Consider the following 115343-nt stretch of genomic DNA (forward strand, 5'->3'; position numbering starts at 1 on the left):
GTCTTGGCCTCCTCGAACGGCATGATCTGGACCTTGAGGGTCCAACTCGGATACTGACCGCCCTCGATCGCCTCGTAGAGGTCGCGGGTGTGGTAGTCGGCGTCCTCGCCGGCCAGCCGGTCGGCTTCCTCCTGGGTGAGGAATTCGATCCCCTGGTCGGTCTTGAAGTGGTACTTCACCCAGAAGATCTCCCCGTCGGCGTTGATCCAGCTGTAGGTGTGGCTGCCGTAGCCGTTCATGTGCCGCCAGGTCTTCGGGATGCCGCGGTCACCCATCAGCCAGGTCACCTGATGCGCCGACTCCGGCGACAGCGTCCAGAAGTCCCACTGCATGTTGTGGTCACGCAGATTGTTGCGGGCCAAGCGCTTCTGCGAACGGATGAAGTGCTGGAACTTCATCGGGTCGCGCATGAAGAAGATCGGGGTGTTGTTGCCGACCAGGTCGAAGTTGCCCTCGCTGGTGTAGAACTTCAGCGCGAAGCCGCGCGGGTCCCGCCAGGTGTCGGGGCTGCCGCGCTCCCCGGCGACGGTGGAGAACCGGGCCAGCATGTCGGTCTTGACGCCCGGCTGGAACACCGCCGCCCGGGTGTAGCGGCTGACGTCGTTGGTCACCTCGAAGATGCCGAACGCCCCGGCGCCCTTGGCGTGCGGCTGCCGTTCCGGGATGCGTTCCCGGTTGAAGTTGGCCATCTGCTCGATCAGGTAGTGGTCCTGCAGCAGGATCGGGCCGTCCGGGCCGACGGTGAGCGACCGTTCGTCGCTGGGGGCCGGTGCACCGCCGTCTGTCGTGGTGAAGGGTCGAGTGGTCATCGTCATCTCCTCGGTAACCGGCGGCAGGGCTGACCGCCTAGGGACACCCGTAAATCTGGATGTGAATCCAATAGAACTGGGCGGCAACACTTTTCCCGCCCGGTATGAACTGCTCAGCGGCGCGTGACCAAGCCGCCCGGGAAGGGGCCTTGGGGACGGGGACGTGTCGCGCCGCGGCCACACGCCCAGTATGCGCCGCTTTCTGGATCAATTGAGGAAAATGAACTAATCGTTACCGACGGTGGCATCGTCACCGACCGGGGCGGCGGTGCTGCAGTCCGGGCAGATGCCCCAGAACACCACTTCGGCCTCGTCGATCTGATACCCCATCACATCGGCGGGCTCCAGGCAGGGCGCGGCTCCCACCACGCAGTCCACGTCGGAGACCCGTGAACAGACCCGGCACACCAGGTGGTGGTGGTTGTCACCGGCGCGGGTCTCGTACCGGGCCGAGGAGCCCGCGGGCTCGATGCGGCGCACCAGCCCGGCGCTGACACAGGCCCGCAGCACGTCGTACACCGCCTGGGTCGACACCGAGCCGAGAGCCTCGCGCACCCGCTGGGCGACCTCGTCGGCGGTCGAGTGCGGATGGTCGATCAGCGCATTGAGCACGGCGACCCGCGGCGCGGTCACGCGCAGACCCGCCGCGCGCAGGCGGGCGGGTGGATCGAAATCGGTCGCCGGATTCATCCTTCCAGTATGACCGTTCTCTGGAATGAGTCAAGAAAAGGCCGCGTGGCGCGGGTCACGGTCGCGGCGTCGCGGTGGGGCTTGGGGCCGCCGGTTCGGTCGGCGGCGCCGGCCGGGTCCCGGGGGCGGACGGGCTGAACCGCGGTCCCGGGCCGGGATGGTCGAAATAGCGCGACGGCATCCGGTCGTGCCAGTGCATGCGGTGGTGATGGCCGCCGAAACCGTCGGACACCCGGCCCAGGAAGAACCCGGCGAAGAAGATCACCGCCATGATCACGAGCACCCCCGCGACGATCGCGATCCATGCCGCCACCTGGGGTAATCGGCTCGACCTGGGAGCGTTCGACACAGCCGGCGGCGCGGCGGCCGGCTGTGCCGGTGGTGCCTGCGGTTCGGTCGGACGCGGTTCGGGTGCGTCGGTCATGGAGAGATCATGCCTGCGGCGGGCGCCATCCGGCAAAGGGCGATTCCCATGATGTGTGCCCCGGTTCGTCCCAGGGCTTGTAGGGGTTGACCGCGAATTGGATGACCCGGTACGGTGACCCGCCCCGCGGGCCGGTGTTCCACTGGCTGATGAACACCCGGACCTCGTCCAGGGTGGACCCCGGCGAGATGTAACCGCCGTAGGGCTGGGCCAGCCGGTTGTCGTCCGGCGGCGGCAGATGTTCGGCGGGGTCGGGCCACTCGCTGGCCACCACCACGGTGGTCACCGGGGCGGTGCCCAGCGCGGTCGGCTCGGCCGCGACACGGATCTCCATGTTGCCGGTGGTGGCGTTGAAGTAGCTCAGTACCGTCTTGCCGTCGATCTGGCGCACGCTCATCTCCCCGACCCGGTCCGGCCACAGCGGGGTCGGGGGTTTGCCCCAGCCGCCGTCGGGCCCGGGCAGCCCGGACCAGCCCTGCCAACTGGACCGGTCGGTGAAGTTCTCCGGCGCCACCCGGAACAGCAGCACCGGCGAGCTGCGGTCGAAGTTGTTGGTGACGATGTACACCCACCCGGTCTCGGACTCGGCGGTGGGGATCGGATCGTAGTACCCGCTGAGCTGTGACTGCCGGCCGTCCAGATGGTCGAAATCCCGCTGCGACCCGGGCACCGTCTGCCAGCCCCCGCGCCCGGCCTCGGCCTTCACCAACCGGGAATGCTGCGGGACCAGGTCGCGCACGGTGGTGACCAGCAGATAGTTCTCCCGGTTGATCTGCACCACCCCGGCGGGCAGCTGGGAACCGCCGGGCGGGGTCGGGTCCGCCAGCAGCGGGGTGTGCACCCCGGTGACCCCGTCGTAGCGCACCCCGGCGGGGTCGCCGATCGACTCGGGGTCGACGTGCAGGGCGATCGGCGAGTACCAGCCGCCGTATCCGACGCCCTCGCCGGCGAAGCTGTCTCCGCACACCTGCAGGATCCCGCTGGGGAACTCCATGAAGTCGCACAGGTCGGTGGCGCCGATCCCGTAATCCCGGGTTCCGGTGCCGGTCCCGGCCACCGGGCCCAGCCGCACCACCTGCCCCGGGGCCAGCGGCGGCAGCACCGGAGCGGGCCGCGGGGCCGGGGCCGGCGGGTCGGCACGCGCCACCGGAGCGGCGGCCGCCGCCACCGTGCACACCATGGTGACCACCACCGCGACCGACGCCGGAATCGACTTCAGGGCATGCGCGGTCCGCGCGTCGGTGATTCGGCGCAGCCGCAGCACCGGGCCGGGTCAGAGGTCGGCGGCCAGCATCTCGGCGATCTGAATCGTGTTCAGCGCCGCGCCTTTCCGCAGATTGTCACCGGAGACGAACAACGCCAGCCCGCGCCCGTCCGGCACACCGGGATCCTGCCGGATCCGGCCGACCAGGGATTCATCGACACCGGCCGCGGCGAGCGGGGTCGGCACGTCGACGAGCTTGACACCCGGCGCGTCGGCCAGCAGTTCGGTCGCCCGGGCCACCGACAGCGGCCGGGCGAACTCGGCGTTCACCGACAGCGAGTGCCCGGTGTACACCGGCACCCGCACACAGGTGCCGCTGACCGCCAGCTCCGGGATGTCGAGGATCTTGCGGCTCTCGTGGCGCAGCTTCTGATCCTCGTCGGTCTCGCCGGACCCGTCGTCGACCATCGAGCCGGCCAACGGCACCACGTTGAACGCGATCGGCGCGACATAGGTGCTCGGCTCGGGGAACGACACCGCCGAGCCGTCGTGCACCAGCGCCCGGCTGTCGTCGGCGACCGCGCGAACCTGGCCGTAGAGTTCCTCGACCCCGGCCAGACCGCTGCCGCTGACCGCCTGATAGCTCGACACGATCAGCCGGACCAGGCCGGCCTCGTCGTGCAGCGGTTTGAGCACCGGCATCGCGGCCATCGTGGTGCAGTTCGGGTTGGCGATGATGTTCTTGGCGAGCTTGCGGCCGCGCACATCGCGGTCGAAGTTCACCTCGCTCACCACCAACGGCACCTCGGGGTCCTTGCGCCAGGCCGACGAGTTGTCGATCACCACCGCCCCGGCCGCGGCGAACCGCGGGGCCTGCTCCCGCGACATCGCCCCGCCGGCCGAGAACAACGCGATGTCCAGCCCGGACGGGTCGGCCGTCGCGGCGTCCTCGACCTCGATCTCCTGCCCGCGGAAGGTCAGCTTCTTGCCCTGGGAGCGGGCCGAGGCGAAGAACCGCACCGACTTGACCGGGAAGTCACGCTGTTCCAGCAGGGCCCGCATGACCTGACCGACCTGGCCGGTCGCACCGACCACACCGAGATTGACGGCCCCCATGTCAGCGCCCCGTTCCGGCGTAGACGGTGGCGGTCTCCTCGCCACCGAGCTCGAACGCCTCGTGCAGGGCCGCGACCGCGGTGTCCACGTCGGTGTCCTTGATCAGCACCGAGATGCGGATCTCCGAGGTGGAGATCAGATCGATGTTGACCCCGACGGCGGCCAGCGTCTCGCAGAACTTGGCGGTCACCCCCGGATGGCTGCGCATCCCCGCACCGACCAGCGACACCTTGCCGATGTGGTCGTCGTAGAGGACCTTGGTGAAGCCGATCTCGTCCTGCACCGAGGACAGCTTCTCCACCGCGGCCGGTCCGGCGTCGCGCGGACAGGTGAAGGTGATGTCGGTCTTGCCGTCCTCGACCTTGGAGGCGTTCTGCAACACCATGTCGATGTTGATGTCGGCGTCGGCGACCGCCCGGAACACCTTGGCGGCGAAGCCGGGGGTGTCGGGGATACCGACGACGGTCACCCGCGCCTCGCTGCGGTCGTGGGCGACTCCGGTCAGGATGGCGTCTTCCATGGGAATGTCCTCTATCGAGCCGGTCACCAGCGTGCCGGGCTTGTCCGAATACGACGAGCGGACGTGGATGGGAACGTTGTAGCGGCGGGCGTACTCCACGCAGCGCAGCATCAGCACCTTGGCGCCGGCCGCGGCCATCTCGAGCATCTCCTCGAAGGTGACGTTGTCGAGGTGGCGGGCGTTGGGCACGATCCGCGGATCGGCGGTGAAGATGCCGTCGACGTCGGTGTAGATCTCGCAGACGTCGGCCTTCAGCGCGGCGGCCAGCGCCACCGCGGTGGTGTCCGAACCGCCGCGGCCCAGCGTGGTGACGTCCTTGCTGTCCTGGCTGACCCCCTGGAAGCCGGCGACCAGCACGATCTGTCCCTCGTCCAGCGCCGAGCGCACCCGGCCGGGAGTGACGTCGATGATCTTGGCGTTGCCGTGGCTTCCGGTGGTGATCACCCCGGCCTGCGAACCGGTGAACGACCTGGCCTGCGCGCCCAACGAGTCGATCGCCATGGCGACCAGGGCGTTGGAGATCCGCTCACCGGCGGTGAGCAGCATGTCCATCTCCCGGGCCGGCGGCGCTGGGGCCACCTGCTTGGCCAGGTCGAGCAGTTCGTCGGTGGTGTCGCCCATCGCGGAGACCACCACGACCACGTCATTGCCGGCCTTCTTGGTCTCCACGATCCGCTCGGCGACCCGGCGGATCCGTTCGGCGTCGGACACCGACGATCCGCCGTACTTCTGTACGACGAGCGCCACAATTACCTTTCAGCGGTACGGATATTGAGTCTCACCAAGGATAGAGGCTCGCACGCCCCGGGCCCTCTTCCGGTGTCGCGGCCGCAGCACGTCGACCTTGCGGTGAGGGCGCGATCACGCGAGAAATCGAGCCCTGGGTGCAAAGTCGACGGAGAAAACTATGCGGGCACCGAAAGGAACGTGAACGGATCGGCCGGCTCGAACCGGGCACTGGCATCTCCGGCGTAGATCGTCTTCTCGCCCTCGCCCAGACTCAACCGTCGCACCGGTGCGTCCTCGCTGAAATCGAGGTTCTGCAGTTCGACCCAGAACGTGTTCGGCGACAACGCGGACTCGAAGAAGTACCGCTGGGCCTTGTGGTCGACCACGGTGCGCCACCGAGTGGAGGAGATGTTGGGCTCGTCGGACGTCGCGATGCCGTACGGGGTGGAGACGTTGCGCATCACGCTCATCACTGCCGCAACAGAAAGCTGCGGGTCGTCGGACTTGGGCACCGCGTTGATGTAGAACGACGCCCGCACGAACCGGTCCGCCGCCCGGTTGGTGCCGGGCAGCATCACCGTCCCGCCGATCTGCTCCCAGTACTCGGTGATGGCCAGTTGTTTGTCGAAGGTCGGCGAGTTGGTCATCACCTGGTACTGCCGGCCGTGATGTACGGTCTGGCGGCCGTCGATGTATTCGACCACGGCGCTGTCTCCGGTGGCATCCGACATGGCCAGGTGCAGGGTGGCCATCCGCTGCTCACCGGGCACTTCGGCGGTGGCGACGCGCAACGGGGTGGCCGCGAGTGCGGTGACCGCCTCGGCCACGGTGGCGAAGTTGTCCAGCACGTACTGTCCCCACAGCGCCAACGAGATGGCCGGACCGCCTGCCCCGTCGGCGGGGTACTGCGATTCGGCCAGCCACAGCAGGTTGACGGCCAGACCGGCCTCGTTGACACCGTCGGTGGTGCAGATGTCATAGCCGGTGGCGACCACGCTGCCGTACTTGGCGGTCCATTCCACCGAGTCGGGACCGGCCTGCCCGGTTCGGTTGATTCCGCGGGGCAGCGCCCACAGATTGGTCGCGATCTCGAACTTCCAGTCCATCGACCGTCCGGTGATGACGCGATCACTGGTTCCGAGATAGACCACCCGTGTGCACATGATGCGGCACTGTAGCGCAGATCACCTGTCCGGCGACTACGGGCACATCGGATGCCTTGGTAAAGTGGGCACCACTGTGTTCTCAGTGCGCCGCGTGCTCCTCCTCGGACGCCGCGACGGGATCTGACCAGACCGGCTCCCCGTCGCGGGTTTTCGCGATGCGCCGGTCGCCCGTCCATTTCCCCGGAGCGCGGAGCAATCGATCGTGACCAATCCCATTCCCAGCCCTGACGCGTACAGCTCGGTACGTGCCATCACCACCCCGTCCGGCGGCCGCCGCGAGGGTCAGCCGCCCTGGAATCCCCAGCAGAACAGCTCGATGCCGGTGAGCCGGTACCGCAGCTTCGCCGACGAGGTCGAGCACATCACGCTGCCGGACCGCACCTGGCCGGACAAGGTCATCGACCGCGCCCCGCTGTGGTGTGCGGTGGACCTGCGCGACGGCAACCAGGCGCTGATCGACCCGATGAGCCCGGCCCGCAAGCGCCGCATGTTCGACCTGCTGGTGCGGATGGGCTACAAGGAGATCGAGGTCGGTTTCCCGTCCGCGTCGCAGACCGACTACGACTTCGTCCGCGAGATCATCACCGACAACGCGATCCCCGACGACGTCACCATCCAGGTGCTGACCCAGTGCCGCCCGGAGCTGATCGAGAAGACGTTCGAGGCGTGCCAGGGCGCGCCGCGGGTGATCGTGCACTTCTACAACTCGACGTCGATCCTGCAGCGGCGGGTGGTGTTCCGCGCCGACCGCGAGGAGGTCAAGCAGATCGCCGTCGAGGGCGCCCGGATGTGCCTGGCCGAGGCCGAGAAATACCCGGGCACGCTGTGGCGCTACGAGTACTCGCCAGAGTCCTACACCGGCACCGAGCTGCAGTACGCCGCCGAGGTGTGCAATGCGGTCGCCGAGGTCATCGAGCCCACCCCCGAGTGGCCGCTGATCGTCAACCTGCCCGCCACCGTGGAGATGGCCACACCGAACGTCTACGCCGACTCCATCGAGTGGATGAGCCGGCGGCTGACGCCGCGGGATTCGATCATCCTGAGCCTGCATCCGCACAACGACCGCGGAACCGCCGTCGCCGCAGCGGAATTGGGCTACCAGGCCGGCGCGGACCGGATCGAGGGCTGCCTGTTCGGCAACGGTGAGCGCACCGGCAACGTCTGCCTGGTCACGCTGGGGCTGAACCTGTTCTCCCGCGGCGTCGATCCGCAGATCGACTTCTCCAACATCGACGAGATCCGCCGCACGGTGGAGTACTGCAATCAGCTGCCGGTGCACGAACGGCACCCCTACGGCGGCGACCTGGTCTACACCGCGTTCTCCGGAAGCCATCAGGACGCCATCAACAAGGGCTTCGACCAGATGAAGATCGACGCCGACACCGCCGGCGTCGACGTCGACGATCTGCTGTGGCAGGTGCCGTATCTGCCGATCGACCCCAAGGACGTCGGCCGCACCTATGAGGCCGTCATCCGGGTGAACTCGCAGTCCGGCAAGGGCGGTGTGGCCTACATCATGAAAACCGATCACGGGCTGGTGCTGCCGCGCCGGCTGCAGATCGAGTTCTCCCAGGTGGTGCAGGCGATCACCGACGGCGAGGGCGGCGAGGTGTCGGCCAAGGAGATGTGGGACGTCTTCGCCGAGGAGTACCTGAACCCGATCCGCCCGCTGGAACGGATCCGGCAGAAGGTGATCGCCTCGGAGGTCGACGACGGCGTGGACCGGATCGAGGCCGTCGTGAAGGTCGACGGGGTCGAGAAGGAGATCGCCGGTAAGGGCAACGGGCCGCTCGCCGCGTTCGTCGACGCCCTGGGCACCGTCGGCTTCGACGTCAGCGTGCTGGACTACTCCGAACACGCCATGTCCGCCGGTGAGGAAGCGCAGGCCGCCGCGTACGTGGAGGCCGCCGTCAACGGGACGACGGTGTGGGGTGTCGGCATCGCCACCTCGATCACGACCGCGTCGCTGCGGGCGGTGGTGTCCGCGGTGAACCGGGCCGCCGCACGTAGCTAGTCCGGGCAGGACCAGCCGGTCCGGGCTAGAACAGCGCGTACTGTTCGCCGGCCTTGGTGGTGTCGACGAACTCGTCGATCTCCACCCCACCGACGACGCGGTCCAGCGCGGCCATGAACTCGGTGTCGGACATCAACGGCACCCCGAGGTCGGCGGCGTGAAATCCCTTCCCGTGCTCCGGATTCGGTTCGTTGCAGACCACCAGTGAGGTCTGCCCGGTGATGTCGTCGGTGTAGGCCAGGCCGGCGTGCAGGATGCGTTCGATGAGCTCCTCGTGGGTGTGGGTCACCTCCGCGGACAACGCCACCTGCATGCCCTGCACCAGCGGCCGGCCGGCGATGTAGCGCCCCGGATTGGTGTACCGGCACGGGATGCGGGAGGCCAGCGCCTTCAACGGCCGCAGCTGCTCATGGGTGGTGCGGCCGTTGGGCCAGTGCCGCCGGGTGACCGGCCGCAGCGGCAGCCAGGTCCGGCGTTCCCGCGCCAGCGCCAGCGTCGGTTTGAGGATCTGGGTGAGCACCAGCGCGTCGTCGAGCGCGTCGTGGGCGCGCAACTGGGTGACCCCCCAGTGCGCGGCCAGCGTCTCCAACCGCAGATTCTCGGTGCCCAGCTGCATCCGGCGGGCCAGTTCGATGGTGCACATCACCGAGTCGATCGGCAGTTCGGCGTCGATCAGCTCGGCCTCGGCCACCAGGAACGCGTAGTCGAACGCGACGTTGTGCGCCACCAGGGTGCGCCCGCGCAGGATGTCGATCAAGTCGTCGACGATGTCGGCGAACTGCGGCTGACCGGCCAGCATGTCGGCGGTGAGGCCGTGGATGTGGGTGGGGCCCGGGTCGACACCGGGGTTCAGCAGGGTGGCGACACTGCGTTCGACGTTGCCGTCGTCGCCGACCGCGAGCGCGGCGATGCTGACGATCCGGGCCTGCCCGGGCCGGAACCCCGTCGTCTCCACGTCGACGACGGCCCATCCGGCGCCCGCCTCCGAAGCCGGGCGGCCCCAACCCTGTGGAGCCCAACCCTGTGGAGTCCAGCCCTCTGGAGCCCAGCCCTGCCTCACACCTCGAGGATGACACGGGGTACCGACAATCCTCGGATCGCCGCCGCGCGTGTCGGCTTCTAGACTGCCGGGAATGGTCACCCTGCGTGGACGGCTCGCGCTGGCCGCCGGCACCGCCGCCCGTTGGGCGTCGCGGGCGACCGGCCGCGGTGAGGGCGCGATGATCGGCGGTCTGATCGCCATGACGCTCGATCGGTCGATCCTGCGTCAGCTCGGGCAGGGCCGCCGCACCGCGCTCGTCACCGGCACCAACGGAAAATCCACCACCACCCGCATGCTCGCCGCCGCCCTGGGCACGGTCGGCGGGGTCGCCACCAACGCCGAGGGCGCCAACATGGACGCCGGGCTGGTGTCCGCGCTGGCGGTCAACCGGGATGCCGGGCTGGCCGCCCTCGAGGTGGACGAGATGCACACCCCGCAGGTGGCGGACGCCCTGCGGCCCGCGGTGGTGGTGCTGTTGAACCTGTCCCGGGATCAGCTGGACCGGGTCGGTGAGATCAACCACATCGAACGCACGCTGCGCGCCGGGCTGGCCCGGCACCCCGATGCGGTGGTCGTCGCCAACTGTGACGACGTGCTGATGACCTCGGCGGCCTACGACAGCCCGAACGTGGTGTGGGTGGCCGCGGGCGCCGGCTGGGCCAACGATTCGGTGAGCTGCCCACGCTCGGGTGAGGTGATCGTGCGCGACGGCGCGCACTGGTACTCGACCGGCACCGACTTCAAGCGGCCCACCCCGCAGTGGTGGTTCGACGACACCTCGATCCACGGGCCCGACGGGCTGTGCCTGCCGATGCGGCTGGCGCTGCCGGGCGTGGTGAACCGCGGTAACGCCACCCAGGCGGTGGCCGCGGCGGTGGCCATGGGCGCCGATCCGGGCGCCGCGGTGTCGGCGGTCTCCGGTGTGGACGAGGTGGCCGGCCGGTACCGCACCGTGTCGCTCGGCGACCACACCGTGCGGGTGTTGCTGGCCAAGAATCCGGCGGGCTGGCAGGAATCGCTGTCGATGGTGGACAAGACGGCCGCCGGGGTGGTGATCGCGGTGAACGGGCAGGTCCCCGACGGTGAGGACCTGTCGTGGCTGTGGGATGTGCGGTTCGAGCATTTCGAACGGACGTCGGTGGTGGCCGCCGGGGAACGCGGCACCGATCTGGCCGTGCGGCTGACCTACGCGGATGTGGCGCACACCCTGGTGCACGACACCGTCGCGGCGATCAAATCCTGCCCGCCCGGCCACGTCGAGGTGATCGCGAACTACACGGCGTTCCTGCACCTGAATCGGCGGCTGTCATGAGTGACTCGGTTGTTCGGATCGGGCTGGTGCTGCCCGACGTGATGGGCACCTACGGCGACGGCGGTAACGCGCTGGTGCTGCGGCAACGGCTGCGCTGGCGCGGCATCGCCGCCGAGATCGTGGAGATCTCACTTGACGATCCGGTGCCGGCCACGCTCGACCTCTACACGCTCGGCGGGGCCGAGGACTACGCGCAACGGCTGGCCACCCGCCATCTGCGGCGCCATCCCGGCCTGCAGCAGGCCGCCGAACGCGGCGCCCCGGTGCTGGCGATCTGCGCGGCCATCCAGGTGTTGGGCCACTGGTATGAGACCTCCGCCGGGGAGCGGGTGGACGGGATCGGCCTGCTCGACGTGACGACGGCCCCCCAGGAGCGCCGCACCATCGGCGAGGTGGTGTCCCAGCCGCTGGTGGAGGGGTTGTCCCAACGGCTGACCGGGTTCGAGAACCACCGCGGCGGCACCGTGCTGGGGCCGGCGGCGGCGCCGTTGGCGCGGGTGATCACCGGTGCCGGCAACCGGGCCGGCGACGGTTACGACGGGGTGGTGCAGGGCAGTGTGATCGCCACCTATCTGCACGGCCCCTGTCTGGCCCGCAACCCGGAGTTGGCCGACCTGCTGCTGTCGCGGGTGGTGGGCCCGCTGGCTCCGCTGGACCTGCCCGAGGTCGAGCAGCTGCGCCGGGAGCGGCTGGCCGCCGCCCGCCGCTAGCTGTCCCCCCGCACGCATGTTCTGCGGGAAACCGCAGGATCAGGTCATGGCGCGACGGCCGACCAGCGCCCGCCCCAGGGTCAGCTCGTCGGCGAACTCCAGGTCGCCGCCCATCGGCAGCCCGGACGCGATGCGGGTGACGGTGAGCCCCGGGATGTCCCGCAGAATCCGCACCAGGTACGTCGCGGTGGCCTCCCCCTCGGTGTTCGGGTCGGTGGCGATGATGACCTCGGTGATGTCCACCCCGTCGACCCGTTCCCCGATCCGGTTCAACAACTCCCGGATCCGCAGCTGCTCGGGGCCGATCCCGGACAGCGGGTCCAACGCCCCGCCCAGGACGTGGTAGCGGCCGCGGAATTCGCGGGTGCGTTCGACGGCCTGCACATCCTTGGGTTCCTCCACCACACACACCAGCGACGCGTCGCGGCGGCTGTCGCTGCAGATGCGGCAGCGCTGCGCGTCGGAGACGTTGCCGCACACCTCGCAGAACGTCACCCCGTCGCGCACCCGGTTCAGCGCGGCGGTGAGCCGGTCGATCTCCGGCGGTTCGACGCTGAGCAGGTGGAATGCGATCCGTTGCGCGCTCTTGGGCCCGATACCGGGCAGCTTGCCCAGTTCGTCGATCAGATCCTGGACAGGTCCCTCGAACACCTAGAGTCCACTCACATCCCCGGCAGCCCGAAGCCGCTCATCCCGCCGGCCAGCGGACCCAGCCGGTCCTGGGCCAGGATCGTCACCTGCTTCGACGCGTCCGCGATGGCGCCGACGATCAGATCCTGCAGGGTCTCGACGTCGTCGGGGTCGACGACCTTCGGGTCGATCGTCACCGCGACCACCTCGCCGCTGCCCTTCATGGTGACCTGGACCAGACCGCCCCCGGCCTGTCCGTGCACCTCGCTGTTGGCCAGGGCCTCCTGCGCCTCCATCAGCTGCTGCTGGACCTGCTGTGCCTGTGCCAGCAGCGCTGACATGTCGGGCTGACCTCCGGGCTGCATGACTAGTCCCCTCGCGTCGTGATCAAGAACGGGTCTCGACTTGGTTTCACCCGCAGATATCGGGCGCTTAGGCCTTTCAGCGTAATCGTCGTGCGGGCTACGGTGACGGCCGTGCCTGCCTGCCTGCGTGTCGGAGCCGCGTTCACGATGCGCGGCGTAGCCGTTGCCGTCGCCACCGTGTTGATCGCCGCCTCGGTGCCGGCGTCCCCCGCCGCCGCGGCGCCGTCGGCTCTGGCCGGGCGCATCGTCTTCCTCGACCCGGGCCACAACGGCGCCAACGACGCCTCGATCAACCGCCAGGTGCCCACCGGCCGCGGCGGCACCAAGGAGTGCCAGACCTCCGGCAGCAGCACCGACGACGGCTATCCCGAGCACACCTTCAACTGGGACACCACGCTGCGGATCCGGGCCGCGCTGCATCAGCTGGGTGTGCGCACCGCGATGTCGCGCGGCAACGACAACGCGCTCGGGCCGTGTGTCGACGAACGCGCCGCGATGGCCAACAGCCTCAAGCCGGACGCGATCGTGTCGATCCACGCCGACGGCGGCCCGCCCACCGGCCGCGGGTTCCACGTGCTGTACTCGTCGCCACCGCTCAACGCGGTGCAGGCCGGCCCGTCGGTGCAGTTTGCCAAGATCATGCGCGATCAGCTCGCCGCGTCCGGCATCCCGCCGTCGACCTACATCGGTTCGAACGGGCTGAACCCGCGTGCCGACATCGCCGGGCTCAACCATGCGCAGTATCCGGCGATCCTGGTGGAGCTGGGCAACATGAAGAACCCGGTCGACTCGGCGTTGATGAAAGCCCCGGAGGGCCGGCAGAAGTACGCCGACGCCGTGGTCCGGGGGATCGCGGCGTTCCTGTCCGCCCAGGCGCGGGTCCGCTGAGCCGCGCGTCAGGTTCCCTTCTGCTCGATCTCCCTCTTGAGGTTCTCCAGCACCTCGGCCTGGATCTTGCGCAACCCCAGCGGGGCGAAGATCTTCTCGAAGATGCCCTTGACGCCGCCCGCGCCGGTCCAGCTGGTCTTGACGGTCACCGTCGAACCGGCCGGTCCCGCGGGTGCGACGGTCCAGTTGGTCACCATCGAGGAGTTGGCGTCCTTCTCGATGACGGTGCGGCCGGCCACGTCGACGGTGGCTCTGACGTCCCGCACCCGCGACTCGGTGGCCTGCAGTTTCCAGGTGACCACGGTGCCGGCGCCCTGACCGCCCTCGAGCACCTGATACCCGCTGTAGTGCGAGGTGAGGATCTTCGGCCGCACCGTTTCGTAGTCACTGATCGCCGTGAGCACCGCCTGCGGTTCGGCATCGATCAACACCGTGTTCGACGCGCTGACCTGTCCCATCGAATGCACACTCCTCGTGTCGTGATGCGGTCGCATCGGCCGCGACTGCCGACTAGCGTATATCCGTGTCTGCTGTGACGACCGATGCGCGGGCCGCGCATGCGGCGGGGGTGCGACGGCTGCTGGAGAGTTACCGCGCCATCCCGCCGGATGCGACGGTGCGGCTCGCCAAACCCACCTCGAACCTGTTCCGCGCGCGTGCCAAGAACACCGTCAGAGGCCTCGACGTGTCCGGGTTGACCGACGTCATCGCGGTGGATCCGCAGACCCGCACCGCCGAGGTGGCCGGTATGTGCACCTACGAGGATCTGGTCGCCGCCACCTTGCCGTATGCGCTGGCGCCGCTGGTGGTTCCGCAGTTGAAGACGATCACCCTCGGGGGCGCCGTCACCGGTCTCGGCATCGAATCCACCTCGTTCCGCAACGGTTTACCGCATGAGTCGGTGCTGGAGATGGACGTGCTGACCGGTGCCGGCGAGGTGCTCACCACCTCCCCCACCCGGCATCCCGACCTGTTCCGGGCGTTTCCGAATTCCTATGGCACGCTGGGTTATGCGGTTCGGCTGAAGATCGAGCTGGAGCCGGTCCGGCCGTTTGTCGCGATCAGACATCTGCGGTTCGGGTCGGTGCCCGACCTGGTCGCGGAGATGGACCGCATCATCGCGGCCGGCGAGTATGACGGCATCCCCGTCGACTACCTCGACGGCGTGGTGTTCAGCGCCCAAGAGAGTTATCTGACACTGGGTTTCAAGACCACCACGCCGGGCCCGGTGAGCGACTACACCGGACAGCAGATCTACTACCGGTCCATCCAGCACGCCGAGGGAGTCAAGCACGACCGGCTCACCATCCACGACTACCTGTGGCGCTGGGATACCGATTGGTTCTGGTGTTCAAGGGCTTTCGGCGCGCAGCACCCGACGATCAGACGGCTCTGGCCACGCCGGCTGCGGCGCAGCAGCTTCTACTGGAAACTGATCTCCTACGATCAGCGGTTCGGCATCGCCGACCGCATCGAGCGGTGGAACGGGCGGCCCCCGCGCGAACGGGTGGTGCAGGACATCGAGGTGCCGCTGGAACGGTGTGCGGAGTTCATCGACTGGTTCCTCGAGTACATCCCGATCGAGCCGATCTGGTTGTGCCCGCTGCGGTTGCGGTCCACCGATCCGGACGGGGTCTGGCCGCTGTATCCGCTGCGTCCGGGCCGCACCTACGTCAACATCGGGTTCTGGTCCTCGGTGCCGGCCGGGGACACCGAGGGTGCCACGAACCGGTTGATCGAACGCAAGGTCAGCGAACTCGACGGCCACAAATCGCTGTATTCCGACGCGTTCTACTCCCCCGACGAGTTCGATGAACTTTATGGTGGTGAGACGTACAAGACCGTCAAGAAGACTTACGATCCCGATGGACGTCTTCTCGACCTGTATGCCAAGGCGGTGCTTCGACGATGACAACGTTCAAAGAACACCCCGGGTTCAAAGAACACCCCGGCCGGTTGGCAACCGACCGCAAACTCTCCCTGGCTGAGATCTTCGAGATCGTGGCCGACGGTGATCTGCCGATCCGGTTCACCGCCTACGACGGCAGCGCGGCCGGGCCGGAGGACGCGCGGCTGGGCATCGACCTGCTCGCTCCGCGCGGCACCACGTATCTGGCGACCGCGCCGGGCGATCTGGGGCTGGCCCGCGCCTACGTCTCCGGCGACCTCGAGCCGCGCGGGGTGCATCCCGGCGATCCGTACGAACTGCTCAAGACGCTGGATCAGGTGAGTTTCCGGCGTCCCCCGGCGCGGGTGCTGGCCCACATCGTCCGGTCCATCGGGTTCGAGCACCTCAAACCCATCGCACCGCCGCCGCAGGAGGCGCTGCCCCGCTGGCGCCGTATCGCGGAAGGGCTGCGGCACAGCAAGACCCGCGACGCCGAGGCGATCCACCACCACTACGACGTGTCGAACACCTTCTACCGGTATGTGCTCGGACCGTCGATGACCTACACCTGCGCCTGCTACCCGGACGCGGACGCGTCGCTGGAGGAGGCGCAGGAGAACAAGTACCGGTTGGTGTTCGAGAAGCTGCGGCTGCAGCCCGGTGACCGGCTGCTCGACGTCGGCTGCGGCTGGGGCGGCATGGTGCGCTACGCGGCCCGGCACGGGGTGAACGCGATCGGCGTGACGCTGTCGCGGGAGCAGGCGCTGTGGGGCCAGAAGGCGATCGCCGAGGAGGGTCTGGGCCAGCACGCCGAGATCCGGCACGGCGACTACCGCGATGTGGTCGAGACCGGGTTCGACGCGGTGTCCTCGCTCGGGCTCACCGAACACGTCGGGGTGCAGAACTATCCGGCCTACTTCCGGTTCCTGCAGTCCAAGCTGCGTCCCGGCGGTCTGCTGCTCAACCACTGCATCACCCGCCCGGACAACCGGTCGGCCGCGACGGCGGGCGATTTCATCGACCGGTACGTGTTCCCGGACGGTGAGCTGACCGGCTCGGGCCGGATCATCACCGAGGCCCAGAACGTCGGGCTGGAGGTGCTGCACGAGGAGAACCTGCGCCACCACTACGCGCTGACGCTGCGGGACTGGTGCCGCAACCTCGTCGAGAACTGGGACGAGGCGGTCGCCGAGGTGGGGCTGCCGACGGCCAAGGTGTGGGGCCTGTACATGGCCGGCTCGCGGCTCGGGTTCGAGACCAACGTGGTGCAGCTGCACCAGGTGCTCGCCGTCAAACTCGACGAATCCGGGAACGACGGCGGGTTGCCGTTGCGGCCCTGGTGGACCCCGTGACCGCTGCGCCGGTCTAGCGTTCGTCGATCGGACGGGCGCCGAGCTCGTTCTGCAGCAGTTCGAGGGCGACCTCTTCGGGGTCGCGGACCGGCGCGTCGGACGCCGCGTCGGCCGCGGCCTCGGCGAGCATGCTCTCCTCGTCGTCGGTCGGCTCGACCGGCGGCGTCGGCGACTCCGCCGGTGGCGGCGGTGGCGGGGGCGCGCCGGTCTCGCAGCGGATCTGCCAGTCCACCCCGAGCGCATCCTTGAGCGCCTCGCGGATCACGTCGGCGTTGCGCGGCTCGGTCAGCCGCCTGGCCAGCGGTGCCGACTCGTGGCTCAGCACCAGGGTGTTGCCTTCGACGGCCAGCACGGTGGCGCCGGCCAGCATCACCTCGGTGGTGCGGCTGCGTTCGCGGACCTTCTCCCGCACGGTGGACCACATGCTGCGCACCGCGGTGGTGTCGAGCCGACCGGGCGCACCGTTGGGCGGCGCGGCGGCGCGTGGTCGATCCGTCCGCGCCGGGCGCTGCTCGGGCTCGGGCGCGGAGCGTTGCGCCACCGCCGCGGTGGGGGGTGCGACGACCGCGGGATCCGACGGTGGCCGCACCGGCGGCGGCGACTCGGGGGCCCGTTCCGTCCTGGGCGCCCCGGCCCGTTCGGCCGGCGGGGTCCGTTCGGCGGGCGGGGCGGTGTCCCGCGCTGCGGCGCTGCGGCGGGTGAACTCACGGGCCGGCCGGGCCGGGGCGGAGGCCCCGCCGGGCACCATGTCGGTGGCCGGCACCGCCATGTCCAGCCGCTTCTCGATGCGTTCGATGCGGTGCAACAACGCCGATTCGGTGTCACTGGCCGACGGCAGCAGCAGCCGGGCGCACACCACCTCGAGCAGCAGCCGGGGCGCGGTGGCGCCCCGCATCTCCCCCAGACCGGCGTGTACCACCTCGGCATAGCGGGTCAGCGTCGCGGCGCCGATGCGGGCGGCCTGCTCCCGCATCCGCTCCAGCACATCGCCGGGCGCATCGACCACGCCGCGCGCCGCGGCGTCCGGCACGGCCTGCAGGATCAGCAGGTCGCGGAACCGTTCCAGCAGGTCGCTGGCGAACCGGCGCGGATCGTGGCCGGAGTCGATCACCGACTCGACCGCGCCGAACAGCGCGGCGGCGTCACCGGCTGCCAACGCGTCGACGGCGTCGTCGATGAGCGCGACATCGGTGGCGCCGAGCAGCCCCAGCGCCCGCTGGTAGGTGATCCGGCTGCCGTCCGGGCCGTGCTCGGACCCGGCCAGCAGCTGATCCAGCACCGACAACGTGTCGCGCGGCGAGCCGCCGCCGGCGCGGATCACCAGCGGCAGCACCGCGTCGTCGACGTGCACCCGCTCCTGCGCGCAGATCTTCTCGATCAGCCCGCGCATGGTGCGCGGCGCGAGCAGCCGGAACGGATAGTGGTGGGTGCGGGACCGGATCGTCGGCAGCACCTTCTCCGGTTCAGTGGTGGCGAACACGAAGATCAGATGGTCCGGCGGCTCCTCGACGATCTTGAGCAGCGCGTTGAAGCCCGCGGTGGTGACCATGTGCGCCTCGTCGACGATGAAGATGCGGTACCGCGACTGCGCCGGGGCGTAGAAGGCGCGGTCCCGCAGTTCGCGGGTGTCGTCGACACCGCCGTGGCTGGCGGCGTCGAGCTCCACCACGTCGACGTTGCCCGGGCCGTTCGGGGCCAGCGCGACGCACGAGTCACAACTGCCGCACGGGGTCGGCGTGGGACCTTCGACGCAGTTCAGCGAGCGGGCCAGGATGCGCGCCGACGACGTCTTGCCGCAGCCGCGCGGTCCGGAGAACAGGTAGGCGTGGTTGATCCGGCCCGAGGACAGCGCGACCGACAACGGTTCGGTGACGTGTTCCTGGCCGACCACCTCGGCGAAGGTGGCGGGTCGGTACTTACGGTAGAGCGCCACGAATGCAGGCTATCGATTCGCGCCGACAAGCGACTCGGTGGCCGCCAACAGCGCGCACGTCGCCAATCCGTCGATCGCATCGCGCAGTTCGTCCAGCCCCGGGAAGGTCGGTGCGATGCGGATGTTCTTGTCCTCGGGATCGTTCCGGTACGGGAACGAAGCCCCCGCCTCGGTCACGGCGATCCCGGCGGCCTTGGCCAGGGCGACGGTGCGCTTCGCGGTACCGGGCAGGACGTCGAGGTTGACGAAGTAGCCGCCCTTGGGTTCGGTCCAGGACGCGATCTTGGATTCGCCGAGCCGGTTCTCCAGGATCTCGGCGACCAGCGCGAACTTCGGCGCCAGCAGTTCGCGGTGCCGGTGCATGTGCAGCCGCACCCCGTCGGCGTCGCCGAAGAACCGCAGATGCCGCAGCTGGTTCACCTTGTCCGGGCCGATGGTCTTCTTGCTCGCGTGCTGCAGGTACCAGGCGATGTTGGCCAGCGACCCGCCGAAGAAGCTGACCCCGGCGCCGGCGAAGGTGATCTTGGAGGTCGACGCGAACACCAGCGGCCGGTTCTGGTTCCCGGCGGCCGCGGCCAGCCCCAGCACGTCGATCTGCCGTTCGAACTCGTGGGTCAGGGTGTGCACCGCGTAGGCGTTGTCCCAGAACACCCGGAAGTCGTTGGCCGCGGTCTTCATCTGCATCAGCCGCCGGGCGTTCTCCCAGGACACGGTCACCCCGGTGGGGTTCGAGTAGACCGGGATGCACCACATGCCCTTGATCGCCGGGTCGGCCGCGACGAGCTCCTCGATCATGTCGACGTCCGGGCCGTCGTCGCGGATCGGGACCGGGATCATCTCGACGTCGAGGTTCTCGGTGATCGCGAAGTGCCGGTCATAGCCGGGGACCGGGCACAGGAACTTGACCACCGGTTCCTTGAGCCACGGCCGGGTGGAGTCCGGGGCGCCGTGCAGCATCGCGAACGTGAGGATGTCGTGCATCAGCTCGAGACTCGCGTTGTTGGCCGCGATCAGATTCGGCACCGGGATGCCGAGCAGCTCGCCGAAGATGGCCCGCAGTTCGGGCAGCCCGTGCAGGCCGCCGTAGTTGCGGACGTCGGTGCCGTCCGCATCGCGGTAGTCGTCGTCGCCGGGCAGGCTCAACAGCCGGTTGGACAGGTCCAACTGGGCCGGTGATGGCTTGCCGCGGGTGAGGTCCAGCTGCAGATTCTTGGCCTGCAACTCGGCGTAGCTGCGCCGTTGCAGTTCGTACTGGGCAGTCAGCTCATCACGGCCGAGGGAATGGAACGACACCCGTGCGCCTTTCACCTAACGCCGCGATCAGGAAACTCAAGGGGACCCCGCGCACCCGCCAGAGCCCGCTGACCCTTGCTGCCTTCCGGCCCTGGGGGAGTTCACAGGATGGACGCCGCGCGGGGTCCAGCAGCGAGTCTAGTACGCCGAACCGGAGAGGTTGGGGCGGGCTGGACAGGGTTCGCTAATATAGCGATCGGAGGATTCGCCTAGTGGCCTATGGCGCTCGCCTGGAACGCGGGTTGGGTTAATAGCCCTCGCGGGTTCAAATCCCGCATCCTCCGCACCTGGGACGGGGTGCGATCGCCAGTCGGCGATCGCACCCCGTTCATCAAGTCAGGGTTCATCCAATAGGCTCGGGGTTCGTCCCCGGACGTTCCCCTGCGGACGTCCATCCACAGACCTGAGGAGGAGCATGCGGCGGACCGGCGCGGTGCTCTGGCACGCATCGTTCTCGGTCATCGCCGCGGTGCTGTACTTCTTCTTCGTCCTGCCCCGGTGGTTCGAGCTGACCGGCCAGCTGTCCGAGACGCTGGGCACGGTGCTGCGCATCGTCACCGGTGTGCTGATCGGGCTCGCGGCGTTGCCGGTGGTCTTCACGCTGCTGCGCACCCGGCGGCCCGAGTTCGGCACTCCGCAGCTGGCGCTGACACTGCGCACCGTCTCGATCGCCCTGCACGTGCTGGCCGGGGTGTTGATCGTCGGCACCGCGGTCACCGAGATCTGGGTGAGCCTGGACGACGCGGGTCAGTGGCTGTTCGGCGTCTACGGCGCGGCCGCCGCGATCGCGCTTCTCGGCATGTTCGCGTTCTACCTGGCCTTCGTCGCCGAGTTGCCCCCGCCGCCGCCGAAACCGGTGAAGGCGGGGAAGGCGAAGAAGGCGAAGAAGCGCACCCGCCGCGGCCGCAGGCCCGCCGGCGACACCGAGGACACCGAGCCCGGCGACACCGAGGACACCGCCGAGGCCCCGGCAGAGGATCCTGCGGAAAGTCCCCCGGAGGCTGAACCCACCGATGGGAAGCTGCGCAACCGGCGCCCCACGGGCAAGGCGCGCACACGCCGTCGGCTCCGCAGCGACACCGCCGCCGACGACTAGTCTTTTCTGGCGACGGGTTCATTCATCGAAGGCTGGGTATCTGACGGCCAGGATGGCCGACAATATCGGTCTCTCGACATCAGCCCCGGGGAGGAAACAATGGGTGCACACCGGCTAGTTCGACGGCCGTGGCTGTACCTCATCGCGCTGGTGGCGACACTGGGTCTGCTGAGTCCGGCGTTCCCCGTCACCTCGGTGGCGCAGCCGCCGGATGTGCTCGCCGCGGCGAGCCGGGTCGAGCCCGCGGTCGCCCGCATCGACACCCGGATCGACTACCAGCGCGCGATCGGTGTCGGCGCCGGAATCGTGCTGCACCCCAACGGGGAGGTGCTGACCAATTTCCACGTGGTGCAGGGCGCGGACACCATCACCGCCACCGTCAACGGCCAGCCGTTCCCCGCGGAGCTGATCGGCTACAACCGGCGCCAGGACATCGCGGTGCTGCAACTGCACGGCGCCGCCGGCCTCCCGGTGGCCCCGATCGGCGACTCCGACAACCTGGCGCCCGGCGAACCCGTCGTCGCCCTGGGCAACGCCAACGGCACCCATGCCCCGCTGACCCGGGAGACCGGCACGGTCACCGAGTTCGGCCGCACGGTGACCGCCGAGGACACCCTCACCGGTTCGTCGGAGGAGCTGAGCGGGCTGTTCGAGTTCGCCGCGCCGGTGCGCGCGGGTGACTCCGGCGGGCCGGTGGTCAACACCGCCGGCGAGGTCGTGGGCATCACCACGGCGGCGTCGGTCAGCTTCCGGATGGGTCCGGGCGGTCGCGGGTTCGCGATCCCGATCAACGATGCGATGGCGATCGCCGATCAGATCCGCGCCCGGGTGCCGTCGGATTCGGTGCACATCGGACCGCCCACGCTGCTGGGCGTGGGAGTGCGCACCGCACCCCTGCGCACCCGCCCCGGGGTGCTGATCCAGGACGTGCTGCGGGGCGGTCCCGCCGAAGCGGCCGGGCTGCGCTCCGGTGACATCCTCATCGAGCTGGACGGCACCCGGCTGGACTCGGCCACCACCCTCACCTACACCCTGGACCGGCACTATCCCGGCGACGTGGTCGACCTGGTCTGGATCGATGCGTCCGGTCAGACCCGCACCGGGAAGGCGACGCTGACCGCGCATCTGTAAGCGCTGCGCTTAGCCCGAAACGGCCGCCACGGCACCGCCCACCGACCTATGCTGAGCGAGTGCCCAACACTCCCTATCGGGTCGTCCAGTGGACGACCGGAAACGTCGGTAAGAGTTCAGTCCAGGCGCTGGCCGCCAACCCGCTCTACGAACTGGTCGGGGTGTACGCGTGGTCACCGGACAAGGTCGGCCGCGACGCGGGCGAGCTGGCCGGCATCGAACCGCTCGGGGTGAAGGCGACCAACGACGTCGACGAACTGCTCGCGCTCAAACCCGACGTCGTGGTCTACAACCCGATGTGGATCGACGTCGACGAACTGGTCCGCATCCTGTCGGCCGGGATCAACGTGGTGTCGTCGGCGTCCTTCATCACCGGACACAATCTGCGGGACGGACGCGACCGCATCGAGGAGGCCTGCCGGCAGGGCGGCTCGACCATGTTCGGCTCCGGCATCAGCCCCGGCTTCGCCGAGCTGTTGGCGATCATCGGCACCCAGATGTGCGACCGGGTCGACAAGGTCACCATCTGCGAACAGTCCGACACCACCTTCTACGACTCCCCCGCCACCGAGAAGCCGGTGGGGTTCGGCACCCCGATCGACGATCCGAACCTGCCGCAGATGGCCTCGCAGGGCACCGCGATCTTCGCCGAGGCGGTGCAGTTGATCGCCGACTCGCTGGGCGTCGAGCTCGACGAGATCGTCTGCGAGGCGGAATACGCCCAGACCACCGAGGACCTCGACCTGGGGTCGTGGAAGATCGGCGCCGGATGTGTGGCCGGGGTGTACGCGAGCTGGCAGGGCCGTATCGGCGGGCGCACCCTCATCGACCTCAACGTGCGGTGGAAGAAGGGGCAGACCCTCGAGCCGAACTGGCAGCTCGAACGGGAGGGCTGGAAGATCACCGTGGACGGCCGGCCGACGGTCAACATGGAGATCGGTTTCCTGCCCCCGCCGGACTTCGGCGCCACCACCATGGAGGAGTTCATGGTGCTGGGCCACATCATGACCGCGATGCCGCCGATCCACATGATCCCGGCGGTGGTCGCCGCGGAACCCGGGATCGCCACCTACAACGATCTGCCGCTCCCACAGGCCCGCGGCGTGGTCCGGGTGTGAGCCTGACCGACCCGGTCAGGTCTCCTTGCGGTCGGTGTCCCGCGACGGCTGCACCCGCTTGGGCTCGCCCGGCATCTTGGGATAGTTCGGCGGGTACGGCAGATCACCCAGGCCGCGTTCCTGGTCGGCCTCGGCCATCGCCAGCAATGGTTCGAGGGAGTGCGCCACCGAGTCGATGCCGGCCCACGGATCCGGCCGGGCGGCAATGAGATCCGGCACGGTGGCCATGGTGTAGTCATCGGGGTCGGCGTCGCGCAGTTCGTCCCACGACAGTGGGGTGGACACGGTGGCGATCGGTGTCTTGCGCACCGAATAGGGCGAGGCGAACGTGCGGTCGCGGGCGTTCTGGTTGAAATCGATGAAGATCCGCTCGCCGCGCTCTTCCTTCCACCACGACGTGGTGACCAGATCCGGTGCGCGACGCTCGATCTCACGCGCCAACGCGATACCCGCGCGGCGGACCTCGATGAAGTCCCAGTCGGTGGCGATCCGCAGGAAGATGTGGATCCCCCGGCCGCCGGACGTCTTCGGGTATCCGGTGAGCCCGAGTTCGTCGAGCAGCGGCTTGAGCACGTCGACCGCCACGGTGCGGGCTTCGGCGAAACCGGTGCCGGGCTGCGGATCCAGGTCGATGCGCAACTCGTCGGGATGTTCGGTGTCCGGGCAGCGCACCTGCCACGGGTGGAAGGTGATGGTGCTCATCTGCGCCGCCCACACGATCGCCGCCGGATGGGTGATCTGCAGCGCGTCGGCGGTGCGGCCGGATGGGAAGGTCACCCGGCAGGTCTGCAGGTAGTCGGGATGCCGTTGCGGGATCCGCTTCTGGTAGATCTCCTCACCCTCGATACCGTCCGGGAAGCGCTGCAGGTGGGTGGGACGGTCGCGCAGCAGCGCCACCATCGGCCCGCTCACCGAGCGGTAGTAGTCCACCAGCGCGGCCTTGGTCCCGGCGGCACCGATCTTCGGGAAGTACACCTTGTCCGGGCTGGTCAACCGGACCTTGACCCCGTCGATGTCCAGTTCGGTTGCCGCCCCGTGCTTCTGCGCCATCAGGCCTGCTCCAGCACGTCGTACAGATCGTAGTGCAACGGCACCTCGAGCTGAGCGAACGTGCAGCTGCGCGGATCGCGGTCCGGTCGCCACCGCACGAACCGCACCGCATGGCGGAACCGCCGACCGTCGACGCTGTTGCCCTCCATCTGGTCGTAGACGACCTCGCACACCTTCTCCGGACGGACCGGGATCCACCGCTTGTCCGCCGCGGAGTTCCACCTGCTGGGCTCGCCCTCGCGCAGTTCGTTCCCGATGCGCAGCGGTTGCAGATCAGCGAGCAGTCTGAGCCGGTTCCTGGCCGTGAACGACGCCGCGCCGCCGACCATGCGCAGCTCCCCGTCCTCGGTGTACAGCCCGAGCAGGATCGACCCCACTCCCTCTCCGCTCTTGTGGATGCGGTATCCGATCGCCACACAGTCGGCGTCGCGGACGTGTTTGACCTTCACCATCTCGCGTTTGCCCGGCAGATACGGTCCGTCGAGCCGTTTGGCGATCACCCCGTCGAGGCCGGCGCCCTCGAAGGCTTGCAACCACTCGGCGCCCAGTTCGGGGTCCTCGGTGGTGCGCGTGACATGGCACCACTGCTTGCTCCGCACCGCCTCGTTCAGCGCGTCCCGGCGCACCCGGAACGGTTCGTCGAGCAGTGATGTCGCGCCGGTGGCCAGGGCATCGAACCCGATGAAGTGCGCCGGGGTCTGCTCGGCGAGCATGGCGACCCGGCTCGCGGCCGGGTGGATGCGTTGGCTCAGCGACTCCCAGTCCAGCCGCACCCGGCCGTCGATCTCACGCGGCACCACCACCTCGCCGTCGAGCACGCAGCGGTCGGCCAGTTCGTCGCGCAACGCCTCGACGAGTTCCGGGAAGTAGCGCCCGAGTTCGCGTCCGTTGCGGGACTGCAGCATCACCTCGTCGCCGTCCCGGAACACCAACGCCCGGAAGCCGTCCCATTTGGGTTCGTACGACCACACGCCGGGTTCGTCGGGGACTTCGGCCTGCGCCTTGGCCAGCATCGGTTCCAGCGGCGGCAGCACGGGGAGATCCACCCGTCCCATTATTGCCTTCATGCCGGTTCAGACCATCGTTGCGGCGCCGAGTCATCGGTCCGGGCGGCCCGGACCAGACGGGTCAGCGGTTGCCCACCAGGTCGTACTCCACCGGCGGCGGCGCGTCCTCGGTGCCCGGGATCTCGGTGCCACCGATCGGGCAGCGCGCGGTCTCGGGCAGCTTGACCAGCGCGAGCATCCCGACCAGACAGGCCGCCATCATGTAGAAGGCCGGCATCAGGTTGTTCCCGGTCTGCTGGATCAGCCAGTCGTTGGCGGCCGGGGCAGTGCCGCCGAACAGCGACGTCGACACGTTGTAGGCGATCGCGAAGCCCGCGTAGCGCACATGGGTGGGGAACATCGCCGGGAAGGTGGCGGAGATGGTGGCCAGCTGCGGCACGTAGAGCAGCCCCAGCACCGCGAACCCGATGATGGCGCCCGGGACGCTGGTGGACATCAGCATGAACATCGGCACGACCAGCGCCAGCAGCCCGCCCAGCGAGATCCACCACATCGGTTTGCGGCCGAACCGGTCCGAGAGCAGCCCCGCGAACGGCAGGAACACCATCATCGACAGCATCCCGATGATCGGCACCACCAGCGCGGTGTCGGTGGACAACCCGATCGAGGTCTGCAGATAGGTCGGCATGTAGCTCAGCAGGGTGTAGTTGACGACGTTGAGCGCCACCACCAGCCCGCCGAGCCGCAGGATCTGGCCCCGGTACTCGACCAGCAGATCCTTGAACTCGGTCCAGATCGACTTCTCCTCGCGATCCGACTCCTGCAGTTCCCGGAAGATCGGGGTGTCGTCCAGCCGGCTGCGCAGATACAGGCCGATCAGCCCGAGCGGTGCGGCGATCAGGAACGGCACCCGCCAGCCCCAGGTGTTCATCTGGTCGTCGGAGAGCATCAGCGAGACGCCCAGCATCATCAGCGCGCCCAGCGAGAACCCGGCGAGGGTGCCGAACTCCAGGAAGCTGCCCAGCAGGCCGCGGCGCCGCGACGGTGCGTATTCGGCCATGAAGGTGGCCGCCCCGCCGTATTCGCCGCCGGTGGAGAAGCCCTGGATCATCCGCAGGATCACCATGAGCACCGGCGCCCACAGCCCGATCGAGTCGTAGCTGGGCACCAGGCCGACGCAGAAGGTGGCGCCGGCCATCAGCAGGATCGTGATCGCCAGCACCTGGCGGCGGCCCAGCCGGTCGCCGAGCGGCCCCCACACGAAGCCGCCGAGCGGGCGCACCAGGAACGACACCGCGAAGGTCATCAGCGCGAGCAGGGTGGCGGTGGCCCCGTCACCGGGGAAGATCGCCACCGAGATGTAGGTGACGCCGTAGGCGTACAGGCCGTAGTCGAACCACTCGGTGGCGTTTCCGACCGCCGACGCCGCGATCGCCTTGCGCAGCACCCCGGGTGGCTGCTCCTGCTCGACGGACGGATCCTGCGGCGGGTCGGTGCGCTCCGTGGTCAAGAGATCTCTCCTGTTGTCAGTCGCCATCAACCAGCCGTGACGACACGGCCTGTTCTGGTTCCCACCGCGGGCCGTCTGCTAAACCTCGATTCAGACCCGGGTGGAGAACACCGCGTCCCGCAGCCAGTTCCGGTCCCCGAGGTACCGGTGAGCCAACTGCACCGTACCCTCCGGGTAGCCGTCGCGGTAGGTGATTGCGGCATCGGCGTCCGGATGCGAGGCGATCCATCCGGTGAGCATCAGCCGGCGCAGCATCACGAACGTCGGCACCATCTCCAGATCCGCCTGCGGCAGTTCACATACCTCCCGGTAGCCACACAACCAGTCGGCAATGATGCTCTCCGCCAACGGAGTGTGCTCGATGAACGACACCACCGCGCCGAGATCGGCCAGATACCAGGACCATCCGGAATCGTCGAAGTCGATCACGGTGATCGGCGCGCCGGGATCGGCCGGGTCGATCATCAGATTCGCCATCCGCAGGTCACCGTGAATGAGACCGAATTTGTCTGGAGCATAACCGAACTCGGTCAGCCGGGCGGTCACGGCCGCGGCGGCCCGCTCGACCACGTCGATGTCGCGGGGGGTCAGTCCGGCGGCGTGCCGCCAACTGCCCCACCGGGGATGCGCTCCGATCGTGGTGTCGATGTCCCAGCGGAACCTGGTGAAACCCGCTGGTGGAGACCAGCTCTGCACATGACGGTGCATGACGGCCGTGATCCGCCCGAGGTCCTCGAACCCGACCGCGTCGGGCTGCTCCTCGGCGGTGCAGCCGGGGATGAACGTCACCGCGTCCACGTACACCGGGGATCCGCGGGAACCGTCCGGTTGCGCGGCCACCACGTCCCGCCCGTCGACGGTGCGCAACGCCCGCGGCGTCGCCACCGTGGTCTGCTCCCGCAGCGCGGTCATCCAGCCCAGTTCGGAGCGGATCGCGGCCGGCGAGTGGTAGCCGGGCCGATGCACCCGCAGCACCATGGGATCGGGGTCGTCGACCAGATAGATCGCGTTCTCCGACACGCTGAGCAGTCGCAGCGGGGTGTCCGGATCCCGCCCGTAGGCCGGCAGCACGGTGCGGGCATGGCGCTCATGGTCGCGCGGGAGTCCGGACATGCACACAGTCTGAACCAGCCCGCCACCGGTCCGGAACGAACCCCGGCCGAAGGGCTTGACCTGAACTTCGGTTGAGGTTGCACGCTGGTCCCATGCACCAAGTCCTCCCCACCCTCTGGCAGACCCGCACCGACTCCCCGTTCCCCGGCCTGACCACCCACGCGTTCCTATGGACCGGCGGCCGCCGCAACGCACTGTTCTACTCGGTGGCCACCGACGCCGACTTCGACGCGATCGAACAGCTCGGCGGCATCGCCGACCAGTACCTGTCCCACCGCGACGAGGCGGGCCCGATGCTGGCCCGGATCGCCCGGCGGTTCGGGTCCCGGCTGCACGCGCCGGCCGCCGAATCGGCGGAGATCAGCGCCCACGCCACCATCGACGTGCCGCTGGATCGACGGCATGTGGACGACAACGGGATCGAGGTCATCCCGACGCCGGGCCACACCCCCGGCAGCGTCTGCTATCTGGTGGCCGGGTCGGGCGGTGCCCGCTACCTGTTCACCGGCGACACCCTCTACGTCGACGCCTCGGGCGCATGGACGGCCGGTTACCTGCCGGGGATGAGCGACGCCCGCAGTCTGGATCACAGCCTGGAGCTGCTGGCCACGCTGACCCCGGACGTGGTGATCTCCAGCGCCTTCGCAGGCGATTCGGCGGTGCACCCGGTGAACCGCAACCGGTGGCCGGAACATGTCGAGCAGGCCCGGGCCGGTCTGGCCACCCGCCGGTGACCGGCCACCGCGCCGCGCGGTTTAATGGCGCGGGTGAGCAGTTCCCCCGGTGCGGGCCGGTTCGCGCCGAGCCCGTCGGCTGACCTGCACATCGGCAATCTGCGCACCGCCGTGTTGGCCTGGTTGTTCGCCCGCAGCACCGGCCGCCGATTCCTGATCCGCGTCGAGGATCTCGACGAGCGCACGGATGCCGGGACCGCGGCCCGCCAGTTGCGCGACCTCGAGGCGATCGGCCTGACCTGGGACGGTCCGGTGGTGTGGCAGTCGCGGCGCCGGCCGATCTACCAGGCCGTCGTCGACAAGCTCGTCGCCGACGATCTGGTTTACGAATGTTATTGCAGCAGAAAGGATATCGCCCAGGCGCCGCGGGCTCCGCATGCGCCGCAGGGCGCCTATCCGGGCACCTGCCGGGATCTCACCCGCAGCCGGCGGGAGCGGCGGCGCCGGGAGACCGGGCGCCCGCCGGCCCTGCGGCTGCGCACCGACGTCACCCACCATGCGGTCACCGACCTGCTGCACGGCAGCTATCACGGCCACGTCGACGACTTCGTGGTGCTGCGCGGCGACGGGGTGCCCGCCTACAACCTGGCGGTGGTGGTCGACGACGCCGCCCAGGGCATCGATCAGGTGGTGCGCGGGGACGATCTGTTGAGTTCGGCGCCGCGTCAGGCGTATCTGGCCCGGCTGCTGGGCCACCGGCCCCCGCAGTACGCCCATGTGCCGCTGGTGCTCAACACCGCGGGTAAACGGCTGGCCAAACGCGACGGCGCGGTGACGCTGCCGGAGCTCGGGGTGCGGCGGGCATTCGAACTGATCAGCGCCTCGCTGGGCTGGCCCGCCTCGAACCTCGCCGAACTGCTCGACCAGTTCGATCCGGCGGCGCTGCCCCGCTCACCCTGGATCTGGCCCGCTACACCGTGATGTGCAGGCTCTGCATTCCGCGCAGAGTCAGATTCGGCTTGTACACCGGCTGCCCGGCCAGCCGGGCCCGCGGGAACCGGGCGGTGATCTGCTGCAGGGCGATCGCCGCCTCCAGGCGGGCCAGAGGTGCGCCCAGGCAGAAGTGGATGCCCCGCCCGAACCCCAGATGCCTGATCGGCCCGCGGTCCGGGTCGAACACGTCGGGCCGGTCGTACATCGCCGGGTCGCGGTGCGCCGCGGCCAGCAGCAACAGCATGCTGTCCCCCTCGGGCACGCTCACGCCGCCGATCGTCATGTCCGCGCCGGCGACCCGCGCCACCAGCTGCACCGGCGGGTCGTAACGCAGGGTCTCCTCCACCACCGCGGAGACCCGCTGCGGGTCGGCGGCCAGCGCCGCCCACTGGCCGGGCGTGCGCAGCATGGCCAGCACGGCGTTGGCGATCAGGTTGACGGTGGTCTCGTGGCCGGCCACCAGCAGCAGGTTGCAGGTGGCGATGATCTCCTCGGTGCTGAGTTGATCACCGGACTCCACGACCTCGATGAGCGCCGACATCAGATCGTCGCGCGGGTCGGCCCGCCGTGCCTCGAGGAGTTCACCGAGGTAACCGCGCAGCCACTGGCCGGCAGCCACCCGCTGCTCGTGTCCGTCCGCCGCCTGCCCGGTGACCGTCAGGAACGGGTCGAGCCCCTGCGCCAGCAGCGCGGAGGCGTCCCGGAATCTCGGTTCGTCCTCGATCGGCACGCCCAGCAGCCGGCAGATCACCGTCACCGGGAGCGGATAGGCCAGCCCGGAGATGACGTCGAACGGTTCGCCGCCGGGCTCGGCGGCGGCGAGCAGTTCGTCGACCATCGCGGCGATGTCGGCTTCCAGCGCCCGCACCACCTTCGGGGCGAACGCCTTGCTCACCAGACCGCGCAGCCGGGTGTGGTCCGGCGGGTCGAGGAAGAGGAATCCGGGCGGCCCGAGCGGGCGCACGTCCTTGCCCTCGGCGAGCTGACGCCGGGTGATGGTGGACTTGAGTCCGTCGCTGCAGGAGTCCGGGTGGCGCAACACCGCGTCGCAGTCGGCGTAGCTGGAGAACACCGTGACGTTGCCACCCGCCGGCTGCACGGGTCCGCGTTCGCGGATCCGCCGATACACCGGATACGGATCCGACCGGTTGGCCGGATCGAGCATCTGCATCAGGAGTATCTGCGGATCGGCCTCGACGGTCATGTGGCCATTGTTCCGTAGCGGCGGCGGCCCCCGTAGTACCGCCCCAAGGTGTGCTCACGCAGTTCGTCGAACTCGCCGGCGACGATCGACTCCCGGATCCGGTCGACGAGCCGGATGATGAAGCGCTGGTTGTGGATGGTGGCCAGGGTCGCCGACAACAGCTCCCTGGCCTTGAACAGATGGTGCAGGTAGGCACGGGTGTAGTGGGCGCAGGTGTAGCAGTCGCACCCGTCGTCGATCGGGTTGAAGTCGCGCCGGAAGCGGGCGTTGGTGACGTTGAACCGGCCGGTCGACGAGTACACCGCGGCGTTGCGCGCCACCCGCGACGGCGAGACGCAGTCGAAGGTGTCCGCGCCCGCGGCGACGGCGGCGAACAGGTCGTCGGGTTCGCTGATGCCGAGCAGGTGGCGGGGTTTGTCCGGCGGCAGTTCGCTGCTGACCCAGCCGACGATGGTCGCCAGATTCTGTTTCTCCAGGGCACCGCCGATACCGTAGCCGTCGAAGCCGAGCCCCTCGGCCGGTCCGGGGCCGGCTCCGATCTCGGTGAGCCCGCGGGCGGCCTGCCGGCGCAGATCCTCGTACTGGGCGCCCTGCACCACCCCGAACAGCGCCTGCCGCGGCAGTTCCGGGTGTGCGGCACGGAGGCGGTGGTGTTCGACCAGGCAGCGCACCGCCCACTCGTGGGTGCGCCGTACGGATCGTTCCTGGTAGCCGCGGGTGTTCACCAGCGTGGTGAGCTCGTCGAAGGCGAAGATGATGTCCGCGCCGAGCCTGCGCTGGATGCCGATCGACTTCTCCGGGGTGAACCGGTGGGTGGAACCGTCCAGATGTGACCGGAACGTCACCCCGTCGTCGTCGACATGGGCGAGACGTTCCTTGCCCTCGGCGATCACGTCATCGGCCTGGACCCGGTTGGCGTCCATCGCCAACACCTTGCGGAACCCGGCTCCCAGCGACAGCACCTGGAATCCACCGCTGTCGGTGAACGTCGGCCCCGGCCAGTTCATGAACGCGCCCAGTCCGCCCGCCTCCGCCACGATGTCCGGGCCCGGCTGCAGATAGAGGTGGTAGGCGTTGGCCAGGACAGCCTGTGCGCCAAGCTCTTTCATTGTCTCCGGCAGCACCGCCTTGACGGTCGCCTGGGTGCCGACCGGGATGAACGCGGGTGTGTGGATCTCACCGTGCGGGGTGCGGATCACACCGGTACGTCCCAGCCGCCCGGGCAGCTCTGTGCCGACACTGAAGAACGGTCCGGATGAATCGCTGGTCACGCCAGTATTCATACCCCACCGCCACCCGGCCGCCCGGCGCGGTGCACCCGCCGCCGCCATCTACCGCCGGATTGGTTGCGGTGCAATCGGTTCCGCGAGTACGTAGAGACATCCAGTCGACTCCGAAACGCTTGCCGCATCAAGAGATTGGCACCGCCTGACGCATTCGTGCTCAGCAGTCACAGAATTCGCCCGGCCGCCGACTGTTCACGCCGATTTTTGTCCGTTTCGCCGCCTGCCGGCGGGCCGAGCATCATACTGGGCCACGATGTCCCGCCGATCTTGATGGGTCATCTCACAACAGGAGGAGGACTGTTCATGTATCGAGGTTTACTGGCCGCGATCGGGGGCGCCGCCCTGGTCGTCGCCGGTCTGGCCGGCTGTTCATCCAATGACGAGGGCTCGACCGCGGCGGACGAGACCACAACCGGGGAGGCCGTCGACGAGGTGATCGTCGAGGAGGAGGAGGAGACGACCACCACCGGCGCGGCCGCCGAGGGCGCGGCGACCGTCTCCATCGACGGTCAGGAGCAGGAGATCCAGGGCACCGTGGCGTGCACCCAGACCGGTGACACGGTGATGATCGCGATCGGCGACGCCACCCAGGGCATCAGCGCGACGGTCTCCACCGGCGACGAACCGCAGGTCAGCCAGGTCGCGCTGGGCAATGTCGACGGTGTGGCGCTGACATACCAGGAAGGCACCGGCCAGGGTGAGGCGGCGGCCGAGAAGGACGGCGACACCTACAAGATCACCGGTACCGCGACCGGGGCCGATATCGCCGATCCGGGCGCGGGGATGGTGAGCAAACCGTTCGAGATCGAGGTGACCTGCCCCGGTTCCTGAACATTCGAGCCGGTCAGCGACTGGCGAGCACCGGCGGCGTCCTGACGCAGGGCGCCGCCGGCGACGTTGCCGACTGATCGCCGGCCCTGTGGGCCGGTGTGGCGGTGGCGGTGGGATTTGAACCCACGGAGGGGGTTGCCCTCACACGCTTTCGAGGCGTGCTCCTTCGGCCGCTCGGACACGCCACCGGGTCGAAGCTTACCGACGCACCCGGCGTCAGCCCAAACCGCGGGGTGAATCGGGGTCGCGCTGCCGGGCGAAGAACTCCTCCAGCGGGGCCGCGCACTCCGCGGCCAGCACCCCGCCCCGGACCTCCGGCCGGTGGTTGAGCCTGCGGTCGCGGACCACATCCCACAACGATCCGACGGCGCCGGTCTTGGGTTCCCAGGCGCCGAACACCAGCCGCGCCACCCGGGCCAGCACCAGCGCACCCGCGCACATCGTGCACGGTTCGACGGTGACCGCCAGGGTGGCGCCCTCCAGCCGCCACCCGTCGCCCAATCGCCGTGCGGCCGCCCGCAACGCCAGCACCTCGGCGTGCGCAGTCGGGTCGCCCAGTTGTTCGCGGGCGTTCGCGGCGCGGGCCAGCTCACCGCCGTCCGGCCCGAACACCACCGCCCCGATCGGCACATCACGCGGCCCGGCCTCGCGCGCGGCGGTCAGCGCAGCCCGGATCATGTCCTCGTCGGTCACCGACCCGATCATCCCGTCGGTTCACCGACCCAGCCGCTCGAGGACCGCCGCCAACTCCTCGGCGAATCCCATCTCACCGGCGATCCGGCCGAGCTGCTCGTCGGCGTACAGGTCGATCTCGTCGAGGATGACGCTGAGCACCGCATCGGGCAGCCCGATGTCGGCCAGCACCCCGAGGTCGCCCTCCTCGAACGGGTCGGCACTCTCCAGGTCGTCCTCGTCGATGTCGGCGTCGAGTCGTTCCAACGCTTCGGCGGCGATGTCGTAATCCAGCGCGGCAGTGGCGTCCGACAGCAGCAGCCGGGTCCCCGACGGCGCCGGCCGCACGATGATGAAGAATTCGTCGTCGATGTCGAGCAGTCCGAAAACCGGTCCGGCGGCGCGCATCTCACACAGCTCCCGTTCCGCGGCGGCCAGGCTGCGCAGTGCGGCGCGACGCATCGGGAAGCACTGCCACCGGCCGTCTTCGCGGACGACGGCCACACCGAAGCCCTCGATATCGTCGGCGCCGGGTTTGCGCGCCGGTGCACCCTGTGCTCCCATGTGCGCCTACGGTAGTCCGCGGCCAGGGGATTGACTAGCGCCGCGAACGGACCCGACCTGGGCGACCTGACCTCCGGCGACCGGAGTGGTTGTGCCAACCTTGGAGCGTGACGAAGGTCCCGATCTGTGTGCTGGGGCTCGGCCTCATCGGCGGGTCGATCATGCGTGCCGCCCGGGCCGCCGGACGTGAGGTGTTCGGCTACAACCGGTCCATCGACGGTGTGACGGCGGCGCGCGCCGAGGGGTTCGACGCCACCGAGCACCTCGACGAGGCGTTGGCCCGGGCCGCGGAACAGCGGGCGCTGATCGTGTTGGCGGTGCCGATGTTCGCGGTGCCGATGCTGCTGGAACGGATCGCCCAGGAGGCCGCCGACTGCCCGCTGACCGATGTGGTCAGCGTCAAGGGCGCCGTCCTCGAGGAGGTCCGCGCGCACGGGCTGCTCGCGCGGTTCGTCGGCGGCCATCCGATGACCGGCACCGCACACTCGGGCTGGAGCGCCGGGGACGCCGACCTGTTCGCCGGCACCCCGTGGGTGGTCAGCGTCGACGACCACGTCGACCCGGCGATCTGGGCGATGGTGATGGAGTTGGCGCTGGACTGCCGCGCGGTGGTGGTGCCGGCCCGCTCCGATGAGCACGACGCCGCCGCGGCGAGCGTCTCGCATCTGCCCCATCTGCTCGCCGAGGCGCTGGCGATCACGGCCGGCGAGGTGCCGTTGGCGTTCTCCCTGGCCGCCGGTTCCTTCCGGGACGGCACCCGGGTCGCGGCGACCGCACCCGATCTGGTGCGGGCGATGTGCGAGAACAACGCCGACCAGCTGTTGCCGGCGCTGGACCGCACCCTGGAACTGCTGACCGCCGCGCGTGAGGCGCTGGCGCACAACGGCTCGGTGGCCGAGCTGGTGGAGGCCGGTCACGCCGCGCGGATGCGCTACGACAGCTTCGGGCGCACCGACATCATGGCGGTCGTGATCGGTGAGGAGGGCTGGCGGGAGGAACTGGCCGCCGCCGGTCGGGCCGGCGGGGTGATCAGATCCGCTCTGCCAGTCCGGGATAGCTGAGGATGAAACCGTCGTCGTCGACGGTGACGGTGGTGTCGGCCACCGGGGAGACCACCTTGATGCCGTCGGGGGCGCTGCTGTAGCTGATGGTCGCCGCCTCCACGGTGACCTCCGGCAGCCGCACGTAGACGACCGGCAGGGTGATGGAGTCGGTGCGCTGGTGCAGGCCGGTGCGCCGGATCGGCAGCGCGTTGAAGAACGGGCTGAAGATCACGTCCACGTCCAGCGCGCCGTCATAGGGTGCGCGTTTGGTCTGGTTCTGGTGATCCTGCACCAGCCACATGTTCTCCTCGTCGCGGGAGATCGACAGTTGGCGTTCCCGCTCGGCGAGCGTGACCGTCATCGACAGCCGCCGGGTCGCCCCGGCCTCATCGGTCACCAAATCGTAGGAGGCACTGAACGCCGGGTGCAGATCGGACGCGCCGGCGACGATCCGGCCGTAGGCCTTGATCCGGTTGCCGGATACGTTCACCCGGACCGATTCCATCCGCGGGTCGTCGTAGGCGCGCCAGGTGAACACCGCCGGCCAGACGCTTGCCTTCGCTTCAGACTGGGCACCACTCACCCATCTACCGTATGCGACGACGTCCCCGGCTCGTAGCCCGCTCCGCACGTTCGACGCCGAAACGGTTACCTTCGCCGCGCATTGCGGCGAAGATGGGGCCATGAGCAGCGATCCCTCTGAGCGGCCCACGCAGCATCCGCCGTTGCCGGCCGAAGACCTGCCCGCCGGCGCCGGCGACGAGCCGGCCCCCGCCGAACACGCACACGCGGACGCCGACTCCGGGTTGACCCGCACGCGGGCGGCCGCGATGTGGTCGGCACTTGCGGGCGGTTTCCTGGTGCTGATCGTGCTGTTGATCTTCATCGCGCAGAACACCGAGTCCGCCCGGTTCCAGTTCCTCGGTTGGCACTGGAGCCTGCCCCTGGGGGTCGCCATTCTGGGGTCGGCGGTGTGCGGCGGGCTGCTGGCGGTCGCCGTCGGCACGGCCCGGATGTATCAGTTGCGGCGCGCCGCCAGGAAGAACGCCCGCACCCGCAGTCAGCGCTGACGCCCGATTCAGGCCCTGAGGGTGCGCAGACCCGCGTCGATCAGCGGCGCGACCGCCTCACCGACCCGGTCGGTCGACCCGCCGGCCCCGCTCTCCCGCGCCCGGTAGTCGATGCCGGCGGCGATGATGGCCAGCTTGAAGTAGGCCAGCGCCATGTAGAAGTCCCAGTGGACCAGATCCTGTCCCGCGGCCGTCGAGTACTTCTCGGCCAGCGCGTCGGCGGACGGGATCAGCTCTGACGCCCAGGCGGCGTCGCTGTGCACGTAGTTGAACGTCGGGTGGCGGTACACGCACATCAGCGCCGCGTCGCTGAGCGGGTCGCCGAGCGTCGACATCTCCCAGTCCAGCACCGCGACCACCTCGGTCGGGTCGTCGGCGTCCAGGATCGTGTTGTCGATGCGGTAGTCGCCGTGCACGATCGACGTCCGACTCTGCGGCGGCACCGCCTGCTCGAGCCTGGCGTGCAGCTTCTTGACGTCGCCGTCGCGGGCGTCGTCGGGATGTTTCACCAGCTCCCACTGGGAGGCCCAGCGACGCACCTGCCGCTCCAGGTAGCCGCTCGGCTTGCCGAAGTCGCCGAGCCCGACCGCCTCGTAGTCCACCGCGTGCAGATCGGCGAGCACCCGGATCAGCGAATCGACACAGGCCTCGATCGCATCCCGGTCGCCGACCGACTTCAGATCATCGGTGTAGCGCACCACCAGCCCGGGCACGTGCTCGACCATCTGGAACGGCGCGCCGAGCACCGAATCGTCATTGCTCATGGTGACCGCCCTGGCCACCGGCACCGGGGTGTCGGCCAGCGCGGCGACCACCCGGTACTCCCGGGCCATGTCGTGGGCGGACGGGGTCAGGCCGTGCAGCGGCGGGCGGCGCAGCACCCACCGGGACTGATCATCGAAGACCAGGAACGTGAGGTTGGACCGGCCCCCGGCGATCAATTCGGCGCGCAACTCCCCGCTTCGCGGAACACCGACTTGGCGGAGGTGGCGATCCAGTGCGTCGAGGTCAAGTCCGTCGAGGGAGGTCACGGCCATTGTCTATCACTTCCTTGTTGTCGGACACCGCAGCGGTCCCCTGCAGCCGGCCGTCCCGGTTCCGGGGCAGCAGATCCCACACGTGTTCGACGGTGTTGATCCCGCCGATCGACAACCGTCCGCTGCGCGACGCCAGCACGCGGGTGACCGAGGCGTAGTCGATGTGGAACGTGATCAGCCGCTCGGTGCGGGCGATCCGGTGCAGGATGGCGTTGATGACGCCGCCATGGCTGAACACCGCCACCGTGTCGGTGTGCGCCGAGGTCGCGACGACCTCGTCGAGCGCCGCGGCGACGCGGTCCTGGAACTCGTCCGGATCCACCGCGCCGGGCAGTTCGCCGTTGAGCAGCCGCTCCAGCTGCTCCGGGTTCTCCCGGGCGACCTCCTCGATCGGCACGTAGTGGGCGAGACCGCGGTCGTACTCGGCGAACCGCTCGTCGATGTGCACCGGCAGCCCCAGCGCGTCGGCGACCGGCTCGGCGGTCTGCACGGCACGGCGTTGCGGGCTGCTGATCACCCGGGCGATCGGGAACCGCTCCAGCGCGGCGGGCAGTCGCCGGGCCTGCTCGAGGCCGACCTCGGACAGGTCCGGGTCGGCGCCCTGCCCGGGTTCGCTGCGGCGCGGCAGCGCGTGTCGAACCAGAATCAACTGCACCGTGCCACCATAGGACTCCCGTCGACGTGGAGGAGTGGTGCACGTGGGTTACGCCGACGAACTGTTCGACCTCACGGACCGGGTGGTGCTGATCACCGGCGGCAGCCGCGGCCTGGGCCGGGAGATGGCGATGGCCGCCGCGCGGTGTGGCGCCGATGTGATCATCGCCAGCCGAAAGATGGACAACTGCGTCGCAACCGCGCAGGAGATCACCGAACAGACCGGACGCGCGGCGTTGCCCTATCAGGTTCACGTCGGCCGCTGGGATCAACTCGACGGTCTGGTCGAGGCCGCTTACGACCGGTTCGGGAAGGTCGACGTGCTGGTCAACAACGCGGGGATGTCGCCGGTGTACGACAAGCAGAGCGACGTCACCGAGCAGCTGTTCGACGCCGTGGTGAACCTGAACCTCAAGGGCCCGTTCCGGCTGTCCGCGCTGATCGGCGAGCGGATGGTCGCCGACGGCGGCGGGTCGATCATCAACGTCAGCACCCACGGTTCGCTGCGTCCGCATCCGACGTTCATCCCGTATGCGGCGTCCAAGGCCGGCCTGAACGTGATGACCGAAGGGCTGGCGCTGGCGTTCGGCCCCACCGTGCGGGTGAACACCCTGATGCCCGGACCGTTCCTCACCGACATCAGCAAGGCGTGGAACCTCCCCGAGGGCAGCAACCCGTTCGCCGGTTCGGCGCTGCAACGTGCCGGGCAGCCGGCGGAGATCGTCGGCGCCGCGTTGTTCCTGATGTCCGACGCGTCGAGTTTCACCACCGGTTCGATCGTGCGCGCCGACGGCGGCAGCGTCTGACCGGGACGCGAAATGCCCGGCGGCTGGAAATTGCACTCAGGGTCGTGTGTGCCGCGAAACCACAGCCCTGAACGCAATTTCGCGCAGCTGAACTACGGCGTGACGATGTCGAACGCCGGGTCGGGCCGGTCCAGCACATCGAGCAGCGCCTGCAGCACCTGCAGATCACCGGTGATCTGCAGGCCGGGTGAGCTGACGTCGCCGGCCGTCAGCGCCAGCAGCCGTCCGGTGCCGGCCACCCGCACCCGCGCCCCGGCCCGCCCGTCGGCGGGCGCGCGACGGTGCACCAGCACCCCGTGGCGCAGCGTCAGCCGGTGGTTCACGTCGGTGTCAGTGAAGTTGGGGTCGGCGAACGTGATGTCGATAGCCAGGTCCAGATCCCAGGCCCGCGGACCGTCGACGTTGATCGCCAGGCTGTCGAAGATCTGCTCCGGCCGCAGCTGCGCGAGCATGGCGGGTGAGGCGGTGCCGGTGCCGGTGCCGAAGTTGCCGTGCCGCAGCTCCGCCGCCCCGGACAGGAAGAAGTTGCGCCACGTCGCATTCTCCGACCCGTAGCCGAGTTGTTCGAGGGTGTCGGCGTGGAGTTCCCGCGCGCCGGCGTGGTTCGCATCGGTGAACACCACGTGATCCAGCAGTGTCGCCGCCCAACGGAAGTCACCGTCGTCGAAGGCCTGCCGGGCCAGTTCGACCACCCGGTCGGCACCGCCCATCGCTGCGACGTAACGCGGCCCGGACGCCTCCGGTGGGTGCGGCCACAGCCGGGCCGGGTTGCCGTCGAACCATCCCATGTACCGCTGATAGATCGCCTTGACGTTGTGGCTGACCGACCCGTAGTAGCCGCGGGTGTGCCAGGCCCGCTCCAGCGCCGGCGGCAGCGTGAGCTGTTCGGCGATCTCGATTCCGGTGTGACCGCGGTTGAGCAACCGCAACGTCTGATCGTGCAGATAGGCGTACAGATCCCGTTGCAGCGAAAGGTATTCGACGATCCGGTCGGTTCCCCAGGTGGGCCAGTGGTGGGAGGCGAACGCCACCTCGCTGCGGTGTGCGAACAGGTCGATCGCCTCGGTCAGGTAATTCGCCCAGGCGTGCGGGTCGCGGACCAGGGCGCCGCGCAGGGTCAGCAGGTTGTGCAGATTGTGGGTCGCGTTCTCGGCCATGCACAGCGCCCGGTAGCGCGGGAAGAAGAAATGCATCTCGGCGGGCGCCTCGCTGTTCGGCGTCATCTGGAACTCGATCTCGATTCCGTCGACGGTGTGGTGCTCGCCGGTGTGCCGGATGTCGAGGGTGGGCACGATCATCCCCACCTCACCCGTCGAGGTGCGTTGGCCCAGCCCACAGCCGACCTGACCGCGCGGCCCGACCTCCAGCATGGTGCCGTACATGTACGACGCGCGACGCGCCATCGCGGTGCCGGCGTAGACGTTCTCGGCCACCGCGTGTTCGACGAATCCCTCCGGGGCGATCACCGCGACCCGCCCGGATTCGACGTCGGCGGGGGTGGTCACACCGAGCACGCCACCGAAATGGTCCACGTGGCTGTGGGTGTGGATCACCGCGCGCACCGCACGGTCGCCCCGGTGCCGGCGGTACAGCGCGAGCGCCGCCGCGGCGGTCTCGGTGCTGATGAGGGGATCGATCACGATGACGCCGGTGTCGCCCTCGACGAAGGTGACATTGGACAGGTCCAGTCCGCGGACCTGATAGACGCCGTCGACCACCCGGTACAGCCCCTGTTCGGCGCACAGCCGACTCTGCCGCCACAGGCTGGGATGCACGGAGGTGGGCGGCTCCCCGGCGAGGAAGGCGTAGGCGTCGTTGTCCCACACCACCCGGCCGTCACCGGCCGTCACCACCCCCGGTTCCAGCGCGGCGATGAAGCCCCGGTCGGCGTCGTCGAAGTCGGTGGTGTCGTCGAACGGCAGCGTGCGCAGATGGTCCCGGTGCGCGGCTTCGACGCTGTCGGTGGGCGGTCTGGGCTCCATGCAGCGAGAGTGCCAGTTCTGGCCGCATTTCTCGTCGATTCCGCACACAGATCAGGTGTCGGCCCGGATCCGCGATCTGCAGGCACGGTCAGAGTCGGTGCAGCGTCACCTCGGCGAGTTCGCCGCCGGCCAGGTGCGCGGTCAGATAGGTGCAGTGCGGCTGGCGGCGCCGGTCGGTCGGTGAACCGGGGTTGAGCAGCCGCAGGCCCGTGGGCGCGGTGGTGTCCCAGGGGATGTGGCTGTGCCCGAACACCAGCACATCGGTGTCGGGGTGGCGCTTCGCCATCCGGGCCTCCCGCCCGGCGGCCGCTCCGGTCTCGTGCACCACGGTGAACCGCAGCCCGTGCAGCGTGGCCTCGGCGCATTCCGGCAGCCGGTGCCGCAGGTCGTCACCGTCGTTGTTGCCCCAGCAGGCGATCAACCGGGCGGCCCGCGCCTGCAGCGCGTCCAGCAGTGCGGCGTCCACCCAGTCACCGGCGTGGATCACCACGTCGGTGCGGTCGACCTCCTCCCACACCGGCGGAGGCAGGTCGCGGGCCCGCTTCGGCACGTGGGTGTCGGAGATCAGCAGCAGCCGCACGCCGCCAATCTACTGCTGGTGTTGTTCCCGGGCCGCCTGCCGGGCCTGGCGCTCCTCGTAGTTGCGGACCAGTTCCCGGAAGCCGATCCGGTCGTACTTCGGCACCGGCTGGATACCCCACTCGTCGCGGGCGGTGTCCTTGCCCTCCGCGCCCTCCGGCGGGCCGAGCGGCGGATACGGCACCTGGCACTCCAGGGTGTCGTCGGAGTAGCGGACCTTCATCAGCTCGCTGCAGATCTGGGTGAGGCTCAGCGTCGGGAAGCCGTACCACACCGCCATGAACGGCAGTGTGAACGCACCCTCGATGACCAGCGCGATCAGGCAGACCAGCACCGCGCGCTTGATCCACGTGTGCATCCGGGCGTAGTAGGGCGTGGTCCCCGGCGGCAGATCCTCGGCCGGATCCTTCTCCTCGGCGCCGGCCGGGTTGGGTGACGTGGTCATGGCGTGCTCCTAAACCTGTTCAGTCCGAGAAGATCTCGCGGTTGACGGTGTGCAGGTACGGGATGGCCAGGAACGGGGTGATGTAGAAGATGTCGTAGATCCACCAGCCCACCACGGGCAACAGCACCCCGGCGTAGCGGACGTCGGCGTACATGGTCATGTTGAACACGTACGCGCACCAGATCACCACGCCCATCCAGCAGGTGATGATCATCCACTGGTGCCCCCAGCGCTTCATCTGCAGGAACCCGATGGCGGCCGCGCAGCGCATGGCGAACACGGTCAGGATCAGCCCTGCGACATAGGCCTTCTCGCCGGGCACCGCGGAGCCGCCCACCCAGGGTTCGTTGTAGTGCCAGAAGTAGGCGGCGTCGAACATCGCGCCCCAGCCGGTCATCAGCACCCGGTTGATCAGGGTGTGGTTGCCGATCAGATCCAGCGCCCAGCCCAGGCTGTTGAGGAACCCGTCGATGAGCACGAGATATCCGATGAGCGTGACGATCATCGGCCGCACGCTCAGCCCGGCGCGGGCGGCCTCGCGTTGCAGCCACACGCCGCGCATGAAGATCGGGAAGCCGATGATGCCCGGGGCCCACATACCCATCAGCGCGGCGCCGACGATCATCCACTTGTCGGCGCGGCGCTGGGCCTGACGGGACAGCGCGTGGTGGTCTTCGAGGCTCACCGCCTCGGTGGCCGCGTCGGCGGGCACGCTCACAACGACCACCAGCCGCGTTCGATCGACATGTACAGCTGAATTCCGAACATCGCCAGCAGGTAGCCGTAGATGACGATCTGCAGGATGATCAGGGCTCGTTTGCGCTGTCTTTCTTGGGGATCCATCGGTCGGGCGCTCCTTTCTCACGATGAGCTGTCGGCACCGGTGAGGCAGGCGACCGCGACCTCGCGCAGACCGTCGCCGACGGCGCCGTCGCTGGACAGCGGCGCCAGGATGCAGGCCTCCGCGGCGTCGAGTTCGCCCGCCCCGGCGGCGATCAGGTGGCCGGCGGTGACCAGGACGCGGGTGGACGGCGGTTCGAAGTGGAACGCCGCATCGGCGGTGCGGATGGCGACAGCGCACTGGACGAGTCGCCGCGCGACGGCGAGCGGTACCCCGGTCTCGGCGACGATCACCTCGGCCTCCCGCTCGGGCGGCAGATAGCTCATCGGCAGCGTGACGAACCGTTGCCGGAACGACGGTTTGAGGTCCTTCAGCGAGCTGCGGTAGGCCGGGTTGTACGAGCACACCAGCATGAAGTTCTCCGGTGCGGCGACGACCTCCCCGGCCCGGTCGAGATACAGGGTGCGCCGGTGGTCGGTCAGCGAGTGCAGTACCGCCAGCGAGTCGTGGCGGGCCTCGACCACCTCGTCGAGATAGCAGATGGCGCCCTCTTTGACCGCCCGGGTCAGCGGCCCGTCGGTCCACACCACGTCACCCCCGGTCACCATGAACCGGCCCACCAGGTCGGCACTGGTCAGATCGTCATGACAGCTGATGGTGACGACGGGCCGGCCCAGCAGTGCGCCCATGTGCTCGATGAGCCGGGTCTTGCCGCATCCGGTGGGGCCGGTCAGCATCACCGGCAGCCGCTGCCGGTAGGCCTGCTCGAACAACCGCACCTCGTCGCCGTTTGAGAAGTAGGTCTTGGCGGTCAATGTGAGCTCCTCACGTCGGTTCGACTGATCGTCAGGCGGCGACCAGTTCGCGGTGCACGTGCGCGAGCACCCGCGGTAGGTCCTCGACCCGCCGGATGCGTTGGGACCGGCTGGGGCCGAATACTTCCGGCAGCGGGTCGACCCGGGTCGGGCCGACGCCGATGTAGTAGACCGACACCCCGGCCTCGTTGGCCTCCTCGACGGCGTGCGCGGCGTCGGCCCAGGCGTAGCGGCCCTCATAGCCCTCGTCGGAGATCAGTCCGTCCCCGATCACGATCAGCAGCCGCCGCTCCGACGGTTGCGCCAACAGCCGGCTGGTCAGATGTCGCAGCGGCGCGCCGAGGCGGGTGTAGCCACCGGCCGACAGCCCGAGCCGGCTCGGCGGGACGAAGCGGCGGTCGGTGAAGTCCTTCAGGCAGGTGACCTCGACCCGGTGGCGGGTGTTGCCGGTGAACACGAAGATTCCGTGCCGTTCGCGCGCCGCGGTCATCGCGCGGGATAGCGCGTCGGCGCAGGCCAGTTCGAGCCGGAAGATCCGTCCGCCGTGCACCCCCAGGGACGAACTGCCGTCCAGCAGTAGCGCGGTGGTGACGTCGCGACCGGCGGGCAGCAGCTCCCGGAAGATACGGGGTTCGATCGCCTCGCCGGTGCACAGGTCGACGTAGTGGTTGACGTACTGTTCGACGTCGAGGTCGCAACCGTCCTCGAGCCGGTTCTTCATCGCGCGGTGGGTATGCTCCTCGAACCACTTGCGCAGGTCGGGCGCCACCGGCGCGGGCCGGTGGTCGCGGGCGGGACGGGCCCGCTCCAGCACCGCGACGTGGTCGGGCAGAAAGCTCTTGGTCCAGGCGTTCCACTCCGGGTACGGGATTCCGGGTCGGTGTTCCGGGGTGACGTCGAGGTCGTTGTCGTGGGGCCGGCTCGGTGGCGGCAGGTTGGGGTTGCGCACTCCGCCGTCACCGCCGACCGGCACCGAGTACGGCCTGGGCAGCCGCTTCTGGGTGGACGTCCACGGCATCCGGCCGAAGCTGCGCCGCAGCCGATCGGTCAGACCCTGCGGCGCGGTATGGGACCTCGGCAGCCGGCCGGCGAGCAGCGGGACGTTGAGCGGGGTTGCGGTGCGGGCCAGCGTGACCGCGCGTTCGAGCATCTGCCCGGCCGGGGTGTCGGCGGGCAGCATCTGCACACCGGGCAGCAGCCGTCGGGTCTCGGCGACCAGGCCGGGCCAATGGTCGGCGACCCAGCCGAACGCGACGCCGGCCTCCACCAGGGTCAGTGCGCGCAGTTCCCGCTCGGTCAGCTCGTTGAGCCGGAAGTGCGCGAGCCGCTCCTTCGACGGTGCGCACTGCAGCGCCATCCCGCAGGTCAGGGTCCGGCGGGTCCAGTCGGGGCCGAGGCCGGGATGGGGGACGTGGACGAAGTCCAGGGCGGGGCTGACGCCGAATCCGCGGTGCTCGCCGGTGACCAGCCGCACCCCTTCCCGGCGCCGGCCGCTGAGTGCGACGGCGGTCAGCGCGCAACTGCGCTCCAGCGCCAGGGCGGATGCGTCGGACAGTTCGGTCATCGTCGCCTGATCCCCCGTCCTCGGTCCCGCGTCAGAACGTGCCCAGGGAAGAGAACATCCAGTACCAGAACCAGATGACCAGCGCGGCGCCTCCCCACGCCCCGACGTAGCGCAATATCTCCCAGATCCAGGCCCACATGCGAACTCCTCAGTCGCGATCGGCTCTTTGTAGCGCAGAAATTGACTTGGGTCAATGAGTCACGTCAGCGAGATCAGTCGGAGAAGATCTCGCGGTTGACGGTGTGCAGGTAGGGGATGGCCAGGAACGGGGTGATGTAGAAGATGTCGTAGATCCACCAGCCCACGACCGGCAGGATCACTCCGGCGTAGCGGACGTCGGCGTACATGGTCATGTTGAACACGTAGACGCACCAGATCACCACGCCCATCCAGCAGGTGATGATCATCCACTGGTGCCCCCAGCGCTTCATCTGCAGAAACCCGATCCCCGCCGCGATCCGCATGGCGAACACGGTGAGGATCAGACCGACCTCGAGCGCCTTCTCGCCCGGGCCGGCGGCGCCGCCGATCCACAGTTCGTTGTAGTGCCAGAAATATCCGGCGTCGAACATCGCGCCCCAGCCGTTGAGCAGCACCCGCGCCAGCAGCGTGTGGTGGGCGACGAGGTCCAGCGCCCAGCCGAAGACGTTGATCGCCGCGTCGATGATCACGCAGTAGCCGATCAGGGTGACCAGCATCGGCCGGACGGAAAGCCCCGCGCGGTGGGCCTTTCGCTGCAGCCACACACCCCGCAGGAAGAGCGGCAGGCCGAAGATCCCGAGCGCGGCGGTGCCGATGAGCACACTGCCGGAGATCAACCATCTGTCAGCCTGGCGCTGGGCCAGTCGCGACTCCTCCACATGGTCGTCGTAGGACAGCGTCAGAGACCCGGACATGGCCGGGACGGTATCCGCTTGACTGACTGGAGTCAACGACGTGTCAGACGTGGGCGGAGGCTCCGCAGGGTGTTCGCGACGAAGTCGTCGACCATCCCGGCCCGGTTCGGCCAGGCGTGCGTGGTGGTCAGCAGGGCGTAGAGACCGAGCAGGAAGAACACCGCACTGTTCCACGGGTTCACCTCGGCGTCGACCTCGCCGGCGCGCTGGGCCCGTTCGATCTCCTCGGCCACCGACACGATGAGCGGATGGTCCTGTCCCTCCTCGGCAGGCGGTCGGGTCGGCGAGAAGTGCAGGGCCAGAAAATCCTTGAACAACACCGGGCCGAGACGGTCCTCGATGTCGAGCACCAGGCGCACCGCCTCCTTCAGGGTGCCAACCAGATCGTGTTCGGTCTCGAGGAACCGGCTGAACTGGCGGGCGATGCGCTCCTCTTCGCGCCGTTCGAGCTCCAGCAGCACATGTTCCTTGGTGGGGAAGTGAAAGAAGAAGGTGCCGTGGGCGACACCGGCCGCCGCGACGATCGCCCGGACGTCGGCCTCCGCCATGCCGGTGCGTTTGAACTCGGCGATCGCCGCACCCAGCAGCCGCTCCCGGGTCTGCAGCCGCTTGGCCTCGCGCGCCGAGGGTTTCTCCGCCCGTGCCATGTCAACCCTGCAGCAACTCGGCCATCTTCGGTATCACGATCTGAAGTGCCTTGTACGGCCGCAGCATGACCTTGACCGACACGATCTGGCCGGATTCGTTCCACTGGATCATGTCGATGCCGTTGACGTGGACGTCGTCGATCTCGGTGGTGAATTCCAGCACCGCGGAGTTCTCGGCGTACCACTGCCCGACGTACCGGAAGTCGGTGCCGCCGAACAACCGCATCGCCGCGGTCAGGTACATCGACGTCAGCTTCTTACCCTGTTGCGGGGTGAACACCGCCGGCGAGGTGAACACGGAGTCGTCGGCGAGCAGATCGTCCAACGCCTCGGTGTCACCGCTCTCGACGATCTGCAACCAACGCTGAATCACCTCGGGTGTCATGCCCGCCATTGTCGCGGATGATGACCTCGAGTGGGCCCGATGGGCATGCCCCGACGTCACATCGTGGTGGGTTCGCTCACCTTCACCAGCATCTTGCCGATGTTGGCACCGGTGAACAGGCCGTTGAGGGCGTCCACGCAGGATTCGATGCCGTCGAAGACGGTCTCGCGGTGGGTGATTCGGCCCTCCGCCGCCCACTGCCGCAGTGCGGCGAAGGCCTCGTCGAAGCGGCCCCACTGGTCGAGGGCGTTGAAGCCCTGCATCAGCGCGGTCTTGGCCAGCAGGTTGACGTAGTTCGCCGGGCCGGGCTGCTTGCCGGTCAGATAGCCGGAGATGACCCCGCACAGCACCACCCGCGCCCTGGGGGCGAGCCGGCCCAGCACCGCGTCGAGAATCGGCCCGCCGACATTGTCGAAGTACACGTCGACCCCGTTCGGGCAGTGCTGCCGGAGTTCCGCCGGCAGGTCACCGGCCTTGTAGTCGATGCACGCGTCGAAGCCGAAGTCCTCGACCACGGCCCGGCACTTGTGCGGCCCACCGGCGATGCCGACCACCCGGGCGCCGGCGATCTTGGCGATCTGCCCGGCGATCGACCCGGTGGCGCCCGCGGCCGCGGACACCACCACGGTCTCCCCGGGTTGCGGCCGGCCGATGTCGGTCATGCCGAAGTAGGCGGTGGCGCCGGTCGGGCCGTACACCGACATGATCGCCAACTGATCGGTCTCCCCCGGCATCGGCGTGCTGAACAGGTCGTCGCGGATCAGCACGTACTCTGCGAACCCGGACAGCGTGGTGACCACGTCGCCGACGGCGTAGGCGTCACAGCGCGACTCCACCACCTCACCGATTCCGGCCGCCCGGATCACCTCGCCCACCCCGACCGGTGGCAGATACCCGGGCTTGTCGTCGAGCCAGGTCCGGACCGCGGCGTCGATCCCGATGTAGGTGACGCGCAGCAGCGCCTCCCCATCGGCGGGTTCGGGCGCCGGTGTGGTGATGAGTTCGGTGTCGGCGGGTTGCAGCATTCCGGTGGGCCTGCGGCGCAGCACGATCTGGCGGTTGGTGCGGGTGGACGACATGGCGCCGAAGTTACCGGGAGCCGACGCGATCCCCGACCTGCGACACCGGCCCGAGACACCGGTGGGGACGAAAAGCGCGCCCGGAGAGACTCGAACTCCCAACCTTCTGATCCGTAGTCAGATGCTCTATCCGTTGAGCTACGGGCGCAGGTATTCAGTTGTGGCTGACGGATCAGCCGTGTGGCGGAGGCGAGAGGATTTGAACCTCCGGTCCCGCGTTAACGGGACAACTCATTAGCAGTGAGCCCCATTCGGCCGCTCTGGCACGCCTCCTGAACTTCTCGAGGGTACCGGATTCGCGGTGAACCCGGTCCCGCCGAGGGCACAGAGTACACAGCAACAACACCGGAAGGCAAAGTGGCATTCCCGGCCGCTCCACCCGGCCGGACCGTCCGGCGAAATAGACTGGCCTGGTGACCGCCCGCCTCCGCCCGGAACTCGCCGACATCCCCGCCTACGTCCCCGGCAAGATGGTGCCCGGCGCGATCAAGATCGCCAGTAATGAGACCGTGCACCCGCCGCTGCCGAGCGTGCGGGAGGCGATCGCGCGCGCCGGCGAGACCCTCAACCGCTACCCGGACAACGGCTACCTGGACCTGCGGGACCGACTGGCCCGCCACGTCGGGTTCGCCCCCGAGCACATCTCGGTCGGCTGCGGTTCGGTCAGCCTGTGCCAGCAGTTGGTCCAGATCACCGCGGGGGCCGGCGACGAGGTGCTGTTCGGCTGGCGCAGCTTCGAGATCTATCCGCTGCAGGTGCGCACCGCCGGGGCGGTCCCGGTCCAGGTGCCGCTGACCGATCACACCTTCGACCTGGACGCGATCCTGGCCGCGATCACCGACCGCACCCGGCTGATCTTCATCTGCAACCCGAACAACCCCACCAGCACCGTCGTCGACCCCGACGCGCTGGCCCGGTTCGTCGCGGCGGTGCCCGAGCACATCCTGATCGCGCTGGACGAGGCGTACATCGAGTACGTCCGCCCGCCGTTCGTGCCGGACAGTCTCGGTCTGGTCCGGGCCCACGACAACGTGGTCGTGCTGCGGACGTTCTCCAAGGCCTACGGGTTGGCCGGGCTGCGGGTGGGCTACGCCGTCGCCGCCCCGGAGATCGTCACGGCGCTGGGCAAGGTCTACGTCCCGTTCAGCGTCTCCACGCTCGCGCAGGCGGCGGCGATCGCCTCGCTGGACGCCGCCGACGAACTGTTGGCCCGCACCGATGAGGTGGTCGCCGAACGGGCCCGGGTCACCGCCGCGCTGCGGGACGCGGGTTACACCGTGCCCGAGTCCGGGGCCAACTTCGTGTGGTTGCCGTTGGCCGAGCGGACGGTGGACTTCGTCAACAGCGCCGCCGAGGATCGTCTGCTGGTGCGGCCGTACGGCACCGACGGGGTCCGCGTCACGGTGGCGGCGCCGCACGAGAACGACGCGTTCCTGTCGTTCGCCACCCGCTGGATCTCAGAGCGATGACCCGCCGGCTGACCCGGTCGCTGACCGGAAGGGGCATTCGATGAAGGGCAGGTTGCAGTGCATTCCAGGAGGCGACCGGCCACCAGCCCCGGTCGGGCGACACCGTGTGGATTCAACCGTGTGGATTCAGCAGCAGGACACGACGCGGGGACGGCGACGGTGGTCGTGACCGGCATGAAGTCTCGGGCCGCGGCGATCACGGGTCTGCTGGTGGCCCTGGCCGCCGGGCTGACCACCGCCTGCACCCAGGTCACCGGCGGCACGGTGGCCATGACGACCGAACCGGGACCGCCGCTGTCCACCACCACGACTCCGACCACCACGTCACCGCGCAGTGCGCCGGAGTTGCCGAGGCTGCCCCGGCGCACCGGAACCCCGAATCCCGCCGTGCCGGCTCCGCCCGACGCGCTGACGATGACCTGCGCCGAGTACACCCGGCTGGACGAGGACACCAGGACGGCGGTGATCCAGGTGCACATCGCCGAGGAGGACAATCCGTTCGGCCTGCTCGGTCCGGAGGCCGCCAAGTCGGTGGCCGACACGATGTGCGAGTTCATGCCGGACGCCACCGTGAAGCAGGTGTTGCTCGGCGGCTGACGGAGTCGGCTCGCTAGCCTTTCGGTATGGCTGATACCTACGAGTCCGTCACGGTCGACGTCGACGGACATGTGGCCCGCGTGACGTTGATCGGACCGGGCAAGGGCAATGCGATGGGTCCGGCGTTCTGGCGGGAGCTGCCGGAGGTGTTCACCCGGTTGGACGAGGATCAGAACGTCCGGGCGATCGTGCTCACCGGGTCCGGCAAGAACTTCAGCTACGGCCTCGACCTGCCGGCGATGGGCGATTCGCTCGCGGGGGTGATGGGCCCCGACGCGTCGGCGCGCAGCCGCGCCGAATTCCACGCCACCGTGCAGCGGATGCAGGCGGCGATCAACGCGGTGGCCGACTGCCGCACCCCGACCATCGCCTCGGTGCACGGCTGGTGCATCGGCGGCGGGGTCGACCTGATCTCGGCGGTCGACATCCGCTATGCCAGCGCCGACGCCAGATTCTCGGTGCGTGAGGTGAAGCTGGCGATCGTGGCCGACGTGGGCAGCCTGGCCCGGCTGCCGCTGATCCTCAACGACGGGCACCTGCGGGAACTGGCGTTGACGGGTAAGGACATCGACGCCGGCCGCGCCGAGAAGATCGGCCTGGTCAACGACGTCTTCGCCGACGCCGAGGCGTCGCTGGAGGCCGCTCACCGCACCGCCGCGGAGATCGCCGCCAATCCGCCGCTGACCGTCCGCGGCATCAAGGATGTGCTCGACCAGCAGCGCATCGACCGGGTGTCGGCCAGCCTGCGTTACGTCGCGGCGTGGAACGCGGCGTTCCTGCCGTCGAAGGATCTGACCGAGGGCATCGCGGCCACGTTCGAGAAGCGGGCCCCGAACTTCACCGGCGAGTAGCCGCGATGCAACACCGGCGAGTAGCCGCGATGGCACGCGCGCATCAGCGGTGGCGGAGGGATTTGAACCCCCGGACGGTGTTAGCCGTCTCTCGCTTTCAAGGCGAGTGCATTAGGCCGCTCTGCCACGCCACCGCCGTCAAGGGTACGGTGTCACGGCTCGTGACCGGCGCGGTGGGGCGGCCGACGACGGACTCCGCGACGATGCGGGCGTCAGACCCGGCCCAGCCGGGCGGGTGGGCCGTCCGCCCGCAACCCGGCGCTGATCCGGCGGCAGTTCTCCCCCATCGCGGCGATCTGCGGGCGCGACAACCTGCTCAGGAAATGGACCCGCACCTCGTTGCCGTAGGTGACCATCGCCTTGCGGACCTCTTCGCGGCCGGCGTCGGTGATGATCGCCAGCACCCCCCGTCCGTCGTCCGGGCTGGCACAGCGCCGGACCAGGTTGTGCGCCTCGAGCCGGCGGATCTGCCTGGTGACCCGGCTCGGCAAAGACATCAGAGCGTCCGCCAGATCCCCCATGCGGGCCGAACCGCTCGGCGATTTGTCGAGCATGTCCAGCAGCCGGACGTCATTGAGCGTCAGGTGGTGTTCGTCCACCAGCGTCTTGTTCAAAGTCGCGTAGAGCCGCAGAGCGGCATCCAAAAAGTTTTGCCAGGACCGTTGCTCAGCGATGTCCAGACCGGGCATATCGCTGGCTGTACGCCCCCCAATCATCCCCTCCATGCCGAACATGGTAAACGACCCGGCCCTTGCTGGAACAGCATTTCGATCTAGGAGTAGCGGAACCCATGCGTGCGATCTCGGTGCAAACCTCGGGCCAACTCAGCTGGGTGGAGGTGCCCGACATCGAACCCGGCGAAAGTGAGGTGCTCATCGCGGTACACACCGCCGGCATCAACCGCGCCGATCTGCTTCAGGCCGCCGGCAAATATCCGCCGCCGCCCGGGGCCAGCGAGATCCTGGGGCTGGAGGTGTCCGGCACCGTCGCCGCCGTCGGCGCCGGGGTCAGCGGGTGGACCGTCGGGCAACCGGTGTGCGCACTGCTCGCCGGGGGCGGCTACGCCGAGTACGTCGCGGTGCCCGCCGAGCAGGTGATGCCGATCCCCGAGTCGGTGGAAATACGTTACGCCGCAGCGCTGCCCGAGGTGGCGTGCACGGTGTGGTCGAATCTGGTGATGACGGCCGGACTTTCGGCCGGCGAATGGGTCCTGATCCACGGCGGGGCCAGCGGGGTGGGATCGCATGCCGTGCAGGTCGCTCGCGCGCTGGACGCCCGGGTGGCGGTCACCGCCGGCACCCGGCACAAGCTCGAGTTGTGCCGCGAGCTGGGCGCCGAGGTGACGATCTGCTACCGCGAGGAGGATTTCGTGGAGCGGGTCCGCGCCGAAACCGACGGCGCCGGTGCCGATGTGGTCCTCGACATCATGGGCGCGGCGTATCTGGGCCGCAACGTCGACGCACTGGCCACCGACGGCAGGCTGGTGGTGATCGGCATGCAGGGCGGGCGCAGGGCCGAACTCGACCTCGGCAAGCTGGTCGCCAAACGGGCCGCGGTGTTCGGCACCGCGCTGCGGGGCCGGCCGGTCACCGGACCGCACGGCAAGGCCGACATCGTGCGGGCGGTGGTCGAAAACGTCTGGCCGATGGTCGCATCCGACCAGGTCCGGCCGGTGGTCGGGGCCGAGTTCCCGATTCAGGAGGCCCAGGCCGCCCACGAGTTGCTCGCATCCGGCGATGTCTACGGCAAAGTCCTTCTGTGCGTGGAAGATTGAGCGACCGGCCGGATCGGTCCGGGCGGCTCAGACCAGCGCGGCCAGCGCCCGGATCAACTGGTCGACCTCGGCGGTGGTGGTGTAGTGCCCCAGCCCGAGGGTGACCGCGCCGCCGATGTCGTTCACCCCGATGACGTCGAGCACCCGGGAACTGGTGTTGGCGATGGCCAGGATTCCGTGATCGGCCAGGTGCTGCACCACCCGCTCGGCCGTGACGTCGTGCACGGCAAAGCTCAGTGCCGGGATGCGGCTCTCCGGATTGCCGATCACCATCACCCGCGGCAGCGACTGCAGCGACGCCAGCAGGTAATCGAACACCCGGTCGACGTAGGCGTTGGCCGACTCCATCGAGATGGCCAGCCGCTCCCGGCGGGATCCGGTGGCGGACTCGTCCAGGCCGGCGAGATATTCGATGCTGGCCACCACGCCGCCGAGCAGCCCGAACTGGTGCAATCCGAGCTCCAGACGGGCCGGTCCGGTCGCGAACGGGTTCAGCGACATCGAGCTGAACGAATCGATTATCGCGGGATCGCGGAACACCAGCGCACCGATCGGGGGGCCGCCCCAGGCGACCGCGTTCAGCGCGATCACGTCGGCGTCCAGGTCGTCGATGTCGATGAGCCGGTACGGGGCGGCGGCCGAGTGGTCGAGCACCACCAGCCCGCCGACGTCGTGCACCAGTTTGGTCATCAACTGCAGGTCGGTGATGGTGCCCAGGGTCGACGAGGCGGAGCTGACCGCGACCAGCCGGGTGGACCGGCCGATGAGGGACTCCCACTGCCAGGCCGGCAGCTCACCGGTCTCGATGTCCACCTCGGCCCATCTGACCTTGGCGCCGTAACGGTTCGCCGCGCGCAGCCACGGCGCGATGTTGGCCTCGTCGTCCAGGCGGCTCACCACCACCTCGTAACCCAGCCCGACGCGGGAGGACGCCGCATCGGCCAACAGGCTCAACAGGATCGCGCGGTCCGCGCCCAGCACCACCCCGCGCGGGTCGGCGTTGACGAAGTCCGCGATGGCCTGACGCGCCGCGTGTAGCACCGCCGCGCTGCGCCGGGCCGACGGATGCGGTCCGGCTGTGGTAGACATCGATCCGCGGAAGGCGGTCGACACCGAGGTGGCCACGGCGTCGGGTAGCAACATGCCGTTCTGGGCGTCGAAGTGCACCCAGCCACCGCCCAGCGAAGGGTGCAATCCCCGCACACGGGCGACGTCGTATGCCATGCCAGCCACCTTAAGTGTCTGTGAAAGGTCTCACATCAGACGATGCGTCGGTGCCCGCGCCGCACTGCGGTGTGCCGTTCCGGGTCACCTGCGCAGCCATACTAGACCAGTGAGTAACCGGCATGAGGTGCGATCGGCGGGCCGTTTGCCCGCAGCGCACCGGGCGCGCCGAGGTGCCGGTGAAAGCCCATAGGCTTGTTACCGGTGGGGCGGGTGTTGTTTGCCTTCCCGGGTCGAACGTCCCGCCGCCGGCGCCGGTCACCGGCCGCCCGGGACCGGTTGCGGCCGGTGGAGAGGTTAGTGTCGCTGGAAGGCCCCCGGACGGCAGGCGGATCGCCATTGCCGTCGGAGCGGGCCGCATCGAGACTGGATACCGAATAACCCCGGAAATGTAGAGGCATGATGACAACAGGCAGCGACGACGACAACATCGAGGTCCTCGGACGCGACAGCGGCGCGGCCGCGGACAAGGACGACGAGGACTCGGATCGCAAGGCGATCACCGATCTGGTGGAGCAGCCGGCCAAGGTGATGCGGATCGGCACCATGATCAAGCAACTGCTCGATGAGGTGAAGTCCGCACCCCTGGACGAGGCCAGCCGGAACCGGCTGCGGGAGATCCACCGCACCTCGATCACCGAACTCGAGGAGGGCCTGGCCCCCGAGTTGCGGGAGGAGCTGGAACGGCTGACGCTGCCGTTCAGCGACGACAGCGTACCGTCCGACGCCGAGTTGCGGGTCGCGCAGGCGCAGCTCGTCGGCTGGCTGGAGGGGCTGTTCCACGGCATCCAGACCGCGTTGTTCGCCCAGCAGATGGCGGCCCGTGCCCAGCTCGAGCAGATGCGCCAGGGTGCGCTGCCGCCCGGGGTGATCGTGCCCGGTCAACAGCGCCAGTCCGGTCAACACGGCCACGGGACCGGTCAGTACCTGTAGGGACACGGTGTCGCACCCAAGCATCGAAACCCGCAACGCGTGGGTGGAGTTCCCGATCTTCGACGCCAAGTCGCGGTCGCTGAAGAAGGCGTTCCTCGGCAAGGCCGGCGGGGCGATCGGCCGTAACGCGTCGAACGTCGTCGTCATCGAGGCGCTGCGCGACATCACCATGTCGCTGAAGCTGGGCGACCGCGTCGGCCTGGTCGGCCACAACGGCGCCGGCAAGTCGACGCTGTTGCGGCTGCTGTCCGGGATCTACGAACCGACCCGCGGTTCGGCCGTGGTGAACGGCCGCGTCGCCCCGGTGTTCGACCTCGGCGTCGGGATGGATCCGGAGATCTCCGGGTTCGAGAACATCATCATCCGCGGGCTGTTCCTCGGGCAGACCCGCAAGCAGATGCTGGCGAAGATCGACGAGATCGCCGAGTTCACCGAACTGGGCGAATACCTGTCGATGCCGTTGCGCACCTACTCCACCGGTATGCGGGTACGGTTGGCGATGGGCGTGGTGACCAGCATCGATCCGGAGATCCTGCTGCTCGATGAGGGGATCGGCGCCGTCGACGCCGAGTTCCTGAAGAAGGCCCAGTCCCGGCTGCAGGCTCTGGTCGAGCGGTCCGGCATCCTGGTGTTCGCCAGCCACTCCAACGAGTTCCTGGCCCGGCTGTGCAACACCGCCATGTGGATCGACCACGGCACCATCAAGATGACCGGAAGCATCGAAGAGGTGGTGCGCGCCTACGAGGGTGAGGACGCCGCGCGGCATGTGCGCGAGGTGATCGCGGAGACCCGCGGGGAGTCGGTCGGACATGACTGAGACGACGGTGGTGGCGGTCGTCGTCACCCACCGGCGCCGGGATCTGCTCGTCAAATCGCTCGATGCGCTGACGGGCCAGACCCGGGTCCCCGACCACCTGATCGTCGTCGACAACGACAACGATCCGGCGGTGCGCGATCTGGTGGCCGGCCAGCCGATTCCGAACACCTATTTCGGATCACGCCGAAACCTCGGTGGCGCAGGAGGTTTCGCACTCGGCATGTTGCAGGCTCTGGCGCTGGGCGCGGACTGGGTGTGGCTGGCCGATGACGACGGCCGGCCGGAGAACTCCGATGTCCTGGCCACGTTGCTGGCCTGCGCGGAAAGGCATGGGCTGGCCGAGGTTTCACCGATGGTGTGCGATATGGACGATCCGCACCGGCTGGCCTTCCCGCTGCGGCGGGGGCTGGTGTGGCGCCGCCGGGTCGACGAATTGCGCACCGACGGCGGGGATCTGCTGCCCGGGATCGCCTCGCTGTTCAACGGTGCGCTGTTCCGCGCGTCGACGCTGGAGGCGGTGGGGGTGCCGGACCTGCGACTGTTCATCCGCGGTGACGAGGTGGAGATGCACCGGCGGCTGGTGCGGTCCGGACTGCCGTTCGGCACCTGCCTGACCGCGTCGTACCTGCATCCGCAGGGCGGCGACGAGTTCAAGCCGATCCTGGGCGGCCGGATGCACACCCAGTACCCCGACGACGCCGGCAAACGCTTCTATACCTACCGCAACCGCGGTTATCTGTTGTCCCAACCCGGGTTACGCCGGCTGCTGCCCCAGGAGTGGCTGCGGTTCGGCTGGTATTTCCTGGTCGTGCGGCGCGACCCGGCGGGGCTTCGGGAATGGGTGCGGCTCCGTCGATTGGGCCGCCGGGAGAGGTTCGCACGTTGACGATCACCGACGCCACGGCACAGTCCAGGACCTTCCGTCGCGCCTGGCGCGACCTCACGGAGGGGTTCGGCAAGTACGAACTGTGGCTGCACCTGGGCTGGCAGGACATCAAACAGCGGTACCGCCGCTCGGTGCTGGGCCCGTTCTGGATCACCATCGCCACCGGGACCACCGCCGTGGCGATGGGCGGCCTGTACTCGGCGCTGTTCAAACTGGAACTGTCTGAGCACCTGCCCTATGTCACGCTCGGGCTGATCATCTGGAATCTGATCAATGCCTCGATCCTCGAGGGCGCGGAGGTGTTCATCGCCAACGAGGGTCTGATCAAGCAGCTTCCGACGCCGCTGAGCGTGCACGTCTACCGGCTGGTGTGGCGGCAGATGATCCTGTTCGCCCACAACATCATCATCTTCGTGATCATCGCGATCATCTTCCCCAAACCGTGGTCGTGGACGGTGCTGACGGTGATCCCCGCGCTGGGGTTGATCGTGCTCAACTGCGTGTGGGTGTCGCTGTGCTTCGGCATCCTGGCAACCCGCTACCGCGACATCGGCCCGTTGCTGGCGTCGATCGTTCAGTTGCTGTTCTTCATGACGCCGATCATCTGGAACGAGGCCACCCTGGACCGGCAGGGCGCGGGCACCTGGGCGAAACTGGTCGAATTGAACCCGTTGCTGCACTACCTCGACATCGTCCGGGCGCCGCTGTTGGGGGCCGATCAGGAACTACATCACTGGGTCGTCGTGATCAGCCTGACGGTCGTCGGCTGGGGCCTCGCCGCCATCGCGATGCGCAAGTACCGCTCCCGGGTGCCGTACTGGGTCTGACCTGGCCACACCACCGCTCGGGCCGGGTCAACCTCGACGCCCGTCGCTCAGATGATTCTCAGCTCTTGATTCTTTGCCGGTTTTGATTGCCGTTCACGGCGGATGTGGGTGTACTCGCCACCCGCTCGAGTTGGACGTCGAGGACGCCTTCGCCACCCTGTTCCGCATCCCGGTCGCCATGACCGACGTCTTCCTCAATGGCGGGCAGACGCTGAAATTCGCAACGACGACACGGGCCACACCGAGACGGCGCTCGCCCGCGGCTAGCTGATCAGCGCGGTCCGTTCGGGTTCGGGCCCGAACACGAAACGCCGCCCGCTGATGTCGTGCGGAGTGATCCGCACGTAGTGCGGTTTGGTCGTGGCGATCCACGGCCGCAACCCGGCTGCCTCGGCCTCCTCGATCTCAGCGAACGTGGACAGCGTGCGGGCCGTTCCGCGCACGATCACGCTCCACGCCTCGGTGTCGGTGTGGTCGTCGGCCTCGAAGAGCACCTGGTCATTGACAACGGTGCTGACCAGTTTGGTGCCCTCGGCGGTCCGGAAGAGCACGGTGCGGTTCTGGACCGCGAAGTTGACGGGGAAGATGTCCGGCCTGCCTTCCACATCGGTGACGAGGCGCCCGAGGTTGATGCCGGACAGCAGTTCCCAGCACTGGTCCTCGGTGAGGACGGTGATGGCTTGGCTTTCGGTCGACATAAGCCGATGGTGACCGTGTTCGCCCGCCTCCGCTAGGGCCGATTGGCACCTAACCGAGGTGCCGGTTATCCCCAATGCGACTTTTATCCACAGATTCCGAATTGCGCCTGGTCACCTCACCCGCCGGACACGACAATCGAAACTATGTTCGAAGGACGGACCACGGGGCGATCGGACGCCGAACTGCTCGACACCATGCGGGAAGCGCAGCGTGCCGAGCGGCGGGCGATGGCGCGGTATGTGTTGGCCGCGGGCCGGCTCTGCCGACAGCGGGCCGCCCGCGCGGACGCGGCCCGCGAACTGTGGTGTGTGGACGATTACGACGTGGTCGCAGCGGAGATCAGCGCCGAACTCGGCATCAGCCGCGGGCGGGCGGCCTCGCTCATGCATCACGGGCTCACCCTCCTGGAACGGCTCCCCAGGCTGGGGGCGAGATTCGCGGCCGGTGACATCGATTTCCGCATCATCACCACGGTGGACTACCGCACCGGATTGATCACCGACCCGGAGCTGCTGACCCGCCTCGACGGGATGTTGGCACGGTACGCCCCGAACTGGAACAAATTGTCCCGCCGCAAACTGACCGATTACATCGACCGGCTGGTGGTCGACGTCGATCCCGAGGCGGTGCGGTTGGCCCGCCAGAGTGACGTCGACCGGCACGTCGAGGTCGAGATGACGTCCGACGGGATGGCCGACGTCTCCGGCAGCGTCCGGGGTCCCGATGCGGTTGCCTTCGACCGTCGGCTCGATGAAATCGCGGCCACGGTGTGCCGGAACGACCCCCGGACCAAACAGCAGCGGCGGGCCGATGCGATCGGCGCGCTGGGGGACGGGAAGGATGCGTTGGCCTGCACCTGCGGCGCCGACGACTGCCCGGCAGCCGACGCAGACACCGCCGATGCCGCACCCGGCGGGATCGTGATCCACGTACTCGCCGAGGCGGAGTCGGTCCACGGCGACGGCGCGACCCCGGGATACCTCGTCGGGCACGGCGCCGTGCCGGCCGCGACGCTGCGAGAGCTGACCGACCGCGCCAAGCTGCGTCCCGTCGTTCACCCCGGGGACGCCCCGCCCGAGCCGCGGTACCGGCCGTCGGCGGCGCTGGCCGACTTCGTCCGCTGTCGGGATCTCACCTGCCGGTTTCCCGGCTGCGACCAGCCGGCGCAGATGTGCGAACTCGATCACACCGTGCCGTACCCGGCCGGGCCGACCCACGCGTCGAACCTCAAGCTGCTCTGCACCGTTCACCACTTGATGAAGACGTTCCACTGCGGCGCCGACGGCTGGCGCGATCTCCAACTGCCCGACGGGACGGTGCTGTGGACCTCACCGAGCGGGCGGATTCACCCCACCAAACCGCACGGCGCAATGCTCTACCCGCAGCTGGCCGCGCCCACCGGCGAGCTCGACCTGCCGGCGGCGCCCACGCCCACGAAACCAGGCCGCGGGATGGCGATGCCCACCCGCCGCCGGTCCCGGGCCGACGACCGGGCCTACCGGGTGGAGTGGGAGCGCGCTATCAACCGGGCCCGGTACGAGGCCAATCCACCGCCCTTCTGACGTCGGCCGCCCGGGACGTAAGCTGCCCGGGTGGCCGAGACCGCAGCACCGACGACGTCCCTGAGTCTCAAGACCCAGGTGTGGCGTTTCCTGGTCACCGGCGGCTTCTCCGCCGTCGTGGACTTCGGGCTGTATGTGTTGCTGCTGGTGGCCGGCCTGCACGTCAACATCGCCAAGACCATCGGTTTCATCGCCGGCACCACCACCGCCTACCTGATCAACCGCCGGTGGACCTTTCAGGCCCCGCCGAGCACCGCACGATTCATCGCGGTGTGTGCGCTGTATGCGACCACCTACGCCGTCCAGGTCGGCATCAACTACCTGCTCTACATGGCGTGGGAGGAGCAGTCGTGGCGGGTACCGGTCGCGTTCGTCGTCGCGCAGGGCACCGCGACCGTCATCAACTTCGTGGTGCAGCGGACGGTCATCTTCCGGCTGCGGCAACCGGCCGCCGGCAGGCGATCGAACCGGTGAGCAACGATGCTTCCTTCGACCCGAACACCAACGTGCGACCATCAGTGCTGCTGAATCGAATGTCGCGGTTGCGACTGGAGTTCGCCATCGCCGAAACCTCGGTCAACCCCGCTTCAGCTGCCAACCGCTGCACTGCGGGATAGACCAGAGTCCACTGCTCGTCCGAGAAGGAGATCGAAGACCCGAACTTCGCCAGATGAATCATTACCCCCTTACGGCCGGTCGACTCTTGTGTGCACCCTGAGCGGCGCTCTTCATACGCTTGTCGCCATGGATCACTTTCCGGCACCAGCCGCGTCACTTCGGCCCGGACCCGCTCGATCAAGTCGAGCATCTGCACCTTGGTCTGTTCGATATCCGGCAGATCCGCAATATCGACCACAGGAATATCCTCATTCAGAAGCGGTGAGTCATAGCCACCGTCATCGCCGCCGAGCAATGATCAGAACCTGTGGATGAGCCTCGGGGTGGGGGCGTGAAAGTGGGCGCACCTTCCCGAGGATGATCTGAATGTCAGTAGGTCCGATCATGAGCCGGCGTTGGCGCGCTGGTTCGGGAAGGTACGCCCATGCTCACCGTAGTTCACGACGCCGAGGACGCCAACGACAGCGACACTCCCGGTCGCTCGTTGTTGGATGAGATCGTCCGCGACGGGGCGCGACAGATGCTGGCCGCCGCGTTGCAGGCCGAGGTCGCCGCCTACGTGGCCCAGTACGCCGACCAGCTCGATGAGAACGGCCACCGCCTGGTGGTGCGCAACGGCTACCACCAGCCCCGCGAGGTGCTGACCGCAGCCGGTGCGGTGCAGGTCAAAGCGCCGCGAGTCAACGACAAACGTGTCGACCCCGACACCGGCGAACGCAAACGGTTCTCCTCGGCGATCCTGCCGGCCTGGGCGCGCAAGTCTCCGCAGATGAGCGAGGTGCTGCCGCTTTTGTATCTGCACGGGCTGTCGACCAGTGATTTCGGGCCGGCATTGGAGCAGTTCCTGGGTTCGGGTGCGGGGTTGTCGGCCACCACGATCACCCGGCTCACGGCGCAGTGGCAGGACGAGGCCCGCGCGTTTGCGGCCCGGGACCTGTCCGGCACCGACTACGTCTACCTGTGGGTCGACGGTATCCACCTCAAGGTCCGCCTGGACCAGGAAAAACTCTGTTTGCTGGTGATGCTGGGCGTGCGCGCTGACGGCCGCAAAGAGCTGGTGGCGATCACCGACGGCTACCGGGAATCGACCGAGTCGTGGGCTGATCTGCTGCGCGACTGTAAACGACGCGGCATGACCGCCCCAGTGTTCGCGGTCGGCGATGGCGCCTTGGGGTTTTGGAACGCGGTGCGCGAAGTGTTCCCGGCCACCCGTGAGCAGCGGTGCTGGTTTCACAAGCAAGCCAATGTCCTTGCCGCGGGGGGTGTCAGATGGTCTGTGTAAGTCCTGACGGAAGGATCTCAGGGCATGGCGACAGGCAAGGACGCGGATTTGGCATTGGGTGAGGTGGGGTCCACCGTGGAGATGGCCGAGGCGCTTCGGGTGTCGGGCGTGGTGGACGATTTGCTGGCTCAGGTCGATTCCGGCGAGGTTGCGTTGACCGGTGAGGGGGGCTTGCTGCCCGGGCTGATCAAGCTGGCTCTGGAGCGTGGGCTGGCTGCGGAGCTGACCGATCATCTGGGCTATGAGAAGGGCGACCCGGTGGGGCGGGCGCTGCCCAATGCCCGCAATGGCACTTCGGCGAAGACGGTGCAGACCGAGGCCGGCCCGGTGCCGTTGGATGTGCCGCGTGATCGTGACGGCTCGTTCACTCCGCGGCTGGTGCCCAAGGGCGCCCGTCGCCTCGGCGGGCTCGATGACATGATCATTTCGCTGTACGCCGGTGGAATAACCCTGCGTGACATACAGTTTCACCTTGCGTCGACGATCGGGACCGACGTTTCGCACGAGACGATCTCCAAGATCGTCGACGAGATCTTGCGAGGAGGTCCTGGCCTGGCAGCGCCGGCCGCTGGACCCGATCTACCCGGTGATATACCTCGACGCGATCGTCGTCAAGGTCAAAGACGGCGGCCACACCCGCAACAAGGCCGCTCACATCGCCGTGGGCGTCGATATGGCCGGGATCAAGCACGTCCTGGGCATCTGGGTCCAGCAGAACGAAGGAGCGGCGTTTTGGGCCTCGGTGTGTGCCGATCTGGCCAACCGCGGCATCCGCGACGTGTTGATCGTATGCTGCGACGGGTTGACCGGCTTCCCCGAGGCGATCGCGGCCACCTGGTCGCAGGCCGCCGTTCAGACCTGTGTGGTGCATCTGATCCGCAACGCGTTGCGGTTCGTGTCCTACAGCGACCGCAAGGCCGTGGCCGCAGCACTCAGACCGATCTACACCGCGGCGAACGCCGAAGCGGCCCGTGCCGAGCTCGACGCGTTCAGCGCATCCGAACTGGGCACGAAGAATCCCACGGTGACACGGGTTTTCGATCGATCGTGGGAACAGTTCACGCCGTTTTTGGCGTTTCCGCCCGAGTTGCGCCGGGTGATCTACACGACCAACTCGATCGAATCGCTGAACTACCAGTTACGCAAGGTCACCAAGACCCGCGGCCAGTTCCCCAACGATGCCGCCGTGGTGAAACTGCTGTGGCTGGCCATCTGCAACATCGAGGATAAACGCGCCGCCGAACGGGCCAAGGAACGCAGCCAGAAACGTTGCCGAACAGCTCCCGGACGCCTCGTGGAAGGACAGGTGGTCACCAACTGGAAGAAAGCACTCGAACAACTCTCGCTGGTCTACCCAGACCGCATCGAGCCGTATTGAAGTACCCCAGGTTTTGTTCCGATCCGTATAGGAGGATCAGGAACATGCCACGTAAGTATTCGCCGGAGTTTCGTGACCGTGCGCTTCGGTTGTTGGACACCACGATGGAAGACTCAGGGGTTTCTGAGTTCGAGGCCATCAAGTCTGTAGCCAGCAAACTTGGTGTATCGCAGGAATCGGTGCGCCGGTGGCGGCGCAAGGCCGAGATTGACGCCGGGCAGCGCCCCGGCGTGACCAGCACTGAGCACGCCGAGATCCGCAAGCTCAAGCGCGAGAACGCCGAATTGCGCAGAGCTAACGAGATTTTGAAGTCTGCGTCCGCGTTTTTCGCAGCGGAGCTCGACCGCCCCGCGACGAAATGATCGCCTTCATCGATGCGCATCGCGATCAGTTCGGGGTCGAGCTCATTTGCCGTGTTCTGCGGGCAGCAATCGCCGGTTTCCTCACCTCCCGGGGCTATCGGGCCGCCAAGGCCCGCCCGCCATCAGAGCGGGCGATGCGCGATGAACTCCTCATCGCCGAGCTGCGCACCGTCCACGAGCAGAACTTCTCGGTCTATGGCGTCAAGAAGATGCATCACGCCATGAAACGCCGCGGCTGGCGGGTCGGCCGCGAGCAGACCCGCCGGTTGATGCGTAAAGCCGGCCTGCGCGGCGTGCAGCGCGGTAAGCCGGTGTTCACCACGATCAGCGACCCTGCGCACTGCCGGCCTGCTGATCTGGTCAACCGGCAGTTCAGCGCTGAGGCCCCAGACCGGCTGTGGGTTGCTGACATCACGTTCGTACGGACCTGGCAGGGGTTCTGCTACACCGCGTTCGTCACCGACGCCTGCACCAAAGCCATCAAGGGATGGGCAGTCGCGGCCAGCATGCGCACCGAGGACCTACCGCTGGAAGCATTCAATCATGCTGTGTGGCACTCGGACTCAGACCTGTCTGAGTTGATCCATCACTCCGACCGAGGGTCGCAATACTTATCGTTGACATACACCGACCGGTTGGCCGAGCTCGGGATCGCCCCTTCGGTGGGGTCCCGCGGCGATAGCTATGACAACGCCCTCGCCGAAGCGGTCAACGCCGCCTACAAGACCGAGTTAATCAACCGCGGCAAACCCTGGCGCAGCGTCGACGACGTCGAGTTGGCCACCGCCGGATGGGTGGCCTGGTACAACCAGGAACGCCTGCACGAAGCCCTCGGCTACGTCCCACCAGCCGAGTACGAGGCCGCCCTCACCGGCACCTCACACCCCGCGAGCCAGCCAACCCCGGCCCTCGCAACCAACTAGGAACAAAACCTGGGGTACTTCATATCTGTAACACCGACGATCGACAGGAAACCAAACAAGCGACTTACACAGAAAACTTGACACGCTCTTGCCGCGCTGCCGAAATCAGCACACCCGTCGGCGTTGGCAGCGCTCAAAGAGATCTACAACGCCGAGGATATCGACAAAGCCCAGGTCGCGGTCAAAGCCTTCGAGGTCGACTTCGGCGCCAAATATCCCAAGGCGGTCGCCAAGATCACCGACGATCTGGACACCCTGCTGGGATTCTACCGCTATCCCGCCGAGCACTGGATCCACCTACGCACCACGAATCCGATCGAAAGCACCTTCGCCACAGTGCGTTTGCGCACCAAAGTCACCAAAGGTCCGGGGTCACGAGCAGCTGGTCTGGCCATGGCCTACAAGCTCATCGACGCCGCCGCGGCCCGCTGGCGCGCCGTCAACGCACCACACCTGGTCGCCCTGGTGCGCGCCGGCGCGGTCTTCCACAAGGGCAAACTGCTCGAACGCCCCACCGAGATCACCCCACCAACCCCGCCCTCAGACGGCGATCAGCAAGCCGGAACGGAGGTCGCCTGAAACACCCCGATCCACAGGTCTTGACAATTCCTCATCGCCGCCACATCCAGCTGCGAACAGCATCGCAAGCACAACGGTTGCAACGCACTGCCGAAGTTGCACGTCTACCGCACCGAGGTGTCGAGCGCACCGCTGGCTTCAGCATCCTGCTGCTCATAAACATCCGCGGCCGCACGCAGCTTGTCACCCAGATCGGTCAAATCGGTGCGCAACCGCTCCGCCTGCTGCTCAAGGATATCCACGAACTTCGCAAACCCTGGCTCACCCGCTTGTTTCCACGCCGCCTCCTGGGTGGAGATGCTGTCGGCGACCGCAGCCCGACTCGACGACGCTTCCTGCGCCACGACCTCCATCTGAGCAGCTGAGCGGCGCACCTCAACAGGATCGACCTCGACATCACTCATGGCGCCGGGCTCTCCGCTGCGCGGCGGCATCCGATCGTAGCGCTGATCAGTGACGCCTCCTTTGACCCGAACACCAATGTCCGACCGTCTCCGCTGTGGAACCGAACTTCGCGGTTCCCTGTCGAATTGGCGAACACCCGGGCCTCTGTCAATCCCGCTTCAGCGGCCAACCGCTGCACCGCGGGGTGCACCAGACCCCACTGCTCGTCGTTGAAGGAAATGTCCGATACCAAGTTAGGGGTGTAGAGCAACACACCCTTTCGCCCCGTAGCCTCTTGAGTACACCCAATGCGGGATTCATCACGGTTCCACCCCGACGGTTCGCTTTCCGGCACCAACCGAACCACCTCGGCCCGCACACGTTCGATCAAATCAAGCATCTGCACCTTGGTCTGCTCGATGTCTGGCAAATCCGCGATATCGACCACAGGGATACCCTCATTCAAAAGCGGTGAGTCATAGGCACCTTTACCGCTGGTACACCCGATCGCTAACAGCGCGGCCAGCACAACGGCCGCAACGCGCCCCCGCACCTGCACGATCACCGCACCGAGGTGTCGAGCGCATCGCCGGCTTCCGCATCCTGCTGCTCATACACATCCGCCGCCGCACGCAGCTTGTCACCCAGATCGGTCAAATCGGTGCGCAACCGCTCCGCCTGCTGCTCGAGAATGTCGACAAACTTCGCGAAACCCGGCTTACCGACCTGCTTCCACGCCGCCTCCTGGGTCGAGACACTGTCCGCCACCGCATCTCGACTCGACGACGCTTCCTGCGCCACGACCTCCATCTGAGCAGCCGAGCGGCGCACCTCAACAGGATCGACCTCGAGATCGCTCATGCCGGCGGGCTCTCGGCCGAGCGACGACAGGCGATCCGGCCGGTAATCAGGGCGGCCTTCCATGACGCGAAGATCAGAGTGCGCCCATCGTCACTGCTGAACCGCACATCATGATTGCCGCTGGAATTCTGCATCGCATCGTTACTCGTCAACCCCGCCTCAGCGGCCAATCGCTGAACCGCCGGTAAAACATGATTCCACTCCCCCTCCGTGAACGGTCTCGTCGAAACCAGATTGGCGAAAGAGAGTGATACACCCTTGCGTCCCGTCTTTTCCTGCGTGCATCCTCCTCGTGATTCGTCACGGTTCCAATTCCACGGTGCGCTGGCCGGCACCAATCGGGTCACTTCATCGCGTACCCGCTCGATCAAATCGAGCATCTGGGCTCTGGTTTGGTCAATATCGGGCAGATCAGCGATATCCATCACGGGAATGTCCTCGTTGATAATTGGGGAGTCGTAATCACTGACGCCGCCACACCCCGATATCGCGATCGCACATACACCCATCGCAACAAGCGCCCGCCAGCGGCGAGCCATCCTCGCCACATTCACCGCACCAACCTGTCCTTTCCATCGTCGGTGGGAACATCAGCCAAGCCTCCCGCGATGATCGCCAGGTTATATCCGGAGGTGCGGAGCTCGCCGTTCACCGGACGTGGGTAATCGGCGTGGGTATGTGCACCGTGGCGCGGCACATTGTCGGTCGGCGTCACCGTGGCCTCGGTAGAAAGCTGCTCGAGCGGCAAGGTCGACGGATTCGGACCGAACTGGCCAAGGTCGCCCGCCGACGGCAACGGAATGCCCCACAGGTTTGGATCACCGGATATTGGGTCCTCGGGCGCTGACATGACGAAGGCATGGCCGTCGGCGAGGAACATGTCGGACTCGTCGCGAATGGGCACCCCATGCAGGCTGTACTGCGTCGGAGCGGGATCGGTGAACCCCAGCCCGGGCGAACCGTAAAACGCTGCATTGTCGACGACGCCCGTCTCGCCCAACTCATGAAGCGCCTGCGCCGTCGTCAATGAACCATAGGAATGCCCAAAGGCCGACAGGTTGACGTCGGAGCCGTGTTCGTTCGTGGCGACAATGCCCCGGTAGAAATCGGCGAGATCCGGCGCAGCCTCATTGGCCCGACGGTCGATACCCGCCTCCAGGACGGAGATGTCATTCCCGGGGGGGCTCGTATCCGAGCCAGGCGATCGTCGACACCTGTTCGCCCTCCCTTCCGGCAAAGTCCAGTTGTCTCTGGGACTCCGCCTGCAGCACTGCCGCCTCACTCACCATGCCCGGCAGGCTGGTCGGCGTCGTCCCAACCCCCGGGGTCGTCACGGCCACGTGTTCGGCTTCGTCCGGATTACCCACCGCGATCGCTGCTCGCGGTTCTCGCCCCTCGGGGAACTCCAACAGCATCAGGTACTTGTTGGGGTCGTACCCCTTCGAAGGATCGCCGTCGATGGACATCGCTTCCCGCATGGCCAGTGCTTTCTCGAGCCGCTCCTGAGGTCCTCGCACCATGCGGTCGTACCGGCCTTCTCTGAGGTAACCACCGGGCCCACCTGTTCCATACGGACCCAGGAATTCCTCCCGAGTTGGAAGTGCGTCGACTTCGCCCTGGGCTTCGGCGATCTCCTGATCGAGTTCAGCAAGATTGACCTCCCTTCGCGCCCACGCGGGCACCCCGTCCCGGTCCCCGATCCAGTCTGGATGCTCGGCGATGACCTTGTGTTGCTCTTCCTCAGACAGCGCATCCCACCAAGCCGTGACGTCGCGAGGAGCAACCCCTTCGCCCTCCGGCGGATACGGCGCCGAGAGGCCGGACTGGGCGCGGCCCATCTCCTGAGCGCTTACGGCATCGGCCGCACCTTGCGCGGTGATCTTGCCGTCCGCCAGATTTGCGAACACCTCCACACAGTCGGCGTCGATGTCCTTGGCCTGATGTATGAGGGCCTTCGCGCGGGACTCGATGTTGTCGGCAATCGGCTGCAGCTCGTCATGCAGATCGGCCGGCGCGTCGATGCACACATCCCCGTTGTCCGACAAGCGCAACAACCCGCCTTGCGCGGCGATATCGGCCCGCACGCCCTCCAACTCGGTCTGCAACGTGGCCACCGCCGCGGCCGTCTCCTCGGCAAGCTGGCGAACGGCACCGATCACCGCCGCATCATCAAGGACTCGGTTGGCAGTCGACCGGATCTTGCCGCGCGCCGCATCGGCGGCCGGCGACTCCCAGCCGGGCAGCCTGGAGATCAGCTCAAGATCACTCGCGACGCCCTCGATCGTCGTCAATTCACCGCCCAACTCGGTGGCGATCGACTGCAATGCGCCGACGTTCCACGAGTCGATATCACTCAATAGCAACGTGCGGGCTCCCCGTTGGCCACAGCGGTATCGTAACGCAGCAACATCGGGCCTCGGCGCACCAATTTCCCGGGCCCCCACGTCCGCGGAGAAGGCGCGCGGGAACCGCACGGTACCCTCTTGGACGATGCGGACCACCGAGGTTGAGACGACGCCCCGCCGGCTGACCGGCTGGGGGCGCACCGCGCCGACCGTCGCGCAGGTGCTGTCGACCTCGGACGCCGAGGTCATCGCCGAAGCCGTCCGGCGGACGGCCGAACAGTCCAAGGCCGGCGCCCGCGGTGTCATCGCCCGGGGCCTGGGCCGTTCTTATGGCGACAACGCGCAGAACGGCGGCGGGCTGGTCATCGACATGACCCCGCTGAACAGGATCCACCGCATCGACGCCGAAACCCGCCTGGTCGACCTCGACGCCGGCGTCAGCCTGGACACCCTGATGAAGGCGGCGTTGCCGTTCGGGCTGTGGGTCCCGGTGCTGCCCGGCACCCGCCAGGTCACCGTCGGCGGCGCCATCGCCTGCGACATCCACGGCAAGAACCACCACAGCGCCGGCAGCTTCGGCAACCACGTCCGCTCGATCGACCTGCTCACCGCCGACGGCCAGATCCGCCGGCTGACCCCCGACGGTGACGACCCCGAGCTGTTCTGGGCCACCGTCGGCGGCAACGGCCTCACCGGCATCATCCTGCGCGCCACCATCGAGATGACCCCGACCGAGACGGCGTACTTCATCGCCGACGGGGACGTCACCGCCACCCTCGACGAGACCATCGCCCTGCACAGCGACGGTAGCGAGGACAACTACACCTATTCGTCGGCCTGGTTCGACGCGATCAGCGCACCGCCGAAGCTGGGCCGGGCGGCGATCTCCCGCGGCAGCCTGGCCCGCCTCGACGAGCTGCCCCCGAAGCTGCGGAAGAACCCGCTGAAGTTCGATGCGCCGCAACTGCTCACGTTCCCAGACATCTTCCCCAACGGGCTGGCCAACAAGTACACGTTCGGGCCGATCGGCGAGCTGTGGTACCGCAAGTCGGGCACCTACCGCAACAAGATCCAGAACCTGACGCAGTTCTATCACCCGCTGGACATGTTCGGGGAGTGGAACCGCGCCTACGGCCCGGCCGGGTTCACGCAGTACCAGTTCGTGGTGCCGACCGAGGCCGTCGACGAGTTCAAGGCCATCCTCGTCGACATCCAACGGTCCGGACACTACTCGTTCCTCAACGTGTTCAAACTGTTCGGCCCGGGAAACAAAGCGCCGCTGAGCTTCCCGATTCCCGGCTGGAACGTCTGCGTCGACTTCCCGGTCAAGCCGGGCCTCAACGAATTCCTCACCGGGCTCGACCGGCGGGTCCTGGAGTTCGGCGGCCGGCTGTACACCGCCAAGGATTCCCGGACCACCGCGGAAACCTTCCACGCCATGTACCCGCGCATCGACGAATGGATCGCCGTGCGCCGCAGGGTCGATCCCGAAGGGATCTTCGCCTCCGACATGGCCCGACGTTTGGAGTTGCTGTAGATGGTGCACACACATGGTTCTTGATGCCGTAGGTAACCCGCAGAGCATTCTGTTGCTCGGAGGCACCTCCGAGATCGGGCTGGCGATCTGCGAGCGCTATCTGCAGAACGCCCCCGCCCGCATCGTGCTGGCCGCACTGCCGGACGACCCGAACCGGGACGCCGCCGTCGAGCAGATGCGCAGGGCCGGAGCGAAATCCGTCGAACTGATCGACTTCGACGCCGTCGACACCGAGAGCCACCCCGCCGTCATCGACAAGGCGTTCGCCAATGGCGACATCGACGTCGCGATCGTGGCGTTCGGTCTGCTCGGCGACGCCGAGGAGCTGTGGCAGAACCAGCGCAAGGCCGTGCAGATCGCCCAGATCAACTACACCGCAGCGGTTTCGGTCGGTGTGCTGCTGGGCGAGAAGATGCGCGCCCAGGGCTTCGGCCAGATCATCGCGATGAGTTCCGCCGCCGGCGAGCGGGTGCGCCGCTCCAACTTCGTCTACGGCTCCACCAAGGCCGGTCTGGACGGCTTCTACCTCGGACTCGGAGAGGCTCTGCGCGAGTACGGTGTCCGCGTCCTGGTGATCCGGCCGGGCCAGGTGCGCACCCGGATGAGCGCGCACATCAAAGAGGCCCCGCTGACCGTCGACAAGGAGTACGTCGCCAACCTGGCCGTCACCGCGGCGGCCAAGGGCAAGGAACTGGTGTGGGCGCCGGGCGCATTCCGGTACGTGATGATGGTGTTGCGCCACATCCCGCGGCCCATCTTCCGCAAGCTTCCCATCTGATGCAGCGCCCTGCGCCGGCCTCCGCGGCCAGAGTGCTCGGCCACATGGCGACCGCCACCCTGGTGGCCACCGTCGTGACCGTGGTGTCTCTGGTGGCGATCGCCGGGGTGGAGTGGCCGGCCTACAACTCGTCGAATCAGCTGCACGCGCTGACCACCGTCGGTCAGTTCGGCGCACTCGCCGGGGTCTTCGCGGCGGGTCTGCTGTGGCGACGCGGCCACCGCCTGGCGGCCCGCCTGGGCGCGGTGGTGTTCCTGTCGGCGTTCTCGGTGGTGACGCTGGGGATGCCGTTGGGCGCCACCAAGCTGTACCTGTTCGGGATCTCGGTCGACCAACAGTTCCGCACCGAATACCTCACCCGGTTCGCCGACACCGCCGCGCTGCGGGACATGACCTACCTGGGGCTGCCGCCGTTCTATCCGCCCGGCTGGTTCTGGCTCGGCGGCCGGGCGGCGGCGCTGACCGGCATACCGGCCTGGGAGATGTTCAAACCGTGGTCGATCCTGTCGATCACGATCGCCGCCGTGCTGGCCCTGGTGCTGTGGGCGGCGCTGGTCCGCTTCGAATACGCGCTGATCGTCACCACCGCGACCACCGCGGTGATGCTGGCCTACTCGTCGACCGAACCGTACGCGGCCATCATCACGGTGCTGCTGCCACCGGTGTTCGTGCTGGCCTGGTCCGGGCTGCGCGGTAGGACGCGTAACGGCGGTCCCCCGCAAGCGGGAGGTGCCCCCAGGGGGGCCGTCGTCGGGGTGGGGATCTTCCTCGGAATCGCGGCGCTGTTCTACACACTGCTGCTGGCGTACGCGGCGTTCACCCTGGTGATCATGGCGGCGGTGGCCGCCGTCACCGACCGCGACTGGGGTCCGGTCCGGCGGCTCGCGGTGATCGCCGCGGTGTCGATACCGATCGCGCTGATCGGCTGGGGCCCATGGCTGCGCGCCGCCCTGCACGGCGAACCGGCCGACACCGGCACCGCCCAGCACTATCTGCCCGCCGACGGCGCCGAACTGACCTTCCCGATGCTGGACTTCACCCTGGTCGGGGCATTGTGCATGATCGGCACCATCTGGCTGGTGGCGCGGGCCCGCAACTCCGCCCGCGCAGCCGCTCTGGGCATCGCGGTGCTCGCGGTGTACGCCTGGTCGCTGCTGTCGATGCTGACCACGCTGGCCGGCACCACCCTGCTGTCGTTCCGGCTGCAGCCCACCCTGACCGTGCTGTTCACCGCGGCCGGGGTGTTCGGGTTCATCGAGGGCGCCCGCGCCCTCGCCGACAGCTTCTCCAGCCGCCGGCTGCTGGCCGTCGCCGCCACCATCGGCAGCATCGGGGCGCTGACGTTCAGCCAGGACATCCCCGACGTGCTGCGCTACGACATCGTCGTCGCCTACACCGACACCGACGGCAACGGGGAACGCGCCGACCGCCGCCCCGCCGGCGCCGAACGGTACTACTCCGAGATCGACGCCCGGATCCTGGAGGTGACCGGCAGGCCCCGCGACGAGACCGTGGTGCTCACCGCCGACTACAGCTTCCTGTCGTACTACCCCTATTACGGTTTCCAAGGCCTGACCTCGCATTACGCCAACCCGTTGGCGCAGTTCGAGCAGCGCGCCGCGGCCATCGAGAGCTGGGCGGTCCTCGAGGACGCCGATCAGTTCATCGCCGCGCTCGACGCCCTGCCGTGGGAGCCGCCGACGGTGTTTTTGCTGCGCGGCGCCGGTTCCGGGGGCGCCGATGACACCTACACCCTGCGGTTGGCCGAGGACGTCTACCCCAACCAACCGAACGTGCGCCGCTACCACGTCAGGCTGGACCGGGCGCTGTTCGACGATCCCCGCTTCGACGTCTCCACGATCGGGCCGTTCGTGCTGGCGATCCGGGTCGGCTGATGGGCCAGATACGATCAACCCCCGTGATCGCCGCGGGAAGCAACCACCGGGCGGCCCGCCTCATCGCCATCGTCGCTGGTTTGCTCGGCGCGCTGATGGCCTTGGTAACGCCGCTGTTGCCGGTGAATCAGACCACCGCCGAGTTGAACTGGCCGCAGGACGGGGTGCTGCGCAGCGTCGAAGCCCCGTTGATCGGCTACGTCGGCACCGAACTGACCATCAACGTGCCGTGCGAGGTCGCCGCCGGGCTCACCGGCGGCCGCACCGTGCTGCTGTCCACCGTGCCCAAGCAGGCCCCCAAGGCGGTGGACCGCGGCCTGCTGATCGAACGGGTCAACGACGACCTGCTGGTCATCGTCCGCAACACCCCGGTGGTCAGCGCCCCGCTCAGCCAAGTGCTCAGCCCGCAGTGCGACCGGTTGGAGTTCACCGCGCACGCCGACAAGGTCACCGGTGAGTTCGTCGGCCTGACCCAGGGCCCCGACAGCGAGACGCCCGGCGAACCGCTGCGCGGCGAACGGGGCGGCTACGACTTCCGCCCGCAGATCGTCGGGGTGTTCACCGACCTGTCCGGCCCGGCGCCGCCCGGCCTGGAGTTCTCCGCCACCATCGACACCCGGTACAGCAGCAGCCCCACCCTGCTGAAACTGCTGGTGATGATCGCCGGGGTGGTGCTGACGGTGATCGCGCTGGGCGCGCTGCACGTGCTCGACGCCGCCGACGGCATCCGGCACCGCCGGGTGCTGCCGCGCCGGTGGTGGTCGCTGACCCCGCTGGACGGGGTGGTGACCGCCGTGCTGGTGTGGTGGCACTTCGTCGGCGCCAACACCGCCGACGACGGCTACATCCTCACCATGGCGCGGGTGTCGGAGAACGCCGGCTACATGGCCAACTACTACCGCTGGTTCGGCACCCCGGAGTCGCCGTTCGGCTGGTACTACGACCTGTTGGCGCTGTGGTCGCACGTCTCCACCGCCAGCGTGTGGATGCGGCTGCCGACGCTGGTGATGGGCCTGGTGTGCTGGTGGGTGATCAGCCGCGAGGTCATTCCCCGGCTGGGCCACGCCGTCAAGACCAACCGCGCCGCCGCGTGGACCGCCGCGGCGATGTTCCTGGTGTTCTGGCTGCCGCTGAACAACGGGTTGCGCCCGGAACCGATCATCGCCCTGGGCATCCTGCTGACCTGGTGCTCGGTGGAACGCGGGGTGGCCACCAGCCGGCTGCTGCCGGTGGCGGTCGCGATCATCATCGGCGCGCTCACCCTGTTCTCCGGCCCCACCGGGGTGGCCGCCATCGGCGCGCTGCTGGTGGCGATCGGCCCGCTGAAGACCATCGTGGCCGCCCACGTGTCCCGGTTCGGCTATCTGGCGCTGCTGGCGCCGATCCTCGCCGCCTGCACGGTCACCGTCATCCTGATCTTCCGGGACCAGACACTGGTCGGCGAACTCGAGGCCAGCACCTTCAAATCCGCGGTCGGACCCAGCCTGGCCTGGTTCGACGAACACATCCGCTACTCCCGGTTGTTCACCACCAGCCCGGACGGCTCGGTCGCGCGCCGGTTCGCGGTGCTGTCGCTGCTGCTGGCGCTGGCGATCTCGGTGGCGATGTCGCTGCGCAAGGGCCGCATCCCGGGCACCGCGGCCGGTCCGAGCCGCCGCATCATCGGCATCACCGTCATCTCGTTCCTGGCCCTGATGCTCACCCCGACCAAGTGGACCCACCACTTCGGGGTGTTCGCCGGGCTGGCCGGCTCGCTCGGGGCGCTGGCCGCGGTGGCGGTCACGGCGGCGGCCATGCGGTCCCGCCGCAACCGTGCGGTGTTCACCGCCGCGGTGCTGTTCGTCACCGCGCTGAGCTTCGCGACCGTCAACGGGTGGTGGTACGTCTCCAACTTCGGCGTGCCCTGGTCGAACCAGTTCCCGTCGTGGCAGTTCGCCTTCACCAACATCCTGCTCGGCTTCTCGGTGCTGGCGCTGCTGGCCGCGGCGTGGTTCCACTTCTCCGGCCGCGACACCGGCGCACCACTGGCACGGCCCTCCTTGTGGCAGCGGATCGGTCAGGCGCCGCTGGCGGTCGCCGCGTGGGCGCTGGTGGTCTTCCAGGTGGTGTCGCTGACCTGGGCGATGATCGGTCAGTACCCGGCCTGGACGGTGGGCCGGTCCAACCTGCAGGCGCTCACCGGCAAGACCTGCGGCCTGGCCACCGATGTGCTGGTCGAACCCGACCCCAACGCAGGCATGCTCACTCCGGTGGGCGCGTCCCTGGCCGACGCGCTGGGTGCGGACGGCGCGGAGGGCTTCGACCCCAACGGCATCCCCACCGACGTCTCCCCGGACCCGGTGATGGGACGGCCCGGCGCGGACAACTTCGCCGACTCCGACACCGGATCCGGTGACGACACCGAGAACCGGGCGGGCACCGAGGGCGGCACCACCGCCGCCGCCGGTGTCAACGGCTCCCGCGCCCGGCTGCCGTTCCATCTCGACCCGGCCCGCACGCCGGTGCTGGGCAGCTGGCGCAGCGGCACCCAGCAACTGGCCCGGCTGCGGTCGGCGTGGTACCGGCTGCCGGACGGCTGGGCGGACCGGCTGGACACCCACCCGCTGCTGGTGGTGTCGGCGTCCGGACGATTCGATCCCGACGAGGTCCAGCTGCAGTGGACCACCGCCGCCGACCCCGCCGACGCCGAGGCCGAGGGTTCGGTCGAGTTCGGCGATATCGGCGCGGCGCCGGCATGGCGCAACCTGCGCACCCCGCTGGCCGCGCTGCCACGGGAGGCCACCCACGTCCGGCTGGCGGCCTCCGACGACGATCTGGCCCCGCAGCACTGGATCGGGCTGACCCCGCCGCGCATCCCCGAGCTGCGCACCCTGCAGGACGTCGTCGGATCCGAGGACCCGGTGCTGCTGGACTGGCTGGTCGGTCTGGCGTTCCCGTGTCAGCGCCCGTTCGACCACCGCCACGGGGTGATCGAGGTGCCCAGGTGGCGCATCCTGCCGGACCGGTTCGGCGCGGAGGCCAACTCGCCGGTGATGGACTACCTCGGCGGCGGGCCGCTGGGCATCACCGAGCTGCTGTTGCGCGCCACCACCGTGCCGACGTACCTCAACCACGACTGGAACCGGGACTGGGGCTCGCTGCAACGGCTCACCCCGTACCAAACCGACGCCCAACCTGCGCGAATCGACCTCGGTTCGGCAACGCGTAGCGGCCTGTGGAGCCCGGCACCGCTTCGTCATTGATCCCGTGGCATACCATCGAGCCTCGTGTCGCGCGATGGTGCTGAACGGGCCCGGCGCGGTTTCGGTGTCGCCAGGCTGATTGCAGCCCTCGCCGGGATCGCCGGTGTACTGCTGTGTGGATTGGTGCCGCTGCTTCCGGTGCAGCAGACCACTGCGACGATCCTGTGGCCGCAGGGCACCGATGCCGACGGCCGGGTCACCGACATCACCGCCCCGCTGGTGTCCGGCGCTCCGCAGGCACTGGACGTGTCGATCCCGTGCCCGGCCGTCGCGACCCTGCCCGAAGACGGCGATGTGGTGCTGTCGACCGTGCCGGCCGGCGGAATCGACGCCGGACGCAACGGGCTGTTCGTCCGCGCCAACGACGAGATCGTCGTCGTCGCGTTCCGCGACTCGGTGGCCGCGGTGGCGCCGCGGGCCGCGGTGGACGCCGGCGAGTGCAGCGTGCTGCACATCTGGGCGAACCCGGCCAGCGTGGGCGCCGACTTCGTCGGGATCCCGGGCGCGGCCGGCACCGTCGGCGTGGAGAAGAAGCCGCAGGTCGCCGGGGTGTTCACCAACCTGGAGGCGTCCCCGCAGGACGGCCTGGCCGTGCGCGTCGACGTCGACACCCGGTTCATCACCGCCCCGACGGTGTTCAAGCTCGCCGCCATGCTGCTCGGCGTGGCCTGCGTGCTGGCCTCGATCCTGGCGCTGGCGCGGCTGGACCGCGCCGCCGCCCACCGGGTGCGCGGCCTGCGCCGGATCGGGCGCGCGAATCCGTTCACCTGGTTCGTCGACGTCGCGGTGATCGGCACGCTGGCGCTGTGGCATTTCATCGGCCCGCTGACCACCGATGACGGCTACAACACCACGATCGCCCGGATCGCCGGTGAGGCCGGCTACACGGTCAACTACTACCGCTACTTCGGCGCCGCCGAGGCCCCGTTCGACTGGTATCAGTCGGTGCTGGCGCACCTCGCCGCGATCAGCACCTCCGGGGTGTGGCTGCGGGTGCCCGCCACCCTCGCCGCGATCGGCACCTGGCTGGTGATCAGCCGGTGGATGCTGCCCCGGCTGGGTCGGCGGTTGGCCGCCAACCGGGTCACCGTGGCCACCGGCGCGGCGGTGTTCCTGGCGGCGTGGCTGCCGTTCAACAACGGGCTGCGGCCCGAACCGCTGATCGCCTTCGCGGTGGTGACCGCGTGGGTGCTGGTGGAGAAGGCGATCGGCACCCGGAGGTTGTGGCCGGCCGCGGCGGCCGTCGTCGTCGCGGTGTTCTCGGTGACCCTGGCCCCGCAGGGGCTGATCGCGCTGGCTCCGCTGCTGGTCGGCGCCCGCCCCATCGCCCGCATCATCGGCGCCCGCCGCCGCACCGACGGCCTGCTCGCCCCGCTGGCCGCGCTCGCCGCGGCCGCCGCACTGATCTTCGTGGTGGTGTTCCGCGATCAGACGCTGGCCGCCGTCGCCGAATCGGTACGGATCAAGTACTCGGTCGGCCCGACCATCCCGTGGTATCAGGAGTTCCTGCGCTACTACTTCCTGACCGTCGAGGACAGCGTCGACGGATCTCTGACCCGCCGCTTCTCGGTGCTGGTGCTGCTGCTGTGCCTGTTCGGTGTGTTGACGGTGCTGCTGCGGCGCGGCCGTCCACCGGGGGTGGCCTACGGCCCGGTGTGGCGGCTGATCGGGGTCACCGCGGTCGGGCTGCTGCTGCTGACCTTCACCCCCACCAAGTGGGCCATCCAGTTCGGCGCGTTCGCGGGGCTGACCGGCGCGCTGGGCGCGGTCACCGCGTTCGCCTTCGCCCGGGTCGGGCTGCACAGTCGCCGCAACCTCGCGCTGTACGTCACCGCGCTGCTGTTCGTGCTGGCCTGGGCGACCTCCGGGATCAACGGCTGGTTCTACGTCGGCAACTACGGTGTGCCGTGGTACGACAAGCAGCCGGTGATCTTCGGCTACCCGGTCACCACGATCTTCCTGGTGCTGGCCATCGCGACCGGTCTGCTGGCCGGCTGGCTGCACTTCCGGATGGACTACGCCGGGCACACCGAGGTCGCCGACACCCCGCGCAACCGGGTGCTGGCCTCCACCCCGCTGCTGGTGGTGGCGGTCATCATGGTGGTGTTGCAGGTCGGCTCCATGGTCAAGGGCGCGACCCAGCGCTACCCCGTGTACACGATCGCCAAGGCCAACGTCGCCGCGCTCACCCGGGACAGCTGCGCGATGGCCGACGATGTGCTGGTCGAGGCCGACACCAACGCCGGGATGCTGCAACCGGTTCCGGGCCAGCCGTTCGGCGAGTACGGTCCGCTCGGCGGCGCCGACCCGATCGGCTTCCACCCCAACGGGATCAGCGACACCCTCGAACCGCCCGAACCGGTCGTCGCCAACCCGGGCATGGTCAACTCCGACGGTGATCCGTCCAAACCCAATGTGGGCATCGGCTGGGCCGCCGGCACCGGCGGCGGCTACGGCCCGGAGGGGATCAACGGCTCCCGGGTGTTCCTGCCGTTCGGGCTGGATCCCGCCCGCACCCCGGTGATGGGCAGCTACGGCGAGAACTCGGTGGCCGCCAAGGCCACCTCGGTCTGGTACGCCCTGCCCGACGACTGGCCGGCCACCATCGCCGAACGGCCCCTGGTCACCGTCGCGGCGGCCGGCGCGATCTGGTCCTACGACGAAGAGGGCGAGTTCAACTACGGACAGTCGCTGAAACTGCAATGGGGCGTGCGCCTTCCGGACGGCGGCTTCCAGCCGCTCGACGAGGTGCAGCCGATCGACGTCGGGGCGCCCCAGACCGCCTGGCGCAACCTGCGTTTCCCGCTGAGCTGGGCGCCGCCGGAGGCCGACGTGGTGCGCATCGTCGCCGACGACCCCAACCTCAGCGACGACCAGTGGTTCGGCTTCACCCCGCCGCGGGTGCCGATCCTGCAGACCGCCCAGGACTTCCTCGGGTCGGACACCCCGGTGCTGATGGACATCGCCACGGCCGCGCACTTCCCCTGCCAGCGCCCGTTCGCCCACCATCTCGGCGTCGCCGAACTGCCCGAGTACCGCATCCTGCCGAACCACAAACAGGTGGTGGCGTCGTCGAACATGTGGCAGTCGGCCGAGGACGGCGGCCCGTTCCTGTTCATCCAGGCGCTGCTGCGCACCGCGACGATCCCGACCTATCTGCGCGACGACTGGTACCGCGACTGGGGGTCGATCGAGAGCTACCACCGGGTGGTCCCCGCATCCGAAGCGCCGACCGCCATCATCGACGAGGGTTCGATGCGGGTGTTCGGCTGGACCCGGCAAGGACCGATTAGGGCCCTCCCATGACGACTCCCATGAGCAAGAACGTACGGACCACCCGGTGGGTCGCCATCATCACCGGACTCCTCGGATTCCTGCTGGCGGTGGCGACCCCGCTGTTGCCGGTCACCCAGACCACCGCCACCCTGAACTGGCCGCAGGACGGCCGGCTGGCCAACGTCACCGCGCCGCTGATCTCCCAGGCGCCGGTGGAGATGTCGGTGACCGTGCCGTGCGACCTGATCGCCGCGATGCCCGCCGACGGCGGCATGGTGCTGGGCACCGCACCGAAGGAGGGCAAGGAGGCCGCCCTTCAGGGGTTGTTCGTCAACGTCACCGACGACCGGGTCGACATCACCGACCGCAACGTGGTGATCGCCAGCGTGGAGCGGGACCGGGTGACCGGGGCCGCGGGCACGCCGGGGTGCTCGCGGATCGAGATCACCTCGTCGATCGACGGCACCTGGGCCACCTTCGTGGGGTTGACCGGTGACGACGGCGCCGACGGCGAGGATCTGCGCAGCGGATTCGCCGATCCGAACCTGCGGCCCCAGATCGTCGGCGTGTTCACCGATCTGACCGGACCGGCGCCGCCGGGCCTGTCGCTGTCGGCCACCATCGACACCCGGTTCACCACCACGCCGACACCGCTGAAGCTGGCGGCGATCCTGCTGGCCATCGCCTCGACGGTGCTGTCGGTGCTGGCGTTGTGGCAGCTGGACCGGCTCGACGGCCGCCGCATGCAGCGGTGGATCCCGGAGCGGTGGCGGACCTTCACCCTGGCCGACGGCACCGTGGTGTCCGCGTTCGTGCTGTGGCACGTCATCGGCGCCAACTCCTCCGACGACGGCTACATCCTCGGGATGGCCCGGGTCGCCGAACACGCCGGCTACATGTCGAACTACTTCCGCTGGTTCGGCAGCCCCGAGGACCCGTTCGGCTGGTACTACAACCTGCTGGCGTTGATGACGCAGGTCAGCACCGCGAGCATCTGGATACGGCTGCCCGACCTGGTGTGCGGCCTGATCTGCTGGCTGTTGCTGTCCCGGGAGGTGCTGCCCCGGCTCGGCCCGGCGGTGGTGGCCAGCCGTCCGGCACTGTGGGCGGCGGCGCTGGTGCTGCTGGCGGCGTGGATGCCGTTCAACAACGGGCTGCGCCCGGAGGGGCAGATCGCCACCGGCGCGCTGATCACCTACGTGCTGATCGAGCGGGCGATCATCTCCGGACGGCTGACCCCGTTCGCGCTGGCGATCGTCACCGCCGCATTCACCCTGGGCATCCAGCCCACCGGGCTGATCGCGGTGGCCGCGCTGATCGCCGGTGGCCGCCCGATCCTGCGGATTGTGATGCGCCGCCGCCGGCTGGTCGGCACCTGGCCGCTGGTGGCGCCGCTGCTGGCCGCCGGAACGGTCGTGCTCACAGTGGTTTTCGCCGACCAGACCCTGGCGACCGTGCTGGAGGCCACCCGGATCCGCACCGACATCGGCCCGAGCCAGGAGTGGTACACCGAGAACCTGCGCTACTACTACCTGATCCTGCCGACGGTCGACGGGTCGCTGTCGCGGCGGTTCGGATTCCTCATCACCGCGCTGTCGCTGTTCGTGTCGATCTTCATCATGTTGCGGCGCAAGCGGGTTCCCGGGGTGGCCCGCGGCCCGGTGTGGCGGTTGATCGGGATCCTGTTCGCCACCGTGTTCGTGTTGATGTTCACCCCGACCAAGTGGGTGCACCACTTCGGGCTGTTCGCGGCGGTCGGGGCCGCGATGGCGGCGGTGGCCACCGTGCTGGTGTCCCCGGCGGTGCTGCGCTGGGCCCGCAACCGGATGGCGTTTTTGGCCGCGCTGCTGTTCATGCTGGCGCTGTGCTGGGCCACCACCAACGGCTGGTGGTATGTGTCGAGCTTCGGCGTGCCGTTCAACAACGACATGCCGGAGATCGCCGGAATCCCGGTCAGCGCGATGTTCTTCGCGCTGTTCGTCATCGCGGCCTGCTATGCGTTCTGGTTGCACTTCGCGCCCCGCGACCGCGGCGAGAACCGCGTCGTGCGGGCACTGACCACCGCGCCGATCCCGGTGGTCGCAGGCTTCATGGTGGTGGTGTTCGTCGCCTCGATGCTCACCGGCGTGGTGCGCCAGTACCCGACCTACTCCAACGCGTGGGCCAACATCCGTGCGCTCGCCGGCGGCTGCGCGCTGGCCGACGACGTGCTGGTGGAACCGGACCCCAATGAGGGTTTCCTGACCCCGCTCGACCCGCCGGCCGGCGAGTCGTGGGGCCCGCTGGGCCCGCTCGGCGGGGTGGACCCGGTCGGGTTCACCGCCAACGGGGTGCCGGACCGCATCGTGGCCGAGGCGATCCGGCTGAACCTGCCGCGGCCGGGCACCGACTACGACTGGGACGCCCCGCGCCGGCTGGACACCCCGGGGGTCAACGGGTCGATCGTCCGGCTGCCCTACGGCCTGGACCCGGCCCGGGTACCGGTGGCCGGCAGCTATGTGGAAGGCCCGCAGCAGCAGAGCCGGTTGACCTCCGCATGGTACGAACTGCCCGCACGCGATGACGCGCATCCGCTGGTGGTGGTGACCGCCGCCGGAACGATCACCGGCTACAGCGTGTTCAACGGCCGCACCGAGGGTCAGACGGTGCAGCTGGAGTGGGCCCGGCGCGGACCCGACGGCACACTGGTGCCGGAAGGCCGACTGGAACCCTATGACCTGGGGCCGATCCCGTCGTGGCGGAACCTGCGGTTCGACCGCGCCGAGATCCCCGACGACGCTGTCGCGATCCGGCTGGTGGTCGAGGATCTGTCGCTCACCCAGGGGGACTGGGTGGCGGTGACCCCGCCGCGCGTGCCGGAGTTGCAGTCGGTGCAGGAGTACGTCGGCTCCGAACAGCCGGTGCTGATGGACTGGGCGGTCGGGTTGGCGTTCCCGTGCCAGCAGCCGATGCTGCACGCCAACGGCGTCACCGAGGTTCCGAAGTTCCGGATCACCCCGGACTACAACGCCAAACGGCTCGACACCGACACCTGGCAGGACGGCGTCAACGGCGGGCTGCTCGGCATCAGCGACCTGCTGCTGCGCGCCCACGTGATGGCCACCTACCTGTCCCGCGACTGGGGCCGGGACTGGGGTTCGCTGCGCAGGTTCGAGACGATCGTCGACGCCGAACCGGCGCGCATCGACCTCGGCAGCGCCACCCGCAGCGGGCTGTGGTCGCCCGGGGAGATCCGGATCAAGCCCTAGGCGGCAGGGGTCTGGCCGGATTCGTTGGCGTCCTGGATGTCCTCGTGGCACTCCATCTGCGACTGTCCGGTCTGCTCCACGCACACCAGCACCGGCGCCTCCTCATCGGCCGGCAACGGCTGTGCACCCGGATCGCGGGTGACGGTGGGATGCGAGATCCGGCCCGGATACAGCGACCAGATGTCGGCGTCGACCGACGGTAGGTGCGCACAGTACGCCTGCGTGCCGTCCTCGGTGATCCCGGCCGCGCCCAGAGTGGCGCAGTCCGCACCGACCACCACCACCGGCAACGCAGGCTCACCGGGGGCCGCCGGCGGTGGTGAGGCGGGGGCGGGCCGGTCGCTGTCAGGTTCGTGGCCGTCGCCGCGCAGCACCAGGAAGGTCCCGGCCGCCCCGGCGATCACCAGCAGCCCCGCGGCCGCGGCGATGACGGGCCTGCGCCCGCGGCGGCCCTTGCCGGCGGCCGGTAGCGCCAACCGGGTGGGGTCCTCGGCACCGACCCGGTCGACGCTGCCGTACCGGTGTTCCAGAGCGCGGGCGAAGTCGATGCAGCGGTCATAGCGGTCGGTCGGATCCTTCGCCAGCGCCTTGGCGAACACCGGATCCAGGTCGGCCAGTTCGGGCCGGCGGTCGCCGATCGGCGGCGGTTCGGCCGTCAGATGCTGGCTGATGACCACCGCCGGATTGCTGTGCTGAAACGGCGGTGCACCGGTCATCAGCTGAAAAGCGGTGGCCGCCAGGGCATATTGGTCGGCACGCCCGTCGATGTCCGCAGCCCGCAACTGCTCCGGCGCGGCGTAGGCCACCGTCCCGACGGTCATGTCCGTCTCGGTCAGCCCGCTGCTCCGGTCGATCCAGCGGGCGATGCCGAAATCGGCCAACAGCACCCGCTCGGCGCCCTGCTCCCCGTCTCCGGCGGCGAGCAGGATGTTCGCCGGTTTCACGTCGCGGTGCAGCAGATTGCGGGAATGCGCATGGTCCAGGGCGTCGGCGACGGCGGTGATGATGCGGATCACCGCATCGGGTGGCATCCCGTTCGGATACTGTTCGCCGAGCAGCCGGCCGACATCGGTGCCGTCCACATGGTCCATCGCGATCCACAGCTGACCGTCGTATTCACCGCGGTCGTGCACCGCGACGATGTGCGGATGCCACAGCGTGGCCGCGATGTCGGCTTCCTGCTCGAACCGGCGCCGGTACTCGTCGTCCGCGCTGACCTCGGCCGACAGCACCTTCAGCGCATCGTTGCGGGGCAGCCGCGGATGCCGGGCCAGATACACCTCGCCCATACCTCCGGCACCCAATCGCCGCAGGATCGTGTACTCGGCGAACTGTTGGCCGTCGGCGAGCGGCATCGCCCCCGATGGTAACCGACGACTCAGATCGGGATCAGGCCGTGCTTACGCTGCACCCGCTGGATCTGCTTGTCCCGGAGCAACCGCATCGCGCTGCGCAGCTTCAGCCGGGTCTCGTGCGGTTCGATCACCGCGTCGACGTACCCGCGCTCGGCGGCCACGTACGGCGTCGCCATGTCGCGGTTGTACCCCTCGATGAACTGCCGGCGGATCTCCTGCACCTCCGGCGCGTTCGGGTCCGGGAACCGCTTCATGATCAGCTGGGCGGCTCCCTCGGCGCCGATCACCGCGATGCGCGCGGTCGGCCACAGGAAGTTGAAGTCCGAGGTGAGCTGCTTGGAGCCCATCACCGCGTAGGCGCCGCCGTAGGACTTGCGCACGGTGATGGTCACCTTCGGCACGTCGGCCTCCACCACGGCGTAGAGGAACCGGCCGCCGCGTTTGATGATGCCGTTCTTCTCCTGCTCCACACCGGGCAGGAAGCCCGGGGTGTCCACCACGAACACCAGCGGGGTGTTGAACGCGTCGCAGAACCGCACGAACCGGGCCGCCTTGTCGGAGGCCTCGTTGTCGATCGCCCCGGACAGCACCATCGGCTGGTTGGCGACCACGCCGACCGGTCGGCCGTCCACCCGCGCGAAGCCGGTGATGATCGCCTGCCCCGCCTGCCCGGCGACCTCGAGGAAGTCGCCGTCGTCGAAGATCCGCAGCAGGATCTCGTGCATGTCGTAGGCGGTGTTGTCGTTGTCCGGGACGATCGAGTCCAGCTCCAGATCGTGCGGGGTGATCTCGGGTTCCAGGCCGGGGTTGACGATCGGCGCGTCGTCGAAGGTGTTGGCCGGCAGGAAGCCCAGATAGTCCCGGACGTACTGGAAGGCCTCCTTCTCCGAATTGACGACGGTGTGGATGTTGCCGTACCGGGCCTGCGCGTCGGCGCCGCCGAGCTCGTCGAGGGTGACCTCCTCACCGGTGACGTCCTTGATGACGTCCGGCCCGGTGACGAACATGTAGCCCTGATCCCGCACCGCGACGATCAGGTCGGTCTGGATCGGCGAATACACCGCTCCCCCGGCGCATTTGCCGAGGATGATGGAGATCTGCGGGACCAGACCGCTCAGCAGCTCATGGCGCCGGCCCAGTTCGGCGTACCAGGCCAGCGAGGTCGCCAGGTCCTGGATGCGCGCACCGCCGGAGTCGTTGATGCCGATGATCGGGCAGCCGACCATGGCCACCCACTCCATCAGCCGCGACACCTTGCGGCCGAACATCTCCCCGACCGATCCGCCGAACACCGTCTGATCGTGGCTGAACACCCCGACCGGCCGGCCGTCGATGGTGCCGTGCCCGGTGACCACCCCGTCGCCGTACAGCGCGTTGGGGTCTCCGGGGGTCTTGGCGAGCATCCCGATCTCCACGAAGCTGCCCGGATCGAGCAGCGCGTGGATCCGTGCCCGCGGGCTGGGAATACCCTTGGCGTCCCGCTTCGCCGCCGCCTTCGCGCCGCCGGGTTCCTTGGCCTGCTCCAGCTTCTCCCGGAGTTCGGCGAGTTGTTCGGCGGTCGTCTTCGGCGGGCGAAGACCGGACTCTTGACTCACTTGACTTGCTCCTCCGCCTCGATGCGGTTGATGGCCTCGCTCATGTGCGCGCCGACCTTCGCGATGTACGGCTCGTCGATCACCTGGATGTGCTCGCCGCCGATGTGCACGATCTCCAGATCCGAGACGTACTCACCCCAGCCGCCGTCGGGCTGCCGGATGGCGTAGCGCGGCTCGAAGTAGATCGCGTCGTCGTGGTAGCGGTCGGCCATGTACAGGGTCACATGTCCGTCGTACGGCTGGATCTCGGCGGTGTCGATCATCCGGTTGTCCAGGTACGAGGTGCGCTGATGCTCGATGATGCCGCCCGGGATCTGCACCCCGCTCTCGGCGATCGCGTCCAGCACCAGCTGCACCTGACCCTCGTCGTCGAGCTCCTCGAGCTGCTCGTACGGGATCTCCGGGATCTCGACGTTGAAGGTGCGCTCGGCGAACCGGGCGTACCGCTCCCAGCGGGCCCGGGTCTCCTCCTTGGTCTGCGGCACCTCCTCACCGGCGCGGACCGCGTCGATGAGGCCGACGAACCGGACGTCGGCGCCGGCCTGCTTCAGCCCGATCGCGCAGGCGTAGGCCAGCACCCCGCCCAGCGACCAGCCGGCCAGGATGAACGGCTCGCCCCGTCGGCCGTCGATCCAGCCGTTGAGCTCCAACAGCTTCGGCACGTACTGGCGGGCCCGTTCCTCGATCGAACCCTCGACCCGTTCGAAGCCGTACATCGGGGTGTCCGGCGGCAGCCTGTTCAGCAGCGGCTCGTACACCACGGTGGATCCGCCCGCGGGGTGGAACACGAACACCGGCAACCGATCCGAGCCCTCCTGCGGGGCGCGGATGGTGCGGACGAACCCGTCCACCTTGCCGCCCTCGAGGTATTCGCGCACGGTGGTGCCGAGTTCCTCGATGGTCTTGGCGGCCTTGACGTCCTCGGCGCTGATGGTGCCCTCGTCGACGCGCTCGGTGAGCCGTTCGGCGATCTTGGCCGCGGTCGCGTCGTCGATGGCGGGCAGCTCGTTGAAGATGCCGCCCGGCGACTTTCCGGTGACGATCGCCCAGGTCGCGAACGTGACCCGTTCCGCGGCGTCCCGCGGCGGCACGTCGGCGCCGAGCGCCTCGGTCACCGCCTCCTGGGTGAGCACTCGGCGCTCCGCGGCCGGCGGCTTGTTCGGTCCGCTCGGATCCGTGGGCGGCGGCGGGATGTTCGCAACCGGCGCGGGCGCCGAATCAGACACCGGCCCGCGCGGATCGGTCGGCGGGGGCGGGATCGCATCGTCCTGGGTGCTCGGCTCGGCCTGCGGGTCCACCACCGCGGTGGTGGCGGTCGCCTCGGTCGCTCCGGACAGCACGGCGGCCTGCTCTGCGGCCTGGTCCGGGGCCTGCTCGGAGCCGTCCTGTCCGGTGTCGACCGCAAGTCCCGCGGCGACGAGCTTCTCCTGGATCTCGGCGACGGTCGACGCCCCGCCCATCAACTCGGCCTGCTCGGCGGCGATCTCCTCGGCCGTCTTGCCCTTCTGCGCCTCGGCCAGTTGATCCACCTCGTCGCGATGCTCGATCGCATAGGTGATCAGCTGCTCGACGTCCCGCAGGCTGGCGTCGCGCACCGCGGTCAACTGGATCGGCGGCAGGTCGAAGTCGTACTCGACCCGGTTCTTGATCCGCACCGCCATCAGCGAGTCCAGCCCGAGTTCGATCAGCGGCACCTCCCAGGGCAGGTCCTCGGGCTCGTAGCCCATCGCCCCGCCGACGATCAACGCCAGCCGGTCGCGCACCGTCTCACCCGAGTCCGGCGACCACTTCGCCACCTGCGCACCGAGATTCGCGCCCTGCGTGAGGTTGTCGGTGAGGATCTCGGGTTGTTCCTCCGGCTCCTCCTCGACGCCCGACCCGACCTGGGGCGCCCCGATGGCCGCACCGGCCCCGACGGCGGCCGGCAGCACGCCGGGCTGATCACCGCGGGTCACGATCGCGTCGTAGACCAGCGTGAACGACTCGTCGATGCGAGCATGCACCTGCACCGACGCGCCACCGGGATGGCGGGTCAGCGTGGTCACCAGCCGGGCCCCCTCGGCCGGCACCGCCCGCTGCTCGTACGCGACCAGCTTGGCATCCGGAAGCACCTGCGCGGCAGCCGATTTCACCAGCGCCGCCAGGTCGGTCTCACCCTTGGGCGCGTACTCCCAGACATGGCGGCCGTCCGGCGTCGCGACATGGTTGCCCGGCATCAGCACCGAACTGTCCCCGGTGAACTTCGCGTCCAGCCAGTGTTCCTTGCGGCGGAACCGGGTCGGCGGGATGTCGGCGAACTCGCCCTTGCCGAACAGCGTGCGGATGTCCAGATCGTGACCGTGCACGAACAGGTGCGCCATCGCGGTCGTCATCGAGTCGACCTCGTCCTGCTTGCGCGCCAGCGTCGCGATCAGCTGCGCATCGTGCAGACCCGCTGCGGCCGTGGTCAATCCGACCTGCATCAACGCCACCGGGTTCGGGGCGAGCTCCAGGAACGTGGTGTGGCCGTTGTCGACGGCGTTGCGGACACCCTGGGTGAAGTAGACGCTGTGCCGCAGCCCCTTCTTCCAGTAGTCCACGTCGTGCACCACCGAACCGGGTCGCACGAAGGTGCCCTCGTGCACCGTCGAGTACAGCCCGACCGTGGTCGGCAACGGCTGGATGCCCTGCAGTTCCGCCGCCAGCTCACCGAGCAGCGGATCCATCTGCTGGGTGTGGCTGGCGCCCTTGGTCTGGAACTTGCGGGCGAACTTGCCCTCCTGCTCGGCCCGGGCGATGATCGCGTCCACCTGATCGGGCGGACCGCCGATCACGGTCTGGGTGGGCGCCGCGTAGACGCACACCTCCAGGTCCGGATAGTCGGCGAACACCGTCTTGATCTCGTCGGCGGAGTACTCCACCAGCGCCATCAGCCGGATGTACTCGCCGAATAGCATCGCCTCGCCCTCACCCATCAGGTGGCTGCGCGAGCAGATGGCGCGGGTCGCGTCGGCCAGCGACAGCCCGCCGCAGAAGTAGGCGGCCGCCGCCTCACCGAGCGACTGCCCGATCACCGCGGCGGGTTTCGCGCCGTGATGCCTCAGCAGCTCACCCAGCGCGATCTGGATGGCGAAGATCACCAGCTGCACCACCTCGATGGGGTACTCGCAGGTGGCGTCGGTGTAGTCGACCGAGTCGTCGAGGATCAGCTCGAGGATCGAGTAGCCGCGCTCGTCCTGGATCAGCGCGTCCACCTTGTTGATCCACTCGGCGAACACCTCGTTGCGCAGATACAGGCTCTTGCCCATCTTGCGGTGCTGGGCGCCGAACCCGGCCAGCACCCACACCGGGCCGTTGGCGACCGGACCGTCGGCGGTCAGCAGGCTGGGGTGCTGCTTGCCCTCGGCCAGCGCCCGCAACCCCTTGATCGCCTCGTCGTGGTCGCGCGCCAGCACCACCGCCCGGGAGCGGGCGTGGTTGCGCCGCGACAGCGACCGCCCGATCGACTCCAGCGAGGCCGCCCGGCCCGCCGGGCTGTCGATCCAGTCGGCCAACTCCGCCGCGGCGGCCTTCTTCCGCGAAGTCAGGAACGCCGAAACCGCCAGCGGAACAAGCGGTTTGGACTGTTCCTGGGATTCCAGTTCGGCGCGCGCGGCCTCCAGCAGGCGCTGCGCCTCCTCGGTCATCCCGGGCAGTTCGGGTTCCGCGTCGGACGGGACATAGGTGTCGTCACCGTAGAAGTCCATCCGGTCGCGGCGCTCGGCGTACTCGGCCCCGTCGGCGTCATGGTCGGCTGCGTCGTCATGGTCATCGGCGTCGACCCGGACCCCGCCGATGTAGACCGCGTCGGCGTCGGATTTCGCGGGCTTGTCGGCGGCCGGTTCCGGTGCGGGTTCCGGCTCGACCAGATCGCTGGGCAACACCTCGCGCAGCACCAGATGCGCGTTGGCGCCCCCGAATCCGAAGCCGGACACCCCGGCGATGGCCTTACCGCTGTAGCGCGGCCAGTCAGTGACGGTGTCGGCGACCTTCAGCCGCAGGCCCTCGAAGTCGATGTACGGATTGGGCCCCGCGAAGTTGATCGACGGCGGCAGCTTGTTGTGCTTGAGCGCCAGCGAGACCTTGGCCAGGCTGGCCGCCCCGGCCGCCGACTCCAGGTGGCCCAGATTGGATTTCACCGCGCCCAGCAGCGCCGGACGGTCCGCCGGCCGGTTGCGGCCGACCACCCGGCCCAACGCGTCGGCCTCGATCGGGTCGCCCAGGATGGTGCCGGTGCCGTGCGCCTCGATGTAGTCGACGTCGCGCGGGTTGATCCCGGCGTCCTGGTAGGCCTTGCGCAGCACATCGGCCTGGGCGTCCGGGTTCGGCGCCAGCATGCCGTTGGACCGGCCGTCGTGGTTGACCGCGCTGCCGGCGATGATCGCGTAGATCTCGTCCCCGTCGCGGCGGGCGTCGGCCAGCCGCTTGAGCACCAGCATGCCGCCGCCCTCGGAGCGGGAGTAGCCGTTGGCATCGGACGAGAACGACTTGATCCGGCCGTCCGGCGCCAGCACCCCGCCGACCTCGTCGAAGCCGATCGTCACCATCGGGGTGACCAGTGCGTTCACCCCGCCGGCCACCACCACGTCGGCCTCCCCGGAGCGCAGCGCCTGCACACCCTGGTGCACCGCGACCAGCGAACTCGAGCAGGCGGTGTCCACCGCCACCGACGGGCCGCGGAAGTCGAAGAAGTAGCTGACCCGGTTGGCGATGATCGAGCTGGCGGTGCCGGTGATCGCATACGGGTGCGCCACCGTCGGGTCGGAGACCGCCAGGAAGCTGTAGTCGTTGTTGGACGCGCCGATGTACACCCCGACGTTCTCGCCGCGCAGCTCCGACGCCGGGATCCGGGCGTCCTCCAACGCCTCCCAGGTCAGCTCCAGCGCCATCCGCTGCTGCGGGTCGAGGTTGTCGGCCTCCATCTTCGACAGCGCGAAGAACTCGGCGTCGAAACCCTTGATGTCGGACAGATAGCCACCACGGGTGGCCGCCTTGGCCACCCGTTCGGCGATCCGCGGTTCGGACAGGAACTCCGACCAGCGGCCCTCGGGCAGATCGGTGATGGCGTCACGGCCCTCCAGCAGCGCCTGCCACGTCTCGGCCGGGGTGTTCATCTCGCCCGGGAACCGGGTGGACAGCCCGACGATCGCGATCGCCCGCTCATCGGCGTCCGGGCGGCTCCAGTCGGCGTCGTCGTCGTCGGCGCCGGTCTCCTGCTCACCCTCGATGATCACGGTGGCCAGCGATTCGATGGTCGGATGCCGGAACGCGACGGTGGCGGTCAGCGTGACACCGGTGAGGTCCTCGATGTCGCTGGCCATCGCGACCGCGTCCCGCGACGACAGGCCCAGTTCCACCATCGGGGTGGAGTCGTCGATGCGGTCCGCGGGCTGACCGGTCGCGTTGGAGATCCAGTTGCGCAGCCAGTCCTTCATCTCGGCGACCGTCATGTCGGTCTGCGCCGGCTGCAGCGGACCGTCCGCCGGCAACACGTCGGCCAGCCGGACCTCTTCGGCCGGGTTCTGCGGGCCGGCCTCGTCGCCGGTGACCGGCGGTTGCGAATCGTTGGGGTTCTCAGTCATCTACGGTCACTTCCGCCGCGGGGTGGTCGAGGTGATACGGCCGCCGACTCCTCGAGTCAGTCAGTGGCATCCGGGAACGCATTGGCGACCTTTCCGGCGCGCAGGCTGCCGTCGAGGTAAGCGGCGCGGCAGGCCCGGCGGCCGATCTTGCCGCTGGAGGTACGCGGGATGGCGCCGGCCGGCGTCAACAGCACATCGCGCACCGTGACACCGTGCCGCACCGCGATGGCGGCCCGGATGTCGTCGGTGATCGGACCGATGTCGAGCTTGTGTGCGCCCGGGGCGCGTTCGCCGACGATGACCAGCTGCTCGGAGGTGTCCTCCGGGTCGTACTTGATGCCCGAGTGGGCGTTCTCGAACACCTCTTTGGGCAGCTGGTTGGCCGGCACCGAGAAGGCGGCGACGAAGCCGGTCCGCAGCGCCTTGGTGGCCTCCTGCGCGGAGTGCTCCAGGTCCTGCGGGTAGTGGTTGCGGCCGTCGATGATCACCAGGTCCTTGACCCGGCCGGTGATGTACAGATCGCCGTCGTAGTAGGCGCCGTAGTCACCGGTGCGCACCCAGGTCGCATCGTCGGGGGCGCCCTCGGCGTGGCTCGGGTCGGTACGCGACTTCAGGATGTTCTGGAAGGTCGCGACGGTCTCCTCGGGCTTGCCCCAGTAGCCGGTGCCCATGTTCTGTCCGCTGATCCAGATCTCACCGATCTGGCCGTCGGGCAGCTCGGAGGCGGTCTCGTGGTCGACGATGACGGCCCATTCCGCGACACCGACCTTGCCGGCCGAGGCCTGCGGCACCGCGTTCGGCGAATCCTCGGGGACCGGCACGAACCGGTGGTTGTTGAGCTCCTCGCGGTCGACGGTGACGATCTTCGGCGGCTCGCCCATCGGCGTGGTCGACACGAACAGCGTCGCCTCGGCCAGCCCGTAGGACGGTTTGATGGCCTTCGGCTGGAAGCCGAACGGCCCGAACGCCTCGTTGAACCGGCGGACGGTCGCCGCGGAGATCGGCTCGCTGCCGTTGAGGATGGCCTTGACGTTGGACAGATCCAGCGGCGGCTCACCGTCCTTGGGCACCCCGCGGGCGGCGGCGTGGTCGAACGCGAAGTTCGGCGCCACCGAGTAGGTCATCCCGGTGTCGCCCTCCTTGCGGGCGAGCTCGCGGATCCAGCGGCCCGGCCGGCGCACGAACGCCGCCGGGGTCATGAACGTCACGAAGTGGCCGATCATCGGCGACAGCATCACCGTGATCAGGCCCATGTCATGGAAGAACGGCAGCCACGTGACACCACGGTCGCCCTCCTCCCCCTCGAGGGCCTCGATCACCTGCACCACATTGGTGGCCAGGTTCAGATGGGTGATCTGCACACCGGTCGGGATCCGGGTCGAACCGGAGGTGTACTGCAGGTAGGCGATGGTGTTCTCGTCGACGTCGGTGTAGAGCTCCCAGGTGGAGCCGACCTCGTCGGGAACGGCGTCGACGGCGATGACGCGGGGCCGCTCCTTGGCGGGACGGGTGCGGAAGAACTTGCGCACCCCCTCCGCCGCGGCGGTGGTGGTGAGCACCGCCGCCGGCTTGCAGTCGTCGAGCACCGCGTGCAGCCGGCCGACGTGGCCGGGTTCGCCGGGGTCGAACAGCGGCACCGCGATGCGGCCCGAGTACAGGGTGCCGAAGAAGGAGATCAGGTATTCCAGGCTCTGCGGGCACAGGATGGCCACCCGGTCGCCGGGCTCGGTGACCTGCTGCAGCCGGGCCGCCACCGCACGGTTCCGCGTGCCGAAGTCGGCCCAGTGCAGATCCCGTGCCACCCCGTCGCGCTCGGTGGAGAAGTCCAGGAACCGGTAGGCGAGCTTGTCCCCGCGCACCTTCGCCCAGCGTTCGATGTGCCGGACCAGGTTGCCGTTGTCGGGAAACTCGATCCGTCCGTCCTTGATGAACGGGTTGTGGAACGCCATCTCAATCTCCTGTCAAAGCCGCGCTCGTCACGCAACCTGTCCTGCATATTCAGAGCGGGGCCGCGCGGGCTGGTGAAACCACGCCAACCCCAAACCCCGAAGATGGTACCGGGGTGCGGACCTCGCTGCGGCTTCGCTGGTCACCGACCTTCTCAAGCCGGTTACCGAATACCGTTCTTAAATTGCTCTTAATGTTAGGCGACCGCTTCCCGGCCACCAAATCTCAGCCGTGTTTCGGATGCGGTGCGTTCCGGACCAGATCACGCGCCCAGTTCAGTGTCCACTCCGTCGCCGACTGCCCGTCGAGGTTCCAGAACTGGGGGGTGGCGTACATCGCGTGGACCGGTTGTCCCGCGCCGCCGGCCAGTGTCTCCAGCGTCCTGGGCAGGTTGACGATCGAGAACGCCGACTCCGGTGCGGCGCAGATCAGGTCGCCGCGGGCGCAGATCTGGAAGGTCCGGTTCTGCAGCGCGCCGAAACCGCCGGGCCGCGGGCCGGTCATCGCCAGCCCCAGCGACGACAGGGTGGGCACCTCGTGCAGGGTGATCTCCGCACCCTGCCCAGGCGGGTTGGGTGGCAGATCCTGCCCGACGTTCGCCTGCCGGCGCCCGTCAGCGATCAACGTCACACCCAGCACCAGATCCTCGTCCACCGGGCCGCGCCCGTTGCCGATGTCGCTGGCGATGTCACCGGCGATGACCGCGCCCTGCGAGAAGCCGATCAGCACATAACTGGTCAGCGGGCAGCGTTCGTTCATCTCGATGATGGCGCGCACCGCCGCCTTGGTGCCCTCGGCCCGGCTGTCGTTGTAGGACATCTGCCCGTCGGCGGCGAACGGATTGCTGAACTCCGCGGTGTAGGGAACCGTGTACACCTCCAGCCGGCCGTTGTCGAACTCCTGCCGGATCGGATTGGTGACGTTGAGCAGCAGCGCTATCGGGAACTCCACCGGGTTGAACGGGTCGAGCCGCGGCGACGACTCCCAGGTGCCCGGAATCGACACCAGCTGCACGTCGGGGCAGCTGGCGTCCTGGAACTCCGGCCGCGGCTTCTTGGTGGGCTCGGTGGTGGGCGGAACGATCGTCGGCGGGATCGCGGTGGGCGGCGGTTCGGGGCGGCGGACCACCACCACCACGATCAGGACGACCAGGAACACCACCAACGCCATCGCCGCCGCGGCGATCACCGCGAGTATGCGGCGCCGTTTACGTCGGCTGTTCTTGGCCATCGTCGTTCTCGTTCCTCACCTTTTCGATACTTTCTCGGACCTTCTCGGACCTGCGCCACGCCCGCGCCACGCCCGCGCCGGGCCCGCCGGACCCGCGTGTGCGCTAGCAGAGCTGTTCGGACGCGATCCGAATGTACTCGGCCGTCGCCGCGGTGACATCGGCCCGCGACGGCACCAGCGCCGCCGAGTGGGTGTCGCCGATGTCGTTGCGCACGAGCGGGTAGACGAACTCCCACATCGCCTGTTCGCTGAGCCGGGCGGCCCGGGCCTGACATACATACGAGCCGATGGACAACGCCACCAGATCCTCCGAGGGCTGCAGCCCCGCCTCCCGCACCGCGTTCAGATATGCGCGCTGTTGACCGGTGATGGTGATCAGATGGGATTCGCCGTCCGGGTGCCGCGGCACCGGTTCGGCCGGAGCCGTGGCCGAGGTCGGTTCGGGCATCGGGGCGATCATGCCACTGCCCACCCCGCACCCGGTCACCAGGGCGGCGATGGCGACCGGGGCCAGGGCGAAGACAGGGCCCGCCGTCGACTGCCGCACCGTGTGTTGCACGCCTCCACGGTACCGGTTCATCCGCAGAAGTCGGCTTAGCTGAATCTCAGCTTGGACTCATCTGATCGCGGCGACCAGATCGCCGGACATCTTGCCCAGCTCCGGTCCCCACGACGACCATCCATGATCACCGCTCGTCGGGAAATCGAAGTGGCCGTTGCGCCCTCCGATCTGGCGATAGTGCGCATAGAACGTCCGGTTGCTGCCCTGAGCCTGGTCGGCGTAGCCGATCATGGCGGCCGGGTCCGCCGCGGTCAGGGTTTGCGGGCTGAACACCCACAGCCTGGTGTTGTTGTTCACTAGCAGCTGAGCGTGCACATCGGGGTCACGCCACTTCCACCGGCCGGCCTGCGGCAGGCCCCACATGTTGGTGGTCTCCACCCCGCCGAACCGCTGCAGACCGGCGGTGATGGCACCGTTCAGAGCGGTCGCCGACGGGGTGAGGAAACCCGACATCGAACCGGCGTAGCGGTACCGATTGGGGTAGAAAGCGGCCAGCGTCAGCGCCGCGGTGCCGCCCTGGGAGGCCCCGACGATGCCGTGGCCGCCCGGCGCCAGCCCCTTGTTGGCCGCCAGCCAGTCCGGCAGCTCGTTCGCGAGGAACGTCTCCCACTGCTTACTGCCGTCGTTCTCCCAGTTGGTGTACAGGCTCCAGGCGCCGCCGGCCGGGGCGACCACCGAGATGCCCTTACCGGCCAGCGTGTTCATCGCGTTGCCGACGGTCACCCAGTTGCTCACGTCCGGCGCGGCGTTGAACGCGTCCAGCAGCACCACCGCGTGCGGACCGCCCGCCATGAACGACACCGGGATGTCGCGGCCCATCGCGGCCGACGGCACCATCAGCTGTTCGACCGCCGGCTGGGCCGTCGCGGTGGCGGTCGAGACCGTCACCCCCACCGCGGCGAGCACGGCCGCACACATCATCCGGAAAAACACCGAGAGCAGGTTCATCTGTCCCCTTCAGTCGTGTCCCTCGCCCCGCCGTCCCGGAGTAGTGAACCACATCGCTGTGATCGGGTGCGCACAAAACGGCCGACGGCGACGATCCCCACACGGGGACCGCCGCCGCCGGCGCTGTTCGTCTGTCGTTGTGTCCGGGGCTATCCCCGGGTGGCCGTCACGCCGCGGACACGCCGAGCACCCGCTGGATGTCCGGCTTCATCTGCTGCAGCTGCTGACCCCAGTAACCCCAGCTGTGGGTACCGGCGTCCGGGAAGTTGAACACACCGTTCTTCCCGCCCGCGGCGATGTACTCCTGCTGGAAGGTCTTGTTGGTCCGCAGGGTGAAACTCTCCAGGAACTTCGCGTTGAAGTTGTCGCCCTCGGGCACACCGGCGCCGATGTCGGCCGGGGTGCCGTCACCGCAGAACACCCAGATGCGGGTGTTGTTGGCGACCAGCTTGTCGATGTTGACCATCGGGTCGTTGCGCTTCCAGGCGCTGTTCGGATCCTCGGTGCGGCCCCACATGTCGTTGGGGTCGTAGCCGCCGGCGTCACCCATGGCCAACCCGACCAGCATCGGCCACCAGCCCTCGGACAGGTTCAAGAAGCCCGACAGCGACGCCGCGTACTGGAACTGCTGCGGGTAGTAGATGGCCAGCACCAGTGCGGCGGACCCGGCCATCGACAGGCCGACGGCGGCGTTGCGGTTGCGGTCCACGCCGTAGTTCGAGGCGAGGTAGGCGGGCAGTTCCTGGGTCAGGAAGGTCTCCCACTTGTAGGTCTGGCAGCCGTTGTTGCCACAGGCGGGCGAGTACCAGTCGCTATAGAAGCTGGACTGGCCGCCGACCGGCATGATCACCGACAGACCGGACTCGTAGTACCACTCGAACGCCGCGGTCTCGATGTCCCAGCCGTTGAAGTCATCGCGGGCCCGCAGACCGTCGAGCAGGTAGACGCCGGGCGAACCCTCGCCCCCGCTCTGGAACTGCACCTTGATGTCCCGGCCCATCGCAGCCGACGGCACCATCAGATACTCGACCGGCAGACCCGGGCGCGAGAACGCCCCCGCAGTCGCCGAGCCGCCGAATGCGCCGACCAGCCCGGGTAGCAGAGCGGCCGCCAGGGCCGCCACCGTGAGCCGGCGCGGCAGGGCTCGCGCCGCACCGCGGAGTTTCGCAACCAACTTCATACTGCTTCCTTATCCCATCTGTCGTATCTGCACCGACCTGTCTGATGGCCCCCTCTGGTGACCCGATGGCCGTAGTGCCCGGTGTAGTCAACCACACGTGGTGGTGTGGTTCCTCTTCCTGATCGATTCCTCGATCGCTTCCCTGAGCGATTCGCAGACCGTTCTCCGGTGCGGAGCGCGAACCCGGTTCCCGCCCGCGGCTCACCCATTGAGGGTTGCGAGCAGGTCGGGTTTGAGGGCCTGCAACTGGGTTGCCCAGTACGGCCAGGAGTGGTTGCCCGCCGGCGGGAAGTTGAAGGTGGCGTTCCGGCCACCGGCCGCGACGTACTTCTCCTGGAACTTCTTGTTGCCGTTGATCGCCATCGACTCCAGGCTGTTGGCGTTGAACGACTGGTTCGGATCGGCGTTGACGTCGAGCTCGGTCTCACCGCCCGGCGCGCAGTAGATCCACAGCCTGGTGCCGTTGTTGACCAGGCGTTCGACCTGTTCGACCGGGTCGTTGCGCTTCCAGGCCTGGTTCCACGGCGGGCCCCACATGTTGTCGACGTTGTAGCCGCCGGCGTCGAGCATCGCGACCCGGATGGCCTGCTTCATGAATGTCGACGAGGGGTTGAGGTAGCCCGACAGCGAGGCGGCGTAGCGGAACTGCTGCGGATAGTAGGCCGCCAGGATCAGCGCCGAGCTGCCCGACATCGACAGCCCGACCACGCCGTTGCCGGTGGACGAGACCTGCTTCTCCGAAGCCAGGTACGCGGGCAGCTCGCGAGTGAGAAATGTCTCCCACTTATATGTGTAGGTCTGCTTGTTGAAGTTCGACGGCGAATACCAGTCGGTGTAGAAGCTGGACTGGCCACCGACCGGCATGACGACCGCGATACCGGAGTCGTAGAACCATTCGAAGGCCGGGGTCTCGATGTCCCAGCCGTTGTAGTCGTCGCGGGCGCGCATCCCGTCGAGCATGTACACCGCCCGGGCGCCGGCGATCACCTCTTTGCCGTCGGAACCCGGTGTAGTGGCGGGCTGGAACTGCACCCGGATGTTGCGGCCCATCGAGGCGGAGTACACGTCGAGGTACTCGACCGGCAGACCCTCCCGGGAGAACGCGTGTGCGCTGGGAGTTCCGGCCACCATCGCCAACGCGGGGGCCGACAGGGGCAGCATCAACAGCGCGGCTGCGGCGATCACCAGCCGACGAAAGCCGATCTGCGCAGCACGAACCGTCCAGGCTTTCAGCATCTGTGGCTCTTACCATCCATTCGTATGTCCGGCGCCGCGTTCGACCTCGTCGAATCGGCGATCTCCGTGGCACAACAAGTGGCAAGTGTCAGGAAACCCATGGACACCCGATGGGATATCGACCGACTGCCGCCGTCCGTTACACCCGCTTTCCGGGTTACGGGCCCGTTGCCGGTAGGCCAGTGTAAGGGGGCTGTTTGGGTGGCGGCATCTCGAGTCCGCACCGCAGCAGTTCGTAACGCGGCACCCGGTCGATGCGGTAGCGAGTGAACTCCAGGGCGTGCACCAGATTGGACACGAACAGCCGTGGGGTCAGCCGGCCGCGCACCGAGTTCAGTTTCGCGTCGGTGGCCGGGCAGGCCAGTGCGGCCTCGGCCTGGGCCACCCAGTCCTCGTCGAGATACGACGGGATCCACGGGTAGGTCTTGAGGAACGGCCCCTCGGCCACCGCCCAGTCCGGGAACAGGTTCTTGTCGTGGCCGATCCGGCCGTCCTCCACCCGCTCGGTGTGCGCGGCCAGCGGGTTGGCCAGCCCGATCTGGTCGATCACCCGCACGTCGAGGCCCACGTTCATGCCGAGCATGCCGAGGTTGGTGAAGAACACCGTGTGCGGGGCGTTGTCCGGATCCCGCGCCTCGGGCGGGGCGTCGGGCGGCGGCGGGATCGCCGGCACCACATCCCACTGGTCGTAGTTGCCGGACGGCAGCAGCAGCGCACCCTCCGGGGTGTTGTTCAGCGTCACCAGGACCGCCCGCATCCGCGGATAGTCCAGGTAGTCGGCGGCGGTCAGCGGATGCGCGTGCCCGGTGGCCTGGGCGTAGAACCGCCGCTCGTCGACGATCCCGGAATAGGTAACCTTGGTGGCGTCCGGTCCCATCCCCGGCGAGTTCGCCGCCCACAGCGCCCAGCCCGCGATCGCGACCCACAGCACCCCGGTGGCGCCGGCCAGCACGTACTGGTGCCGCCGCCGCTCATCGCTGTCGGCCGCGGCCGTCCCGCCGGGTAGTCGCAGCGGAACCACCGCGACCGGCAGCAGGATCAGGAACAGCGGGGTCAACAGCACCCGGCCGTGCATGAAGTCGCCGCCCTGCCGGATCCAGTAGATCGCCTGCAGCACACCGCCGGCCACGAAGAAGGCGACCACCACCGGCGGGCTCTGCAGGGTGCGGGCCACCCAGCCCAGGTTGCGCGGCACGGCGTGGCGCCGCCACGGCCGCAGCCGGGTGGCCAGCAGCACCGCGCCGAGCGCGGCCACCAGCAGCATCGGCAGCCACAACAGGTACGGCGAGGTGAAATTGGTGAGGTACGCCAGTCCCTGGGACCATTTCGCGCCCCCGGCCTCCTTGGCCACCGCGGTGCCCGGCACCACCAGGGCGTAGTAGCCCATCCGGAAGATCTGGTAGGCGACGGGGACCAGGCCGCCGGCCACCACGATCAACAGGCGCCGCCGCCGGGTGCGGGCCGCGATCAGGATCATGATCAGTGCCAGCCCGCCGATCAGCGCCAGTTCCGGACGCACCAGCACGCTCATCCCGGCGACGAAGGCCAGTGCGGCGTGGAAACCCGCGCCGACCGTCTCACCGGTGTCGGTGGGGTTCGCGGCCGCGGTTCTCGGGGTTGTGCCGGCCCCGGCCGGGCGGCGCCGCGGCGCCTGCGCCCAGCACACCATCATCCACCACAGCAGGGCGAGATACGCCAGCACCAAACCGTTTTCCAGCCCCGAGGTGGCGAAGTCGCGGGCCGGGGGAACCGCGATGTAGACGAGGATCCCGGCGGGCAACAACAGGGCCGGGCGGCCCTGCAGTCCGGGCGCGTACAGCCGGCCGGCGCCCAGCATCGCCAGGATCACGCCGAGCACACTGAGCCCGAACGCCAGCACCAGGATCACGTATTCGAGCCGGACCGGTCCGGCCAGCAGGGCGCCGAGATAGTTCAGGTACGTCCACACCGTGGAGGTGTTGGCCTCCACCCGCTCACCGGCGTTGAACACCGGACCGTTCCCGGCCAGCAGATTGCGCACGGTGCGCAGCACGATCAGCCCGTCGTCGGCGATCCACCGGCGCTGCCAGGCGCCGTAGCCGAACAACCCGGCCACCACCAGCACACCCGCCCACAGGCTGATCCGGGCGGACGTGCTGTAGGGATACGGCGGCCAGGCCGCCAGCCGCCGCGCCGCCGCGACGGCGGCCCGGTCAACTGAAGAACGCGGCTGCACCGACAGTCCCGATCCACGCCACCGCAAGCAGTTGCAGCACGCGGTCGCGAAGCGCGATTTCCTCTGGCTCACCGGCCATTCCACTGTCCACGTCGACGGCATAACGCAGGATTGCGATGGTGAACGGGATCATCGACACCACGAACCACACACTGGTGCGGGTGGGATCCGGTTCGAAGGCCCACAGCCCGTAGCACAGCACCACCGCCGTCGCCGACATCGTCCACACGAACCGCAGATACGTGGTGGTGTAGTTCTCCAGGGATTTGCGGATCTTGGCGCCGGTGCGTTCGGCCAACTGCAGTTCGGCGTAGCGCTTACCGGCCGCCATGAACAGCGACCCGAACGCCATCACCAGCAGGAACCACTGCGACAGCCAGATGCCCGCCGCCACACCACCGGCGATCGCCCGGATCAGAAAACCCGACGAGACGATGCAGATATCCAGCACCGCTTGGTGTTTCAGACCGAAACAGTACGCCAGCTGGACGGCGATGTAGATGGCCATCACCACCGCCAGGTTGGGGGTGACCAGCCAGGACAGCAGCAACGACCCGGCGCCGAGCACCGTCGCCAGCGTGTAGGCCAGCCGTTCGGACACCACTCCGGCGGCGATCGGGCGGAACCGTTTGGTGGGGTGCTGGCGGTCGGCCTCGACGTCGCGGGCGTCGTTGACCAGATAGACGCTGGAGGCGGCCAGGCAGAACACCACGAACGCCATGCCGACCCTGAGCAACACGCCGACGTGGTCGTCGGGCATGTTGCCACCGGCCAGCGCCGCCAGCGGGGCGGCGAACACCAGCAGGTTCTTCACCCACTGCCGGGGCCGTACGGCCTTGACGATTCCGGCGGCCAGGTTCTTCGGCGGGCCGGCGACCGGCGCCGCTTCCTCGCTCATCGGTCCGCCTCACTCAATCCGTCAGCCTCCTTGCGGGTGACCAGATCCACGGCCGTGGCGGTGGCCGCGCCCACCGCGACACCGGTGAGCACATCGGTGGGATAGTGCACGCCGAGCACCAGCCGCGACACCGCCATCGGGGGGATCAGCAGCAGCGGCAGCACCGACCCGGTGGTGCGGGCCAGCAGCAGCGCGGCCGCCGTCGTCGAGGTGGCATGCGCGGAGGGGAAACTCAGCCGGCTGGGCGTTGCGACGTGCACCCGGATCGCCTCGTGTTCGGGCCGGCGGCGCCGCACCACCCGTTTGATCAGCACGGCGGCCGCATGTGCGGCGAACGCCCCCACCCCGACGGCCAGCCAGGACCGGCGGCGCGCCGGCTGGGTCAGGGCGCCGAGGCCGGCCAGCCCGAGCCAGCCGAGGCTGTGTTCACCGAAATGCGACAGCGCCCGGGCCGCGGCCAGCACGCCGGGCCGTCCGGCCAGGGCAGCCTGAATGGTGACGAGGGCGGCTTCCTCGCGCCCCAGCGGTTCGGCCATCTGCTCACGCATTTCTTTCGGTGAGCAGCACCGTTTCCCACTTCTGTTTGCTGGTCAACATCGGCAATGCCTCCCGGTACACCCGGCGCATCTCGTCGAAGCGCTTGATCAGCTGCCGTTGCCGCCGCAGCGACTGGGTCAGCAGCGACAACATCTTGGCCCGGTCCCGCTTGCGGTAGACCACCCCGCGCCCGTCGGCGGTGGTCACCGTGACCCCGTCGTACTTCGACAGCAGGAACCACCGGGAATCCTGGGTCGGCACGTTGAGCTGCGGCCGCTCATGGTGCCGCGGGTCGGCCGTCTTGGCGTTGTGCAGGATTCCGAGCGCCAGGTGGTACAGGATGGCCGGCTTGGACACCGGCGGCGCGATCTGCCGCGCCGGTTCGGACGGCGGCGGGAGTTCGGTGGCGGCGGGCAACACCACCGCGTCCGGATACTTCTTGCGGATCCGGTGCACCTCCGGCAACGCGGATTCCAGGATCGAGAAGATGTGCTCCGGGCCGGCCAGGAAGTCGTCCATCGCCTTGTTCTGGATCGCGACGGTCGAATATTCAAGGCAGGCAAGGTGTTTGAGCGTGGCCTTGAAATGGCTGCGGACCAGGCCGCGGATGTCGCCGTCCCAGTGCAGCGCCGCCACGATCAGCCGGTTCCGCAGGTGGAAGTAGGCCTGCCAGTCGATCGCGTCGTCCTTGTCGCTCCAGGCCATGTGCCAGATGGCGACCCCCGGCAGGGTGGCGGTCGGGTAACCGTGTTCGCCCGCGCGCAGGCCGTAGTCGGCGTCGTCCCACTTGATGAACAACGGCAGCGGCTGACCGAGTTCCTCGGCGACCTGCCGCGGGATCATGCACATCCACCAGCCGTTGTAGTCGGCGTCGATGCGCCGGTGCAGCAGATTGCTGAGCGGATCGGAGTCGTCGTAGAGCGGATGCTTGGCGAAGTCGTGGTCGTACTCGGTGAACGGCGCCGCGGTCCACATGAAGTTGGACCGGTCCACCACCTCACCCATGATGTGCAGGTGCGACGGCTCCTGCAGGTTGAGCATCTGCCCGCCGACCAGCATCGGTGACTTCGCGAACCGGTTCATCGCCAACGCCCGCAGAATCGAGTCCGGCTCGATGCGGATGTCGTCATCCATGAACAGGATCTGTTCACAGTCGGTGTTCTTCAGCGCCTCGTACATCACCCGGCTGTACCCGCCGGAGCCGCCGAGGTTGGGCTGGTCGTGGATGCTCAACCGGTTGCCCAGCGGCGCCGCCGCCGCGGCGAAGTCCGGGTGCTCGCGCACCTTGCGGGTGCCCTGATCCGGCACGATCACCGCGGTGATCACCTGATCCACCAGCGGATCCGACGTCAGCGCCTGCAACGACTTCACACAGTCGTCGGGCCGGTTGAAGGTGGGGATGCCGATCGCGACACTGGCCACCCCCGGCGCCGGTATCGGCGCGTACCACCCGGCGTGGTGAACGGTCACCGGGTCCTCGGTGGTGATGTCGAACCAGATCCACCCGCCGTCCTCGAACGGCTGCAGACCGATCTCGAACTCCACCGCCGTGGCGGTCCCGTTCTCGCCGGCGAAGTTCTTGCCGTCGACGTGGATCCGCACGCCGGTGGCCTTGCTGCGGTACACGTCCACCCGGCCGCTGCCGGTGAGTTCGGCACGCAGCACCACCGACGTGAGGATCGACCAGCGGCGCCAGTAACTGGCCGGGAACGCGTTGAAATAGGTCGCGAACGACACCTCGGACTCGGCGCCGATCTCCAGACTCGTCCGGCTCGGTGCGACCGCCCGTCGCGGATTGGTGGTCGACTCCTCGATGTAGAGCTTGCGGACGTCGAGCGGCTCGCCCGGACGCGGCAGGATGACCCGCGCCAGCAGGCTCACTGCTTTGCTCTGCTGCTCTGATTGCACTAGCGGCTGCTTTCCGGTTCACCGGCGGCGCCGGTCGAGGTGAGGGGCACACCATCACGCAGGTGGGGCGCCAACACGTTGTCATACATGTTCAGCGCACTCGCGATGGCCATGTGCATGTCCAGATACTGGTAGGTGCCCAGGCGTCCGCCGAACAGCACCTTCGCCGTGGCGGTCTCCTCCTTCGCCCGGGCCCGGTAGGCGGCCAGCACCGCCCGGTCGGTTTCGGTGTTGATCGGATAGTAGGGCTCGTCGTCGTCACCGGCGAACCGCGAGTACTCCCGCATGATCACCGTCCTGTCGGTCGGATAGGACCGCTCCGGGTGGAAGTGCCGGAACTCGTGGATGCGGGTGTAGGGCACATCCAGGTCGCTGTAGTTCATCACCGACGTGCCCTGGAAGTCGCCGGTGTCGAGCACCTCGAGTTCGAAGTCGAGGGTCCGCCAGCCGAGCCGGCCCTCGGCGTAGTCGAAGTAGCGGTCCAGCGGGCCGGTGTACACCACCGGGGCGTCCGGGTTCGCGGCCCGCAACTCGTCGCGCACCTCGAACCAGTCGGTGTTCAGCCGCACCTCGATCCGCTCGTCGGCGGCCATGTTCTCCAGCCACGCGGTGTAGCCGTGGACCGGCAGCCCTTCATAGGTGTCGTTGAAGTAGCGGTTGTCGAAGGTGTAGCGCACCGGCAGCCGGGTGATGTTCGACGCCGGCAGTTCCTTGGGATCGGTCTGCCACTGCTTGGCGGTGTAGTTCTTGATGAACGCCTCGTACAGCGGCCGGCCGATCAGCGAGATGGCCTTCTCCTCGAGGTTCTTCGCCTCGGCGGTGTCGATCTCGGAGGCCTGTTCGGCGATCAGCTTGCGGGCCTCGTCGGGGGTGAAGTAGCGGCCGAAGAACTGCGACACCAGGCCCAGGCCCATCGGCAGCGGATAGGCCTGGCCGTTGTGCAGCGCGAAGACCCGGTGCTGGTAGTTGGTGAAGTCGGTGAACTGGCGCACGTAATCCCACACCCGCTTGTTGGAGGTGTGGAACAGGTGGGCGCCGTACTTGTGCACCTCGATACCGGTCTCGGGTTCCGGCTCGGAGTAGGCGTTCCCGCCGATGTGACCGCGCCGCTCCACGACCAGCACTCGCTTGCCCAGTTGGGTGGCCACCCGCTCGGCGATCGTCAAACCGAAGAAGCCGGATCCGACGACTATGAGGTCTACGCGCTCGGTCATCGGCAGCTAGGGTATCCGACCGCCACCGCACACCCCGAATCGCGAATCACCACACCGTCCGATGTCGAGAGGTCGCGATTCGCTCACGATTCCATATCGTCACACCAGTACCAGCTGTCACACCCCTAACATCGATCTCGTTGGCACTGATGGGCTCCAGAGTTCGGGTCCGTAGCCGCCGACGCGGGCCTCGCGCATCCGGCCGAATGCCCACGACGAGCACACCAGACGTAACCATGTATTGAGGAGACTTCCGTGCCGAACCGAGGTCGACGCAAGCTCTCGATGGCCATGAGCACTGTCGCCGCGCTGGCCGTCGCAAGTCCGTTCGCAGCGATCGCGGTGACCGAGTTGGTGTCCAGCACCCAGCCGGCCCCGCAGCAGCGCGAGTTCGTCCAGGCTTCCCTGCTCACCGATCTGCCCACCGAGTTGATGGGCGCGCTGTCCGAGGGCCTGGCCCAGTTCGGGATCAACCTGCCCCCGATGCCGAGCCTGACCGGTTCGGGCGCATCGATGTCGCCGGGTCTGACCAGTCCGGGCCTGACGAGTCCGGGTCTCACCTCACCGGGCCTGACGAGTCCGGGGCTGACCAGCCCGGGCCTGACGAGTCCGGGCCTCACCTCACCGGGGCTGACCAATCCGGGGCTGACCAGCCCGGGGCTCACCGATCCCGCGCTGACCACCCCGGGGCTGACCAATCCGGGGCTGACCAGCCCGGGGCTCACCGATCCCGCGCTGACCACCCCGGGGCTGACCACACCCGGTCTGACCACACCCGGTCTGACCACACCCGGTCTGACCACTCCGGGGCTCGATCCGGCCCAGACCACGCCCGGGTTGACGACTCCCGGGGTGTCCACCCCGGACCTGACCAACCCGGCGCTCACCAGCCCTCTCGGTGAGGCGCCCGGCGGGCTGACCACCCCGTCGGTGGGGCTGGACCCGGCGCTGACGCCGATCTCGAACACGGCCGGCCTGCCGGCGCCCGGCGAGGTTCCGATCACCGCGCCGCTGGGTCCGGATCCGACCCTGGGCACCTACCCGATCCTGGGCGATCCGTCGCTGGCGATGGCGCCGCCGGTGGCCACCAGCACCGGTGGCGGCGGGCTCATCAGCGAACTGTCCACCGCCGCCAACCAGTTGGGCGCGGGACAGGCGATCGACCTGCTCAAGGGCGTGGTGATGCCGGCCGTCACCTCCGCGATCAAGTCCGCGGCCCAGCCGCCGGGTCCGGACGTCGCGCCGCCGCCGGCTCCGGAAGTCCCGGCGCCGGACGCCTGATGACCGGCCCCGACCGGTAAACCTGCCACCGAACGGCACCGCAGAAGCCCAGCGCTCTGCGGTGCCGTTGCAGGTTCGGCGCTTTTTCCATCGGGTCAATACCGTGTCGAAACACTAGTAACACTGGACTCATACGTAACATCAGTCCGTGCCTTCTCGACGCCCCGCGCCGTCGTTGCTGTTCACCGCCATCGCGGCGACGATCGTGGTGTTGCCGTGGGCGATCATGGGAACCCCCGGCGACGATCCCGACACCGGGCCGGACGCACCCCAATTGGTCGAACAACCCCTCGCCGGCCTGGGCGGCGGCGAGACCATCCGGGAGATCCACCAGGACACCCCGTTCTCGATCGTCGCGCTGACCGGAAACGATCTGGCCGGCACCTCGGCCCGGGTGCGCGCCCGACAGCCCGACGGCTCCTGGGGCCCCTGGTACGAGGCCGAGACGCTCGACAGCGTCAACCCCGAGGACGGCGGCCGGGCCGGCACCGAGCCGGTGTACGTCGGCCGCACCAACACCGTGCAGATCGCGGTGACCCGACCGCCGGACGCCGAACCCACCGGCACGCAAACGACCAACAGCCCAAGCGATCTCGGATACGTGCCGGCGGCGATCGAGCAACCGGTCACCCAGACCGTCAACGCAGTGCTGATCAGCCCGCCGCAGGCCCCGGTGGACGTCCAGCTCCCACCCCCGGCGGCGGTCATCACCCCGGGGCAGCCGCCCAACATCATCACCCGCGGCCAGTGGGGCGCCGACGAAGGTCTGCGCTGCGGCGAACCTCGCTACGACGAGGGCATCCGGGCCGGTGTGGTGCACCACACCGCGGGCAGCAACGACTACGCGCCGCAGGATTCCGCCGGGATCGTGCGGTCGATCTACGAGTACCACACCCGCACCCTGGGCTGGTGCGACCTCGGCTACAACGCGCTGGTCGACAAGTACGGTCAGGTGTTCGAGGGCCGGGCCGGCGGCATCGACCGCGCGGTGACCGGCTCCCACACCGGCGGTTTCAACCGCCACACCTTCGGGGTGGCGATGCTCGGCAGCTTCGACGTCGAACCACCCACCCCGATCCAGTTGCGCACCACCGGCCGGCTGCTGGGCTGGCGGTTGAGCCTGGACGGCGTCGACCCGCTCGGCACCGCGGTGTTGCCGTCGGCCGGGGGCGGGGACACCGCCGTCCCGCTCGGGGCCGCCCCGACGCTGCCGGCCGTCTTCGCGCACCGCGACGTCGGCAACACCGAATGCCCGGGCGACGCGGCGTACGCCCTGATGGACCGCATCCGGCAGATCGCGGCCCGGTTCAAGGAACCGCCCGGACCCGAGGATCTGGCCGACACCCTGCGCGGCGGCGCGATCCACGCCCGCTGGGAGGCGATGGGCGGCATGGCCAGTGTGCTGGGCGGTCCGACCTCGCCGGAGACGATCGGCGCCAACGGCTCCCGCTACGTCACCTTCGAGAAGGGGGCGATCTACTGGTCACCGGAGACCGGTGCGCAGCCGCTGACCGGCGCCATCTACGCCGTCTGGGGTTCGCTCGGCTTCGAACGCGGCCTGCTCGGCCTGCCGACCAGCGCGGAGATCCACGAGCCGCAGTGGATCGTGCAGAACTTCCAGCACGGCACGCTGAACTTCGACCGGGAGAACGGCCGGGTCGTCCGGGTGGTCGACGGGGTGGAGCTGGAGATCCCGCTGCCGGAACCGGACGCCTATCCGGTTCAGCTGGAACGCTTCACCCCGGCGATCAATCCCTGACAGGTACCGGCCCTGGCTCTCGACCGCACGGGACCCGGTACTACATCCACCACCGCTCCAGCACCCGGGCCAGCCCGTCATCGGTGTTCGGCGCGGTGACCTCGTCGGCCGCCTCGATCGCCTTCGGGTGCGCATTGCCCATCGCCACACCCAGCCCGGCCCACCGCAGCATCGGGATGTCGTTAGGCATGTCCCCGAACGCCACCACATCGGCGGCGGTGAGCCCCAACGGTCGCGCCAGCTCCTCCACCCCGGTGGCCTTGGTGATCCCCGGCGACACCACCTCCAACAGACCGTTGTCGGTGGAGAAGGTGATCTCCCCGTAGGGCCGGATGTGCTCACCGAGCAGCTCGGCCATCTCCGAACTGGTGGCCCCGGGCTTGCGGATCAGCAGTTTGATCGCCGGCGCGCTGAGCAGATCCTCCAGCGAGACCTCGGTGTTGTCCGGGTTCAGCCAGGCGTGCTCATAGCCCGGTGAGCTGACGAACTGCGGCGTCGCGGCGTCATGTGCCTGCTCCCCCACCCGTTCGACGGCCAGGCCGGCCCCCGGCAACAGCCGGCTGACCAGATCGGAGAGCTTTTGCAACGTCGCAGCGGACAGGGTCCGCGCCGACACGATGCGATCGGTGTCCGGGTCGTAGATCACCGCGCCGTTGGCGCACACCGCCATCGGCGCGAACCCCAGCGCGTCGACCACCGGGGCGATCCAGCGCGGCGGCCGGCCGGTGGCCAGCACGAAATGTGCGCCGGCGTCGCGCGCCGCATAGATCGCGTCGCGGGTACGGGGCGTGAGCCGCTCCTGATCATCCAGCAGGGTGCCGTCCACATCGCTGGCGATGAGCGACGGGAGCGTCACGGCGACCCGCCTCGGTCACGCGCTGGAGTCACGGCGCTCATCGCGCCCGCTCAGCACGCCGCCGGGCCCGTTCGGCCAGCTCGGCCTCCTCGATCCGCCGGGCCTCGGCCGGCGTGGGCGCACTGCCGCCCAGCCGTCGCGGCACCCAGAACGCCCCCGGTTCATTCGGATAATCCTCCTGGACCCGGTGCAGCAGCGCGGTCATCGACTCCCGCAACTCCGACTGCATCTCGTCCACCCCGCCCTGCGGCGCGATCGGCGCCCCGACCGCGACCGTGATCGGGATGCGCCGCTGGCCCAGCGCCCTGGGGTGGTCCTTGGTCCACAATCGCTGGGCGCCCCACACGATCAGGGGCAGCACCGGGACCCGGGCTTCCAGCGCCATCCGCACCGCACCGGTCTTGAACTCCTTCAACTCGAAGCTGCGGCTGATGGTGGCCTCCGGATACACCGCCACGAGCTCGCCCGCCCGCAGCGCCTCGACCGCCGCCACATAGGCGTCCGTCCCCGCCGTCCGGTCCACCGGGATGGTCCCGGTGCGTTTGATCAGGTAGTTGACGCTGCGGACCTCCTGCATCTCCTGTTTGATCATGAACCGCAACCGCCGGCCGCGACGGTGCGCGGCCAGACCGGCGGGCAGGAAGTCGACGTAGCTGGTGTGGTTGATCGCGACCACCGCGCCGCCCGTCGAGGGGATGTGTTCCAGGCCCTGGTAGGTGATCCGGGTGCCGGTCGCCTTGACCGCCACCTTGGCCGCGATTTCCAGCGTGCGATAAACCGGCTCCATTCCGCTACCCCGGTGACTCCGACGTTCCGGCGCCCTCGGCGTCGCGCGCAGCCCGCCGGGCCGCCTTCTGTCTGGCTTCCTCCACGTCCATCTGATCGGCCTCGGCCAGCGACGGCGCACCGCCGCCGAGCCGCTTCGGCACCCAGAACTCACCCGGCGGGTGCGGACCGTAGCTGTCCTGCACCTGTTCGAGCAGATGCTGCATCCGGGACCGCAGCAGCGCGGTCAGCTCCGGGGCCGGCAGCGTGGGCTGGATCGGCTCGCCCACCGCCACCGAGATCGGGACCTTCGGCCGCAGCAGTTTGCGGGGATGACCTTTCGTCCAGATCCGCTGGGCGCCCCAGACGATGTGCGGCACGATCGGCACCCCGCACTCGATCGCCATGCGGGCGGCACCCGACTTCAGCTCCTTGATCTCGAAACTCCGGCTGATCGTCGCCTCCGGGTAGACACCGACCAGCTCCCCCGCCCGCAGCGCGTCGCAGGCCGCCGCGAAGGAGTCCGCCCCACTGTCCCGGTCCACCGGGATGTGGCGCAGGCTGCGCATCAACGGCCCGCCGATCTTGTGATCGAAGACCTCTTTCTTGGCCATGAAGCGCACCTTGCGACCCAGCCCCTGCTGATAGGCGGGCAACCCGGCGAAGGTGAAGTCGAAGTAGCTGGTGTGGTTGATGGCGATCACCGCGCCACCGGTGGTGGGCAGGTTCTCCACCCCGGTGACGGTGAATGTCAACCCCTGCAACCGCCACACCAGGCGGGCGGTCTGGATGACCGTCGCATATACCGGTTCCACAGGAGCAAGCGTAGTGCTCCGGCCCGCCGACGGGCCCTGCCTGTGCGCAGCCAGTAAACTCGGCACAACAGCCGTCACCGTACAGAAGGGTCATTTGTGCAGGTCACCAGCATCGGGCACGCCGGTTTCCGGCTCGACACCACGGCCGGGAGCATCCTGTGCGACCCGTGGGTGAACCCGGCGTACTTCGGGTCCTGGTTCCCGTTCCCGGACAACAGCACGCTGGACTGGGACGCGCTCGGCGATGTGGACTACCTCTACGTCTCCCATCTGCACAAGGACCACTTCGATCCGGAGCTGCTGCGCGCGCACGTCCGCAAGGACGCGGTGGTGTTGCTGCCCGACTTCCCGGTGCCCGATCTGCGCCGGGAGTTGGAGAAGCTCGGGTTCCACCGGTTCTTCGAGACCACCGACTCGGTGAAGCACACCGTCAGCGGGCCCAAGGGTGAGCTGGAGGTGATGATCGTCGCGCTGCGTGCCCCGGCCGACGGCCCGATCGGCGACTCCGGCCTCGTCGTCTCCGACGGCACCACCACGGTCTTCAACATGAACGACGCCCGGCCGGTGGATCTGGACGTGCTGGCGGTCGAGTTCGGCCACATCGACGTGCACATGCTGCAGTTCTCCGGCGCCATCTGGTACCCGATGGTCTACGACATGCCGAAGCGGGCCAAGGCGGCGTTCGGCACCCAGAAGCGGCAACGCCAGATGGACCGCTGCCGGCAGTACATCGATCAGGTCGGGGCCACCTGGGTGATCCCGTCGGCGGGTCCGCCCTGCTTCTTGGACCCGGACCTGCGCCACCTCAACGACGATTCCGGTGATCCGGCGAACATCTTCCCCGACCAGATGGTGTTCCTGGATCAGCTGCGCAGCCACGGACACACCGGCGGACTGCTGATGATCCCGGGTACCAAGGCCGAATTCACTGGCCCGCAACTGGATTCACTCGTGCATCCACTGCCGGAACACGAGGTGACCGCGATCTTCACCACCGGGAAGGCCGACTACATCGACGCCTACGCGCAACGGATGGCGCCGGTGCTGGCCGCCGAGAAGGCCCGGTGGGCGCCGGCCGCGGGACCGTCGCTGCTGGAACCGCTGCGGGCCAAGTTCGAGCCGATCATGGCGCAGTCCGATCAGGTCTGCGACGGTATCGGCTATCCGGTGGAACTGCGGCTGCACGGCCCCGAACACCGCGAGACGGTGGTGCTGGACTTCCCGAAACGGATTGTCCGCGAACCGATCCCGAATGAGAAGTTCCGGTACGGTTTCGCGATCGCCCCGGAGCTGGTGCGTACCGTGCTGCGGGACGACGAACCCGACTGGGTCAACACCATCTTCCTGTCCACGCGGTTCACCGCCTGGCGGGTCGGCGGGTACAACGAGTATCTCTACACCTTCTTCAAATGCCTGACCGATGAGCGGATCGCCTACGCCGACGGCTGGTTCGCCGAGGCGCACGACGACACCGCGTCGATCACCCTGGACGGGTGGGAGATTCAGCGCCGCTGCCCGCACCTGAAGGCCGACCTGTCGAAGTTCGGCGTCGTCGAGGGCACCACGCTGACCTGCAATCTGCACGGCTGGCAGTGGGATCTGCGCACCGGCCGCTGCCTGACCACCAAGGGTCACGAACTGCGCTGCGCCTCCCTCCCATCCTGATCCGTCGGCGGGATCGGATGCGGCGCACCGCCCCGGACACTCCGCGGGGGCGACCTACCCGTGAAAGAACACCTAGCCGGTGACGGTCTGACGCAACTCCGATGCGGCGCCCGTCGCGGTGTCGTAGACGCGCACGATGGCCTCGTCGCCCGGCTGCAGGTAGGTCGATTCCCCGAGCGGGGTGTAGCGGGTGGCGCCGATACCGATAAGCGCGTGCTCGGGCCGCCCGCTGGCCACCATCAGAGCGCCGACGTCCTCCAGCGGGGTGTCCGGCGCGCCCTTCTGATGGGCCAGCCGTTCGACGATCCAGTCCAGCAGCACCTCGCCGTAGTAGGAGTAGCCGACCAGCGGGCTGTCCACCCCGTAGGCGTGCATCTCACCGTTACCGTCGCGCAGATGGCATTCCAGCCGCATGGTGGCGGTCGGGCCGTCCGGGGTCAGGTCGGAGATCGCGAAGAACTTCCGGGCCACCCCCTTGGACGCCTCGCCCCAGTTCTTCTTGTGGCTGATCTTGGGGGCGCCCGGGCGGCGGATCGAACAGTCGTTGAACGCGCCGAGCGCGAAGGGTTCCAGGGTGACGACGGTGTCGCCGTTCCACACCACCCGGCAGGCCAGGCCGACCTCGGGTTCGATCTGCAGATTCAGCGGTTCACCGCTCTCGGGATACGAGATCACCTCGTCGGACAGCGGGAATTGCGACAGGAAGCCGTCCACTCCGGGGGCATACCAGGGGAACAGGCCCTTGGGGGCGTACCCCTCGGTGACCACGGTGACGAAATCGCCTGCCTCACCGGCCTGTTCGAGATGTCCGGCGAAGTTTCCCGCCACCCCGAACCCGAACCAGGACCGCATTTCCTGCAGATCCAGCTCGATCACGGCTCCAGCACCTCCACCCCCACGTAGGGACGCAACGCTTCCGGGACGCGCACGCTGCCGTCGGGTCGCTGATGGTTCTCCAGGATCGCCACCAGCCAGCGGGTGGTGGCCAGGGTGCCGTTCAGCGTCGCGGCGATCTGCGGCCGGCCGTTCTCGTCGCGGTAGCGGGTGGCCAGCCGGCGGGCCTGGAAGGTGGTGCAGTTCGAGGTCGAGGTCAGCTCGCGATAGGCCTGCTGACTGGGCAGCCAGGCCTCGCAGTCGTACTTGCGCGCCGCCGAGGCGCCCAGGTCGCCGGCGGCGACGTCGATCACCCGGTAGGGCACCTCGATGTGCGCCAGCATCTTCTTCTGCCAGGCCAGCAACCGGTCGTGTTCGGCCTCGGCCTCCTCGGGCCGGCAGTAGACGAACGCCTCGACCTTGTCGAACTGGTGCACCCGGATGATGCCGCGGGTGTCCTTGCCATAGCTGCCGGCCTCGCGCCGGAAGCAGGACGACCAGCCGGCGTAGCGCAGCGGACCGTTCGACAGGTCGAGGATCTCGTCGGCGTGGTAGCCGGCCAGCGGGACCTCCGAGGTGCCGACCAGGTACAGATCGTCGGACTCGATCCGGTACACCTCGGCGGCGTGTGCGCCGAGAAAGCCGGTGCCCGACATGATCTGCGGGCGCACCAGCACGGGCGGGATCATCGGCGTGAACCCGTTCTGGGTGGCCACCCGCATCGCCAGTTGCAGAAGGCCCAGCTGCAGCAGCGCCCCGGCGCCGGTCAGGAAGTAGAACCGGGAACCGGACACCTTGGCGCCGCGTTCGACGTCGATCAGCCCGAGCGATTCGCCGAGTTCGAGGTGGTCCCTGGGGTTGTCGATGGGGGTGGGTTCACCCACGGTGTCGAGCACCACGAAGTCGTCCTCGCCGCCGGGCGGGACCCCGTCGATGACGATGTTGGAGATCGCCATGTGCGCCTCGGTCAGCGCCTGCTCGGCCTCGGCCTGCCGCGCCTCGGCGGCCTTGACCTGCTCGGCGAGTTCCTTGGCACGTTCGAGCAGTGCCGGACGCTCGTCCGGGCTCGCCTTTCCGACCGACCTGCTGGCGGCCTTCTGTTCGGCGCGCAGGTTGTCGGCCGCCGACACCGCGGCGCGGCGGGCCTCGTCGGCGGCCAGCAGTGCGTCGACGAGGGCGGGATCTTCACCACGGGCGCGTTGCGACGCCCGCACCACGTCAGGGTTCTCGCGAAGCAGCTTGAGGTCGATCACGGCCGCCACACTACTTTCGTGATGTCAGGCGGTCGTTGCTGGGCCGGTCGACGCGCCCCGTTCGGGCAGGTCAGCTCGGGAAGGCACAACCCCATAACGTTACATTTTCATCACTTGTCACACCGGCTGACACGCCTGTCACAATGGACATCGATGTTGGACGCACCTGGGGTCGACGGACCCGGCGCTGAGCCGGACGCCGGAGACCCGCTCACCGAAGACGAGCCCGCGAAATCCGGGCAGGCCGCAGAACGCCGCCGGTGGTGGCGCCTTCGGTCGACCCGCGGGTCGGGGCCGAGAGGGGAGCCGAGATGGTCCCCCCGGCAGTGGCTCCAGACGCCGTCCGCCCAGCGACTGCGCAGCCTGCAGGCCACCCCCACCAGCCGGGCGCTGCTGCTGACCGCGCTGGGCGGGTTGCTCATCGCGGGCACGGTGACCGCGGTGCCCGATCAAGACCGCACCGCCGGGCGGGGCCTGACCAGCAGCACGATCTCGCTGGGCGCGCGTGGCAACGCGACGTTCGACAAGGCGTCCAGCGGTGACTGTCTGACCTGGCCCGACCGCACCCCGGATGCCGCCGAGATCGTCGACTGCACCGAGGAGCATCGTTTCGAGGTCGCCGAGGCCATCGACATGGCGACGTTCCCGGGCAGCGAGTACGGGCCCGACGCGGCACCGCCGTCCCCGGCCCGCATCCAGCAGATCAGCCAGGAGCAGTGCGAGTCCGCGGTCCGCAACTATCTGGGCCCGCAGTACGACCCGAACAGCAAGTTCACCATCAGCATGCTGTGGTCCGGCGACAAGGCCTGGACCCAGTCCGGCGAGCGCCGGGTGCTGTGCGGTCTGCAGCTGCCCGGTCCGAACAACCAGCAGCTCGCATTCAAGGGCAAGGTCGCAGACATCGACCAGTCCAAGGTGTGGCCGCCCGGCACCTGCCTGGGGATCGACCCGGCCACCAACCAGCCCACCGACATCCCGGTCGACTGCGCGGCGCCACACGCCATGGAGGTCACCGGCGCGGTGAACCTGGCCGAGCGGTTCCCCGACGGGTTGCCGCCCGACCCGGAGCAGGACGCGTTCATCAAAGAAGAATGCACCCGGATGACCGACGAGTACCTGGCGCCGAT

100 protein-coding genes, 5 tRNA genes, 1 other RNA gene, 3 pseudogenes and 1 other annotated feature (2 of these 110 only partly in view) are annotated in these 115343 nt (G+C 68.6%); of the genes and pseudogenes, 40 read left to right on the forward strand and 69 right to left on the reverse strand.

Annotated features, from left to right (window positions below):
- The 7 genes from CKW28_RS21440 to CKW28_RS21470 form a co-directional block, all read right to left on the reverse strand.
- On the reverse strand, positions 1-809 hold the 5' portion of the coding sequence (locus CKW28_RS21440; RefSeq protein ID WP_003925253.1) for a catalase. It extends 658 nt beyond the left edge of the window; the window shows 809 of its 1467 coding nt (coding positions 1-809); the start codon lies at positions 807-809; its stop codon lies off the left edge, out of view.
- 225 nt (positions 810-1034) lie between these two features.
- Positions 1035-1499: a Fur family transcriptional regulator gene (locus CKW28_RS21445; protein WP_003925254.1), complete on the reverse strand. Its 465-nt coding sequence runs from the start codon at positions 1497-1499 to the stop codon at positions 1035-1037.
- Between the two features lie 55 nt (positions 1500-1554).
- The gene (locus tag CKW28_RS21450; protein WP_003925255.1) at positions 1555-1923 is read right to left on the reverse strand and encodes a hypothetical protein; all 369 of its coding nucleotides are present in this window, start codon (positions 1921-1923) and stop codon (positions 1555-1557) included.
- A 7-nt stretch (positions 1924-1930) separates the two neighbouring features.
- On the reverse strand, positions 1931-3103 hold the full coding sequence (locus CKW28_RS21455; RefSeq protein ID WP_050811958.1) for a DUF4185 domain-containing protein: 1173 nt from the start codon (positions 3101-3103) through the stop codon (positions 1931-1933).
- A 93-nt stretch (positions 3104-3196) separates the two neighbouring features.
- On the reverse strand, positions 3197-4243 hold the full coding sequence (locus CKW28_RS21460) for an aspartate-semialdehyde dehydrogenase (RefSeq protein WP_003925257.1): 1047 nt from the start codon (positions 4241-4243) through the stop codon (positions 3197-3199).
- Between the two features lies 1 nt (position 4244).
- Positions 4245-5510 carry an aspartate kinase gene (locus tag CKW28_RS21465; protein WP_003925258.1) on the reverse strand — a complete coding sequence of 422 codons (1266 nt, stop codon included), beginning with the start codon at positions 5508-5510 and terminating at the stop codon, positions 4245-4247.
- 158 nt (positions 5511-5668) lie between these two features.
- Positions 5669-6655: a bile salt hydrolase gene (locus CKW28_RS21470; protein ID WP_003925259.1), complete on the reverse strand. Its 987-nt coding sequence runs from the start codon at positions 6653-6655 to the stop codon at positions 5669-5671.
- Between the two features lie 205 nt (positions 6656-6860).
- On the opposite strand from CKW28_RS21470, the gene leuA reads away from it, so the two are divergent.
- Positions 6861-8672 (forward strand): 2-isopropylmalate synthase, encoded by a 1812-nt coding sequence (gene leuA, locus CKW28_RS21475; RefSeq protein ID WP_050811942.1) that lies wholly within the window; start codon positions 6861-6863, stop codon positions 8670-8672.
- 25 nt (positions 8673-8697) lie between these two features.
- On the opposite strand, the gene CKW28_RS21480 is transcribed toward leuA, so the two are convergent.
- Positions 8698-9732 (reverse strand): DEDDh family exonuclease, encoded by a 1035-nt coding sequence (locus CKW28_RS21480; protein WP_050811943.1) that lies wholly within the window; start codon positions 9730-9732, stop codon positions 8698-8700.
- 73 nt (positions 9733-9805) lie between these two features.
- Between CKW28_RS21480 and CKW28_RS21485 the strand changes: the two genes are divergently transcribed.
- Positions 9806-11026: a Mur ligase family protein gene (locus CKW28_RS21485; RefSeq protein ID WP_003925262.1), complete on the forward strand. Its 1221-nt coding sequence runs from the start codon at positions 9806-9808 to the stop codon at positions 11024-11026.
- The gene (locus tag CKW28_RS21490) at positions 11023-11736 is read left to right on the forward strand and encodes a type 1 glutamine amidotransferase (RefSeq protein WP_003925263.1); all 714 of its coding nucleotides are present in this window, start codon (positions 11023-11025) and stop codon (positions 11734-11736) included. The genes CKW28_RS21485 and CKW28_RS21490 overlap by 4 nt, the downstream gene beginning before the upstream one ends.
- A gap of 39 nt (positions 11737-11775) precedes the next feature.
- On the opposite strand, the gene recR is transcribed toward CKW28_RS21490, so the two are convergent.
- Together recR and CKW28_RS21500 are read right to left on the reverse strand one after the other, a co-directional pair.
- Complete coding sequence (recR, locus tag CKW28_RS21495) at positions 11776-12387, reverse strand: recombination mediator RecR (RefSeq protein WP_003925264.1); 612 nt, start codon at positions 12385-12387, stop codon at positions 11776-11778.
- Positions 12388-12398: 11 nt separating this feature from the next.
- Positions 12399-12731: a YbaB/EbfC family nucleoid-associated protein gene (locus tag CKW28_RS21500; RefSeq protein WP_003925265.1), complete on the reverse strand. Its 333-nt coding sequence runs from the start codon at positions 12729-12731 to the stop codon at positions 12399-12401.
- 111 nt (positions 12732-12842) lie between these two features.
- Here CKW28_RS21500 and CKW28_RS21505 point away from each other — a divergent pair, with 111 nt between their 5' ends.
- Positions 12843-13619, forward strand: a complete 777-nt coding sequence (locus CKW28_RS21505; protein WP_040546842.1) for an Rv3717 family N-acetylmuramoyl-L-alanine amidase — start codon at positions 12843-12845, stop codon at positions 13617-13619.
- 8 nt (positions 13620-13627) lie between these two features.
- Here the strand turns inward: CKW28_RS21505 and CKW28_RS21510 are convergent, their stop codons facing one another.
- Entirely contained in the window at positions 13628-14077 is a 450-nt protein-coding gene (locus CKW28_RS21510; protein ID WP_003925267.1) for an SRPBCC family protein, read from the reverse strand.
- A 65-nt stretch (positions 14078-14142) separates the two neighbouring features.
- Here CKW28_RS21510 and CKW28_RS21515 point away from each other — a divergent pair, with 65 nt between their 5' ends.
- Together CKW28_RS21515 and CKW28_RS21520 are read left to right on the forward strand one after the other, a co-directional pair.
- Entirely contained in the window at positions 14143-15531 is a 1389-nt protein-coding gene (locus CKW28_RS21515; RefSeq protein ID WP_040546655.1) for an FAD-binding oxidoreductase, read from the forward strand.
- On the forward strand, positions 15528-16859 hold the full coding sequence (locus tag CKW28_RS21520; RefSeq protein ID WP_003925269.1) for a class I SAM-dependent methyltransferase: 1332 nt from the start codon (positions 15528-15530) through the stop codon (positions 16857-16859). Before CKW28_RS21515 ends, CKW28_RS21520 begins: the two co-directional genes overlap by 4 nt.
- A gap of 13 nt (positions 16860-16872) precedes the next feature.
- Here the strand turns inward: CKW28_RS21520 and CKW28_RS21525 are convergent, their stop codons facing one another.
- The 3 genes from CKW28_RS21525 to ffs all read right to left on the reverse strand — a co-directional run bounded on the left by CKW28_RS21525 (position 16873) and on the right by ffs (position 20217).
- Positions 16873-18792 carry a DNA polymerase III subunits gamma/tau gene (locus CKW28_RS21525; RefSeq protein ID WP_003925270.1) on the reverse strand — a complete coding sequence of 640 codons (1920 nt, stop codon included), beginning with the start codon at positions 18790-18792 and terminating at the stop codon, positions 16873-16875.
- A gap of 9 nt (positions 18793-18801) precedes the next feature.
- Entirely contained in the window at positions 18802-20085 is a 1284-nt protein-coding gene (locus CKW28_RS21530; RefSeq protein ID WP_040546657.1) for an aspartate aminotransferase type Ic, read from the reverse strand.
- Positions 20086-20120: 35 nt separating this feature from the next.
- Positions 20121-20217, reverse strand: an RNA gene (gene ffs / locus CKW28_RS21535) — signal recognition particle sRNA small type.
- 66 nt (positions 20218-20283) lie between these two features.
- Here ffs and CKW28_RS21540 point away from each other — a divergent pair.
- From CKW28_RS21540 to CKW28_RS21555, 4 genes are all read left to right on the forward strand, one after another.
- Positions 20284-20369: transfer RNA gene (locus CKW28_RS21540), tRNA-Ser, on the forward strand.
- Between the two features lie 131 nt (positions 20370-20500).
- Positions 20501-21181 (forward strand): lipid uptake coordinator LucA, encoded by a 681-nt coding sequence (lucA, locus tag CKW28_RS21545; RefSeq protein ID WP_003925272.1) that lies wholly within the window; start codon positions 20501-20503, stop codon positions 21179-21181.
- A gap of 99 nt (positions 21182-21280) precedes the next feature.
- Positions 21281-22312 carry a S1C family serine protease gene (locus CKW28_RS21550; protein WP_040546659.1) on the forward strand — a complete coding sequence of 344 codons (1032 nt, stop codon included), beginning with the start codon at positions 21281-21283 and terminating at the stop codon, positions 22310-22312.
- Positions 22313-22371: 59 nt separating this feature from the next.
- Positions 22372-23430, forward strand: a complete 1059-nt coding sequence (locus CKW28_RS21555; protein ID WP_003925274.1) for an NAD(P)H-dependent amine dehydrogenase family protein — start codon at positions 22372-22374, stop codon at positions 23428-23430.
- Between the two features lie 15 nt (positions 23431-23445).
- Here CKW28_RS21555 and ligD read toward each other — a convergent pair whose 3' ends face one another.
- The 4 genes from ligD to CKW28_RS21575 form a co-directional block, all read right to left on the reverse strand.
- Positions 23446-24480, reverse strand: a complete 1035-nt coding sequence (gene ligD / locus CKW28_RS21560) for a non-homologous end-joining DNA ligase (protein WP_003925275.1) — start codon at positions 24478-24480, stop codon at positions 23446-23448.
- Positions 24480-25535: an ATP-dependent DNA ligase gene (locus tag CKW28_RS21565; RefSeq protein ID WP_003925276.1), complete on the reverse strand. Its 1056-nt coding sequence runs from the start codon at positions 25533-25535 to the stop codon at positions 24480-24482. The genes ligD and CKW28_RS21565 overlap by 1 nt, the downstream gene beginning before the upstream one ends.
- 73 nt (positions 25536-25608) lie before the next feature.
- Positions 25609-26997 carry an MFS transporter gene (locus tag CKW28_RS21570; RefSeq protein WP_003925277.1) on the reverse strand — a complete coding sequence of 463 codons (1389 nt, stop codon included), beginning with the start codon at positions 26995-26997 and terminating at the stop codon, positions 25609-25611.
- 90 nt (positions 26998-27087) lie between these two features.
- Positions 27088-28110, reverse strand: a complete 1023-nt coding sequence (locus CKW28_RS21575) for a phosphotransferase enzyme family protein (RefSeq protein WP_003925278.1) — start codon at positions 28108-28110, stop codon at positions 27088-27090.
- Between the two features lie 92 nt (positions 28111-28202).
- On the opposite strand from CKW28_RS21575, the gene CKW28_RS21580 reads away from it, so the two are divergent.
- Both CKW28_RS21580 and gluQRS read left to right on the forward strand, forming a co-directional pair.
- Positions 28203-28844 carry an MBL fold metallo-hydrolase gene (locus CKW28_RS21580; protein ID WP_003925279.1) on the forward strand — a complete coding sequence of 214 codons (642 nt, stop codon included), beginning with the start codon at positions 28203-28205 and terminating at the stop codon, positions 28842-28844.
- 24 nt (positions 28845-28868) lie between these two features.
- A complete protein-coding gene (gluQRS, locus tag CKW28_RS21585; RefSeq protein ID WP_003925280.1) occupies positions 28869-29765 on the forward strand; it encodes a tRNA glutamyl-Q(34) synthetase GluQRS in 897 nt (298 codons plus the stop codon).
- Here gluQRS and CKW28_RS21590 read toward each other — a convergent pair.
- Together CKW28_RS21590 and tgt are read right to left on the reverse strand one after the other, a co-directional pair.
- Complete coding sequence (locus CKW28_RS21590; RefSeq protein ID WP_003925281.1) at positions 29755-30981, reverse strand: cytochrome P450; 1227 nt, start codon at positions 30979-30981, stop codon at positions 29755-29757. The genes gluQRS and CKW28_RS21590 overlap by 11 nt on opposite strands.
- Complete coding sequence (gene tgt / locus CKW28_RS21595) at positions 30978-32264, reverse strand: tRNA guanosine(34) transglycosylase Tgt (RefSeq protein WP_040546844.1); 1287 nt, start codon at positions 32262-32264, stop codon at positions 30978-30980. Before tgt ends, CKW28_RS21590 begins: the two co-directional genes overlap by 4 nt.
- A 306-nt stretch (positions 32265-32570) precedes the next feature.
- Here tgt and CKW28_RS21600 point away from each other — a divergent pair, with 306 nt between their 5' ends.
- Positions 32571-33098 (forward strand): lipoprotein LpqH, encoded by a 528-nt coding sequence (locus CKW28_RS21600; protein WP_003925283.1) that lies wholly within the window; start codon positions 32571-32573, stop codon positions 33096-33098.
- Between the two features lie 99 nt (positions 33099-33197).
- Here the strand turns inward: CKW28_RS21600 and CKW28_RS21605 are convergent.
- The 3 genes from CKW28_RS21605 to CKW28_RS21615 all read right to left on the reverse strand — a co-directional run bounded on the left by CKW28_RS21605 (position 33198) and on the right by CKW28_RS21615 (position 34334).
- A tRNA-Ser gene (locus tag CKW28_RS21605) sits at positions 33198-33286 on the reverse strand.
- Between the two features lie 28 nt (positions 33287-33314).
- On the reverse strand, positions 33315-33803 hold the full coding sequence (locus CKW28_RS21610) for a nucleoside deaminase (protein ID WP_003925284.1): 489 nt from the start codon (positions 33801-33803) through the stop codon (positions 33315-33317).
- A gap of 9 nt (positions 33804-33812) precedes the next feature.
- A complete protein-coding gene (locus CKW28_RS21615; protein WP_003925285.1) occupies positions 33813-34334 on the reverse strand; it encodes a tRNA adenosine deaminase-associated protein in 522 nt (173 codons plus the stop codon).
- A 107-nt stretch (positions 34335-34441) separates the two neighbouring features.
- On the opposite strand from CKW28_RS21615, the gene CKW28_RS21620 reads away from it, so the two are divergent.
- On the forward strand, positions 34442-35395 hold the full coding sequence (locus CKW28_RS21620; RefSeq protein WP_081475481.1) for a prephenate dehydrogenase: 954 nt from the start codon (positions 34442-34444) through the stop codon (positions 35393-35395).
- On the opposite strand, the gene CKW28_RS21625 is transcribed toward CKW28_RS21620, so the two are convergent.
- Positions 35364-35960 (reverse strand): putative glycolipid-binding domain-containing protein, encoded by a 597-nt coding sequence (locus CKW28_RS21625; RefSeq protein WP_003925287.1) that lies wholly within the window; start codon positions 35958-35960, stop codon positions 35364-35366. The two genes, CKW28_RS21620 and CKW28_RS21625, sit on opposite strands and share 32 nt — an antisense overlap.
- A gap of 100 nt (positions 35961-36060) precedes the next feature.
- On the opposite strand from CKW28_RS21625, the gene CKW28_RS21630 reads away from it, so the two are divergent.
- Positions 36061-36447: a LapA family protein gene (locus CKW28_RS21630; RefSeq protein WP_003925288.1), complete on the forward strand. Its 387-nt coding sequence runs from the start codon at positions 36061-36063 to the stop codon at positions 36445-36447.
- A gap of 8 nt (positions 36448-36455) precedes the next feature.
- On the opposite strand, the gene CKW28_RS21635 is transcribed toward CKW28_RS21630, so the two are convergent.
- Complete coding sequence (locus CKW28_RS21635; protein WP_003925289.1) at positions 36456-37484, reverse strand: phosphotransferase family protein; 1029 nt, start codon at positions 37482-37484, stop codon at positions 36456-36458.
- Positions 37456-38139, reverse strand: a complete 684-nt coding sequence (locus CKW28_RS21640) for a histidine phosphatase family protein (protein ID WP_003925290.1) — start codon at positions 38137-38139, stop codon at positions 37456-37458. Before CKW28_RS21640 ends, CKW28_RS21635 begins: the two co-directional genes overlap by 29 nt.
- Before the next feature lie 43 nt (positions 38140-38182).
- Between CKW28_RS21640 and CKW28_RS21645 the strand changes: the two genes are divergently transcribed.
- Positions 38183-38944: an SDR family NAD(P)-dependent oxidoreductase gene (locus CKW28_RS21645; protein WP_003925291.1), complete on the forward strand. Its 762-nt coding sequence runs from the start codon at positions 38183-38185 to the stop codon at positions 38942-38944.
- A 92-nt stretch (positions 38945-39036) separates the two neighbouring features.
- Here the strand turns inward: CKW28_RS21645 and CKW28_RS21650 are convergent, their stop codons facing one another.
- The 13 genes from CKW28_RS21650 to CKW28_RS21705 all read right to left on the reverse strand — a co-directional run bounded on the left by CKW28_RS21650 (position 39037) and on the right by CKW28_RS21705 (position 48450).
- A complete protein-coding gene (locus tag CKW28_RS21650; RefSeq protein WP_003925292.1) occupies positions 39037-40926 on the reverse strand; it encodes an alkyl/aryl-sulfatase in 1890 nt (629 codons plus the stop codon).
- Positions 40927-41014: 88 nt separating this feature from the next.
- A complete protein-coding gene (locus CKW28_RS21655) occupies positions 41015-41506 on the reverse strand; it encodes a metallophosphoesterase family protein (protein WP_003925293.1) in 492 nt (163 codons plus the stop codon).
- Positions 41507-41515: 9 nt separating this feature from the next.
- The gene (locus CKW28_RS21660) at positions 41516-41950 is read right to left on the reverse strand and encodes a hypothetical protein (RefSeq protein ID WP_003925294.1); all 435 of its coding nucleotides are present in this window, start codon (positions 41948-41950) and stop codon (positions 41516-41518) included.
- A 19-nt stretch (positions 41951-41969) separates the two neighbouring features.
- Entirely contained in the window at positions 41970-42668 is a 699-nt protein-coding gene (locus CKW28_RS21665; protein WP_003925295.1) for a hypothetical protein, read from the reverse strand.
- Positions 42665-42793 carry a hypothetical protein gene (locus tag CKW28_RS24360; protein WP_003925296.1) on the reverse strand — a complete coding sequence of 43 codons (129 nt, stop codon included), beginning with the start codon at positions 42791-42793 and terminating at the stop codon, positions 42665-42667. Before CKW28_RS24360 ends, CKW28_RS21665 begins: the two co-directional genes overlap by 4 nt.
- A gap of 18 nt (positions 42794-42811) precedes the next feature.
- The gene (locus CKW28_RS21670; RefSeq protein ID WP_003925297.1) at positions 42812-43606 is read right to left on the reverse strand and encodes a CbbQ/NirQ/NorQ/GpvN family protein; all 795 of its coding nucleotides are present in this window, start codon (positions 43604-43606) and stop codon (positions 42812-42814) included.
- Between the two features lie 31 nt (positions 43607-43637).
- Entirely contained in the window at positions 43638-45170 is a 1533-nt protein-coding gene (locus tag CKW28_RS21675; RefSeq protein WP_003925298.1) for a nitric oxide reductase activation protein NorD, read from the reverse strand.
- 212 nt (positions 45171-45382) lie between these two features.
- Positions 45383-46066 (reverse strand): hypothetical protein, encoded by a 684-nt coding sequence (locus CKW28_RS21680; protein WP_003925300.1) that lies wholly within the window; start codon positions 46064-46066, stop codon positions 45383-45385.
- Positions 46067-46098: 32 nt separating this feature from the next.
- The gene (locus tag CKW28_RS21685) at positions 46099-46713 is read right to left on the reverse strand and encodes a TetR/AcrR family transcriptional regulator (RefSeq protein ID WP_003925301.1); all 615 of its coding nucleotides are present in this window, start codon (positions 46711-46713) and stop codon (positions 46099-46101) included.
- Position 46714: 1 nt separating this feature from the next.
- Entirely contained in the window at positions 46715-47098 is a 384-nt protein-coding gene (locus CKW28_RS21690) for a nuclear transport factor 2 family protein (protein WP_003925302.1), read from the reverse strand.
- A 56-nt stretch (positions 47099-47154) separates the two neighbouring features.
- Positions 47155-48177, reverse strand: a complete 1023-nt coding sequence (locus CKW28_RS21695) for an NADP-dependent oxidoreductase (RefSeq protein WP_003925303.1) — start codon at positions 48175-48177, stop codon at positions 47155-47157.
- Between the two features lie 75 nt (positions 48178-48252).
- A tRNA-Arg gene (locus tag CKW28_RS21700) sits at positions 48253-48325 on the reverse strand.
- A 33-nt stretch (positions 48326-48358) separates the two neighbouring features.
- Positions 48359-48450 (reverse strand) — tRNA-Ser (locus CKW28_RS21705).
- Between the two features lie 140 nt (positions 48451-48590).
- Between CKW28_RS21705 and CKW28_RS21710 the strand changes: the two genes are divergently transcribed.
- The 3 genes from CKW28_RS21710 to CKW28_RS21720 all read left to right on the forward strand — a co-directional run bounded on the left by CKW28_RS21710 (position 48591) and on the right by CKW28_RS21720 (position 51094).
- Positions 48591-49646, forward strand: a complete 1056-nt coding sequence (locus CKW28_RS21710) for a pyridoxal phosphate-dependent aminotransferase (protein ID WP_003925304.1) — start codon at positions 48591-48593, stop codon at positions 49644-49646.
- 120 nt (positions 49647-49766) lie between these two features.
- Positions 49767-50243 carry a hypothetical protein gene (locus tag CKW28_RS21715; RefSeq protein WP_234784892.1) on the forward strand — a complete coding sequence of 159 codons (477 nt, stop codon included), beginning with the start codon at positions 49767-49769 and terminating at the stop codon, positions 50241-50243.
- Between the two features lie 26 nt (positions 50244-50269).
- Positions 50270-51094: a crotonase/enoyl-CoA hydratase family protein gene (locus CKW28_RS21720; protein ID WP_003925306.1), complete on the forward strand. Its 825-nt coding sequence runs from the start codon at positions 50270-50272 to the stop codon at positions 51092-51094.
- Positions 51095-51141: 47 nt separating this feature from the next.
- Here the strand turns inward: CKW28_RS21720 and CKW28_RS21725 are convergent.
- Positions 51142-51228 (reverse strand) — tRNA-Ser (locus CKW28_RS21725).
- Between the two features lie 78 nt (positions 51229-51306).
- Positions 51307-51819, reverse strand: coding sequence for a MarR family winged helix-turn-helix transcriptional regulator (locus tag CKW28_RS21730; protein WP_040546848.1), 513 nt, complete (start codon positions 51817-51819; stop codon positions 51307-51309).
- A gap of 65 nt (positions 51820-51884) precedes the next feature.
- On the opposite strand from CKW28_RS21730, the gene CKW28_RS21735 reads away from it, so the two are divergent.
- On the forward strand, positions 51885-52868 hold the full coding sequence (locus tag CKW28_RS21735) for an NAD(P)H-quinone oxidoreductase (protein ID WP_003925308.1): 984 nt from the start codon (positions 51885-51887) through the stop codon (positions 52866-52868).
- A gap of 27 nt (positions 52869-52895) precedes the next feature.
- Here CKW28_RS21735 and CKW28_RS21740 read toward each other — a convergent pair whose 3' ends face one another.
- Complete coding sequence (locus tag CKW28_RS21740) at positions 52896-54092, reverse strand: cysteine desulfurase-like protein (RefSeq protein WP_003925309.1); 1197 nt, start codon at positions 54090-54092, stop codon at positions 52896-52898.
- 402 nt (positions 54093-54494) lie between these two features.
- Here CKW28_RS21740 and CKW28_RS21745 point away from each other — a divergent pair, with 402 nt between their 5' ends.
- From CKW28_RS21745 to wzm, 4 genes are read left to right on the forward strand one after another with little or no spacing between them, the layout of a single operon-like run.
- A complete protein-coding gene (locus CKW28_RS21745; protein WP_040546850.1) occupies positions 54495-55025 on the forward strand; it encodes a bacterial proteasome activator family protein in 531 nt (176 codons plus the stop codon).
- Between the two features lie 7 nt (positions 55026-55032).
- Entirely contained in the window at positions 55033-55842 is an 810-nt protein-coding gene (wzt, locus tag CKW28_RS21750; RefSeq protein ID WP_003925311.1) for a galactan export ABC transporter ATP-binding subunit Wzt/RfbE, read from the forward strand.
- Positions 55835-56728, forward strand: a complete 894-nt coding sequence (glfT1, locus tag CKW28_RS21755; protein ID WP_003925312.1) for a galactofuranosyltransferase GlfT1 — start codon at positions 55835-55837, stop codon at positions 56726-56728. Before wzt ends, glfT1 begins: the two co-directional genes overlap by 8 nt.
- Positions 56725-57555, forward strand: a complete 831-nt coding sequence (wzm, locus tag CKW28_RS21760; RefSeq protein WP_003925313.1) for a galactan export ABC transporter permease subunit Wzm/RfbD — start codon at positions 56725-56727, stop codon at positions 57553-57555. Before glfT1 ends, wzm begins: the two co-directional genes overlap by 4 nt.
- A 263-nt stretch (positions 57556-57818) precedes the next feature.
- Here the strand turns inward: wzm and CKW28_RS21765 are convergent, their stop codons facing one another.
- Positions 57819-58253 (reverse strand): pyridoxamine 5'-phosphate oxidase family protein, encoded by a 435-nt coding sequence (locus tag CKW28_RS21765; protein ID WP_003925314.1) that lies wholly within the window; start codon positions 58251-58253, stop codon positions 57819-57821.
- A 144-nt stretch (positions 58254-58397) separates the two neighbouring features.
- Between CKW28_RS21765 and CKW28_RS21770 the strand changes: the two genes are divergently transcribed.
- Together CKW28_RS21770 and CKW28_RS21775 are read left to right on the forward strand one after the other, a co-directional pair.
- Positions 58398-59816 (forward strand): HNH endonuclease signature motif containing protein, encoded by a 1419-nt coding sequence (locus CKW28_RS21770; RefSeq protein ID WP_003925315.1) that lies wholly within the window; start codon positions 58398-58400, stop codon positions 59814-59816.
- 30 nt (positions 59817-59846) lie between these two features.
- Entirely contained in the window at positions 59847-60290 is a 444-nt protein-coding gene (locus tag CKW28_RS21775) for a GtrA family protein (protein ID WP_003925316.1), read from the forward strand.
- Here the strand turns inward: CKW28_RS21775 and CKW28_RS21780 are convergent.
- Complete coding sequence (locus CKW28_RS21780) at positions 60241-60729, reverse strand: LppA family lipoprotein (RefSeq protein ID WP_234784891.1); 489 nt, start codon at positions 60727-60729, stop codon at positions 60241-60243. The genes CKW28_RS21775 and CKW28_RS21780 overlap by 50 nt on opposite strands.
- A 129-nt stretch (positions 60730-60858) precedes the next feature.
- Here CKW28_RS21780 and CKW28_RS21785 point away from each other — a divergent pair.
- The 4 genes and pseudogenes from CKW28_RS21785 to CKW28_RS21800 all read left to right on the forward strand — a co-directional run.
- Positions 60859-61692: pseudogene (locus CKW28_RS21785) on the forward strand (IS256 family transposase); the annotation flags it as partial.
- A gap of 48 nt (positions 61693-61740) precedes the next feature.
- Positions 61741-63094 (forward strand): annotated as a pseudogene (locus CKW28_RS21790) (IS256 family transposase).
- 44 nt (positions 63095-63138) lie between these two features.
- Positions 63139-64379 (forward strand): IS3 family transposase gene (locus CKW28_RS21795; protein WP_235653871.1). Its coding sequence is split into 2 segments (ribosomal slippage): positions 63139-63421 and positions 63421-64379, totalling 1242 coding nucleotides; the frame shifts between segments, so codons are not numbered across the junction.
- Positions 63414-63531 (forward strand) — a sequence feature (AL1L pseudoknot). (Overlaps the previous gene by 118 nt.)
- Positions 64380-64460: 81 nt before the next feature.
- Positions 64461-64958 (forward strand): annotated as a pseudogene (locus CKW28_RS21800) (transposase); the annotation flags it as partial.
- A 104-nt stretch (positions 64959-65062) separates the two neighbouring features.
- Here the strand turns inward: CKW28_RS21800 and CKW28_RS21805 are convergent.
- The 6 genes from CKW28_RS21805 to CKW28_RS24365 are packed head-to-tail and all read right to left on the reverse strand — an operon-like array spanning position 65063 to position 68560.
- A complete protein-coding gene (locus tag CKW28_RS21805) occupies positions 65063-65362 on the reverse strand; it encodes a type VII secretion target (RefSeq protein WP_040546464.1) in 300 nt (99 codons plus the stop codon).
- Positions 65359-65907: an LppA family lipoprotein gene (locus CKW28_RS21810; protein WP_003924815.1), complete on the reverse strand. Its 549-nt coding sequence runs from the start codon at positions 65905-65907 to the stop codon at positions 65359-65361. The genes CKW28_RS21805 and CKW28_RS21810 overlap by 4 nt, the downstream gene beginning before the upstream one ends.
- Positions 65904-66203: an ESX-1 secretion-associated protein gene (locus tag CKW28_RS21815; RefSeq protein ID WP_110844397.1), complete on the reverse strand. Its 300-nt coding sequence runs from the start codon at positions 66201-66203 to the stop codon at positions 65904-65906. The genes CKW28_RS21810 and CKW28_RS21815 overlap by 4 nt, the downstream gene beginning before the upstream one ends.
- Positions 66200-66742, reverse strand: a complete 543-nt coding sequence (locus CKW28_RS21820; protein ID WP_081475452.1) for an LppA family lipoprotein — start codon at positions 66740-66742, stop codon at positions 66200-66202. Before CKW28_RS21820 ends, CKW28_RS21815 begins: the two co-directional genes overlap by 4 nt.
- An 11-nt stretch (positions 66743-66753) precedes the next feature.
- Positions 66754-67485: an alpha/beta hydrolase gene (locus CKW28_RS24265; RefSeq protein ID WP_264015792.1), complete on the reverse strand. Its 732-nt coding sequence runs from the start codon at positions 67483-67485 to the stop codon at positions 66754-66756.
- Positions 67373-68560: an alpha/beta hydrolase gene (locus tag CKW28_RS24365; protein WP_264015790.1), complete on the reverse strand. Its 1188-nt coding sequence runs from the start codon at positions 68558-68560 to the stop codon at positions 67373-67375. The genes CKW28_RS24265 and CKW28_RS24365 overlap by 113 nt, the downstream gene beginning before the upstream one ends.
- 133 nt (positions 68561-68693) lie before the next feature.
- Here CKW28_RS24365 and dprE1 point away from each other — a divergent pair, with 133 nt between their 5' ends.
- Genes dprE1 through CKW28_RS21855 form a run of 6 tightly spaced genes read left to right on the forward strand, consistent with a single transcriptional unit; the run spans position 68694 to position 82524 of the window.
- The gene (gene dprE1 / locus CKW28_RS21830; RefSeq protein WP_003924817.1) at positions 68694-70085 is read left to right on the forward strand and encodes a decaprenylphosphoryl-beta-D-ribose oxidase; all 1392 of its coding nucleotides are present in this window, start codon (positions 68694-68696) and stop codon (positions 70083-70085) included.
- Between the two features lie 13 nt (positions 70086-70098).
- Positions 70099-70863, forward strand: coding sequence for a decaprenylphospho-beta-D-erythro-pentofuranosid-2-ulose 2-reductase (dprE2, locus tag CKW28_RS21835; protein WP_003924818.1), 765 nt, complete (start codon positions 70099-70101; stop codon positions 70861-70863).
- Positions 70863-72758: a galactan 5-O-arabinofuranosyltransferase gene (locus CKW28_RS21840; RefSeq protein ID WP_197700604.1), complete on the forward strand. Its 1896-nt coding sequence runs from the start codon at positions 70863-70865 to the stop codon at positions 72756-72758. Before dprE2 ends, CKW28_RS21840 begins: the two co-directional genes overlap by 1 nt.
- Positions 72758-76000 carry an arabinosyltransferase domain-containing protein gene (locus CKW28_RS21845; RefSeq protein ID WP_040546450.1) on the forward strand — a complete coding sequence of 1081 codons (3243 nt, stop codon included), beginning with the start codon at positions 72758-72760 and terminating at the stop codon, positions 75998-76000. The genes CKW28_RS21840 and CKW28_RS21845 overlap by 1 nt, the downstream gene beginning before the upstream one ends.
- Before the next feature lie 9 nt (positions 76001-76009).
- The gene (locus CKW28_RS21850; RefSeq protein ID WP_435405823.1) at positions 76010-79306 is read left to right on the forward strand and encodes an arabinosyltransferase domain-containing protein; all 3297 of its coding nucleotides are present in this window, start codon (positions 76010-76012) and stop codon (positions 79304-79306) included.
- Positions 79307-79314: 8 nt separating this feature from the next.
- Entirely contained in the window at positions 79315-82524 is a 3210-nt protein-coding gene (locus tag CKW28_RS21855) for an arabinosyltransferase domain-containing protein (protein WP_003924822.1), read from the forward strand.
- On the opposite strand, the gene CKW28_RS21860 is transcribed toward CKW28_RS21855, so the two are convergent.
- From CKW28_RS21860 to glf, 14 genes are all read right to left on the reverse strand, one after another.
- A complete protein-coding gene (locus tag CKW28_RS21860) occupies positions 82521-83879 on the reverse strand; it encodes a serine/threonine-protein kinase (RefSeq protein ID WP_003924823.1) in 1359 nt (452 codons plus the stop codon). The two genes, CKW28_RS21855 and CKW28_RS21860, sit on opposite strands and share 4 nt — an antisense overlap.
- A gap of 23 nt (positions 83880-83902) precedes the next feature.
- Positions 83903-85474: an acyl-CoA carboxylase subunit beta gene (locus CKW28_RS21865; RefSeq protein WP_003924824.1), complete on the reverse strand. Its 1572-nt coding sequence runs from the start codon at positions 85472-85474 to the stop codon at positions 83903-83905.
- Entirely contained in the window at positions 85471-91074 is a 5604-nt protein-coding gene (gene pks13 / locus CKW28_RS21870; RefSeq protein WP_003924825.1) for a polyketide synthase Pks13, read from the reverse strand. The genes CKW28_RS21865 and pks13 overlap by 4 nt, the downstream gene beginning before the upstream one ends.
- Before the next feature lie 56 nt (positions 91075-91130).
- Complete coding sequence (gene fadD32, locus CKW28_RS21875; RefSeq protein WP_003924826.1) at positions 91131-93023, reverse strand: long-chain-fatty-acid--AMP ligase FadD32; 1893 nt, start codon at positions 93021-93023, stop codon at positions 91131-91133.
- 223 nt (positions 93024-93246) lie between these two features.
- On the reverse strand, positions 93247-94251 hold the full coding sequence (gene culp6 / locus CKW28_RS21880) for a carboxylesterase Culp6 (RefSeq protein ID WP_003924827.1): 1005 nt from the start codon (positions 94249-94251) through the stop codon (positions 93247-93249).
- Positions 94252-94354: 103 nt separating this feature from the next.
- Positions 94355-94810: a hypothetical protein gene (locus CKW28_RS21885; RefSeq protein ID WP_003924828.1), complete on the reverse strand. Its 456-nt coding sequence runs from the start codon at positions 94808-94810 to the stop codon at positions 94355-94357.
- Between the two features lie 57 nt (positions 94811-94867).
- Positions 94868-95761, reverse strand: coding sequence for an alpha/beta hydrolase-fold protein (locus tag CKW28_RS21890; protein ID WP_003924829.1), 894 nt, complete (start codon positions 95759-95761; stop codon positions 94868-94870).
- Between the two features lie 166 nt (positions 95762-95927).
- Positions 95928-96941: an esterase family protein gene (locus CKW28_RS21895; RefSeq protein ID WP_003924830.1), complete on the reverse strand. Its 1014-nt coding sequence runs from the start codon at positions 96939-96941 to the stop codon at positions 95928-95930.
- 201 nt (positions 96942-97142) lie between these two features.
- Positions 97143-98177, reverse strand: coding sequence for an alpha/beta hydrolase (locus CKW28_RS21900; protein ID WP_040546454.1), 1035 nt, complete (start codon positions 98175-98177; stop codon positions 97143-97145).
- A gap of 157 nt (positions 98178-98334) precedes the next feature.
- Positions 98335-100392: a terminal beta-(1->2)-arabinofuranosyltransferase gene (aftB, locus tag CKW28_RS21905; RefSeq protein WP_003924832.1), complete on the reverse strand. Its 2058-nt coding sequence runs from the start codon at positions 100390-100392 to the stop codon at positions 98335-98337.
- Complete coding sequence (locus tag CKW28_RS21910) at positions 100370-101290, reverse strand: decaprenyl-phosphate phosphoribosyltransferase (protein ID WP_003924833.1); 921 nt, start codon at positions 101288-101290, stop codon at positions 100370-100372. The genes aftB and CKW28_RS21910 overlap by 23 nt, the downstream gene beginning before the upstream one ends.
- Entirely contained in the window at positions 101287-101826 is a 540-nt protein-coding gene (locus CKW28_RS21915) for a phosphatase PAP2 family protein (RefSeq protein ID WP_040546465.1), read from the reverse strand. The genes CKW28_RS21910 and CKW28_RS21915 overlap by 4 nt, the downstream gene beginning before the upstream one ends.
- Positions 101827-101830: 4 nt before the next feature.
- Complete coding sequence (locus CKW28_RS21920; RefSeq protein ID WP_040546459.1) at positions 101831-103735, reverse strand: glycosyltransferase; 1905 nt, start codon at positions 103733-103735, stop codon at positions 101831-101833.
- Entirely contained in the window at positions 103735-104949 is a 1215-nt protein-coding gene (glf, locus tag CKW28_RS21925; protein ID WP_003924836.1) for a UDP-galactopyranose mutase, read from the reverse strand. The genes CKW28_RS21920 and glf overlap by 1 nt, the downstream gene beginning before the upstream one ends.
- A gap of 255 nt (positions 104950-105204) precedes the next feature.
- Here glf and CKW28_RS21930 point away from each other — a divergent pair, with 255 nt between their 5' ends.
- Both CKW28_RS21930 and CKW28_RS21935 read left to right on the forward strand, forming a co-directional pair.
- Positions 105205-106230, forward strand: coding sequence for an exported repetitive protein Erp (locus CKW28_RS21930; protein ID WP_040546461.1), 1026 nt, complete (start codon positions 105205-105207; stop codon positions 106228-106230).
- 148 nt (positions 106231-106378) lie between these two features.
- Positions 106379-107989 (forward strand): N-acetylmuramoyl-L-alanine amidase, encoded by a 1611-nt coding sequence (locus CKW28_RS21935; RefSeq protein ID WP_003924838.1) that lies wholly within the window; start codon positions 106379-106381, stop codon positions 107987-107989.
- 40 nt (positions 107990-108029) lie between these two features.
- Here CKW28_RS21935 and CKW28_RS21940 read toward each other — a convergent pair whose 3' ends face one another.
- Genes CKW28_RS21940 through CKW28_RS21950 form a run of 3 tightly spaced genes read right to left on the reverse strand, consistent with a single transcriptional unit; the run spans position 108030 to position 110425 of the window.
- On the reverse strand, positions 108030-108845 hold the full coding sequence (locus tag CKW28_RS21940) for a Cof-type HAD-IIB family hydrolase (protein ID WP_003924839.1): 816 nt from the start codon (positions 108843-108845) through the stop codon (positions 108030-108032).
- Positions 108846-108882: 37 nt separating this feature from the next.
- Positions 108883-109632: a lysophospholipid acyltransferase family protein gene (locus CKW28_RS21945; protein WP_003924840.1), complete on the reverse strand. Its 750-nt coding sequence runs from the start codon at positions 109630-109632 to the stop codon at positions 108883-108885.
- A gap of 4 nt (positions 109633-109636) precedes the next feature.
- Complete coding sequence (locus tag CKW28_RS21950) at positions 109637-110425, reverse strand: lysophospholipid acyltransferase family protein (RefSeq protein ID WP_003924841.1); 789 nt, start codon at positions 110423-110425, stop codon at positions 109637-109639.
- Positions 110426-110521: 96 nt separating this feature from the next.
- On the opposite strand from CKW28_RS21950, the gene CKW28_RS21955 reads away from it, so the two are divergent.
- Positions 110522-112090 carry a Rieske 2Fe-2S domain-containing protein gene (locus CKW28_RS21955; RefSeq protein WP_003924842.1) on the forward strand — a complete coding sequence of 523 codons (1569 nt, stop codon included), beginning with the start codon at positions 110522-110524 and terminating at the stop codon, positions 112088-112090.
- A gap of 72 nt (positions 112091-112162) precedes the next feature.
- Here the strand turns inward: CKW28_RS21955 and CKW28_RS21960 are convergent, their stop codons facing one another.
- The gene (locus tag CKW28_RS21960) at positions 112163-112942 is read right to left on the reverse strand and encodes a DUF5718 family protein (protein ID WP_276006791.1); all 780 of its coding nucleotides are present in this window, start codon (positions 112940-112942) and stop codon (positions 112163-112165) included.
- Positions 112943-112962: 20 nt separating this feature from the next.
- Complete coding sequence (gene serS / locus CKW28_RS21965; RefSeq protein WP_003924844.1) at positions 112963-114216, reverse strand: serine--tRNA ligase; 1254 nt, start codon at positions 114214-114216, stop codon at positions 112963-112965.
- Between the two features lie 153 nt (positions 114217-114369).
- Here serS and CKW28_RS21970 point away from each other — a divergent pair, with 153 nt between their 5' ends.
- Positions 114370-115343, forward strand: the 5' portion of a protein-coding gene (locus CKW28_RS21970) for a septum formation family protein (protein WP_003924845.1). Its footprint extends 571 nt past the window's final position; only the first 974 of its 1545 coding nucleotides appear in the window; the start codon lies at positions 114370-114372; its stop codon lies off the right edge, out of view.

The sequence above is a fragment of the Mycolicibacterium thermoresistibile genome (genome assembly GCF_900187065.1).
GTDB classification, from domain to species: domain Bacteria; phylum Actinomycetota; class Actinomycetes; order Mycobacteriales; family Mycobacteriaceae; genus Mycobacterium; species Mycobacterium thermoresistibile.

What these genes read in the sequence shown, in the direction of transcription:
- CKW28_RS21630 (WP_003925288.1), top strand. Translation starts at nt 36,061, where the DNA reads ATGAGCAGCGATCCCTCTGAGCGGCCCACGCAGCATCCGCCGTTGCCG.
- CKW28_RS21820 (WP_081475452.1), bottom strand. Translation starts at nt 66,742, where the DNA reads ATGGCTCGCCGCTGGCGGGCGCTTGTTGCGATGGGTGTATGTGCGATC.
- culp6 (WP_003924827.1), bottom strand. Translation starts at nt 94,251, where the DNA reads ATGGCCAAGAACAGCCGACGTAAACGGCGCCGCATACTCGCGGTGATC.
- CKW28_RS21730 (WP_040546848.1), bottom strand. Translation starts at nt 51,819, where the DNA reads ATGGAGGGGATGATTGGGGGGCGTACAGCCAGCGATATGCCCGGTCTG.
- CKW28_RS21855 (WP_003924822.1), top strand. Translation starts at nt 79,315, where the DNA reads ATGAGCAAGAACGTACGGACCACCCGGTGGGTCGCCATCATCACCGGA.
- CKW28_RS21845 (WP_040546450.1), top strand. Translation starts at nt 72,758, where the DNA reads ATGGGCCAGATACGATCAACCCCCGTGATCGCCGCGGGAAGCAACCAC.
- CKW28_RS21745 (WP_040546850.1), top strand. Translation starts at nt 54,495, where the DNA reads ATGACAACAGGCAGCGACGACGACAACATCGAGGTCCTCGGACGCGAC.
- fadD32 (WP_003924826.1), bottom strand. Translation starts at nt 93,023, where the DNA reads ATGGCGTTCCACAACCCGTTCATCAAGGACGGACGGATCGAGTTTCCC.
- CKW28_RS21900 (WP_040546454.1), bottom strand. Translation starts at nt 98,177, where the DNA reads ATGCTGAAAGCCTGGACGGTTCGTGCTGCGCAGATCGGCTTTCGTCGG.
- CKW28_RS21680 (WP_003925300.1), bottom strand. Translation starts at nt 46,066, where the DNA reads ATGTCCGGGTCTCTGACGCTGTCCTACGACGACCATGTGGAGGAGTCG.
- CKW28_RS21720 (WP_003925306.1), top strand. Translation starts at nt 50,270, where the DNA reads ATGGCTGATACCTACGAGTCCGTCACGGTCGACGTCGACGGACATGTG.
- CKW28_RS21550 (WP_040546659.1), top strand. Translation starts at nt 21,281, where the DNA reads ATGGGTGCACACCGGCTAGTTCGACGGCCGTGGCTGTACCTCATCGCG.
- CKW28_RS21600 (WP_003925283.1), top strand. Translation starts at nt 32,571, where the DNA reads ATGTATCGAGGTTTACTGGCCGCGATCGGGGGCGCCGCCCTGGTCGTC.
- CKW28_RS21575 (WP_003925278.1), bottom strand. Translation starts at nt 28,110, where the DNA reads ATGTCCGGACTCCCGCGCGACCATGAGCGCCATGCCCGCACCGTGCTG.
- CKW28_RS21765 (WP_003925314.1), bottom strand. Translation starts at nt 58,253, where the DNA reads ATGTCGACCGAAAGCCAAGCCATCACCGTCCTCACCGAGGACCAGTGC.
- CKW28_RS21915 (WP_040546465.1), bottom strand. Translation starts at nt 101,826, where the DNA reads ATGGCCGAACCGCTGGGGCGCGAGGAAGCCGCCCTCGTCACCATTCAG.
- CKW28_RS21460 (WP_003925257.1), bottom strand. Translation starts at nt 4,243, where the DNA reads ATGGGGGCCGTCAATCTCGGTGTGGTCGGTGCGACCGGCCAGGTCGGT.
- CKW28_RS24360 (WP_003925296.1), bottom strand. Translation starts at nt 42,793, where the DNA reads ATGGATCCCCAAGAAAGACAGCGCAAACGAGCCCTGATCATCCTGCAG.
- CKW28_RS21910 (WP_003924833.1), bottom strand. Translation starts at nt 101,290, where the DNA reads ATGAGCGAGGAAGCGGCGCCGGTCGCCGGCCCGCCGAAGAACCTGGCC.
- CKW28_RS21695 (WP_003925303.1), bottom strand. Translation starts at nt 48,177, where the DNA reads ATGTCGTCCACCCGCACCAACCGCCAGATCGTGCTGCGCCGCAGGCCC.
- CKW28_RS21650 (WP_003925292.1), bottom strand. Translation starts at nt 40,926, where the DNA reads ATGGAGCCCAGACCGCCCACCGACAGCGTCGAAGCCGCGCACCGGGAC.
- CKW28_RS21590 (WP_003925281.1), bottom strand. Translation starts at nt 30,981, where the DNA reads ATGACCGTCGAGGCCGATCCGCAGATACTCCTGATGCAGATGCTCGAT.
- CKW28_RS21580 (WP_003925279.1), top strand. Translation starts at nt 28,203, where the DNA reads ATGCACCAAGTCCTCCCCACCCTCTGGCAGACCCGCACCGACTCCCCG.
- CKW28_RS21770 (WP_003925315.1), top strand. Translation starts at nt 58,398, where the DNA reads ATGTTCGAAGGACGGACCACGGGGCGATCGGACGCCGAACTGCTCGAC.
- CKW28_RS21740 (WP_003925309.1), bottom strand. Translation starts at nt 54,092, where the DNA reads ATGGCATACGACGTCGCCCGTGTGCGGGGATTGCACCCTTCGCTGGGC.
- CKW28_RS21735 (WP_003925308.1), top strand. Translation starts at nt 51,885, where the DNA reads ATGCGTGCGATCTCGGTGCAAACCTCGGGCCAACTCAGCTGGGTGGAG.
- CKW28_RS21690 (WP_003925302.1), bottom strand. Translation starts at nt 47,098, where the DNA reads ATGACACCCGAGGTGATTCAGCGTTGGTTGCAGATCGTCGAGAGCGGT.
- CKW28_RS21615 (WP_003925285.1), bottom strand. Translation starts at nt 34,334, where the DNA reads ATGGGAGCACAGGGTGCACCGGCGCGCAAACCCGGCGCCGACGATATC.
- pks13 (WP_003924825.1), bottom strand. Translation starts at nt 91,074, where the DNA reads ATGACTGAGAACCCCAACGATTCGCAACCGCCGGTCACCGGCGACGAG.
- CKW28_RS21470 (WP_003925259.1), bottom strand. Translation starts at nt 6,655, where the DNA reads ATGTGCACACGGGTGGTCTATCTCGGAACCAGTGATCGCGTCATCACC.
- lucA (WP_003925272.1), top strand. Translation starts at nt 20,501, where the DNA reads ATGCGGCGGACCGGCGCGGTGCTCTGGCACGCATCGTTCTCGGTCATC.
- CKW28_RS21500 (WP_003925265.1), bottom strand. Translation starts at nt 12,731, where the DNA reads ATGCAGCCCGGAGGTCAGCCCGACATGTCAGCGCTGCTGGCACAGGCA.
- glf (WP_003924836.1), bottom strand. Translation starts at nt 104,949, where the DNA reads ATGACCGAGCGCGTAGACCTCATAGTCGTCGGATCCGGCTTCTTCGGT.
- CKW28_RS21660 (WP_003925294.1), bottom strand. Translation starts at nt 41,950, where the DNA reads ATGACCACGTCACCCAACCCGGCCGGCGCCGAGGAGAAGGATCCGGCC.
- ligD (WP_003925275.1), bottom strand. Translation starts at nt 24,480, where the DNA reads ATGGCGCAGAAGCACGGGGCGGCAACCGAACTGGACATCGACGGGGTC.
- dprE2 (WP_003924818.1), top strand. Translation starts at nt 70,099, where the DNA reads ATGGTTCTTGATGCCGTAGGTAACCCGCAGAGCATTCTGTTGCTCGGA.
- glfT1 (WP_003925312.1), top strand. Translation starts at nt 55,835, where the DNA reads ATGACTGAGACGACGGTGGTGGCGGTCGTCGTCACCCACCGGCGCCGG.
- gluQRS (WP_003925280.1), top strand. Translation starts at nt 28,869, where the DNA reads ATGGCGCGGGTGAGCAGTTCCCCCGGTGCGGGCCGGTTCGCGCCGAGC.
- CKW28_RS21945 (WP_003924840.1), bottom strand. Translation starts at nt 109,632, where the DNA reads ATGGAGCCGGTTTATCGCACGCTGGAAATCGCGGCCAAGGTGGCGGTC.
- CKW28_RS21860 (WP_003924823.1), bottom strand. Translation starts at nt 83,879, where the DNA reads ATGCCGCTCGCCGACGGCCAACAGTTCGCCGAGTACACGATCCTGCGG.
- tgt (WP_040546844.1), bottom strand. Translation starts at nt 32,264, where the DNA reads ATGAATACTGGCGTGACCAGCGATTCATCCGGACCGTTCTTCAGTGTC.
- CKW28_RS21685 (WP_003925301.1), bottom strand. Translation starts at nt 46,713, where the DNA reads ATGGCACGGGCGGAGAAACCCTCGGCGCGCGAGGCCAAGCGGCTGCAG.
- CKW28_RS21960 (WP_276006791.1), bottom strand. Translation starts at nt 112,942, where the DNA reads ATGCGGTCCTGGTTCGGGTTCGGGGTGGCGGGAAACTTCGCCGGACAT.
- CKW28_RS21485 (WP_003925262.1), top strand. Translation starts at nt 9,806, where the DNA reads ATGGTCACCCTGCGTGGACGGCTCGCGCTGGCCGCCGGCACCGCCGCC.
- CKW28_RS21455 (WP_050811958.1), bottom strand. Translation starts at nt 3,103, where the DNA reads ATGGTGTGCACGGTGGCGGCGGCCGCCGCTCCGGTGGCGCGTGCCGAC.
- CKW28_RS21610 (WP_003925284.1), bottom strand. Translation starts at nt 33,803, where the DNA reads ATGATCGGGTCGGTGACCGACGAGGACATGATCCGGGCTGCGCTGACC.
- CKW28_RS21890 (WP_003924829.1), bottom strand. Translation starts at nt 95,761, where the DNA reads ATGAACCTGCTCTCGGTGTTTTTCCGGATGATGTGTGCGGCCGTGCTC.
- CKW28_RS21510 (WP_003925267.1), bottom strand. Translation starts at nt 14,077, where the DNA reads ATGGGACAGGTCAGCGCGTCGAACACGGTGTTGATCGATGCCGAACCG.
- CKW28_RS21635 (WP_003925289.1), bottom strand. Translation starts at nt 37,484, where the DNA reads ATGGCCGTGACCTCCCTCGACGGACTTGACCTCGACGCACTGGATCGC.
- CKW28_RS21565 (WP_003925276.1), bottom strand. Translation starts at nt 25,535, where the DNA reads ATGGGACGGGTGGATCTCCCCGTGCTGCCGCCGCTGGAACCGATGCTG.
- CKW28_RS21450 (WP_003925255.1), bottom strand. Translation starts at nt 1,923, where the DNA reads ATGACCGACGCACCCGAACCGCGTCCGACCGAACCGCAGGCACCACCG.
- CKW28_RS21445 (WP_003925254.1), bottom strand. Translation starts at nt 1,499, where the DNA reads ATGAATCCGGCGACCGATTTCGATCCACCCGCCCGCCTGCGCGCGGCG.
- CKW28_RS21895 (WP_003924830.1), bottom strand. Translation starts at nt 96,941, where the DNA reads ATGAAGTTGGTTGCGAAACTCCGCGGTGCGGCGCGAGCCCTGCCGCGC.
- CKW28_RS21520 (WP_003925269.1), top strand. Translation starts at nt 15,528, where the DNA reads ATGACAACGTTCAAAGAACACCCCGGGTTCAAAGAACACCCCGGCCGG.
- CKW28_RS21805 (WP_040546464.1), bottom strand. Translation starts at nt 65,362, where the DNA reads ATGAGTGATGTCGAGGTCGATCCTGTTGAGGTGCGCCGCTCAGCTGCT.
- CKW28_RS21840 (WP_197700604.1), top strand. Translation starts at nt 70,863, where the DNA reads ATGCAGCGCCCTGCGCCGGCCTCCGCGGCCAGAGTGCTCGGCCACATG.
- CKW28_RS21815 (WP_110844397.1), bottom strand. Translation starts at nt 66,203, where the DNA reads ATGAGCGATCTCGAGGTCGATCCTGTTGAGGTGCGCCGCTCGGCTGCT.
- CKW28_RS21675 (WP_003925298.1), bottom strand. Translation starts at nt 45,170, where the DNA reads ATGACCGAACTGTCCGACGCATCCGCCCTGGCGCTGGAGCGCAGTTGC.
- dprE1 (WP_003924817.1), top strand. Translation starts at nt 68,694, where the DNA reads ATGCGGACCACCGAGGTTGAGACGACGCCCCGCCGGCTGACCGGCTGG.
- CKW28_RS21490 (WP_003925263.1), top strand. Translation starts at nt 11,023, where the DNA reads ATGAGTGACTCGGTTGTTCGGATCGGGCTGGTGCTGCCCGACGTGATG.